The organism is Mesorhizobium sp. M1334, from assembly GCF_040317995.1.
Classification (GTDB): Bacteria; Pseudomonadota; Alphaproteobacteria; order Rhizobiales; family Rhizobiaceae; genus Mesorhizobium.
In genome coordinates this window covers 54,309-167,716 of sequence record NZ_JAMYLM010000011.1, presented here as the reverse complement: position 1 = coordinate 167,716, position 113,408 = coordinate 54,309, and the positions used below count along the sequence as shown (strand labels likewise).

The window sequence follows — 113,408 nt, the reverse complement described above, 5'->3', positions numbered from 1 at the left end:
ACATGCAGCCCGGCGATGTCGCCAGCCTGATGGCGGCCGGACGCGCAGCACTTGGCGCGGAAAAATTCCTCGGCGCCGGCTACCGGCTGTTCTATCCGGAAATGGCAGGCCCCGACATCCTCACCGCCAAGGTGAAACCTGCGATGGCGCCGGATGTCGACGGCATCAATTTTTACAATTACGGCCTTGTCCCTGCCGCACGACTCGATTGGGTGAGTGCCGCACGATCCGTTTGAAAAACCGATCCGTTGCCGCAGTCTGCTAGGACTGACCTCGCTTTGCCTTGGAGCTTTATGAGCGTGCCGACTATTCGCTTCGGTCACATTGGCCGGCGGCGGCCGGACAAGCTGAAAGCATGGCCGTGAAGGTCCATGTGGACCGAAGGTTATACGCCCTAGCGTATTTTAGGCTTCATACGCTTCCGAGTATGCGTAGCGGCGGTGCCGCATTGGTCAGGCCGGACGGCTTTGTCGCGTGGGGGTCAACGCACGGTGTGCCTGATCCTGTACAGGTGCTGATCGAAACACTTGATGGGTTCGGTTTCCGCACGGAGGCGCACGAACATCATCGGTGAGCGGCGGCGAGTGCGGATGCTTCCCGCCTTCGGGCATGACTTCCTTGCCGATGCCATCATTGGGAATGACAGCGATGCCAGGCGCTTGCTCCTTTTCCTACTCGTTGTCGCCGAGTAGGGCCGCGCAAACCGCTTCGGTGACCTTGTCGGTGGTGGCGGTTCCGCCGAGGTCGGGCGTGTGCAGTGAGGCGTCCGCCGTCACGCGCTCGATGGCGCGCATCAGGCGCGCCGCGGCAGCCGGCTCGCCGAGATGCTCCAGCATCATCACCGCCGACCAGAACGTGCCGACCGGATTGGCGATGCCCTTGCCGGTGATGTCGAAGGCCGAGCCGTGGATCGGCTCGAACATCGACGGAAACCCCCGCTCGGGGTTGAGGTTCGCCGTCGGCGCAATGCCGATCGATCCGGCAAGTGCGGCCGCAAGATCCGACAGGATGTCGGCGTGAAGGTTGGTCGCGACGATCGTGTCGAGCGACCGCGGATTGAGCGTCATGCGCACCGTCATCGCGTCGACCAGCATTTTGTCCCATGCGACATCCGGAAAATCGGCCGCGACCTCATGCGCGATGTCGTCCCAGAGCACCATGCCGTGACGCTGGGCGTTCGACTTGGTGACCACCGTCAACAGCTTTCGCGGCCGTGACCGCGCCATCTCGAAGGCGAAGCGCATGATGCGCGTTACGCCGGTGCGGGTGAAGATCGAGACCTCGGTGGCGACTTCCTCGGGCAGGCCGAGATGCGAGCGCCCGCCCTGGCCGGCGTATTCGCCTTCCGAATTCTCCCGAACGATGACCCAGTCGAGATCCCCTGCCGCGACACCACGAAGCGGGCTCTCGATACCGGGCAGGATGCGGGTCGGGCGGACGTTGGCATATTGGTCGAAGGGCTGGCAGATCGCCAGCCGCAGCCCCCACAACGTCAGATGGTCAGGCACGTCAGGTGCGCCGACGGCGCCGAAATAGATGGCGTCGAAGGCCTTCAGCCGCTCAGTGCCGTCCTTGGGCATCATCACGCCGTTGACCTTGTAGTAGTCCGAGCCCCAGTCGAAATGCTGCACTTCGAGATTGAAACCACCGTCGCGCGTGGCGCAGACGGCCAGCGCACGAAGCCCGGCCGCTACGACTTCCTTGCCGATCCCATCGCCTGGAATGGCCGCGATCCTGTAGCTTCGCATGGTGCAGTCTCCCCTTGTGGCGCTAAACTCCGATGGACCACCGTGGCCTTGGCAGACCGAGTGTCGCCGTTACCGCAAATGGTCAATCAAACCGTTCAGCAGGAGCAGCAACGCCGCAGCGACGACAGCCGCGGCAGCATCGTCCAGCATGATGCCGGCCCCACCCCTTACCTTGTCATGCATGATACGGATGGGCCAAGGCTTGACGACGTCGAAAAACCGGAAAGCAAGGAAGCCTGCTGCCCACCAGAGTGGGTCGATCGGAAGCATGGAAAGTGTCGCGGCGGTGCCGAAGGTCTCATCGATGACGACGATCTGCGGATCCTCCGTCCCGGTACGGGAGATGACATGCGACGACGCCCATACGCCAACGGCGAACAGGGCCGCATAGGCAAGCACGGTCAGCCAAGGCGATGCAGCTATCAGAGCTGCGGCAACAGCCACTCCAACCATTGCGCCGGCCGTGCCCGGCCATATTGGAGATAATCCCGCGCCAAGAGAGGTCGCGAGCAGGTAGGCAAACTTGGGTGAAAATCTATGCATCGAGTTTCGGCCGGCTTCCGACGGATGGCAAGCATTCATAGTTTCACATCGTTCGGGTGCGGCCGCCAGACCGCCGGTCGATTTGCTCCGTCAGCTCGGCGAGCGCCTTAATCCGCCGGCCGCATCCGCCAAAAAGAAATCGCTGTTGCGGCCGGTTGAGAACGTTGCTGAGCCAGTTCTCCGTCTGCGTTGACCAAGTCGAACGGTGGCGACGGTGGAACAAACCCGCAAATTGCTGGTAAAGCTCGGTGAAACGACATCATCAGAGGAGCCGCCATGATCGCCGGTCTCATGAAAAGTCGCATCGACCCGCTATGGGAGCAGGCCGCCTCTCCGCTGATCGGGATCGGCATGACGCCGAACCAGGTTACGGCTAGCGGGCTCGTGCTCGTCGCTGTGTCCTCGGCGGCCTACGTCTATCACCATTCAAGCCTTGCCTTTGGCCTTTGCCTGGCGTTTGCCTTCACCTTCGATGCGCTGGACGGTGCTGTCGCCCGCCGAACAAATATGACCACCAAGGCCGGTGGCTATTTCGACGCCGTCGTCGACCGCTATCAGGAATTGGCCGTCTTTGCGGCTATCGGCTGGGTCGCCGATCTGTGGGCGATCGCAATGTTCGCGTTCGCCGGCGGGATACTCACAAGTTACGCCAAGGCGCGGACGGCGCTGGAAATCCCTGTGGAAAACCATGGTTGGCCGGATTTCTTCGAGCGGATGGAACGTCTGGTTTTCATTTGCGTGCTGCTCGCCGCCGACGGAGTCGCGGCCGCCCTGGGCGCGGCATCGCCCTGGATTCTGGCGGGGGGGTTCGGGCTTTACGCAGTGCTGGCCAACGCCACAGCACTGCAACGGATCAGTCGCGCATTCACGATGCTGAAACGAGCCGACGGAAAGCAGCCGTGAGACTGCAGCCCACTTGCGCGTAGTCTCACATGAAGGTATATCATGCTTCACATGAAGGAGGCAGTGATGATGCTGGCGTTCGGAAATGTCGCCGACGTGCTGGGCTTGCCGCCCAAGGAAACGGCTGCACGGTCGCCATTCGGGCTGATGGCTCGAATTGAAGACGGATTGCCCATCGGCGCGCTCGAACGCGTCTCACAATTGCTGGCACCGGCCGATGCCCAGTTCAAATATCGCCTCGTTCCAAAGGCAACCTATGAACGTCGCAAGAGGGGTGCTCTTCGACTGTCTTCGGAAGAGGGCATGCGGGTGGCACGAGTTGCTCGTGTATGGGACTTGGCCCTCGACGTCTGGAAGGTCGAAGATGAGGCTCGTGACTTTCTATTTCGGCCTCATCCCATGCTGGAAGACCGGCGCCCGATCGAAATGGTCATCCAAAACGAGATCGGCGCCGAGCTGGTGATCGATATCATTACAGGCCTGAAGTACGGCACCGCCGCTTGACGGCGCAGATACTCGATCGGACGCTGCTGTGCTTCAGGATCGGCGATCCTGCCGGCACTTATCCGATCTTTGATGCGACGGGCTCGACCATCGCGCCCGGCCGCTGGAACACGCCCGGCAGCCCGGTGATCTACGCCAGCGAGCATTATTCGACTGCCTTGCTGGAAAAGCTGGTGCACGGCAGCGGCAGACTGCCACCCAACCAGCATTGCGTCCAGATCATGCTTCCGCGCGGGCTGAGCTACGAGACCTTTTCTCAGCCGTCGTTGCCCGGCTGGGACATGATGCCGGCAACGGTGAGCAAGGAATTCGGTGAGACATGGTGTGTCGAGCGCCGCAGCGCGATCCTGATCGTGCCAAGCGTCGTGGCTCGCCTCGACAACAACGTGTTGATCAATCCGGCCCATCCGGAGTTTTCCCTGATCACGGCCAGCCAGCATCAACCCGTATACTGGGATAGCCGCCTGTTTGGCTCCTGAGCCGGGCAGAGAGGCAGGTTTCTACTTAACACAACCCGTCAGCGCCAACCCAAGCCTGGGGCGACATGGGTTAGGATCGCCTCGATGACGTGGGCATTGTAGTCGACGCCGAGCTGATTGGGGACGGTAAGCAGCAGCGTATCGGCCTCGGCGATGGCCTCGTCGCCCTTTAGCTGCTCGATCAGGACGTCCGGTTCGGCGGCATAGGAGCGGCCGAACACGGCGCGTCTGTCTGCCTCGATGTAACCGAAATGATCTCCGCTTTGGTTGCCGCCGAAATAGGCCCGGTCGCGATCGTCGACCAGCGCAAAAATGCTCCGGCTGATTGACACCCGCGGCTCGCGCGTGTGTCCGGCCGCCTTCCAGGCCTCACGAAAAGCCCGGATCTGTTCGGCCTGCTGGATGTGAAACGGCTTTCCGCCCTCGTCGAATTTGAGCGTGGAGCTCTGCAGGTTCATCCCCAGTTTCGCCGCCCATTCAGCGGTGGCGTTTGTGGCGGCGCCCCACCAGATGCGCTCGCGCAGGCCCTCCGAGTGTGGCTCGACGCGAAGCAGCCCAGGCGGGTTGGGAAACATCGGCCGCGGGTTGGGCTGCGCAAAGCCTTTGCCCAGCAACACTTCGAGCAGCACTCCGGTGTGTCTGCGGGCCATGTCGGCATCGCTCTCGCCCGCTTGCGGGGCGTAGCCGAAGTAGCGCCATCCCTCGATCACCTGCTCAGGCGAGCCGCGACTGATGCCCAGCTGCAGTCGCCCTCCGGCGATTAGATCGGCGGCGCCGGCGTCCTCGGCCATATAGAGCGGGTTCTCGTAACGCATGTCGATCACCGCCGTGCCGATCTCGATTCGGCCGGTCTTCGCCCCAACCGCTGCCAGCAGCGGGAAGGGCGAGGCGAGCTGGCGCGCGAAGTGATGCACGCGGTAATACGCGCCGTCCGCACCCAGCTCCTCGGCCACGACGGCCAGCTCGACGGACTGCACAAGCGCGTCGGCTGCCGTCCGCGTCTGTGATTGCGGCGAGGGCGTCCAGTGCCCGAACGAGAGGAAACCAATCTTCTTCATGAAATAGCCAGCCTAGAGGGAAGACAGGCGCAGACTATGCTTCGACGCAGAGCAAAGCACTTCAAAAATGTTGCCCTCACGGCAATCGTCAAAGCCGCTCCGGCCGATTTGGGAGTGAGGGCAGGGGACGAGTTTTGGCAATGCAGAAGCACAATGTGCGACCCCAAAATGACGGGTGGATACGGATCTAGCAGTTGAAATCCACCATGACCGGTAATACCTTGTTGGCTGTTGGTATTACCGAGGTGTGAACATGACCACCAAAGTCACAGCCAAGGGACAGGTGACCATCCCAAAGCCGGTTCGCGAACTGCTTGGGATTGTTCCGGGCAGCGGAGTCGATTTCCGCCGCGCCGATGACGGCAGCGTCGTGATTACGCGCAGTGACAAGAAGCAGCCCGCGAGCCGCTTCGCGAAATTGCGCGGCCATGCCGGCAAGGGCCTCGGTACCGCCGCGATCATGGCACTGACGCGTGGCGACGTGTGACGCTGGTCGACACCAACGTTCTGCTTAATCTTGTTACGGACGATCCGAACTGGGCGGATTGGTCGATCGCCCAGCTTGAGGCGCAAAGCCTGAATGGCCCGTTATTGATCAACGATGCTGTCTATGCAGAGCTTGCCGTCCGATACGAGCGCATCGAGGATCTCGACGCCTTTGTTGATGAAGCTGGTCTCGAAGTGGCTCCTATGCCACGGGCAGCACTGTTCCTCGCGGGAAAGGTTTTTACGCAGTACCGGCGATCGGGGGGATTGCGCACCGGCGTGCTGCCTGATTTCTTCATCGGTGCTCATGCCGCCGTCAATGGGCTGCCGCTACTCACGCGCGATGTTGGCCGCTACCGTACCTACTTTCCGTCGCTCAAGCTGATCACACCGAACTCGTGAATAGCCCGCCGAAATAGGGTCCGCTAGGAAGGCGCCGCGAATGCGAGCACTATCGCGATGATGATCAACAGCGGCCCCATCCATTTAAAATGGGTTCCAAAGTTCGTCCACCATGCCTGCCGTTGGCCGGGGCGAGCTTGAGAGGGGTCCAAGAAAAATCCGAACCCGACGCCAGCCATCCACAACCCGGCGCAGAACATGATGAACTCGTCGATGTAATCCGCGACCACGCTTCGAAGCTTTCGAATCTATGCCGCCGCTACATGCGCCGAATTCGAGCCGATATAGTTACGGATCGTTTCGATGATCCGGTCCTGGTCAGCCTCGCTCAGATAGGGATGCATCGGCAGGCACAGGATGCGCTTCGGCAGCTCTTCCGAAACGGCAAGGCCGGTCGGGGTGCGCGGATAATCGCGATAGGCAATCTGGCTGTGCAGCGGTTTCACATAGTAGATGACCGACGGAATGCCCTTTTCACCGAGATGTGCCTTGAGCCCGTCGCGTTTCGGCGTTTCGATGGCGTATTGCGCCCAGGCCGAGCGGCCGCCGCCCAGATTGCGCGCCGCCTTGACGATATCGCCGAGACCTTCGGCATAGCGATTGGCGACCGCTTGCCGCGCCACCATCTCGTCCTCGAGGATGGCCAGCTTCTCTATCAGGATCGCCGCCTGAAGCGTGTCGAGCCGTGAATTGATGCCGACGCGGACATTGTCGTATTGCGTTTCGCCCTTGCCGTGAAAGGCGAACGAGCGCAGCTGTTCGGCCAGCGCATCGTCGTTGGTGAACATCGCACCGCCGTCGCCATAGCAGCCGAGCGGCTTTGCCGGATAGAAGCTGGTCGAGCCGACGGTGCCGAACGAGCCGCACATCTTGCCGTCGGCCGAGCCGCCGGTCGCCTGCGCCGCATCCTCGATGACCATCAGGCCTTCGCGATCAGCGATGGCCATGATCGCCTCGTAATCGGCGGCGAGGCCGAACAGGTCGACGGGAATGATTGCCTTCGGCCTCAGCCGGCCTTCCGCCTTGATCATGGCGATTGCCGCCTCGAGGCTGGCGGTGTCGATATTGTAGCTGTCGGCATCGACATCGACGAACACCGGTTCGGCCTTGGTCAGCGCCACCACTTCGGCCGTGGCGGCAAAAGTGAAGCTCGGCACGAACACCGCGTCGCCCGGGCCGATGCCGGCGGCAAACAGCGGCAACAGCAGCGCATCGGTGCCGTTGGCGCAAGCGACCACGTGCTTGGTGCCGATATAGGCGGCGAGGTTGTTTTCGAATTCGGTGACCTGCGGCCCGAGGATATAGCGACCTTCGTCGACGACCCGGTCGATTGCCGCTTTCAGCCTGTCGCGGATGCGTTCGCGCTGCGCGCCAAGATCGATGAACTGCATGTCGGCCTCAACGGTTTTAGTCAGATAACCGGCCGCTGGTAGCAGACTTGGCACGGCCGAGAAAGCCGCAGGGCAAAACCCTGAATTGCTCAAATGTCGCAGCCTGTTACCGCTGACTTCCGACCTGCCCTCTTAAACGTGGGGAAATCCGGGCCTCGGCCGGCTCGATATGGACCTTCACAGCCGGTCCCGCCGGGTCGACGAAACATAAAGTGATCGCGGCAGGCAGGTCCTTGAGCGTGTTGCCAGCCGGTCAGGCGATTTCATGCCGCCACGGCGGGTTGGCGCCGGCCCGCGAGACCGTCACAGCCGCGGCTTTCGCGCCGAGCGTCAGCGCCTTATGGATGGCTTCCTCCGGCAGGCTGGCGATTGCCGTCTTCGACAACAGGCTCTGTTCGTGCAAGGAGGCAAGGATGCCGGCATTGAATGTGTCGCCGGCGCCGACCGTATCGACCACCTCGACCTTGTCCGGCACGACCGTGACCCGGTGCCGGCTGCTGTAACCGACCGCGCCCTCGCTGCCGTGGGTGACCACGATCAGCTTCGGGCCGCGCTCCAGCCAGTTGCGCACGACGTCCTCATGCGAGCCGGCTTCGCCGAACCAGTTCAAATCCTCGTCCGACAATTTGACGATGTCGGCCATCGCCATCATGCCGCGGATGCGCCTGAGGTGCTTGGCCTTGTCGGGAATGAAGTTTGGCCGGATGTTGGGGTCGAGCATCATCACTCGGCGCTCATGCTCGCGTCGCATGAACTCTTCATAGGCCGACCCGGCCGGCTCCGAGATCAGGCTAATGGCGCCGAACAGCATGGCCTCGATCTCGCTGCCGAGTTCCGGCAGGTCCTCGATGGTCAGCATGCGCCCGGCGGTGTTCTCGTCATAGAAGGTGTAGGTCGCCTGGCCGTTGTTGAGCCGCACAAAGGCGAGCGTAGTCGGGCGCGGCGAGGTGTGTGCATAGGTGGAACTGACCTTGCTGGCTCCCAGCGCCTCCCTGAGCTGGCCCCCGAACAGATCCGACGACAGGCCGGAGAAGAAGGCAGCGGGCGCGCCGAGCCGGCCAAGCGCAATTGCCGAGTTGAAGACGGCACCGCCGACATAGGGCGCAAAGGCCGACTCGCCCTCCGTCGTGGTCCGCGGCAGCATATCGATCAGGGCTTCGCCACAGCAGAGGATCATGAAGTCTTGCTTTCCGGCGGATAGATCACGCCCTTGCGAATGATGATGTTGGCATAAAGCCGCGGCTCGCTCGTCGCGACAATTGCGTGCGCGGCCTTCACCCGTGCATAGAAGTCGGCGCCGGCAAGCGCAACCACCTTGCGGCCCGGCGCACGCCTGGCGCAGATCGCTTCCATCTCATGGTGAACCGGATCGGCGAGCAGGGGATCGCCTTTGGCCGAGGCGCGAAACAGCGCCTGCGGCACGGCGTCGTCGACCGGCAATACGCTCAATACCGCATCGAGCACCGGGACGAGATGATGACCGTCGGCGCGGATCAGCCGCTGTGCCTGCTGCTCGGCCGGGTAGTTGCCGTCGACCAAGGCGATCTCGTCGCCATGGCCCATGGCGCGCAATATCGCCAGAAGCTCCGGGCCGAGCAGCGCCGGGATGCCGATCAGCATGCTCAGAAGCTCCGGGAAATCGTGGTCGAACCGATAAGGAAGCGCTCCGACAGCGGCAGGCTGGCGCCACCCAGCGCCCGCGCATGGATGCCGACGGTTCCCTCGCGAATGGCCGGCAGCCTCAGGCCCTCGCCGTCGATCCGGCCGATGGCCTGGATGACGGCATCGACAAGCCGCCTGCGCACGGCAATCGGCATCCACCCGTCGATCACCGCGGCTTCGAAATCAATGACGGAGGACGCCGAAACGATGGCATAGGCCAGCGCCTGCGAGGCGCTGGCGATCCAGTCGTCGAGCTCGGCGCCGATCTCGCCCCAGTCCCCTGGTGATGTCCACAGATGCGAGGCCTCGATGCCGCGCGCGTTGAGCGCCTTTTCCAGCATGGCGATCGACGCCACGTCGATCAACTGCGTCGGCTTGCCGTCCGGCCCGGGCACCGGCATCGAGCCCAGCGCGCCGGCATTGCCGGTTGGGCCGCCAAACAACCGGCCGTTCAGCACGATGCCGCCGCCGGCAAAGGCGCCGATGTAGAAATAGACGAAATCGCGTGCCGCACCCGCCGCGTGGCCGAACACGAGCTCGGCACCGCAGGCCGAGGTGGCGTCGTTCTGCAGATAGACTGGAAATTCGCATTGCGCCTGGATGTCGGCGCGGATGTCGCGATGGCGCCATTCGTCCATGATTTCGCGCGGTGCGCCGGCGGTATCGGCCCAGTTCCACAATTCGAACGGCATGGCGATGCCAAGCCCGGCAATGCGCTTATCCTGCGCCGGGGTGAGCTCGCCGCGCATCTTGTTCATGCCGCCTGTGACGAATTCCACCGTCTCGCGCGGGGCAGGGTAGCGGTAGGAATGCTGCAGCATCGAGCGTACGTTGCCGAGGAAATCGATCAGCACCAATTCGGCGCTGCGGCGGCCGATCTTCAGGCCGATGAAATAGGCACCGTCGGGATTGAGCGCCATGGGTATCGAGGGCTGGCCGATCTTGCCGCGCAACGGCGCCTGGCGGACGAGCAGGTCGTCCTCCTCCAACTCGCGCATGATCACTGAGACCGTCTGCGCCGAAAGGCCGGTCATGCGTGCAATGTCGGATTTGGCCAGGCTGCCATGCTGGCGCACCAGCGACAGCACCAGCCGCTCATTGTGGTCCCGCATGCCGCTTTGATTGGTGCCGCGGTGCAGACGGCTTTCGGCCGCATTGGGCGAACCGTGCCTCGTAACGCCGGTCTCCACCCTGTTCCTCCGTCGTTTCCCCTCAATGCTTTTGGTCTAGAGTGGGTGAACAATCCTGCGTTGTCAATAATAAATAAGAGTGATTTAATTATTGACAGTGCTGGCGGACTGGTGTCTCTTGGGATCGGCGCCGATCCTGGGAGATCTCGTCGGACGCGCTGCAGATGTCGGTTGGCCGGCATCCTAAATGGTTCCATGGGAGGAAAATCGTGACTACGTCAAAACTGTTGAAATCCACCGTGTTCGCCGCGGCCGGACTGAGCCTGATGGCCTTTGCGTCGACGGCATCGGCCGCCGGGGTCGGCGCCTGCTTGATCACCAAGACCGACACCAATCCCTTCTTCGTCAAGATGAAGGAAGGTGCGACGGCCAAGGCCAAGGAGCTTGGCGTCGATCTCAAGACTTACGCCGGCAAGATCGACGGCGACAGCGAGAGCCAGGTGGCTGCAATCGAGAGCTGTATCGCCGACGGCGCCAAGGGTATTCTCATCACCGCGTCCGATACCAAGGGCATCGTGCCGACGGTGAAGAAAGCGCGGGACGCCGGGCTGTTGGTGATCGCGCTCGACACGCCGCTTGATCCGATCGATGCCGCTGACGCGACCTTCGCGACGGACAATCTGGAAGCCGGCAAGCTGATCGGCGCATGGGCCGCCGCGACACTCGGCGATAAGGCCAAGGATGCCAAGATCGGCTTCCTCGACCTGACGCCGTCGCAGCCGACGGTGGACGTGCTGCGTGACCAGGGCTTCATGATGGGCTTCGGCATCGACGTGAAGGACCCCAACAAGATTGGCGACGAGGACGACCCGCGCATCGTTGGCCATGACGTGACGAACGGCAATGAAGAGGGCGGCCGCAAGGCGATGGAGAACCTTCTGCAGAAGGACAACACCATCAACGTCATCCACACCATCAACGAGCCGGCAGCTGTCGGCGCCTACCAGGCGCTCAAGGCCGTCGGTCTCGAAAGCCAGGTGCTGATCGTCTCGGTCGACGGTGGTTGCCCCGGCGTGAAGTCGGTCACCGAAGGCGTGATCGGCGCTACCTCGCAGCAATATCCGCTGCAAATGGCGGCGCTCGGCATCGAGGCGATCGCCACTTTCGCCAAGGACGGGACGAAGCCGAAGCCGACCGAAGGCAAGAACTTCTTCGACACCGGCGTCAACCTTGTCACCGACAAGCCCGCCAACGGTGTGAAGTCCATCGACACCAAGGAAGGCCTCGCCAAGTGCTGGGGCTGAGGCTGGCCTGACCGGCAACAGATCGCGATCGGCCGGGGCTTGATCCCCGGCCGCTCAGGGTGGACGATGTGCCGGTCTAAACGCAAATAGTCCCGGCGGCAGACCGGAAGGCGTGGACGGCGTTGGCTCTTGGCTGAAGCCCAGGGGAGGAAACATGTCTCAAGCACAAGAATTCGAAAAAGTTCTATCGAGCAGCGACACAAGCGTCGCCGCGTTCGACGAGCATAAATCGGCCGTCAAGCGCGCCCAGCATTTCCTGCATTCCACGCCGGCAGCGGTGCCGCTGATCGTGCTGGTTCTCGCGATAATTATCTTCGGCATCACCATCGGCGGGCGTTTTTTTTCATCCTATACGCTGACGCTGATCCTTCAGCAGATCGCCATTGTCGGCATTCTGGGCGCCGCGCAGACCCTGGTCATCCTGACCGCCGGCATCGACCTGTCGATTGGCGTGATCATGGTGATTTCGGCTGTGATCATGGGCAATTGCGCGGTCAGCTACGGTATGCCGGCCGTGCTCGCGGTGGCAATCGGGCTTGTCGCTGGTGGCGCATGCGGCCTGCTCAACGGGGTGCTGGTCGCCTACATGAAGCTGCCGCCCTTCATCGTGACGCTAGGCACCTGGAACATCGTCATGGCCACCAACTTCATCTACTCGGCCAATGAGACCATCCGCGACACCGACGTCGACGTTCAGGCGCCTCTGCTGCACCTGTTTGCCTTGAGCTTCAAGGTCGGCACGGCCGTGCTGACGCTTGGCGTCATTGCCATGGTCGTTCTCGTGTTGGTCCTCTGGTACGTGCTCAACCACACCGCGTGGGGCCGCCATGTCTACGCGGTTGGCGACGATCAGGAGGCCGCGAAACTGTCGGGCATCCAGACGAAGAAGGTGCTGGTGACGGTCTATGCCCTTGCCGGGCTGATCGCCGCCTTCGCAGCCTGGGTCTCCATCGGCCGCAATGGCTCGATCTCGCCTTCCGCCGCCGTGACCGACTACAATCTTCAGGCCATCACCGCGACGGTGATCGGCGGTATTTCGCTGTTCGGCGGGCGCGGCTCGATCCTCGGCACGCTGTTCGGCGCCATGATCGTCGGCGTCGTCTCGATGGGCCTCAACATGCTGGGCGCGGATCCGCAGTGGAAGGTGCTGCTCACCGGCGTGCTGATCATCGGCGCCGTGGCGATCGATCAATGGATCAGAAAGGTTTCGGCATAGCCATGACCCAGGAACCCATCCTCACCGCGCGCAGCCTGGTCAAGCGCTACGGTCGCGTCACCGCACTCGACAATGCCGATTTCGATCTCTATCCGGGCGAAATCCTTGCCGTCATCGGCGACAATGGCGCCGGCAAATCGTCGCTCATCAAGGCGATTTCCGGCGCGGTCGTGCCCGATGAAGGTGAGATCCGGCTTGAAGGCAAGCCCGTTGCCTTCAAGTCGCCGATGGAGGCCCGCGAGGCCGGCATCGAGACCGTCTACCAGAACCTGGCTCTGTCGCCGGCGCTGTCTATCGCCGACAACATGTTCCTCGGCCGCGAGATCCGCAAGCCGGGGTTCCTCGGCGAATGGCTGCGCATGCTCGATCGCCCGGCGATGGAAAAGCGCGCCCGCGACAAGCTCACGGAGCTTGGCCTGATGACCATCCAGAACATCAGCCAGGCCGTGGAAACGCTTTCCGGCGGCCAGCGTCAGGGTGTGGCGGTGGCGCGCGCCGCCGCCTTTGGCAGCCGGGTGGTGATCATGGATGAGCCGACGGCGGCACTTGGCGTCAAGGAGAGCCGCCGCGTCCTCGAATTGATCCTCGACGTGAAGAAGCGAGGCCTGCCGATCGTGCTGATTTCACACAACATGCCGCATGTCTTCGAGGTGGCGGATCGCATCCACATTCACCGGCTTGGCCGTCGCCTGTGTGTCATCGATCCCAAGCAGCATACGATGTCCGACGCCGTCGCCTTCATGACCGGCGCCAAGGTGCCGCCGGAAGCGGCGCTGGCAGCTTGAGCAAGAGCTTGAGGCCCATCGCCGAGGAACCCGAACGCGCTGTTTCCAAATGCCAAATTGCCGCAGGGCAACGCGGGTTTCGGTCGACTGAATCGATTGAACATCCGGTGGGATGCACTAGCATTGGCAGAGATGGTGAAAGCCGCATGATCCTGGCAACGTCACGAGAGGCAGCATGACGCGCGCGATGACAACCGAAGCTCCTCCGCCCACACTCGAAAACCCGGATCCCAAGACGCTCGCCGACGAAGTCTTGCAGGCCCTCAAATACAGGGTCGGCAAGGGCACCAACGTTGCAACCCAGTACGATTGGCTTACCGCCTCGATCAAGGTTGTGCGCGACCGCATCGTCGATCACTGGATGCAGGCGACCCAAGAGGCCTACGCCCAGCAGGAAAAGCGCGTCTATTACCTGTCGCTGGAATTCCTCATCGGCCGCCTGATGCGCGATGCCTTCTCCAATCTCGGCCTGATGGACAATATGCGCGAGGCGCTGTCGTCGCTTGGCGTCGACCTCGACATCATTGCAGCGCTCGAACCGGACGCTGCCCTTGGCAATGGCGGTCTTGGCCGGCTCGCCGCCTGTTTCATGGAAAGCATGGCTACCGTCGATATCCCCGCGCATGGCTACGGCATTCGCTATGCCAACGGCATGTTTCGGCAGGAGATTCATGACGGCTGGCAGGTGGAACTGCCCGAGACATGGCTCGATCACGGCAATCCCTGGGAGTTCGAACGCCGCGAGCGCTCCTTCGAGGTCGGCTTCGGCGGCTCGGTGGAATCGATCACCTCGAAGGACGGCAGGCTCGAGCGCCACGTCTGGAAGCCGACCGAACATGTTCTGGCCGTTGCTTACGATACGCCAGTGGTCGGCTGGCGGGCCAATCGCGTAAATACGCTGCGTCTGTGGTCCGGCATGCCGGTCGACCCGATCCTGCTCGACAAGTTCAACGCCGGCGATCACATCGGCGCGCTCGCCGAAAGCAACAAGGCCGATGCATTGTCGCGCGTCCTTTACCCGGCCGATTCCCACAAGGCCGGCCAGGAGCTGCGACTGAGGCAGGAGTATTTCTTCTCCACCGCCTCGCTGCAGGACATCGTCCAGCGTCATCTCAGCCAGTATGGCGACTTGCAATCGCTGCCCGACAAGGCGGCGATCCATCTCAACGACACCCATCCGGCGATCGCCGTAGCCGAGCTGATGCGCCTGTTGATGGATGTCCACGGCATGGATTTCGACCAGGCCTGGAGCATCACCAAGCGCACCTTCGGCTACACCAACCACACGCTGCTTCCCGAAGCGCTCGAAAGCTGGCCCGTGCCGCTGTTCGAGCGGCTGTTGCCGCGCCACATGCAGATCGTCTACGCCATCAACGCCGAAGTGCTGCTCGAGGCGCGCGCCTCCGACCAGTTCTCGGACGAGCAGATCAGCCGCATCTCGCTGATCCAGGAAAATGGCGATCGCCGCGTGCGCATGGGCAATCTGGCCTTCGTCGGCTCGCACTCGATCAACGGCGTCTCGGCCCTGCACACGGAATTGATGAAGGAGACGGTGTTTGCCGATCTCCACAGGCTCTACCCGGACCGCATCAACAACAAGACCAACGGGATCACACCGCGGCGCTGGCTGATCCAGTGCAATCCCGGCCTCACGACACTCACCCGAGAGGCGATTGGCGACGGCTTCCTCGACGACATCGACGAGATAAAGCGGCTCGATCCTTTCGCCGAGGACGCCGCCTTCCGCGACAAGTTCGCCGCCGTCAAACGGGCGAACAAGACGAGGCTTGCCAATCTTGTTGCCGACCGGCTCGGCATCAAGGTGGACCCCTCGGCGCTGTTCGACATCCAGGTCAAGCGCATCCACGAATACAAGCGCCAGCTCTTGAACATTCTCGAAGCGGTCGCGCTTTACGACCAGATCCGCTCACATCCAGAGCGCGACTGGATGCCCCGCGTCAAATTCTTCGGCGGCAAGGCGGCGCCCAGCTATCACAATGCCAAGCTGATCATCAAACTTGCCAACGACGTCGCCCGTGTCATCAACCGCGACCCCGCGGTGCGCGGCTTGCTGAAAGTGGTGTTCGTGCCGAACTACAATGTCAGCCTGGCCGAGATCATGATGCCGGCCGCCGATCTTTCGGAGCAGATATCGACCGCCGGCATGGAAGCCTCCGGGACCGGCAACATGAAGTTCGCGCTGAACGGTGCGCTGACCATCGGCACGCTCGACGGCGCCAATGTCGAGATCAAAGAATGCGTCGGCGACAACATCTTCATCTTCGGCCTGACCACAGAGGAAGTCGCCGAGCGGCGCAACAATGGTTATGATCCGCGCGCCGTGATCGAGGGCTCGCCCGAATTGGCGCAGGCCCTGTCGGCGATTTCATCGGGCGTCTTCTCACCTGACGATCCGGACCGTTATCGCGACCTGATCAACGGTCTTTACCAGAGCGACTGGTTCATGGTCGCCGCGGATTTCGATGCCTACGCCGCCACCCAGCGCGACGTCGATGCCGTCTGGCGCAACAGCCCGGACTGGTACGCCAGGGCGATCCGCAATGTCGCCCGCGTCGGCTGGTTCTCGTCCGACCGCACGATCCGCCAATATGCGAAAGACATCTGGCACGTGCCCGCCTGATGTGATTGCATGAGACCAGGAACAATGTGGCCCTAGTGGAGTGATTTGACCTTCGCATCCCTTGGAAGGTCAGGCGGCCTGCGACTGTCGAATTCAAAACTTCACTAGAAACACACTTGGGCCCGAGGAGGGACACTGCCCGATGAGCAAGCCGCGCGCGACCGTTGCGACAAGCGGGCCGGACGGACTGGCGCAAACCAGCGATGTCGCGGCGATTGTCGCGGGCACGCACGGCGACCCGTTTGCCGTGCTCGGAGTGCATGAGGCAGGGAAGGGATTTGTCGCCCGTTGCTTTGTTCCTCATGCCGAGTCCGTCACTGCCTACACGCTGACCGGCAAGAAGGCTGGCGAGCTGTCGAGACGCGACGATCGCGGTTTCTTCGAAGGCAAACTGTCGCTGCGCAAACGCCAGCCGCTGCGCTACCACGCCAGGAACGCCGGCGGTGACTGGTGGCTGACCGATCCATATTCCTTCGGCCCCGTGCTCGGTCCGCTAGACGATTATTACATCGCCGAAGGATCGCATCTCAGGCTGTTCGACAAGCTCGGCGCCCATCTCATAGACCATGAAGGTGCATCGGGCGTACATTTTGCGGTGTGGGCGCCCAATGCACGGCGTGTCTCGGTGGTCGGCGACTTCAACGAGTGGGACGGCCGCAGGCATACCATGCGCGTCCGCCGCGACACCGGCATCTGGGAGCTGTTCATTCCCGACATCGGCGCAGGCCGCCCGTATAAGTATGAAATCATCGGGCCGGATGGCGTGAGATTGCCGCTCAAAGCCGATCCGTTCGCCTTCAAGTCCGAACTGCGCCCGGCCACCGCCTCGGTGACGGCTTTGCCGCCGGCGCATGAATGGGGTGACGAGGCGCACCGGAACTACTGGCGCAATGCCGACCACAGGCGCGAAGCCGTATCGATCTACGAGGTCCATGCCGGGTCATGGCGGCTTCACGACGACGGCAGCTTCCTGTCGTGGGATGAGCTCGCCGACAGGCTGATCCCTTACGTGGTCGAGACCGGTTTTACCCACATCGAATTCATGCCGATCTCCGAACACCCTTATGACCCGTCCTGGGGCTACCAGACGACGGGTCTTTATGCGCCGAGCGCCCGCTTTGGCGATCCGGACGGTTTTGCCCGCTTCGTCGACGGCGCCCACCGTGCAGGCATCGGCGTCATCCTCGACTGGGTGCCGGCGCATTTCCCTGTTGACGAACACGGTCTGGCAAAGTTCGACGGTACCGCGCTCTACGAACATGCCGATCCGCGCAAGGGCTTCCATCCCGACTGGAACACAGCGATCTATAATTTTGGGCGCCGCGAAGTGATTTCGTTCCTGGTCAACAATGCGCTGTTCTGGGCCGAGAAATATCACGTCGACGGATTGCGCGTCGATGCGGTCGCCTCGATGCTTTATCTCGATTATTCGCGCAAGGCCGGCGAATGGATCCCCAACGAGAAGGGCGGGCGCGAAAACCTCGAGGCGGTCAGCTTCCTGCAGCGCATGAACAAGGAAGTCTACGGCCACCATCCGGGCGTGATGACCATCGCCGAAGAATCGACCTCGTGGCCGAAAGTCTCGCAGCCGGTGCATGAAGGCGGGCTGGGCTTCGGCTTCAAGTGGAACATGGGCTTCATGCACGACACTCTGGAGTATTTTTCCAAGGAGCCGATCTTCCGCAAGCATCACCACAACGACATCACCTTCGGCCTGGTCTACGCCTTCAGCGAGAATTTCGTGCTGCCGCTGTCCCATGACGAGGTGGTGCACGGCAAGGGCACGCTGCTCAACAAGATGGCCGGCGACGACTGGCAGAAATTCGCGACGCTGCGCGCCTATTACGCCTTCATGTGGGGTTATCCCGGCAAGAAGCTGTTGTTCATGGGCCAGGAGTTCGCGCAGCGCCGCGAGTGGAGCGAGGCGCGCGCGCTCGACTGGAACCTGCTCGATTTCCGGCTCCACCGCGGCGTCTGGCAGACGGTGCGCGACCTCAACTATCTCTACCGCTCGCGCCCGGCGCTGCATGCCCGCGACTGCGAGCCGGAGGGCTTTTCCTGGCTGATCGTCGACGACAGCGCGAACTCGGTCTTTGCCTGGCTGCGCAGCGCGCCGGGCGGCAACCCGGTCGCCGTCATTTCCAACTTCACGCCGGTGCCGCGCGACAATTATCGCGTGCCGTTGCCGCAGGCCGGAAAATGGCGCGAGATCATCAACACCGATGCCACGGATTATGGCGGTTCCGGCATGGGCAATAGCGGCGGCGTCGAGGCTCAGGCGGAAGGAGGAGGCATTTCGGCGACGATGCTTTTGCCGCCGCTGTCGACAATCATGCTCGAATTCGTCCCAGACTAAGCTATGTCTGGAGTATCTAACCTGGGAGGATAAGAATGGCTGAAATAAAACGAACCCAGCCGCTGGCACGCGACGCCATGGCTTATGTGCTGGCCGGCGGCCGTGGCAGCCGGCTCAAGGAACTGACCGACCGCCGTGCCAAGCCGGCGGTCTATTTTGGCGGCAAGACCCGCATCATCGATTTCGCGCTCTCCAATGCGCTCAATTCCGGTATCCGCCGCCTCGGCGTCGCCACCCAATACAAGGCGCATTCGCTGATCCGCCACCTGCAGCGCGGGTGGAACTTCCTGCGGCCCGAGCGCAACGAGAGCTTCGACATCCTGCCGGCCAGCCAGCGTGTGTCGGAAACGCAATGGTACGAGGGCACCGCCGACGCCGTTTACCAGAACATCGACATCATCGAGGCCTATGGGCCGGAATACATGGTCATCCTGGCCGGCGACCATGTCTACAAGATGGACTACGAAATGATGCTGCGCCAACATGTCGAGGCCGGCGCCGACGTCACCGTCGGCTGCCTCGAAGTGCCACGCATGGAAGCTACCGGCTTCGGCGTCATGCATGTCGATCCCAAGGACACCATCATCTCCTTCATCGAAAAGCCCGCCGATCCGCCGGGCATTCCCGACAAACCGGATTTTGCGCTGGCCTCGATGGGAATCTATGTGTTCAAGACCAAGTTCCTGATGGAGCAGTTGCGTCGCGACGCGGCAGAGCCCGGCTCGAGCCGCGACTTCGGCAAGGACATCATCCCCTACATCGTCGAGCACGGAAAGGCGATCGCCCATCGCTTCGCCAAATCCTGCGTGCGCTCGACCGCCGAGAACGAGGCCTATTGGCGCGACGTCGGCACGGTCGACGCCTATTGGGAGGCCAATATCGACCTGACCGACATCACGCCGGAACTCGACCTCTACGACCGCGACTGGCCGATCTGGACTTATGCCGAGTTGAAGCCGCCGGCAAAGTTCGTGCATGACGAGGATGGCCGCCGCGGGTCGGCCGTGTCGTCTCTCGTGTCGGGCGATTGCATCGTTTCGGGCGCTTCGCTGAAGCGAAGCCTGATCTTCACCGGCGCGCGCATCAATTCCTATTCGACACTGGAGGAGGTCGTCATGCTGCCCGACGTCCATGTCGGCCGCAGCGCCAGGCTGAAGCGCGTAGTCATCGATCACGGCGTCAGGATTCCGGAGGGGCTGGTGGTCGGCGAGGATCCCGTCCTCGACGCCAAGCGTTTCCGCGTTTCGGAAAAAGGCATCTGCCTGGTCACGCAGGACATGATCAACAGGCTGGGATCGTAGTGCATGCAGGTTCTGTCGGTGGCGCCCGAGATCTTTCCGCTGGTCAAGACCGGAGGGCTCGCCGACGTAACCGGCGCCTTGCCCATGGCATTGGCCGGCAAGGGCGTCACCATGCGCACGCTCGTCCCCGGCTACCCGCAGGTGATAGGCGCCTTCAAGAAAAAGAAGGCGGTTCAGCAATATCCGTTGCTGCAGGGCGGCAAGGCGTCGGTGCACGCCGTCCAGATCGCCGGCCTCGACCTGTTCGTGCTCGACGCGCCGCATCTTTTCGACCGCCCCGGCGGTCCATACGGCAACGCGACCGGCGCCGACTGGCCGGACAATTGGCGGCGGTTCGCTGCCTTGAGCCAGGTAGGCGGCGACATCGCCGGGGGCTCCATCTCGGGCTACCTGCCCGATATCGTCCATGCCCATGACTGGCAGTCGGCAATGACGCTCGCCTACATGCGCTACGGCAAGGCGGTCGGCACGCCGTCGATGATCACCGTGCACAACCTCGCCTTCCAGGGCCAGTTCGGCGCCAGCATCTTTGGCGAGCTTGGCCTGCCGGCGGCGGCGATGGCGCTCGACGGCGTCGAATATTACGGCGGCGTCGGCTTCCTCAAGGCCGGCCTGCAGGCCGCCTGGGCGATCACCACGGTCAGCCCGACCTATGCGCAGGAAATCCGTTTGCCCGAATTCGGCATGGGCCTCGACGGCCTGATCAACATGCGCTCCGTCGATCTCCATGGCATCGTCAACGGCATCGATACCGAGATATGGAATCCGGAAACCGACAAGCATCTGGTCTCCAACTACACGGCAAAGACGCTTAAGGCGCGAATGCCCAATAAGGCCGCGGTCGAGGACCGTTTCAGCCTCGATCGCGATGACAGCCCGATCGTCTGCGTCGTCAGCCGGCTGACCTGGCAAAAGGGCATGGACATATTGGCTGCTGCCGTCGACGGCATCGTCGCGGCAGGTGCACGGCTGGCAATCCTTGGGTCTGGCGACGCTGGGCTGGAAGGCGCGTTGCTTGCCGCCGCAGCCCGCCATCGTGGCCGCATCGGCGTCGTCGTCGGCTATGACGAGGGGCTCTCCCACACCATGCAGGGCGGCTGCGACGCCATCATCATCCCGTCGCGCTTCGAACCTTGCGGGCTGACGCAACTTTACGGCCTGCGCTATGGCTGCGTGCCGGTCGTCGCGCGCACCGGCGGCCTTGCCGACACGGTCATCGATGCCAACGAAGCCGCCATCTCGGCCGGCGTGGCGACCGGCTTCCAATTCGCGCCCGCCAATGCAGGCGCCTTGCTGCACGCCGTCCGCCGCCTTGTCGAGGCGCATGCCAATCCCGCGGTGTGGACGTCGATGCAGCGGCAAGGCATGAAGGCCGACGTTTCGTGGGACAAAAGCGCCGAAAAATATGTTCAACTCTATCGCTTGCTGCTTTCGAAAAGGGCTGCCTGACTGATGATCCGCACCGTCGCCACCAAACCCTATCCCGACCAGAAACCCGGCACCTCCGGGCTGCGCAAGAAAGTCCCGGTGTTCCAGCAGGAGCACTATGCCGAGAACTTCATCCAGTCGATCTTCGACGCGCTGGATGGATTCGATGGCAAAACCCTGGTGATCGGCGGCGACGGCCGCTTTTATAACCGCGAGGTCATCCAGAAGGCCATCGCCATGGCCGCGGCAAACGGCTTCGGCAAGGTGATGGTCGGGCAGGGCGGCATCTTGTCGACGCCGGCCGCTTCGCATGTAATCCGCAAATACAAGACCTTCGGCGGCATCATCCTGTCGGCCAGCCACAATCCGGGTGGCCCACATGAGGATTTCGGGATCAAGTACAATGCCGGCAACGGCGGCCCGGCGCCGGAAAAGCTGACCGACGCGATCTTCGAAAAAACCAAGGCGATTTCAAGCTTCAAGATCGCCGATATCGGGCCGGTCGACATCGACACGATCGGCACGGTCAAGGCGGCTGACATGACCGTCGAAATCATTGATCCGGTTGCCGACTATGCCGATCTGATGGAAAGCCTGTTCGATTTCAAGGCCTTGCGGGCGCTGTTCAAATCGGGCTTCCGCATGCGCTTCGACGCCATGCATGCGGTGACAGGCCCCTACGCCAAGGAGATCCTCGAAAACCGGCTCGGCGCGCCGAACGGCACCGCCCGCAATTTCATTCCGCTGCCGGATTTCGGCGGCCACCATCCCGATCCCAATCTGGTGCATGCAAAACACCTCTACGACGAGATGATGGGCCCGGATGCGCCCGACTTTGGCGCCGCCTCGGATGGCGATGGCGACCGCAACCTGATCATCGGCAAGGGCATTTTCATCACCCCGTCGGATTCGCTGGCGATGCTCGCCGCCAACGCCCATCTGGCGCCGGGCTACAAGGCCGGGCTGAAAGGCATAGCCCGTTCGATGCCGACCAGCGGTGCTGCCGACCGCGTCGCCGAAAAGCTCGGCATCGGCATCTATGAAACGCCGACCGGCTGGAAATTTTTCGGCAATCTGCTCGACGCCGGCATGGCAACGATCTGCGGCGAGGAGAGTGCGGGGACCGGCTCCAACCATGTACGCGAAAAGGACGGCCTGTGGGCCGTGCTTTTGTGGCTCAACATCCTTGCCGTGCGCGGCGAAAGCGCCAAGCAGATCGTTACCCAGCATTGGGCAGCCTACGGCCGTAACTACTACTCGCGGCACGATTACGAGGAGGTCGAGACCGACCGTGCTAATGCGCTCGTCGACGAACTGCGCGCCAAGCTCGGCTCGCTGCCTGGCACCGGCGTGCGCGGCATGACGATCGCCAGCGCCGATGATTTCGCCTATCACGATCCGGTCGACGGCTCGGTCAGCAAGAACCAGGGCATCAGGGTGTTGTTCGAAGGTGGCTCACGCGTCGTCTTCCGCCTGTCCGGCACCGGCACCTCGGGCGCGACACTGCGGCTTTATGTCGAGCGCTACGAGCCGGACAAGAACCGCCACGATCTCGACACCCAGGAGGCGCTTGCCGACCTGATCGCGGCGGCCGACGACATCGCCGGGATTCGCAGCCATACCGGTCGCGCCAAGCCGAGCGTGATTACGTGACTTTGGTTGACAGCCGGCCGTCTGAGTTCGGCCTGCGTTGCGAGGCTCCCCCTTCTCCCCTTGTGGGAGAAGGTGGCCGAGCGAAGGTCGGTCGGATGAGGGGTGTTCCAGCTTGGCGCATACCTTTGCACAAATCGCCCATGCCTCGTTTCTTCCAGCACCCCTCATCCGTCTCGGCGCTGCGCGCCGGTCCACCTTCTCCCACAAGGGGAGAAGGAGACGCCGTATGAGCCAACTCGGCGCAACCATCACCAAAGAAGGCATCCGCTTCGCCGCATGGTCCTCGTCGGCTCGGCGCATCTGGGTCTCGATCTTCGACCAGCGCGGCAACCGCGAAATCGACCGGCTGCAACTCCAGTCGGAAGGCGAGGGTGTGCACGCGCTTTTTGTTGCCGGTCTCGCCGCCGGCACCCGATACGGGTTCCGCGCCGATGGCGACTACGCGCCGGAGCAGGGCCTTTGGTTCGATCCCGACAAGCTGCTGGCCGATCCCTACGCCGTCGAGATCGACAGGCCTTATGCCTATGACGGCCGACTGGCCGCGCGCCGGGGCGAGGGGGCCGACACCGCGCCGCTGATGCCGAAGGCCGTTGCCGGCGCCTTGCCGAAGCCGCTGCCTGCCTTGCCGCCGCTGTTTCGGCCCGGCGGCCTAATCTACGAAGTGCCGGTACGCGCCTTCACAAAGCTGCATAAGGACATCCCCGAGAAGCAGCGCGGCACCATTGCAGCTCTCGCTCACCCCCTTGTTATAGAGCATCTGCAAAAACTCGGTGTTGCAGCCGTTGAGTTGATGCCAGTGACGGCGTCGATCGACGAACGGCATTTGCCGCCGCTCGGGCTGCGCAACGCCTGGGGTTATAATCCCGTGACCTTCATGGCGCTCGATCCGCGACTGGCGCCCGGCGGTCCGGCCGAGTTGCGCGGAACGGTCGCCGCGCTGCGCGAGGCCGGCATCGGCACGATTCTCGACCTGGTGTTCAATCACACCGGCGAAAGCGACCGGCTAGGCCCGACATTGTCGCTGCGCGGCCTCGACAGCCGCGCCTACTACCGGCACGAGGCCGACGGCGCTCTGGTCAATGACACCGGAACTGGCAATACGGTGGCCTGCGACCATCCGGTCGTCCGGGACATGGTCCTCGACACGCTTCGCCACTTTGTCCAGCGCGCTGGTGTCGACGGATTCCGCTTCGACCTGGCGCCGATCCTCGGCCGCCGCGACGGCGTTTTCGACGCCGATGCGCCGCTGCTGAACGCCATTCGCAACGACCCTGTTCTTGGCGACCGGGTGCTGATCGCCGAGCCTTGGGATGTCGGACCGGATGGCTATCAGCTCGGCAATTTTCCGCCGCCCTTCCTAGAATGGAACGACAGATACCGTGACGATATCCGCCGCTTCTGGCGCGGCGACGGCGGCATGATCGGTGCGCTGGCGACGCGGCTTGCCGGTTCGTCCGACGTCTTTTCCAAAGCAGGCCAGACAACGAGCCGAAGCCTCAATTTCATCGCTGCGCATGACGGCATGACGCTGGCCGATATCGTTGCCTACGAGCACAAGCACAACGAGGCCAACGGCGAACAGAACCGCGATGGTCACGATGACAACCTGTCCTGGAACAATGGCGTCGAGGGCGAGACTGACGACCAGTCAATCGTTACGGCCCGTTTCGATGACCAGTGCGCGCTGCTGGCGACGCTCTTTGCCTCGCGCGGCACGATCATGCTGACGGCCGGAGACGAGTTCGGCCGCACGCAGCGCGGCAACAACAACGCCTACGCGCAGGACAATGACATTACCTGGCTCGACTGGTCCGGGCGCGACCGGGCGCTGGAGCGGTACACGGCTCTGCTCGCCAAGATGCGTCGTGCCGCGCCGGCGCTTTCGGACACCAACTTCCTGACCGGAGAGCTGCCAGCCGGCTCGCGAATACCTGACGTCGCCTGGCTGACGGAAACCGGCGTGCCGCTCGATGAAGCAGCCTGGCACGATGCCAGGCGACATCGGCTGGTCATGGTTCTCGGTAGCGGTGAGAACAGTCGCCTTGCGGTGGTCATCAATGGCGACCGCCGAGCCTGCGTGTTTACGCTGCCGGAACGGGCGGGTTTTCATTGGCGCCCAGCCATCGAACCGGACACTGGCGACATCTCACGGCCGGTGCCTGGGCGAACGGTCATGTTCATCATCGAAAGCAGGACAGCGCCGGCGGGCGCAGGGGGAAGCCATGATGGCTGACAATGCCGAATGGTGGCGCGGCTGCGTCATCTACCAGATCTACCCGCGCTCCTTCCAGGACACGACAGGCGACGGCAGCGGCGATCTCAGCGGCATCACCTCGAGGCTGGCCCATGTCGCATCGCTCGGTGTCGACGCAGTCTGGCTGTCGCCTTTCTTCAAGTCACCAATGGCCGATATGGGTTACGACGTTTCGGATTACTGCGCCGTCGATCCGATGTTCGGCACATCAGAGGACTTCGACGCGCTGGTTGCCGAGGCACACCGGTTGGGCTTGAAGGTGATCATCGATCAGGTCCTGTCGCACTCATCGGATCGGCACGAATGGTTCGTCGAAAGCCGCACGAGCCGCGACAACCCCAAGGCCGACTGGTACGTCTGGGCCGATGCGAAGCCCGACGGCACCGCCCCCAATAACTGGCTGTCGCTCTTCGGCGGACCCGCCTGGGAGTGGGATGCGACGCGCAGGCAATATTACCTGCACAATTTCCTCGCCTCGCAGCCGGACCTGAATTTCCACAACCCGCAGGTGCAGGACGCCTTGCTGGAAACGGTGCGGTTCTGGCTCGAGCGCGGCGTCGACGGTTTCCGGCTGGATACGGTCAACTATTACGTGCACGACCGCTGGCTGCGCAGCAACCCGCCTTTGGCGGAAAGCGTCGCCGGCACCAATACGGCAACCAGCCCCTATCTCTATCAGGAGCATCTGTTCGACAAGAGCCAGCCGGAAAACCTTGCTTTTCTCAAGCGCTTCCGGGCCTTGCTTGACGAATATGAAGGCCGCGTCGCTGTCGGCGAGATTGGCGACGAAACTCGTTCCTTGCAGACACTCGCCGCCTATACCGGCGGTGGCGACAAGCTCCAAATGTCCTACACCTTCGATCTGCTCGGCCCGCAATTCTCGGCGTCGCATGTGCGTGGCTGTGTCGAGGCCTTCGAGAGTAAGGTGTTCGACGGCTGGGTTTGCTGGGCGTTCTCCAACCACGATGTCGTGCGCCATGTCAGTCGATGGACAAGGCCGGGCGGCGATCCGCACAGGGTGGCGAAATTCTCGATCGTGCTGCTTTCCTGCTTGCGCGGATCGATCTGCCTTTACCAGGGCGAAGAACTTGGGCTGGAGGAGGCCGAACTGGCGTTCGAGGATTTGCGCGATCCCTTCGGCATCCGCTTCTGGCCGGCAATCAAGGGGCGGGATGGGTGCCGAACGCCGATGGTCTGGGAGGCTGGCGCCAACAATGCCGGCTTTTCGACCGGCAAGCCGTGGCTTCCGGTCCCGGCAAGCCATCGCGCCCGGGCGGTCGACGTCCAGAATGGCGAGCAAACCTCCGTCCTGGCGAGCTACCGGGCGATGCTGGCCTTGCGCAAGCAGCATCCGGCGCTGGTTCGAGGCTCGATCCGGTTCCTCGATGCCGAAGGCGACGTCCTTGCTTTCATTCGCGAAGGCGGTGACGAAAAGCTGCTGTGTGTCTTCAATTTCGCCGACGAGCCGGCCGGCTGGCTATTGCCACCGGATCTGGAAGCGATTGAGCCGAGAGATCTTGGCGGTGCTGCCGGCGTCTTGCAGGAAAGAATTCTGTCGCTGCCGCCGCTGGGCTGCTTCCTCGGCCAGATCGGCTGAGCCCTATTTCATCATCTTATTGAACAAGCACGGAGCGCCCGCAAGTAGCGCCGACAACCCGCACATCGGCCTCGCCGACATGCACGCCGACAGCCGCAAGCACGTTGTAGACCAGTGCGTCGACCGGCGCCGTCACGCCGTTCAGAACCGTTACCACCGCCGGCTTAACCGTTCCGAGCAGGGCCGTCACATCCAGCCCGAGGCCCAATGCATTGACGGAGAGCGAGAGGCCGCTGACCAGCGATGTCGTGAGCGATTGCGTCAGGTTTTTCGTGGCGACAGTTTTTATCGTCTTGTTGGCGATATCGGTGCTGTCGAAGGTCAATGTGGTCGGATCGTTGTTGGTGATGGCAAGTGATGAAGAACCCTTCACATCGAGCAGATTGAGGGTTAGCAGCAGAAGTTTCACGCTTACCTGGGCAATTGTGGTGTCGGAGAACGATTGCGGATTGCTGAAATCGGCGAAGGCCGATGGATTGTTGTCGGCGTCGCTGGCGGCAAGGTGCAGCGAGGCCACGCCAGGCTGCGCGGCGATCGACACCTTGATGCTATCCGGCCGGCCAGTCGGGCAACTGATGTCAGTCAGCTTGGCTTCCGCATAGGCGACTTCGACATGCAGAGGCAGATTGACGGACAGTAGACTGATGCCGCCGCCGAGATTGGAATTGCCGATGCCGACTGTGGTGACCAGCTTGATTCGTGTCTGCGCGGTGCGCACCACGGTGCCTTTTTCACCTACGGCCAGCCAGGGTGAATATTGCAACGGTTCACCGATGGCGATGGCGAGCGTAGTGGAGGTAAGTCCCGGAATAGTGGCGCCGAGATCGACCTGGACCTGGTTTGAGCCATTGGCCAGCGAGGCGGCGGCACCCAGCATGCCCATCGCGCTTGCGTCGACGGAAAAGCCGGGAGACTTTTGCCCGAGGCCGAGCTTACCGATCGGGCCAAGATCGATAAGATGACTGAGGGGTATCTTGACCGTGTTCGTGGCCCTTGACGCGATCGTCTGCAGCACAAGTTTGCTGGCGCTGCCCGACCCGGACGCATTGGCCATGGCGGTCGCGATCTGGCCTACCGTCGCTTTTGACGCCAGCACGTCGGCATAGCTGACACCTGTCAGTTGCAACTGTACGGCGAGGGCATCGACGAACGAAAGCACGTTGACGTCGGCCGAGATCAGCGCGTTGTAGTCCATGACGCTGAGCGAGATGTTGCCGCCCAGCAACTTGCTTAGAAGCGCGTTAAGGATGCCACCATTGACGCTGAGGAGCCTTGACCCGACCGAGAACATCGCTTGCGGGGTCACGCTGGCAATGGCTTCGGTGCCGATAACCGGAGTAGGGATGAGCGAACTGGCGAAATACCGGGCGGGGATTTTGTGCAGAGTGACGCGAACGGCGTTGTACGGCGTTTTACCGGCTTCGAAGCGCTTGTCGACACCAACGGAGGAAGCCGCTGAGTATCGACCGCCGGTGACGGACACGACGGTTTTCCCAGCCGTGGGGACGATTGTCTGACCTGGCTTTTGAACAATGATGCCGGGCATTCGGTTGTCACTGAGCGTGGTTACTGCCGCGGCTTCCATATTGTTGATGTTCGACGCCGCGGTGATCGCCGCCAGATCCGTCATCGCCTGGGCTTCCCTGCGCTCCGTGTAGATCGAACCTTCGTCGACGGCGAAGGCGGCAAGCCCCAGGGCGAATGGCGCTATCAGCGCCGTCATGACGGCAAAGTTCGCCTTCTCGTCGCCAACCAGCGAGCGAGCGATCCGCCCGATGCCCCTCAGCAAGAACTGCGACATTCAAATGCCTCCAATCCTTATGGTCGACCTGCGTGAGATCGTGGTTTGCGGCATCGCAAGGCTCGGTAACAGGTTCCAGATCGGCAGGTTGCTCGCATCGTACTGGATCGACACGACGAACTGATTTCCATCGGCCGTGCTGTCCGTCGCCTGATATGTCAGCTTGCCGGAATCGACGAACGGGTATCCACTGGCATTGTTTTTGACGAAACTCGCCACCAGCGCCTGGCGCTCGGTTTGGTTCAATCCGGCAATCGCAGTGCGGGCGGCATCGGCGGCGATCTGCTGTAAGGAGTTGCTTGCACCAAAATAGATACCGTATGCAACCATTCCGAGCAGGAGCAGGATGAAGACCGGTGAAAGCAGGGCAAATTCGATCGCGGAAGTTCCGGACTCATCTCCAATTTTGCGTAGATTTGTCCTTATTCGACACGTGTTTTTTGCCGCTAATGAGACAGCTTTACTGTCTGTCTTATCCATTGCCCTTGTCCACGGAACTTAAGAGGGATGTGCCGAACCCGTCCAAATATGTAACCCGTGGTTGACTAAGAACCAATTAAGACATTCCCGCAAACTGAAATGATCCGCCAGATTATCTCCCACGCACGGGCGTTTTCTGGGCGATGAAACGCAGCCAAGCCCATGGTTCGATCATTGATTGGCCGTTCGCAAGGCGACTATCCCGGCGCCTTACTTTGGGTGACCCCGAGAGACTGTTGAAATAAAAAATCTCCACGTTACTGTTTGGCCACCAGCTGCCGGAAAGGGAACCGGCTGCGCGCTCGAAAGGAACCAGCCAATCGGTTTCGGGGCGTCAACGCTTAGAGACGTGGCTGAAGGGCGACGTCATTAGGGAGAACTCCATGTTGAAACATGTGCTGAAGGCGACGGTACTCGCCACGACTATGGCCTTGGCCGCCGGTACGTTCTACACGCCGGCTTTCGCCGAGACCGTCTACAACCGCGGAGCCGCCGCCGAAGCGGAGACGCTCGATCCACACAAGACCTCGACGGTCTACGAAGCCGATATCATACGCGACCTGTTCCAGGGCCTCGTCATGCATGACCAGAAGACGAACCTCATTCCGGGTGCCGCCGAAAGCTGGACGGTCTCCGACGACGGCACTGTCTACACCTTCAAGCTGCGCAAGGACGGCCTCTGGTCGGATGGCAGCCCGGTGACGGCGGACGACTTCGTTTATTCGTTCCGTCGGCTGGAAGATCCGGCCACCGCTGCCGAATACGCTTCCATGCTCTATCCCGTGAAGGGTGCCGAGGAAGTCAACACCAAGAAGGGCAAGCCGGAGGATATGGGCGTCAAGGCGATTGACGCAAATACTCTCGAAGTCACGCTCAAGGCGCCAACGCCTTACTTCCTGGAGATGCTGACCCATCAGGCGACCTATCCGGTTAACAAGGCGTCCATCGAAAAGCTTGGCGCCGACTGGATCAAGGCAGGCAAGCTGGTCTCCAACGGGGCCTTTACAGCGGCGGAGTGGATTCCCAACGACCATCTGAAGCTGGTCAAGAATCCGAAATTCTGGGACGCCGCGAGCGTCAAGTTCGACGTGGTCAACTACGTCCCGACCGAGGATCGCTCGTCTGCGATGAAGCGGTTCGAGGCCGGCGAACTCGACAGTTACGGTGACCTGCCGACCGAACAACTCGCCGATCTCAAGGCCAAATTCGGCGACCAGGTCCGCGTCGGGCCATATCTCGGCATCTACTATTATGCGATCAAGACCGACAAGGCGCCGTGGGACAATGTCGAACTGCGCAACGCCATCTCTATGGCGATCGATCGCGACTTCCTGGCCGAAAAAGTCTGGCAGAATTCGATGCTGCCCGGCTATTCGATGGTACCTCCGGGCATCGAAGGCTACACGCCGGCACTGGCAAAATACGCCGACATGCCGCAGATCGACCGCGAAGATGAAGCCAAGAAAATCCTGGAGAAGCTCGGCTATACGCCCGAGCATCCGCTGAAGATGCAGATCCGCTACAACACTTCGGAGAACCACAAGAACACCGCTGTCGCCATCCAAGAACAGCTGAAGCCGCTCGGCGTCGAGGTCACGCTGCTCAACACCGACACCAAGACCCACTACTCCTTCCTCGAGCAAAAGGGTGACTATGATGTGGCGCGTGCCGCCTGGATCGCCGACTACAAGGATCCGGAAACCTTTCTCGGCATCTCTCGCAAGGCCAGCGGCAACAACTATTCGGTTTACAACAGTCCGAAATTCGAGGCAGCCATGGACGAGGCGGCCGCCGCGGGCGGCAAGCCCGAAGAGCGTATGAAGAAACTCGCCGAAGCCGAGCGCATCCTCGTCGACGACGTCGGCGAGATCCCGCTTCTCTACTACAGCTACCACGATATCGTTTCCTCGAAGCTGCATGGCTTCGACGACAATGTGATGGACATCCATCCGTCCCGCTTCATCAGCAAGGACTGATCCCTTAGCTGGGCCGCCGCGCAACTCAATGCGCGGCGGCGCTGGTTTGCCATCGCATCGGCCCGGGAACCGGAATAGATTTTCGGCAATGTCGGTGCGAAGATTTGAAGGCTAGAGCGCAATCGTCCAGCTGGACGCGCGCTCTGGATCAAGCGGGGCACCGATGCTGCGTTACGTATTCCGGCGGCTTCTGACCGCCATTCCGACGCTGTTCGTCATCGTGACCATAGCGTTCTTCCTGATACGTGTCGCGCCGGGCGGCCCGTTCAACCAGGAGCGGGGTCTGAGCCCCGAGATCAGGGCCAATCTCGAAGCCCAGTTCGGCCTCAATGATCCGCTCTGGTTGCAGTACGTCCACTATCTGGGCAATCTTCTGCGCGGCAATTTCGGTCCCAGCTACAACATGCCGGATTTTACCGTCGGCGAGTTGTTCAGGGAGGGCCTGCCGATCTCGATCCAACTCGGCGCTTCGGCACTCGTTCTGGCGCTGCTGCTCGGCAGCGTGCTCGGCACTGTTGCGGCGCTCAACCAGAATAAGCTTGCCGACTATTCGGTGATCGCGCTGGCGACCGCCGGCAGCACCATTCCGACCTTCGTCATCGCCCCGGTAATCCAGCTTGTATTCGGATTGACGTGGAAGCTGCTGCCGATCGGTGGCTGGGGCGATGGAGCCCTCATCAACAAGGTCGGCCCGGTGCTGACGCTCGCTCTGCCGCAGATCGCCATCGTTGCCCGCCTGATGCGCGGCTCGATGATCGAATCGCTGCACTCGCATCACATCCGTACTGCGCGCGCTCTCGGCCTGTCCGACTGGTCAGTCGTCGTCAAGCATGCGCTGCGCGGCGCCATCCTGCCGATCGTCTCCTTTACCGGTCCGGCAGCTGCAGCCCTTCTCACCGGCTCGATCATCGTCGAGACCATCTTCTCTATACCGGGCATCGGCCGCCATTTTGTCGTTGCCGCGCTCAACCGCGACTACACTCTGGTTATGGGGACGGTGGTGGTCATCGCGCTCTTCACTATTGTCTTCAACCTGATCGTCGACGTCCTCTATGGTGTCGTCGATCCGAGGGTGCGCTATGACTGATATCGCAGTTGCCGCACCGGTCGTCGGCCGATCCCTGTGGGGTGACGCCTGGGCGCGCCTCAAGGCCAATCGCGCGGCCATGTTCAGTCTGTATTATCTTGCATTCATCACCGTCATCAGTGTGTTTGGGCCCTATTTCGTGCCGCACCAGTATACCACCATCTATGCCGACTATGTGCGCACGCCGCCGAGCTTCTCCGCCTATCCGCAGGCCGACATGATCGAAGGCGCTCTCGATGAGGCGATCAGGCGTATGCGCGTCGACATCAAGGATTGGCGGCAGGAGGGCAGCCGTGTGTTCGTTACCGTCAGATCGTCCAAGCCGATCGACGACCGCAACATTCGCTACCTTGATCGTTCCGATACCTTTGATGACACAAAGATCGAGAGCAAATCGCCGGATGGTCTCGAAATGGTGATGAGTGCCTCGATCAAGCAGCAATATTTCCTGTTCGGCACCGACAACACCGGCCGCGATCTGCTATCGCGAACGCTGATGGCCGGGCGCATATCGCTGGCCATCGGATTGCTTGCCGGCATTGTGGCCGTGGTCATCGGCGTGCTCTACGGCGCCACCGCCGGCCTTGCCGGCGGCAGGGTCGACGAGGTGATGATGCGTGTCGTCGACGTGCTCTATTCTTTGCCGTTCATCTTCTTCGTCATCATGCTGGTTGTGTTTTTCGGCAGGAACTTCGTGCTAATGTTCCTGGCCGTCGGCGCGGTGCTGTGGCTCGACATGGCGCGTATCGTGCGCGGACAGGCGCTGTCGATCCGCCGGCAGGAATATGTCCAGGCGGCAGAGGCGATGGGCGTCGGACAGCGTGGCATTTTGCTGCGCCACGTCATCCCCAATTTGCTCGGGCCGGTGGTGATCTACATGACGCTGCTGGTGCCGCAGGTCATCATCCTGGAAAGCTTCCTGTCGTTCCTCGGGCTCGGCGTCCAGGAGCCGATGACAAGCTGGGGCGTGCTGATCTCGGTCGGCGCCCAGAACATCGGCTCGGCCAACTGGCTGCTTTTGTTCCCGGCATTCTTTCTCGTCTCGACGTTGTTCGCGTTGAATTTCGTCGGCGACGGCCTGCGCGACGCGCTCGACCCGAAGGATCGTTGAGAGATGGCTGCTTCCGAAACCATCCTCAGCGTCAAGGACCTTCGGGTCCGCTTCCGCACCCTCGACGGTGTGGTGGAGGCGGTGAAGGGCATCAATATCCACGTCAAATCAGGCGAGACCGTCGCCGTCGTCGGCGAATCCGGTTCCGGCAAGAGCCAGACGATGATGGCGGCGATGAGCCTGCTCGCCTCGAACGGCGAAGCCACCGGCACAGTCGATTATCGCGGCCGCAATCTTTTGAGCTTGAGCAAGCCCGAGCTCAACAAGATACGCGGCCGCAAGATCAGCATGATCTTCCAGGAGCCGATGACGTCGCTCGACCCGCTCTATTCGATCGGCAACCAGTTGATTGAGCCGATCCGCAAGCATCGCGGACTTGGCGCCGCCGCCGCGCGCGAGGAGGCGCTCAAGCTGCTGCGGCTGGTCCATATTCCCGATCCGGAGCGGCGGATGAAATCCTACCCGCACGAATTGTCGGGCGGTCAGCGCCAGCGCGTCATGATCGCCATGGCGCTGGCCAACGACCCCGACATACTGATCGCCGACGAGCCGACGACCGCGCTCGACGTCACCATCCAGGCGCAGATCCTCATGCTACTCGCCGAATTGCAGCGCAAGCTCGGCATGGCGATCGTCTTCATCACCCACGATCTCGGCATCGTCCGGCGCTTTGCCGATCGGGTCTATGTGATGCGCTATGGCGAGGTGGTCGAGGAGGGCGAGGCGGAAGCGATCTTCGCCAACCCGCAGCACGCCTACACCAAGATGCTACTTGCCGCCGAACCGACCGGCACCAAGGCGCCGCCGGCTCCGAATGCCCCTGTCCTGCTTGAAGGCAGGAACGTCGAGGTGACCTTCAAGATCGGCGGCGGATTTCTTGGCGGCGAGCCGCTGCTGCTGCGCGCCGTCGATCGCATTTCGATACGGCTGAAGCGCAACCAGACGATCGGCATCGTCGGCGAATCCGGCTCGGGAAAATCGACGCTCGGCCGCGCCTTGCTGCGGCTCCTGCCCAGCGACGGCATCATCCGGCTTGGCGACCGCGACATTTCCCACGCCGACCGCCAGGCAATGCGGCCGCTGCGGCGCGAATTACAGCTCGTCTTCCAGGATCCATTCGGCTCGCTGTCGCCACGCATGACCGTCGGCCAGATAATCACCGAGGGGCTGCTGGTCCACGAGCCCAATCTGTCGGGCAGGCAGCGCGATCTCCGCGCGGTCGACGCCTTGCTCGAAGTCGGGCTCGACCCGAACACGCGCAACCGCTATCCGCATGAATTCTCCGGCGGTCAGCGGCAGCGCATCGCCATTGCGCGCGCCATGATACTCAAGCCTAAAGTGGTGGTGCTGGACGAGCCGACCTCGGCGCTGGACCGCTCCGTGCAGAAGCAGATCGTCGAATTGTTACGCAAGCTGCAGGCCGACCACGAGCTGTCCTATCTGTTCATCAGCCACGATCTCGCCGTCGTGCGCGCCATGGCCGACTACATCATCGTCATGAAACAGGGCAAGATCGTCGAGGAGGGACCGGCCGAGGCGATCTTCAGCAATCCGCAGGCAACCTACACACAGACACTGATGGCCGCGGCCATCGATGTCACGCGATTTCGCCTGAGCGCATAGCGATTGGTCAGAACTGCGGCGGATAGTGGTTGTTTCGGGAACAAAAACAGCTAAGCCGCTGTTTTTTCTGGTCGGAGTGGCAGGATTTGAACCTGCGACCCCATCGTCCCGAACGATGTGCGCTACCAGGCTGCGCTACACTCCGTGACCAGACCGCGGGCTTATAGCCGCCGCGTTTGGTTACTGCAAGCGCCAATGGAGGCGCTTCTGTCGCATTTCTTTCGCTTCGCCGCCACGTCATACAGGTTTCAGTTTCCTGTCGCACAAACACGGCTTAAAGGGCTTCTGGGTAACCGTCGCCTTGCCTCGAAGCACCTGATTCAGCAGCCTGGAGTTTGCAGCCTTGTCGATGAAGATCGTTAGCGATGTCAGACCAAACACTTTTGAGTTTGAAACCTCGGCGCTGATCAAGCCGTCCGGGTTTCGCGAATATGATGCGCGCTGGTGGTTCGGCCATCCCGGCTCGAACGAAACGCCGGAACTCAATCTGATCGGCGTCCAGGCGCTCGGCATGGGGCTCGGCACGCTGATCCGTCGCGTGGGTGCCGGGCCCGACATCGTCACCGGTCACGATTTTCGCTCCTATTCGCTTGCCATAAAGCTGGCGCTGGTTTCCGGGCTGATGGCAGCCGGCGCACGGGTCAAGGATGTCGGGCTGGCCCTGTCGCCGATGGCTTATTTCGCCCAGTTCGCGCTCGACACGCCGTCCGTCGCCATGGTCACTGCCTCGCACAACGAGAATGGCTGGACCGGCGTCAAGATGGGCGCGGCGCGCCCGCTGACTTTTGGTCCGGAGGAGATGAGTGCGTTGAAGGCGATCGTGCTGTCCGGCGATTTCGATCTTGTAGGTGGCGGCTCCTATGACTTCGTTGCGGACTTCCGCAAAACCTACCTTGACGATCTGACAGCGGGAAAGCGTATCTCGAGGAACCTCAAGGTGGTGGCCGCTTGCGGCAACGGCACCGCTGGGGCTTTCGCTCCCGAGGCACTGGAAAGGATCGGCTGCGACGTGATCCCGCTCGACGTCGAGCTCGATCATACGTTTCCCAATTACAATCCCAACCCCGAAGACATGCAGATGCTGCACGCCATTCGCGACAAGGTGCTGGAAACGGGCGCCGATGTCGGGCTCGGTTTCGATGGCGACGGCGACCGCTGCGGCGTGGTCGACAATGAGGGCAACGAGATCTTCGCCGACAAGGTCGGTGTCATGCTGGCGCGCGACATTTCGCACCTCTATCCCGGCTCGACTTTCGTCGTCGACGTCAAGTCGACCGGATTGTTCATGACTGACAAGGCGTTGCGGGAAAATGGCGCGGTCACCGACTATTGGAAAACCGGTCACTCCTATATCAAACGGCGCGTCGCCGAACTCGGCGCCGCCGCCGGTTTCGAGAAATCGGGCCATTTCTTCTTCAATCCGCCGATCGGCCGCGGCTATGACGATGGCCTGGTAACGGCCATCGCCATATGCCAGATGCTGGATCGCAGCCCGCAAAGCAGCATGGCCGATCTCTACCGCGATCTGCCGCTGACCTTCGGCACGCCGACCATGTCGCCACACTGCGCCGACGAGCTCAAATACGGCGTCGTCGAGCGCGTCGTAAGCGATTTTCGCAAGATGAAGAACGACGGCGCGGTCTTCGCCGGCCAGAAGATCGCCGAACTGATCACCGTCAACGGCGTCAGGGTCGTGGCGGAGGATGGTACCTGGGGGCTGGTGCGGGCATCATCGAACAAGCCGGAGCTTGTGGTGGTGGTGGAGAGCCCGGTATCATCCGAGCGGCGCCGGCAGATGTTCGAAGCCGTCGATGCGGTGCTGCGCCGCAGCCCCGAAGTCGGCGCCTACAACCAGACCTTTTGAGCGGGGCTCGTCTTCATGACCGAACGGATCGTCAGTTTTGTGATGAGTGGCGGCGTCGGCTCGCGGCTGTGGCCGCTGTCGCGCGAGGATAATCCCAAGCAGTTCCATGATTTCTCCGGCGACGGCTCGATGCTGGCCAAGACGCTGCGGCGGCTGACCGCACGGCCGGAAGGCGAAACGCCGGTCTTCCTGATTGCCTCGGAAAGGCACGCCGACCGCGTTCATGCCGATATTGCCGGTCTCGAGCTTTCCGGCGGCGGCCCGCTGTTCGAGCCGACCGGCCGCAACACTGCCGCGGCCGTTGCCTTGGCAAGCCTGCGCACCTTGTCGGAATTCGGCGACAGCCTGGTGCTGGTGGTGCCCTCCGACCACGAGATCGCGACGGCGCAGCAATTCTGGCAGAGCGTCGAAGCCGGCACCGCGGCGGCGCGCGACGGCAGGCTGGTGGTTTTCGGCATCAAGCCCGCGCAACCCGAGACCGGCTATGGCTACATCGAGGTGGCCGGCGAGCGGGACGGCATCTGCGACGTCTCGCGTTTCGTCGAAAAACCCGATCTCGCCACGGCGCAGAGCTATCTCGAGGCCGGTAACTTCTATTGGAACACCGGCATCTTCCTGTTTCGCGCCAGCGCCATGCGCGACGCATTCATGGCTTTCCAGCCCGATATCTGGAGCGCCACCGAGGCTGCCTTTCAGGCGGCGACATCAGACCTTTCGGGCCTCTACATGCCTCTGGAGCTCTATGCCGCCATCCCATCGACATCAATCGACTATGCGATCATGGAGCGCGCCAGCGGCATCGCCATGGTGCCGGCGGGCTTTCGCTGGAACGATCTCGGCTCCTGGCAATCGCTGCTCGACGTCGGCCCCTCCGACAGGCAGGGCAATGTCATCGTCGGCGATGTTGTCGCCATCGATTGCGAGAACTCCTATATCCGCAGCGATGGTCGCCTGCTGTCGGCCATTGGCCTGAAGGACGTCGCCATCGTGTCGACTGCCGACGCCACTTTCGTCGCGCCGGTCAGCCACAGCCAAAATGTCAAAAAAATCGTCGAGCAGCTCGAAAAGAGCGGTCGCCTTGAGACCAGGTTCACGCCCGCCGACGATCGCGTCATCGAAAGCGGCGCCTGGCAGCGCCGCGTGCACCATTGGCTGTTCGAGGAGACGGTGCCGTTGTGGTCGACGGTCGGCGTCGATGAGCGCCATGGCGGTTTCCACGAAGCGCTCGGCTTCGATGCCGCCCCGCTGATGAAACCCAAACGCATGCGCACGCAGGCCAGGCAGATCTACGCCTTCGCCGTCGCCAAGGCGCGCGGCTGGAACGGCCCGGCCGATCGGCTGATCAGCCACGGCCTCGAATTCATGGCCAGGCACGGACGTACCGACAATGGCGGCTGGGTACGCACCCTCAACATCGACGGCACCGTCGCCGACGGCGCCGAGGATGCTTACGATCATTCCTGCGTGCTCCTGGCGCTGGCGCATGCCCATATGTGCGGCAATCCCGATGCGTTGCGGCTTGGCGAGGAGACCTTTGCGTTCATCGACGCGCATCTCGAGGACGAACGCCTGACCGGCTTCCGCGAGACCTCGAGCGGCGAGGGCGAGCGCCGCTCCAACCCGCACATGCATCTGCTCGAGGCGTTCCTGGCCTGGCATCAGGCGACCGGCGAGCGCGCTCATCTCCGCCGCGCCGCGCGCATCGTCGATCTGTTCCGCAGCCATTTCTTCGACCCGGAAAGCTGGACCCTTGGCGAGTATTTCGACGATGAATGGCGGCCGGCCCCTGGTGAGAAGGGCACGTGGACCGAACCCGGCCATCATTTCGAATGGGCCTCGCTGCTGGTCGACTTTGCCGGCCGCAGCGGCCAGAGCGGCTTGACCGGCCTCGCCAGGAAGCTCTACGCGTCGGCGATCGCCAATGGCTTGAACCGCGCCACGGGCCTCGCCTACGGCGCCGTCTCGCGGCAAGGACTGCCGCTCGACCGTGTCTCGCGCAGCTGGCCGCAGGCCGAAGCGATCAAGGCGGCGATCGCGCTGGACGGTTCGGGGGGGCCCGACCTGAAGCCGGAAATCGAGGCGCGGGTCGGCCGGCTGTTCCGCTGGCACATCAATCCGGCACCGCTCGGCCTGTGGATCGACCGCATCGACGAGCGTGGCCGCTCGCTGGCAAACGAGGTGCCGGCCAGCATCTTCTATCATCTCGTCTGCGCGCTGACCCAGTATCTCGACGGCACGGCCCGCAAGGATCAGTACGGGCTGGCGACATCCCCGGTCTCGACATAGACCGACTTCAGCTGCGAATAGAGTGCTAGCGCCGCGAGCGAATTCTCGCGGCCGATGCCGGACTGCTTGAAGCCGCCGAAGGGGACTTCGACCGGCGTCAGATTGTAGGCGTTGATCCAGCAGGTGCCGGCCTGCAGTTCGGCGATGACACGATGGGCGCGCGCCAGGTCGCGGGTGAACACGCCGGCGGCGAGGCCGAATTCGGTATCGTTGGCGCGCTCGATCACCTCGTCCTCGCTGTCGAACTTCAGCACGCTCATCACCGGCCCGAAAATCTCCTCGCGCGCTATGCGCATCGTGTCGGTGACACCGGTGAACACCGTCGGCTCGACGAAGAAGCCACCCTGGAAACCCTGCAGCGAAGGCACATTGCCGCCGCAGGCGAGCACCGCGCCATCCTGCTTGCCGGCCTCGATGTAAGAGACCACCTTGTCGTGCTGCGCCTTCGAGACCAGCGGCCCCATCTGCGTGTCCGGATCGAGCGGATCGCCGATGCGGATTTTCTTCGTCCGTTCGGTCAGCCTCTCGACGAAACGGTCATGGATGCCGCTCTGCACGAAGACCCGCGTGCCGTTGGAGCAGATCTGGCCGGTCGAATAGAAATTGCCGAGCATCGCGCCGCCGATGGCATTTTCGAGGTTGGCGTCTTCGAAGACGATCAGCGGCGACTTGCCGCCGAGCTCCATCGTCGCGTGCTTCATCTTCGAGCCGGCGAGCGACAGCACCTTGCGGCCGGTCGGCACCGAGCCGGTCACCGAGACCTTGGCGACGACATCATGTCCGACAAGCCCGGCGCCGACATCGCCGAAACCCTGGACGACATTGAACAGGCCATCGGGCAGCCCGGCCTCGGTATAGATTTCGGCGAGCGCCAGCGCTGAAAGAGGCGTGTTCTCCGACGGCTTGAACACCATCGCATTGCCCATGGCGAGGGCGGGTGCGGATTTCCAGCCGGCGATCTGGATCGGGTAGTTCCAGGCGCCGATGCCGACGCAGACGCCGAGCGCCTCGCGCTTGGTATAGGCAAAGGGCCCGCCGAGATCGACGGCCTCGCCATTAAAGGCGGCAACGGCGCCGCCGAAATATTCCAGGCAGTCGGCCGCCGACGGGGCGTCAGCAACCAGCGTCTCCTGGATAGGCTTGCCGGTATCCAGCGTCTCGATGCGCGCCAGATCGGCATTGCGCGCGCGCAGAATGTCGGCGGCACGGCGCAGGATGCGGCCGCGTTCGACGGGCTTCAGCCGCGCCCAGGCCGGTTGTGCCGCACGCGCCGCCTCGATCGCGAGCTCCAGCACGTTTGGCGTCGCCGAGCGCAGCATGGCGATGGTCTCGCCGGTTGCCGGATAGATAACCGGCAGCGCTGCGCCGCGCTCGTCGTCGATATAGCGGCCATTGACATAATGCGATGCCATTGGCTGGGCGCGCATGACTGTTCTCCAAATCGTCTTGTCGCGGCATGCGGAATATGCGTCCGCCGGATCATGGCCTATCTGTCCGACACCTGCCAGCGCGGATTGATCCATGGTTCCTGGTTGGAAGGTGGCAGCGGCGTGCGCCCGAGAATGTGGTCGGCGGCCTTCTCGCCAGTCATGATCGACGGCGCGTTGAGATTGCCGTTGGTGACGCGCGGGAAGATCGAGGAATCGGCGACCCGCAGCCCTTCGATGCCGATGACGCGGCATTCGGGATCGACGACGCTCATCGCATCATCGGCACGGCCCATCTTGCAGGTGCCGCAAGGATGGTAGGCGCTTTCGGCGTGATCGCGAATGAAGGCGTCGAGTTCGTCATCCGATTGTATATGCGCGCCCGGCGACAGTTCCTTGCCGCGGTACGGATCGAAGGCCGCTTGCCCGAAGATTTCGCGGGTCAGCCGGATGCAGTGGCGGAACTCCTTCCAGTCGTCCGGATGCGACATGTAGTTGAAGCGGATCACCGGCTTCGATTTGGGATCGGGAGAGCGCAGCGTGACCGAACCGCGCGACTTCGACCGCATCGGCCCGACATGCGCCTGGAAACCATGCGCCTTGGCCGCCGCCTTGCCGTCATAGCGGACCGCGGCCGGGATGAAGTGATACTGGATATCGGGATAATCGACGCCAGCGCGCGAGCGCACGAAGGCGGCCGCCTCGAAATGGTTGGTGGCGCCGAGGCCGGATTTGAAGAACAGCCATTGTGCCCCGATCATCGCCTTCGAAAACGGATTCAGCACCGAGTTCAGCGTGATCGGCTTTGTCGATTCCTGCTGGATGTAGAGCTCCATATGATCCTGCAGATTGCGGCCGACACCCGGCCGGTCCGCGATCACCGGAATGCCGTTCTCCCTAAGGTGCTGGCCGGGGCCGATGCCGGACAGCATCAGGATCTTGGGCGAGTTGATCGAGGACGCGGCAACGATCACCTCGCGCCGCGCTCTGACCACCTGAATCCGTTTGCGCGCTTCGATCTCGACGCCGGTGGCGCGTTGATTCTCGATGATCACCCGCCGGGCGAAACCCTTGACCAGGATGACATTTTTCCGCCTCAGCGCCGGCCTCAGATAGGCGCTCGCCGCCGACCAGCGACGGCCGCCGCGGATGGTCTGCTCCATCGGCCCAAAGCCCTCCTGCTTCGCGCCATTATAGTCGTCGGTCAGCTCGAAGCCGGCCTGACGGCCTGCCTCGACGAAGGCGCCATAGAGTGGGTTCGTCCTCGAGCCGCGCTGCACAGTCAGCGGGCCGCCATGGCCGCGCCAGCCGTCCTCGCCGCCTGCGCTGTCCTCCATGCGCTTGAAATAGGGGAGCACGTCGGCAAACCCCCAGCCGGCCGCGCCCTGTTCGGCCCAGTGGTCGAAGTCGCGGGCATGGCCGCGCACATAGACCATGCCGTTGATCGAGGACGAGCCGCCGATCACCTTGCCGCGCGGCGTCGCCAGCACGCGGCCACCGAGGTGCGGCTCGGGCTCGCTGGCAAAGCCCCAGTCGTAGAGGCTCATATTGAGCGGGATCGACAACGCCGACGGCATCTGGATTAGCGGCCCAATATCGCTGCCGCCATATTCGATGACGATGACCGAATGCTTGCCGTCCTCCGACAGCCGGTAGGCCATGGCCGAGCCGGCCGAGCCGGAGCCGATAATGACGAAATCCGCTTCAAGCATGGTTTATGCGCGCCCGTGGTTCATATGCGCAATGAAATCGGCCAGCGAGACGTTGCCGCCGGTTGCCACTACGAGAACGGTCTTGCCGGTCGCGTCGACCTTGCCGCCGAGCACCGCCGCCAGCGAAGCAGCGCCGGATGGTTCGAGCACCAGCTTCAGCCGCTCGAAGGCGATGCGCATGGCGCGCCGCACCGAAGCATCGTCGACGGTGACGCAGCGAACGCCAGCCGCCTTCACCGCTGCGAACGGCGCGTCGCCCGGCCGCCGCGACATCAGCCCGTCGCAGATCGATTTCGGCCCGATCGGCATGGTTTCGATGGCGCCATGCGCCAGCGACGAGCCCATGCCGTCAAAACCTTCGGGCTCGACGCCGATGATCTCCGTGGCGGGCGACAGGTAATGGAAGGCCAGCGAAACGCCGCCGATCAGGCCGCCGCCGCCGACTGAGCAGAACAAGAGATCGGCCTCCGCTTGCCTGGCGGCGAGCTGGTTGAGTGCCTCCAGCCCGGCACCGGCCTGGCCGGCGACGATCTCCGGATCGTCGAACGGGTGCAGCAGCGCCAGGCCTTCGCTCGCAGCGATCTCGCGCGCCTTGGCGGCGGCGACTTCCTCACGCGCGCGATCGCCATGGTCAGTCAGCACCACGCGCGCGCCGTAACCCGATGTGGCGTCGCGCTTGGCGGCCGGAGCGTCGATCGGCATGACGATGGTGACGGGAATGCCAAGCGCCTGGCCTGCCGCCGCCAGCCCTTGCGCGAAATTGCCGGAGGAGTAGGCGACGACGCCGTTTTGCGTTTCGTCAGGCGAGAGCTTCTTCAGCCGCCAGTATGCGCCGCGCACCTTGAACGATCCGGCCCATTGCAGCGATTCGGCCTTGACGAAGACGCGGGCAGCGCCGGTCTCGCGGGCGAGTGCCGCCGATTCCAGCAGCGGCGTGATCTGCGTCGCCTTAGAGGTGACGGCATAGGCCTGCCTGAGATGGTCGAGCGAGGGGACGAGACGGTCTGCCATCATTTGCCTCGCGGAAAGCGCTTCTGCTCTTCGAGCAGGTCGAGGTTCATGTGGTTGCGCATGTAGCGCTCCGATGCCTTCTGCAGCGGCTGGAATTCCCAGGGATAATGGGTGCCGTTGCGCAGCGCCGGGTAGACCACCCAGCGGCGCGCCTGGCTGGCACGCACCGCGGCATCGAACACCGCCATGTCCCAGCGCGCCCGCACCTTGTCGATGAAAGCGGCCACCAAAGCCGCATTGGCCGGATCGGCGGCGAGATTGGTCAATTCCCGCGGATCCGATTCAAGATCAAACAGTTGCGGCGGGTCGATCTCGCAATGGATGAATTTGTAGCGGCCCTCGCGCATCGCCACCATCGGCGCGTTGGAGCCTTCGGCGGCATATTCCATCAGCACCGGCGCGGAGCGTTTCTTTCCGTTCAGCAACGGTAGCAGCGACTGGCCGTCGGTCCACGGGGCAATCGCGCTGATGTCGATGCCGGCCAGGTCGCAAAGCGTCGGCGTCACGTCGAGATTGGAAACCGGCGTCTCGATCAGCCCGGCGTGTACGCCCTTGCCGGCGATCATCAGCGGCACCCGCGCCGAACCTTCGAAAAAGCACATCTTGAACCATAGGCCGCGCTCGCCGAGCATGTCGCCGTGATCCGAGCAGAACAGGATGATCGTATCGTCGAGCATTCGCGTGCGCTCGAGTACCGACAGCAACTCGCCGACCTTGTCGTCGAGATAGGAGATGTTGGCGAAATAGCCGCGCCGCGCGCGGCGTATCTGCTCAGTGGTGATGTCGAAGCTGTCATACTCGCTGGCGCGGTAGAGCCGCTGCGAATGCGGGTCCTGCCTGTCGTAAGGAATGAAGCCGACCTCGGGCTCGAGCGCCGGGCAATCCTGGTAGAGGTCCCAGTAGCGCCGCCGTGCGACGTAAGGATCGTGCGGATGGGTGAAGGAAACCGTCAAGCACCAGGGCCGATGTGCGGCATCGTCGGAGACGCGGGCAAAATCGTAAAGCTTCTGCACCGCGTGGAAGGCGACCTCGTCGTCATATTCCAGCTGGTTGGTGATCTCGGCAGTACCGGCGCCGCTGACGGAGCCGAGATTGTGATACCACCAGTCGATGCGCTCGCCGGGTTTGCGATAGTCGGGTGTCCAGCCGAAATCGGCTGGATAGATGTCGGTGGTCAGCCGCTCCTCGAAACCGTGCAACTGGTCCGGCCCGACGAAATGCATTTTGCCGGAGAGGCAGGTGTGATAACCGGCAGCGCGCAGATGATGGGCAAAGGTCGGGATCGAAGACGCGAATTCGGCGGCGTTGTCATAGACACCGGTGCGTGACGGCAACTGGCCGCTCATGAATGCGGCGCGGCCCGGGGCGCAGAGCGGCGAGGCGGTGTAAGTGTTGCAAAACCGCGCCGAACGCGCGGCGAGCGCCTTCAGATGCGGCGCGTGCAGGAAGTCCGCCGGCCCATCCGGGAACAGCGTTCCGTTGAGCTGATCGACCATCACGATCAGGATGTTGGGTTTGGATGTCACTGCTTCTGCCGTCCGCTGAGCTTCGTTTCGAGATAGTCCTCGACCAGTGCGATTGCGGTCGCGGCATCGGGGACGCCGTCCTTCAGCGCGCGTCTGATATAGAGCCCGTCGATCAGCGCCGCCGTCGCCTCGGCGACCCGGTCGGCCTCGCTCCTCGGCAGGATGCCGGTCAGCCCGCTGAGCAGATTGGAATGCAGCCGTCGCGCATAGACCTTGAGCAGCCGACGAAGTGCTGACGACTTCTGCGCCTCGACATAGAAAGCGAGCCAGGCGGCGATCGTTTCGGGCTGGAACTGGACGTCGGAGAAGTTGACCGCGACCACCGCCGAGACGCGCTGGCGCGCCGTGCCGGCCGCGCGAAGTGCACGGCGCGTATCGGCGGTGAGCTCGCTGAGGATGTGCCGCATGGTCGCCAGCAGCAATTCGTCCTTGGCGCCGAAATAATGGTGGGCAAGCGCCGAGGACACGCCGGCGCGCCCGGCGATTTCCGACATCGTCACATCGAGCGAACCGCGCTCGCCGATCGCCGAGATCGTTGCGTCGATGAGCGCCCTGCGGCGCAACGGTTCCATTCCGAGTTTCGGCATTCTTGCTCCGGCCTGTTGGCACCAAGATTATTTTTTATTGACGCATCAATCAACAAAAATCCGGTCTGATTTGCTGGCAAAAGCCAGGCACTATGACCAGATGTTCAAGATCAAGCGATTGTGCGGTTCTGGCCCCTTCACGAAGCCGGCGGAACGGTTCATGCTTGAACAATGCTGAGGCGCGCCGCAAGTATCGCGTAGCCCGGGTCCACAGGATGGAGATCGCCATGACAGCATGCATCGTCGGTTGGGCGCATTCGCGCTTCGGCAAGCTCGAAGGCGAGACACTGGAGAGCCTGATCACCAAGGTGGCAGTCGAGGCGCTTGATCATGCCGGCATCGGTCCGGATGACGTCGACGAGATCGTGCTCGGCCACTTCAACGCCGGGTTTTCCGCCCAGGATTTCACCGCGAGCCTGGTCCTCCAGGCCGACGACCGGCTGCGCTTCAAGCCGGCGACCCGCGTCGAGAACGCCTGCGCCACCGGCTCGGCGGCAGTCAGGCAAGGCATCCGCGCCATCGACGCCAATGCCGCCCGTATCGTGCTGGTGGTCGGCGCCGAGCAGATGACGACGACATCAGGTCCTGAGATCGGCAAGAACCTGCTCAAGGCCTCGTATCTGCCGGAGGACGGTGACACACCGGCAGGCTTCGCCGGCGTCTTCGGCAAGATCGCCCAAGCCTATTTCCAGCGCTATGGCGACCAGTCGGATGCGCTGGCGATGATCGCCGCCAAGAACCACAAGAACGGCGTCGACAATCCCTATGCGCAGATGCGCAAGGATTTCGGTTACGAGTTCTGCCGGCAGGAAAGCGAAAAAAACCCCTTCGTCGCCGGTCCGCTGAAGCGCACGGACTGCTCGCTGGTCTCAGACGGCGCCGCCGCGCTTGTCCTTGCTGATACGGCCACGGCGCTGAAGATGCGCCGCGCCGTCGCCTTTCGCGCCAATGAGCATGTGCAGGATTTCCTACCGATGTCGAAGCGCGACATTCTCGCCTTCGAGGGCTGTGAGCAGGCCTGGAACCAGGCGCTGAAGCAGGCGGGCGTGACGCTCGGCGACCTTTCCTTCGTCGAGACGCATGACTGCTTCACCATCGCCGAACTGATCGAGTATGAGGCGATGGGCCTGGCCAGGCCGGGCGAGGGCGCCAAGCTGGCCCTGGATGGCGAGACGGCGAAGAATGGAAGGTTGCCGGTCAATCCGTCGGGCGGGCTGAAGGCCAAGGGCCACCCGATTGGTGCCACCGGCGTATCCATGCATGTGCTGAGCGCCATGCAGCTTGTCGGCGAGGCGGGGGGCATCCAGGTGCCGGGAGCAAAACTCGGCGGCATCTTCAACATGGGTGGTGCCGCGGTCGCCAACTACGTTTCCATTCTCGACCGGATCAGATAAACCCGCCCGCATTTGCGGGAGGTGACATGGCAAATCCGGTTCTGGTCGAAGTCTTGCGCGGCGCTCTCGTCGAGAGCGCCCATCGCGGCGCTGTTGCCGTCTTCGACGCCGACGGCAAGCCCGTCTGGGAGATCGGCGACACGGCACAGCCGGTGTTCCCGCGTTCGGCGGTCAAGGCGATCCAGGCGTTGCCGCTGGTCGAGAGCGGCGCTGCCGATGCCTACGGCTTCGGTGATCGGGAGCTGGCGCTGGCCTGCGCCTCGCATTCCGGCGAGCCGCCACATGTCGAGCTGGCGCGCGCCATGCTGGCGAAGGCCGGCCTGGACGAGGCGGCACTCGAATGCGGCGCGCATTGGCCGTCGAGTCATGGAGCGACGCTGGCGCTTGCCCGCGCCGGCAGTGTGCCGAACGCGCTGCACAACAATTGTTCCGGCAAGCACTCAGGCTTCCTATGCACCTGCGTTCACAGCGGCATCGCCCATCGTGGTTACGTCAAGGCTGGCCATGCCTCGCAGGAGATGGTGCGCGAAGCGATGCAGGCGGTGACCGGTGCTGCCCATGACGCCGATCACCGCGGCACCGACGGCTGCTCGATTCCGACCTATGCCGTGCCGCTGCGCAGCTTTGCCCTTGGCTTTGCCCGCATGGCGACAGGTGCCGGCTTCGAGCCGGTGCGCGCCCGGGCGGCGAAGCGGCTGCTCTCCGCCTGCATGGCCGAGCCGTTTTTCGTCGCCGGCACGGGCAGGTCCGATGTCGCGATGATGGAGGCCGCGCCCGGGCGGATTTTCGTCAAGGGAGGCGCCGAAGGTGTTTTTTGCGCCGCCCTTCCGGAGCTCGGGCTTGGCATCGCGCTGAAATGCGACGATGGCGCCGGCCGCGCCGCTGAAGCGATGGTCGCGGCCGTGCTGGCTAAGCTGCTGCACGCCGACAAGATGGTAGCGGCGAAACTGGTCGAACAGGCAAATCCGCCCATCGAAAGCCGGATCGGCGCCAAGGTTGGCGCGCTCCGGCCGACAGCCACCCTCAACTGACGTGGTTGCGCTCGACGGTCAAATGCGCGTAGCCGGCATTGCCTGATGCGGCGAGGTCGCCGGTCACCGGCTCGGCCCAGCGTTGGCCGACGATCGCGCCATTCTGGACCCCGTCGATGACATTGTCGGAGATGATTGCCGTCCCGGCACCTTCGACCACGGTGACGACGATGCCGGTCCTCGCCTTGCGGATGACGTTTCCCGTGGCGACCACGTTGCGCATGAACGGTCCCCAGCCGATCTGCATGCCGTAGAGCGGCGCATTCTCGACGACATTGCCGGAAACTACGGTGTCTGCCTCGACGCTGATGCCGACGCCGAAGCCGGGCGCGTCGGCAGGGTAGGGGCCGCTGGTCGACAGATTGCGGACGATGTTGCCGGAGCAGACGCCCATGCGGCCGCCTTCGTTGAAATTGACGATCGAAATGCCGTTCGCGGCGCCATCGACGATATTGTTGCCGATGATCGCACCTTCGAATGAGAATTCGGAATACACGGCCGTTTCGCCCGAGCGCGAGCAGGTATTGCCGGTGATCTGCACATTACTGGCACTGTTGGCGCGGATCGCCGAAAACGCGCAGTCCGAAACAATATTGCCGGAGATGATGACGTTGCCGGCGCGGAAGGCATTGATGCCATTGCCGTTCTGGCCGGTTCCGCCGCTGCGCGCCTGGATTCGTTCGATGCGGTTGCCGCTGACGATGGTGCCGTCTTCCGCTGCCTGCCAGCGGTGCACGAGGATGCCGCCATTGGCGCAATCGGAGACGCTATTGCCTGATATTTCCAGGCCATCGGCCTCGACCGAATAGATGCCGGCGTCGGCTGCGCCGGATATCTCCGAGCGCTCGATGCGGCCCGAGGCGTGTTCGAGCGCCAGACCGTTCTTGCCGCTGCCGGTCATCTGGCAGTTGTCGACGACCAGATGGACGATGCGGCGCAGATCGAGCAGGCCTTGCGTGTAGTCGCCCATCCAGCGCTTGCTGCCGTCGAACACGAGCCCGCTGAGTTCGATATGCTCGGCCTGTTCTGCCATGATGAGATGGCCATTGCCGCCATAGACGATCCGCGATGCGCCCGGCACCCCGGACAGGCGCACGCGGCCGGGCAGCGACAGGCTGGAAACGATATAGGTCCCCGGCGGCAGGAACACCGCCATGTCGCGGTCGTGCGCATCGCGCAGCAGCTTGGTGAAAGCCTTGCTCTGGTCGTCAAGCGCGCCGGGCCGGACGCCGAGATCGGTCGCGTTGATCGCGCCGCGCATCGCGGCTTTCTCGATGCCGGGCAGGTTTTTCGCCGCTGCCTTGCCGAGCGAAAGCCCCATGACGGCAAATCCGGCGGTCTGCGCAAGCAGCGTTCGTCTGTTCAACATCGGCACAGATTCCTTGCGTTCAACGGTCGCGCCGCAGGATTCGTGCCAGACAGGATCGGCCCCGACGTCGGTTCGCCGGCTACGGCTTGTGGAGTCGTCGCGTCAGGCATAAGTTCGTCGGATGAGCAGGGCCTTCACCCGCGAGGAAGACAGCGAAAACGCCATCGCCGGCATCGGCGAGCGGCCGATCAGCCATCACCGCAATCTGGTGACGGAACGCGGCCTGGCGCTGATCGATGCGGAGGTGGCCGCTCTGCGCGACGAGCTCGGCCGAGCCGAAAAGCGGGCCGACCGCGAGCGCATCGCGCTGGTGTCGCGTGATCTTCGCTATTGGACGGCGCGGCGCGAAAGCGCCGAACTTTCGGTGCCGGAGCCGGGCAGCGACATGGTCCGCTTCGGCATGGGTGTCACGTTGGAAAGCGACGACGGCAAGAAGGTGCACTGGAAGATCGTCGGCGAGGATGAGGCAAATCCCGCCAAGGGGACAATTTCCCATGTGTCGCCGATGGCGATGGCGCTGTTCGGCAAGAAGGTCGGCGAAGTTGCCGTGGTCAATGGCAAGGAGTGGGAGATCGTCAAGCTCTCCGACAGTTAGTCTTCGAGCTTGACGACATGATCGCGGAAGAACGCCGCGGCACCAGCCTTGTCGATTTCGCCGGCGGCGACCATCATGACCAGTTGAATAATGTCCGCCTGCTCGGCTTCGATGCTCAAGCCATTGACATAAAGGAACAGATCGGCCGCCGCGAAAGCAGTACGCTTGTTTCCGTCGACGAATGGATGGTTTTTGGCGATACCGAAAAAAAGATAAGCGGACGCCAGCTCACAGAGATCGGGCTCGCCATAGATTTCCCTCTGCTGCGGCCTGTAGAGCGCCGACTCCAGCATTCCCTCGTCGCGGATGCCCGCTGCGCCGCCGTGGAGGCGCAGCTGCTCGGCGTGAAGCGCCTCCATGAATTCCCGCGAATGATGCTCGGTCATTTTGCGAGCGCGCGGTAGGCAACCTCATACTTCTTCATCCGCTCACGCGCGATCTTCATCTTGCGCTCGAATTCTTCAGCAGTGTCCTCGGTGCGGCGCAGACGAAGCTCATCGCCTTCCTGAACGATGACGATGCTGTCGCCCGCCTTCAGGTTCATGCGGACGAGAATTTCCCTCGGCAGGATCACGCCTTCGGAATTGCCGATTTTGCGAATGGTGGTGTTCATGGTGAGACATCCTGTTGCAACGCTGATTATAACTCTGCGTGTTTCTCGTTACAACAGACGTTAGAACAAGGCATCAGCCAACCTGCAGCAGGCGGTCCATCAGCCGGTCCGCCGCTTCCGGGATGACTGTGCCGGGCGGGAAAATTTCAGTGGCGCCTGCCTGCCGGACTGCGTCGTAATCCTGTGATGGAATGACGCCGCCGGCGACGATCAGCATGTCGTCGCGGCCGAGCTTCTTCAGCGCAAGTTTGAGTTCGGGAATAAGCGTCAAATGGCCCGCAGCCAGCGACGAGGCGCCGACGATGTGCACGTCATGCTCGACGGCCAGCCTGGCGATCTCTTCCGGCGTCTGGAACATCGGCCCGACGGTGACGTCGAAGCCTAGGTCGGCAAAGGCGGTGGCGATCACTTTCTGGCCGCGATCATGGCCGTCTTGGCCCATCTTGGCGACCAGAATGCGCGGCCTGCCGCCCGACTTCTCCTCGAACGCCACGATCTTGTCCTGCAGCCGGTCGACCACTGGACTGTGACCAAGCGCGTTGCGATAGACGCCGGAGATCGTCTGCACCGAGGCGACATGACGGCCGAAGACTTTTTCCAGCGCCAGCGAAATCTCGCCGACCGTGGCATTGGCGCGCGCCGCCCGGATGGCGAATTCCAGCAGGTTTCCGTTACTCCCGGCAGCACGGGTCAGCGCATTGAGCGCGCTCTCGACGGCAGGGACGTCACGCGTGCCTTTCAGCCGCTGCAGCTTCGACAATTGCCGTGCCCTGACCTCGGCATTGTCGATCCTCAGCACGTCGACTTCGATGTCCGTCCCGGGCTGGTGAGCATTGACGCCGACCACGATCTGTTCGCCGGAATCGATGCGCGCCTGGGTGCGCGCGGCAGCCTCTTCGATGCGCAGCTTCGGTAGGCCCTTTTCGATCGCCGCGGCCATGCCGCCGAGGCTCTCGACCTCCTCGATATGCGCAAGCGCACGCGCCGCCAGGTCATGCGTCAACCGTTCGACATAGGCGGAGCCGCCCCACGGGTCGATAATGCGCGTCGTGCCGGACTCCTTCTGCAGGATGAGCTGTGTGTTGCGGGCGATGCGGGCCGAATGGTCGGTCGGCAGCGCCATTGCCTCGTCGAAGGAATTGGTGTGCAGCGACTGCGTATGCCCTTGAGTCGCGGCCATCGCCTCGATCATGGTGCGGATGATGTTGTTGTAGGGGTCCTGCGCCGTCAGCGACCAGCCCGAAGTCTGGCAATGGGTGCGCAGCGACAGCGAACGCTCGTCCTTCGGCGAAAAATTCTTCAGCATCAGGCTGGCCCACAAAAGGCGCGCTGCTCTCAGCTTCGCGACTTCCATGAAGAAATTCATGCCGATGGCCCAGAAGAAGGAAAGGCGCGGAGCGAAACGGTCGATGTCGAGGCCGGCCGCGACGCCGGCGCGGGAATATTCGATACCGTCGGCAATCGTGTAGGCGAGCTCGAGGTCTGCCGTCGCTCCCGCCTCCTGCATGTGGTAGCCGGAGATCGAGATCGAATTGAACTTCGGCATGTGTTTCGACGTGTAGGAAAAAATGTCCGACACGATCCGCATCGAAGGTTTTGGCGGATAGATATAGGTGTTGCGCACCATGAACTCTTTCAGGATGTCGTTCTGAATGGTCCCGGCGAGGTCCTTCTGCGCGACGCCCTGTTCCTCCGCCGCCACGATATAGAGCGCCATGATCGGCAGCACCGCGCCGTTCATCGTCATCGATACCGTCATCTCGTTGAGCGGGATGCCGTCGAACAACTGGCGCATGTCGAGAATGGAATCGATGGCGACGCCGGCCATGCCGACATCGCCGGCGACGCGCGGATGGTCGCTGTCGTAGCCGCGATGCGTGGCGAGATCGAAGGCGACCGAGAGGCCTTTCTGGCCGGCGGCAAGGTTGCGCCGGTAGAAGGCGTTGGATTCCTCTGCCGTCGAGAAGCCGGCATACTGCCGGATCGTCCAGGGTTGCTGGACATACATCGTCGGATAGGGGCCGCGCACGAAGGGCGGCAGGCCCGGATAGGTATCGAGATGAGGTAAGCCCTTAAGATCGCCCTGGTTGTAGAGATGCTTGATGGCGATGCCTTCCGGCGTCATCCGCTGACCTTTGACCTCGACAGGCGCCCGCCGTGGCGGCGACCAGGCGATCTGGCTGAAATCCGGGATCATGGTACCGCTCCGATCGACTGATCGATGCGGATCGGAAACAGCGGCTCGCACACCGCAACGCCTTCGTCGAAGGCAGGCCGCCGCGCCGCCGCCAGCGTCTCGACCGGACGCTCGGTCTTCGACGGGTGCAGCGTCGTGCCGACGATCGCCCGTTCGCCCGCCTGGTAGGCTGTGTTGCGGCGGGCGGAAGCTGCCTGGACGCGCCTCTGGATGTGGCCTTGCTCAAGACTGGTCAGCACGCCGCCTTCCGCCTCGATCTGCTGGAACTCCTGCCAGGCCGCCGCGCAGAGCTCCGAACTCAGCGCTTCGACGGCGCCCGAACCGCAAACCGGATCGGCGACGTGGTCGATGTGGCTTTCATTGGCCATGATCAGTTGCGCGTTGCGGGCAACGCGGCGGGCAAAACCCGCGGGCAGGCCGTGCGCGATCGTGTGCGGCAGGATGGCGATCGAATCCGCGCCGCCGGCGGCAGCCGCGAAAGCGGCGATGGTGGTGCGCAGGATGTTGCTTTCCGGGTCGGCCGCCGTCATCATCCGGAAGGAGGTTTCGGCATGGATGCTGGCGGTGGAGGGCGGTATCGAGCAGGCCTCCTGGACACGCGCCCACAGCCTGCGCAATGCCCTGACCTTGGCCGTCGAAACGAACTGGTCCTGGTCGACGCTCAGCGCAAAACCGATATGCGGCGCCGCGTAGACGAGCGGCTGGCGCGCCTTCTCGAACAGCCTCAGATAGGAGACGGCCGAGGCGAGCATGGTGCCAAGCTCCTGCGCCTCGGTGGCGCCGGCATTGTGGAATACCCGCCCGTCGGCCTCCAGCAGCACGCCGGGCACACCCATCGAAAAGAAATGCGCCAGCGATTGCGGCATCGAAGCCTGTAAAGCGTCGATCGACATGCGCAGCCTGCCGGTCCCGGCAAAAATCGCAGCCGGATCGATGCCGAAGGAGAGGTTGAGCTTTGCCGGGTCGGAGCGGCGCTTGGTCAAAAAAGCCACCAGCCAGTCGGCCACGGCGCGGCTCCAGGGATGGGCGTCGATGCGGATCTGGATGCGGTTGAGCGGCACGCCGTCGAGCACGCCCTCCAGTGCCTCCGCTGTCCTCGGCAAGCCATAGCCGAAGGCGTTCGGCGCACCCTCGAAGACAAGCGACAGTCCGGTGGCACCCTGCGCGACGTCTTCCAGCGCCTGCGCACTGGCGCGGCCTATGTCCGGATCGTCGATACGCTGGCTGACGATCCACGGTGATCCCGGGTTGGCGCGCACGACAGGCTCGGCGGTTACCGAACGCTCGTAGAGCGGCTCGATGCGGATGGCGTCGTCCGTATGCGAGACGAGCTTTTCCTCGAAAGACCCGCCGGCCAGCGCCTTCTCCGCCAGCGCCAGCCATCGTTGCCGGTCGGCGTTCGGAAGTTCGGCATCCTGGGTCAAGGCACCGGCGCCCATCCGTTCTCCTCATTCTAGCGGCCGCAGCGGCCAGCTACGTCAGTCTACGTTCCCCGGTCGCATATCACAATGCAGCGTACACGCCGTGCAACACGTCTTGCGTGACTGCGACCGTCAATCGATTGCCAAACATGGGCAGGTTCCGCAAGCTCCAAAAGCCATTTTCGACGACGCCCATTGTCGCTGCGCAATGGCCTCACTATACCTGCGGCGGGGCTCCCTTTTCTTCAAGGGATCAGGCATTCAACCCTATAGGTTTGCGGAGACCGGGCACATGGCCGATGACACCAGTATCTTCATAGGAGCCAGCCGCAAGCCGGACGACAGCTATCAGCGGCCCGAACAGCTTTTGCTGCAATATGGCAATCGTCACGGCCTGGTCACCGGCGCGACCGGCACCGGCAAGACGGTGACCCTGCAGATATTGGCCGAGGGTTTCTCCAATGCCGGCGTGCCGGTATTCTGCGCCGACATCAAGGGCGACCTGTCGGGTATCGCCATGATGGGCACAGCGCAGGATTTCCTGGTCAAGCGGGCCGAGCAGGTCAAGCTCGATCCCTATGAATTCCAGGAATTCCCGGTCATCTTCTGGGATCTGTTCGGCGAGCAGGGCCACCCGATCCGGGCCACCATCTCGGAGATGGGCCCACTGCTTCTGTCGCGGCTGATGAACCTTTCCGAGGCACAGGAAGGCATCATGAACATCGCCTTCCGCATCGCCGACGAGGAAGGCCTTCTGCTGCTCGACTTGAAGGACCTGCGGTCACTGCTTGCCAACATCGCCGACCGCGCCGAAGAGATCGGCGCCCGCTACGGCAATGTGACGACACCTTCGGTCGGCGCCATCCAGCGCACGCTGCTGGTCCTGGAGCAGCAGGGCGCGGCCAATTTCTTCGGCGAGCCGGCATTGCGGATCGCCGATATCATGCGCACCACGCGCGATGGACGCGGCGCCATCAGCGTGCTCGCCGCCGACAAGCTGATGATGAATCCGCGGCTCTATGCGACGTTCCTTCTGTGGCTGATGTCGGAACTGTTCGAGGAACTGCCCGAGGTCGGCGACCCGGACAAGCCGAGGCTGGTCTTCTTCTTCGACGAGGCGCATCTTCTGTTCGACGACGCCCCGAAGGTGCTGGTCGACCGCGTCGAGCAGGTGGTCCGGCTGATCCGTTCGAAGGGCGTCGGCGTTTATTTTGTCACGCAAAATCCGCTGGATATCCCTGAAACCGTGCTGGCCCAGTTGGGCAACCGCGTGCAGCACGCACTTCGTGCCTATACGCCGCGCGAACAGAAGGCCGTCAAGACGGCGGCCGAGACGTTCAGGCCCAATCCCGATTTCGACTGCGCAACCGTGATCACGCAGCTCGGCATCGGCGAGGCGCTTGTCTCGACGCTGGAAGCCAAGGGCGTGCCGTCCATGGTGCAGCGGACGCTGATCCGCCCGCCATCGTCGCGCCTTGGCCCAATCACGCCCGAAGAGCGCCGCAAGCTGATCACTGAAAGCCCGGTTGCGGGACAATACGACCAGACCGTCGATCGCGAATCGGCCTTCGAGATCCTGCAGAAAAAGGCTAAGGACGCCCAGGAGGCACAGGCGCAGCAACAGGACGCAGGCCGTTCGCGCTGGACCATTCCCGGCTTCGGCAACGACGATCCCCAGCCGACCGGCGGCCGCCGCGCGCCGCGGCCCTCCAACCGCCAGACGGTGGCGGAGGCTGCGATCAAATCCGTGGTGCGCTCGGTCGGCTCGTCGGTCGGACGAGCGATCGTCCGCGGCATTCTGGGCAGCCTGTCCAGGGGGCGGTGAGGGACGGTGCGAATATCAGCTTCGCGCCATGAACTGCCGTGGCGATGCGTAATAGTGAACGATCGAAATGGGTCGGAAGCGGTCGGTCCCGTGTTCGTTGGACATTGGCAACAAGCTGCCGCTCCCTTGCCGACACCCTTCATGCGTGAGACACGATAAGTCGTGGCGAGGGATCATTTACATGACTTCATCGCCGTGAACGGGGCGAGCGGGCTTGCATAGTCCACCCAAACTCTACTACCGGTATTTCGGGCAATACGACTGGGGGAAGTATGAAGCCTTACACACGGTCGATTATCGAACTATTCGATGGCAAGAAGCGATTTCTGATCCCGCTTTATCAGCGTCAGTATGCCTGGAAAGCCACTCCTCAGCTTGATCTGCTGTGGGAGGATATCGAGCGCGCGGTCTCCAGGCTTATGGAGGACCGCTCTACCCTCACTCCCCATTTCATGGGTGCCATCGTCATCGCTCAGATAAAGACCTTTGGGAAACAGGTTCAGGCCTTCGAGATTATCGACGGACAACAGCGGTTGACCACTTTCCAGCTGCTCCTCGCGGCACTTCGAGACGTCGCTAAGTCCCATGGCTCCAGATACGAGTCCGAGGTCCAGAAGTACCTCCTGAACGACGGCGTGATGGAGAGCCCCGACGTTGAGCGGTTCAAGCTCTGGCCGTCGATCACGGACAGGAGGTCGTTCGTCTCTATTGTCGACCCCGCGACCGACCTGGACGCAATCGCTCCGCGGCCGAATGACGAAGACGGTGTGGTCAGGCGATCCGTAGCCGCTCACGCGTACTTCAAAGATCGCATCGAACAGCAAGTAACCGACGACGGCGAATTCGAGGAGCACCGCCTAGAAATCCTGTTCGAGGCATTGAAGGAGGGATTGGCCGCCGTATCGATCGAACTGGAAAGCGGAGACGATCCCCAGACAATCTTCGAGACGCTCAACAGCCGGGGTGTAGACCTCACCCCGGGCGACTTGATGCGCAACTTCATTTTCCAGCGGGCAAAGGGTCTCGGCCAAACCGACCATTCCCTGGTAGTAGACAAGCTCTACGAGAAGCACTGGCTTCCGCTCGACCGCGCTTTCTGGAGCCAACCTGCATCCCGAGGCCGACAGACCCGCACCCGCCTTGACTGGATGCTTACTGACCACTTGGCAATGCATATCGGCGACCTGGTGTCGGTCGAGGGGCTCTTCGAGAGCTATCGCCGATGGATTCTCACCGATCGCCCGTTCCCGAACGTCACGGCGGAACTGGAGTCCATCTCGGCTACCGCCGCTATCGAAAAGCGTCTTTTCGATCAGGGCGTGAACGACCCGATCGGCAATTTTGGGCGCTTCGCCGACGCGTTTGACGTGTCGACTGTCATGCCATTGGTCATCTTTCTTGCCACCGAGCCGAGCGTGGCACCCGAGATCGACCGGGCCCTAGAGGTTCTCGAAAGCTATATCCTCCGCCGCGACATCTGCGGCCTGACGAACAAGAACTACAACAGACTCTTCGTTGGCCTGATCGATCGTCTCCGCGAGGCCGACGGCGACAAGATTGATGAGATGGTGACATACCTTTCCAGTCGTCGATCGGACATCGATCGGTGGCCGACAGACGAGGAGTGGCGAAACGCATGGCTCGGCCGCGACCAATATAAGGGGGCTCGACAGTCCCGATTGAGATACCTCTTCGAAGCGATCGAGATGGCCAAGCGGTCGGCATTGAACGAAGACATTGAGATCAAGTCTGCGCTGACGATCGAGCACATCATGCCCCAACGCTGGCGGGAAACTTGGGCAATCCCGGGGTTCGATCAACTAAATGATGACGATACCGACATAGACTATCTGACCCGGCAGGCGGAACGCGATTCGGTCATCGATAGGCTCGGCAACTTAACGTTGCTCACGGGCGCGCTGAATTCGGCGGTGTCGAACGGCCCCTACTCGGTGAAGATGCCTGCGTTACGATCCCACTCCAGCCTCGCGCTGAATCGCGATCTTAACCAGTTCGACAGCTGGGATGAGGAATCCATCACTGCGCGCGGGCTATCTCTTTTCGAGAACGCCAGCCGCATCTGGATGGCTCCTGCACTGCAGGTCGATCGAGAAAACGAGAGAACCTCCGGCGCACCGGGCCTTCCGGTGGACGGTACGGCTTGCCGGTTCACCTATGTCGGCCGCCGATATGAGGGTCGGATCGAGAACGGCGTACTTGTCGTCGATGGCGTCGATCGGCAGTTCGGATCGCTTTCCGCAGCATCCCGATTTATCACGCGGACGCATCGCAACGGCTGGAATGACTGGCACTTTCAAGACGATCAGGGCCTGTGGCTCCAGGCGGATGATTGGCGGCGTCAGTTGGCGGCGGAATAAAGTAGTCAGTGTTCGTGCTGGTTACCCGGACGACTAAGAGGGAGAAGCCTTTTGAACGACACGACGCATGACCGGATCGCATCGATAGCGGATCACGCGCTTCGCCACTTTGCAGAAACAGCGGAACGGGTACGACAGGCCTTGGCCGAGCCGCGTCCGGACGTGGCTAATGCGTTCGCGTCCTTCAACGCCGCCACGGACGGCGCGGTGATCAACAAAATGGGCGAAGTAACGGATTCTCGCGCTCGAGAGCTTCGCTCTCTCCTCTCGGAGCCTGCCGTTGCCCGTGTCGTAGCCGCGGATGAGGATGGCAATCGGCGCGTTTACTTCGTATCGCGTGCGACACCGCACCGGTCCCCGTCGGACGGAAGCCATGCCGTCAGCTACAACGCGATGCCACTCGGCCGACTGGCCGCCCTTAAAATCGGTGGCGAGCTCGAAGCCCCGTCCCGAAATGGACCGATCACGCTGACAGTGATCGAAAAGACTCTCCTGACCCCTAGGGAAATCCGAGGCGAGTGGGATTCTCAGAAGTCCGTGGTGGAGGGAGAGCAGTTCGGACCCTTCACCGTCCCTTCTCTACGTGCCCTGCTCAAAGGCCTAGGCGTTCCCGCGGACGAATTGGATGCCCTGGATGCGCTGCTGGCCGAAGATAAAGCCGCCGGCCTCGTTCTGGAAGGGCTGAGGCGCGACGCAATTGCCAAGATGGAACTGCGAGATCTGGCCATCCTTGACGAGTATCAAGATGAAATCTTCCGTCTACCACTCGATACTCACCTTGTCCTTCTGGGCCCCCCTGGAACCGGAAAGACCACGACGCTGATCAAGCGGCTGGGTCAGAAGCTTGACTATCCCAATCTCACAGATGAGGAGCGCGACGTTATCGCCCGCACCAGCGCCGGGCCGGGTGGTCATCAAGGCAGCTGGATAATGTTCACGCCGACGGCACTGCTCAAGCAATACGTTAAAGAGGCATTTGCCCGCCAAGGTGTAGCGGCTTCCGATGAGCGTATTCAGACTTGGGACGACTATCGTCGCGACCTCGCTCGCAACCATTTTACGATCCTTCGCTCCGGATCCCGCGGTCAGTTGGTGATGCGGGATGAGCTACCATCGCTTGCGCCTGGTACCATCGCGAGACAGCGCCAGTGGTTCGAGGACTTTTTTGACTACCAGGTCAACCTGTTTTGGGAAGACCTTCGTAATCACGCCGACATTCTCGCGCACGATACTGCGGCTCCCGTCCGGCAGCTTGGACTGCGTGTTCAGGCCGTCCTTCCCTCTTCGTCAAACGGCACTAATCCGCGGGCGACCGTTGCGCTGAATCATCTGTCTGAGCCTCTATATGCTCTTATCACTCAATTGCGGACCGACACCGATAAGGCTGTTCGGACGGCTATCGCAAAAGCCTTCCAAAGCGAGCCGTCGCTTTTGGAGGGACTGATGACATTCGTCACTACACTCGACGCTGTTGATGACCCCGATGATGACGACTTCGATACGGACGAGGACGACGAGCCCCGCCAGGTTCGTGTCGGTCGTGACGCCGCCGTAGAAGCATTGATCAAAGCTCTAAAGGCGAAAGCACGCGCCACATCGAGCGGCCGAACGGTTGGCCGACGATCCCGCAGTGGACGGATAGTCGATTGGTTCGGTGAACGAGGGCCTGATCGTGAGGCGTTGCGCAAGATCGGCTTGGATCTGGCAGTGCAGACTTCGCTTCGACGATGCCTTTCTCCTGTACGGCGGCTTATCAACGCAATGTCGGCCCGCTACCGGCGGTTTCGCCGAGAGCGGCAGGGGGGATGCGGTGGTACACAGCTGAAGGGTTCCTGCCTCACGAACTGCATCCGCTCGAAGTGGACGTTATTCTGTTGGCGCTACTTCGGACTGGTGCCGATCTCCTTGCCGATCGGAGGATAGCACGCGACGTGGAGGAGCCTTCGTATGCTACGCTGGATCTAGTGAAGTCGCTCTATCGTACTCAGGTTCTCGTCGACGAGGCTACCGATTTCTCGCCGATCCAGCTAGCCTGCATGGGCGCTCTCTGCGACCCGTCGTCCGACTCTTTCGTCGCCTGCGGCGACTTCAACCAGCGGATAACCGACTGGGGCAGCCGAGGGAACGATGATCTCCGGTGGGTGTTCTCGGATTTTGACATCCGGTCCGTCTCCATCTCATACCGCCACAGTCGCCAGCTGAACGAACTTGCACGAGACATCGCCCACATCTCCGATCCCGATGCGGAGGAGGCACAGCTACCGGAGCGTGTAAACAACGAAGGCTTCCGCCCCGTCATGGGCACCGGCATGAACAGTATAGGCGATACCGTTGATTGGCTGGCAGACCGGATTGGAGAGATTGAGCGGCTGGCCGACGAATTTCCTCCGATAGCGATCCTCGTGACGAGTGAAGACGAAGTCATCCCATTCGCCGATGCCCTCAACCGCAAATTGGCTGATACCAACATCCGGGTCGTGCCTTGTCCGTTTGGACAACTCGCGGGCCAAGACAGTGATGTCCGCGTTTTTGACGTGCGCCACATTAAGGGCTTGGAGTTCGAAGCAGTGTTTTTCGTCGGGGTTGATCGCCTCGAACGGTCTCAGCCCAACCTGTTTGAGAAGTTTCTGTACGTTGGCGCAACCAGGGCGGCGCTGTTTTTGGGCGTCACAACCGTGGGAGCGGGCCTGCCCGATCGTATTCGGTCCCTTGAGCAAGCATTTGCCGGAAACTGGTCGTGACAGCTCCCGAGATGCCGATTGGATCGCGTGCTTTCGGATGACGCCGCTCGCGCCCCACTGCATCGAGGCGACGCTGGATGCGCGAAGCCGCTCGAAAGGCCTGGCGTGATGTCGCCCGGTTGTTCGGAATAAAGCCAAGCGTCGCCAGTGAACGCTGCGGCGCAAGAGTGCCCGCTTTTCGACCTCGGCCAACGCTGCTTTGATGATCCACATGCGGCGCAGATCTGCCGTTGGCATGCTGACTGCGGAAATCACGTCCGGGTCATAAATTGCCACATAACGCAAAAGTCCTGTGCCGGGGCGCCATCTGCCCGGAGCCAGCCAGAGCGAGGAAGATCCCGCCCGCGCTTTCGACCAGCTCAGAAGATCGAATTTGTGATCGATTTTATCGGACCGAGCAGGATCGATCCTTCCGGCACGCCGGCGTCGATCGGAATGGCTCTGCGGTTTGCTGTTGCCACCACCGGCTGGCCGACATCGGCTGTCACCACGACCGGGGTCTTGTTCGGCACACGATCGTAGAGATCGATAATGTCCTGGTTCATCAGGCGCACGCAGCCCGACGACACCGATTTGCCGATCGACCGCCATTCCGGCGAGCCGTGCAACCGGTACAGCGTGTCCTGGTTACCCTGGAACAGGTAAAGCGCACGCGCGCCAAGCGGGTTGTCCAGCCCGCCGGGCATGCCGCCATTATCGGCGCTGTATTTTGCGAGCTCGGGCTGGCGGGCTATCATGTCGTCCGGTGGCGTCCATTTCGGCCATTTCTGCTTCCATTGGACCACCGCATCGCCCGACCATTCGAAGCCGGCGCGGCCGAGGCCGACGCCGTAGCGGATCGCCTGGCCGCCCGGGCGCACCAGGTAGAGGAAGTGGTTGGTCGTGTCGACGACGATGGTGCCGGGCTGCTGCCCGGTCGGATAGTCAACGATCTGGCGCAGGAACTGCGGGTCGATCTTGTCGACAGGTATGGCCGGCAGCTCGAAGCCGCCATCGGACATCGGCCCATACATCGTCACGTAATCGCCGAGCGCCGGCTCGACATAGGTCGGCGGCGGTGGCTCGACCGGCTGCTGCGACAGGGTGGTGCAACTGGAGACCGCGACCGAGGCGGCGCCAAGGGCTGCTGCGTTGAGGAAACCGCGACGGCTAAGGCGCAGAGAGGACGATTGGGGTGTGAACATGATTGCCTTTTTTAAGTCTCAAATCGCAACAAAGCGTGAATGCGTCCGATACGGCGCAGGTGCCGAGCAATGCCCGGCGCGATAGGCGGTTCCAATTCTGGCCGCAGGGTGGACAAACAAAGGCAAAGCTGTGACTGGATCGTCACTGTTGCGTCGAGGCAACATGTCCGGCCGTCAAACCCCGGAGATCAGACCATCGAGGGACGGCAGGATCAGGGCCGGTGGGAAATCCCGGTATTCCTCTGGCTGATTGGCGCGGTTGATCCACACCGTCCTGAAGCCGAACTTGGTGGCGCCGGCGACGTCCCAGCGGTTGGATGACTGGAAAGAGACGGCGCCCGGATAGAGGCGCCAGCCCGTGGTGACCATGTCGTAGACCGACGGATCGGTCTTGAAGCGCCTGACGCTGTCGACGGAAAAGACGTCGTCCAGGACCTGGTCGAGCGCGGCGGATTTGACCGCCGCTTCCAGCATCTCAGGCGAACCGTTTGACAGGATCGCCAGCCTTGCCCCCGATGCCTTGAGCGCCTTGAGCACGGCCGGTACCTCCGGATAGCAGTCCAGCCGCCAATAGGCCTCGAGCAGCTTCGCCCTCAGCCCGGCATCCGCGGATGGAACTTTGCGCAGGGCGAAGTCGAGGGCCTGTTCGGTGAGTTGCCAGAAATCGGCATAGGCCCCCATCAGCGTCCTGACCCAGGAATATTCCAGCTGCTTGGCGCGCCAGATATCGGACAGCAACTGGCCGTCCGGCCCAATCTGGTCGGCGTGACGGCGCACGGCCGCATGCACGTCGAACAGCGTGCCATAGGCGTCGAAAACGTAAGCCGCGAACTGCATTCGACAGTTTTGAGGCCGCGTAAGGCAAGGCGCAAGCGCTGATTGCAGTCCGCCAGCCCGCTGGCCTCAACAAATCTCAGCCAAGCCGGTTGACGGCGGCCGCCAAAGCATCTTCCAATGCGCCGCAACAAGCATCGAACGGAACCTGGCAATGACACTGGCGACTGCGGCGCAATCCGCGACATGGACCTTCGTCGACGGCGACTGGTACGAGGGCAATGTTGCCATTCTAGGGCCGCGCAGCCACGCCATGTGGCTCGGCACCAGCGTGTTCGACGGCGCCCGCTGGTTCGAGGGCGTCGCTCCCGATCTCGATCGCCATGCAGCGCGGGTAAATGCCTCGGCGATCGCGCTCGGCCTGAAGCCGACGATGAGCACCGACAAGATCGTCGGCCTGACCTGGGACGGACTGAAGAAGTTCGACGGCAAGACGGCAGTCTACATCAGGCCGATGTATTGGGCCGAGCATGGCGGCTATATGGGCGTGCCGGCCGACCCGGCCTCGACGCGTTTCTGCCTTTGCCTCTACGAATCGCCGATGATCTCGCCGGCTGGGTTTTCGGTGACGGTGTCGCCGTTCCGGCGCCCGACCATCGAAACCATGCCGACCAACGCCAAGGCTGGCTGCCTTTATCCCAACAACGGCCGGGCCATCCTCGAAGCCAAGATGCGCGGGTTCGACAATGCGCTGGTGCTCGACATGCTGGGCAATGTCGCCGAGACCGGCACCTCGAATATTTTTCTGGTCAAGGACGGCCATGTCATGACGCCGGCGCCGAACGGCACCTTCCTGTCCGGCATTACCCGCGCGCGCACCATGGCCCTGCTGGGCGAATACGGCTTCACGACGACGGAAAAGACGCTGTCGATCCGCGATTTTCTCGAGGCTGACGAAATCTTCTCGACCGGAAACCACTCGAAAGTCGTGCCGGTCACCCGTATCGAGGAGCGCAATCTGCAGCCCGGACCAGTGGCCAAGAAGGCGCGCGAACTCTATTGGGAATGGGCGCATTCGACTTCGCCCGGCTGACCCGCTAAAAAGCGGCCGGCGCTTCGTTTCCGGAGTTGTTCCAGACCAATCCAGTCCTATGTTAGTCCGGTATCGACACCGGATTTTTCCACGAGGGAGTACGACCGATGGCTTTTGAATTGCCCGCCTTGCCCTATGATTACGAGGCCTTGCAGCCTTACATGTCAAAGGAAACGCTGGAATATCACCACGACAAGCACCACAAGGCCTATGTCGACAACGGCAACAAGCTGGCCGCCGAGGCGGGCATGGGCGATTTGTCGGTCGAAGAGGCCGTCAAACAGTCCTTCGGCAAGAATGCGGGCCTCTTCAACAATGCCGCCCAGCACTACAATCACATCCATTTCTGGAAATGGATGAAGAAGGGCGGCGGTGGCAACAAGCTGCCGGGCGCATTGCAAAAGGCGGTCGACAGCGATCTTGGTGGCTACGACAAGTTCAAGGCCGACTTCATCGCCGCCGGCACCACCCAGTTCGGTTCGGGCTGGGCCTGGGTTTCGGTCAAGGACGGCAAGCTGGCGATCTCGAAGACGCCGAATGGCGAGAACCCGCTCGTCCATGGCGCGACGCCGATCCTCGGCGTCGATGTTTGGGAACATTCCTATTACATCGATTATCGCAACGCCCGGCCGAAATACCTCGAAGCCTTCGTCGACAGTCTCATCAACTGGGACTATGTGCTCGAACTCTACGAAAAGGCCTGATCCGTTCCAGAAAAGCCCCGGCAGAACCGGGGCTTTTCTTTTTCAGCATCAGAAACGACAGCTGCAAAAATTTCACGCAAGCGTGAGGCGCAGCGCCGGAATTTTTAAGCCATCCTTGCCGTTTGTCATCGGGTGGGACCGCATCCTGAATTGCCTTCAACATGGAGCCAAGTGAATGAGAAAGCTTATCCTCGCCATCTCGATGCTCGCCTTCGTCGGTTCGGCGGCGTTTGCCGACCCGGTTGCTGACCGGCAGGCCCTGATGAAGGAACGTGGCAAGATTGCCGCCGGGTTGTCGAAAGTGGTCAAGGGCGAGACGCCCTACGACGCAGCTTCGGTGCTGACCGCGTTGCAGGCACTGCAGGCCAATGCCGAGAAATTCCATGCCGGCGTCGACACGCTTTTCCCGGCGGGCAGCGACACCGGCGACACCACGGCGTCTCCCAAGATCTGGCAGGACATGGCCGGCTTCAAGACGGCTGAAGGCAAGTACCTCGCAGACGTCAAGGCAGCGGTCGCCGCTGCACCTGCGGATGCCGAGGCGTTGAAGGCACAGTTCAACACCATCGGCGGCGGCTGCGGCAACTGTCATCAAAACTACAGGGTGAAAAAAGGCTGATAGCGGGCAATGCGCTTGCTGAAGAAACTTGTCGGCGCCGCCCGCGTTCTGGGCGGCGCGGCCGCGATTGCCGGCTGGTTCCTGTCGGCTCCGGTCAGGCTCGATGCCGCAACGCTGGCTGAGCTTGGTCCCGGCGACGCCGCCAGGGGCAAGCGCATCTTCTACGCCGGCGGCTGCACGTCCTGTCATGCCAAGCCCGGCTCGCAAGGCGACGCCCGCCTTCAGCTGGTCGGCGGCCTCGAGCTCAAGACGCCGTTCGGCACCTTCGTGCCGCCGAACATATCGCAGGATGCCAGGGACGGCATCGGCGGCTGGTCCGTCGAGGACTTTGCCAACGCCATGCTGAAGGGCGTATCACCGTCGGGCGAGCATCTTTATCCGGCATTTCCCTATACTTCATACGCGCGCATGAAGCCGGCCGACATTGCCGATCTCTATGCATTCCTGAAGACCTTGCCCGCGGTCGCCGGCAAGGCGCCCGCCAATTCGCTGGTATTTCCCTTCAATGTCCGACGCGGTCTTGGCTTGTGGAAGCTGCTCTATTTGACTGACCAGCCGGTCGTTTCCTTTCCCGACGGCACGCCCGACCCGGTGCTGGCCGGCCGCTATCTGGTGGAAGGCCCCGGTCATTGCGGCGAATGCCACACGCCGCGGGACCTTGCCGGCGGCACCAGGAAGAGCCAGTGGCTGGCAGGTGCGGCCGCCGCCGAAGGCAGCGGCATCGTGCCGAACATCACGTCGGGCGACGGCGGCATCGCCGACTGGTCCGAAGCTGACATCGCCAACTATCTCGAAACCGGCTTCACGCCGGATTTCGATACGGTCGGCGGCGCAATGGTCGACGTGCAGCGGAACATGGCCGTGCTGACCCCGGAGGACCGCGCGGCAATCGCCGCCTATCTGAAAGCCGTGCCGCCGCACCCCAACGGCTATCCGGCGCGCAAGAAGCCGGCGAGCTGACGGTCGTTGCGTCAGCGGTCGCCGAGAAAGTCGAAGCCGGTTTCGAAGAAATGATTGTAGTCGCAGGTCATTTCCTCGCCAGGCGCAATGTCGCGCAAGGCATAGGTCTCCTCCGGCTGCGAGACGTCGCAATTCGGGTCGTCGGCATGGTTCATGTAGCGCGCATCGTCGGCTTCGAAGACGATGTAGTTCGGGTCGCACCGGTCCGGGTAGGCGTAACGGTCAAGATAGGTTTTCACCGGCCCGGTTTCCCGCTCGTAGGTCGTCACCTCGATGCGGCGGTCGTATTTCGGGTCGAGCTTCCAGACCAGCGTGCCGCGGGGAATGTGGTTCTTGGCAAAGACGCCGATGCCCTGGATGGGCGATTTGTCGAGATAGACATCGACGAGCAACATGGCAGATCCCTGGGTGATTGAGTGTTGGCGGCGACCGTGGCCGCGCATTGGGTAGCGCGCGACCTTTGCAATTGCGAGCGGAAAATCAACTGTGCCTGCCCAGTATCCGAAGCCTCATACGGCGTCGCATGTCGAGACCCTAGCGCTGTTGCAGCGCCAGCCGGATGCCCAAGGCGCAATAGATGCCGCCGACAGCCTTGCCCTGCCATCTCAGCACCGTCGGGTTTCGGCGCAGGAAAGCGCCGAGGCCGCCCGCACCCACGGCGAAAACCACGTGCTGACGAGGCCCAACAGAACAAAGATCACGCCCAATGTCGCCAGTTGAAGCATCACCGATCCGTTTTCAGGCCGCACAAACTGCGGAAGAAATGCAAGGAAGAAAAGCGCGGTCTTGGGGTTGAGAATCTCGGTCAAAACAGCCTGCCGAAATGCTTTGGCAGCGGGGATCGCAAGTGCGCCGGCGGCCGGATAGGCAGGCGTTTTCTCGATGACCGCGCAAATGCCGAGATAGATGAGGTAGGCTGCGCCGATGTACTTCACTATGCTGAAAAGCGCCGCCGACGTGGCAATGATAGCCGAAATGCCGACGATCGCCATGAAGGTGTGAACCACGTCGCCGGCCGCGATCCCCGCGCCGGTTGCGATGCCCACCCTGGTGCCAGAGCTGGTTGCCCGCGCCACGGTCAAAAGGGTGGCAGGACCCGGGATGAAGACAAAGCCAAGCACAACCGCGACATACGCAATCAATGTGGCAAGATCGATCATTGGTGGGCTTCTCCGCAACTTTCATCCTCAATGAAGGCATGTAGCGGAACAGCAAGCAATACCTGCCTAACCGCGGCGTTCACGCGGCCAGCTCGGCCTTGCCTGTGACCCTGAGCGCAAAGGCATAGGTGAAGGCGATTTCCTCCAGCCTCGAAAACCGGCCGGAGGCGCCGGCATGGCCTGAATCCATGTTGATCTTGAACAGCACAGCATTCTCACCTGTCTTGCGGTCGCGCAACCGCGCTACCCATTTGGCCGGCTCCCAATAAGTGACGCGCGGGTCGGTCAGGCCGGCCAGCGCCAGAATCGGCGGATAATCGAGTGCGGCGACATTGTCGTAGGGTGAATAGGCGGCGATGGTCCGGTAATCCTCCGCCGAAGCGATCGGATTGCCCCATTCCGGCCATTCCGGCGGCGTCAGCGGCAAGCTGGCGTCGAGCATGGTGGAGAGCACGTCGACGAAGGGAACCTCGGCGACGACGGCGCCGAAGCATTGCGGCGCCATGTTGGCGACCGCCCCCATCAGCATGCCGCCGGCCGAACCGCCTTGCGCGACGATGCGGTCATGCTGCGTATAGCGTTCGGCGACGAGGTGCTGAGCGACCGCGATGAAATCGGTGAACGTGTTCATCTTGTTCGCCCGCTTGCCGTCGTCGTACCAGCCATAGCCCTTGTCCTTGCCGCCGCGAACATGGGCTATCGCATAGACAAAGCCGCGGTCGACCAGCGAAAACAGATTGGTATTGAACGCGGCCGGCACGGTGATGCCGTAGGAGCCGTAGCCGTAAAGCAGGCACGGCGCCGACCCGTCGAGCGGCGTGTCGCGGTGATGGAGGAGCGAGATCGGCACCAGTTCGCCGTCGGCGGCAGGCGCCATCAGCCGGCGCGTGACGTAGTGCTCCGGGTCATGGCCGGCCGGCACTTCCTGGGTCTTGAGCAACACCCGCTCGCGGGTGCGCATATTGTAGTCGAAGACCTGCGCCGGGGTCGTCATCGACGAATAGGAAAAGCGCATGATCTCGGTGTCGTACTCGTAGGAGCCGGACAGGCCGAGCCAGAAGGCTTCCTCGTCGAAGGAGATCAGGTGCTCCTCGCCGCTCTTGCGGTCGTGCACGACGATGCGCGGCAGGCCTTCCTTGCGCTCGAGCCGGACCATGTGGTCCTTGAAGCCGATCACCGAAAGGATCAGTCGGCCCGCTTCGTGCGGCACCAGTTCCTGCCAGTTGGCGCGCACCGGATCAGGCGCCGGCGCCGTCATGATCTTGAAGTCCTTGGCACCGTCGGCATTGGTGAGGATGAAGAAGATGTCGCCGCCTTCCTCGAGCTCGTACTGCAGGCCGGTCTGGCGCGCCGCAACCAGCTTCGGCTCTGCGAACGGATCGTTGGCGCTCATGATGCGGTATTCCGAGGTCTCATGGTTGTTGATGCCGATCATGATCCACTCGTTGGAGCGCGTGCCGCCGATATCCATGAAGAAGCCGGGATCGGTCTCCTCGTAGATCAGCCGGTCGTTTTCAGGACTGTCACCAAGCGCATGGAACAGCACTTTGGAAGGACGGTGGTTGGGGTCGAGGCGGGTGTAGAAAAAACCGTCATTGCCGGCATCCCAAACACCGCCGCCGCCGGTGTCCGGAACCCTGTCCGCCAGGTCATTGCCGCCGGCCAGATCGCGGACGCGCAGCGTGTAGAATTCGGAACCCTTGTCGTCGAAGGCCCAGAGCAGCTTGCTGTGGTCGTCCGAATGATCGACGCCGCCCAGCCGGAAATAGGGTTTACCCTCGGCCTCGGCATCGCCGTCGAGCAATATCTGCTTGTCGCCGCCGTCGCGCGCCGTGCGGAAATAACGCGGCTGCTGGCCGCCAAGCTTGAAGGAGGAGCCGTAGGCATAGGGCCCATCCTTCATAGGCACAGAGGAATCGTCTTCCTTGATACGCCCCTTCATTTCCGCGAAAAGCTGCTTCTGCAGCTGAGCCGTATCGGCCATCAGCGCCGCCTGGTAAGCATTCTCGGCTTCGAGGTGGGCGCGGATTTGGCCGTCGAGCAGAGACGGATCCCTGAACATCTCTTGCCAATTGGTGGCCCTCAGCCAAGCATAGTCGTCCGTCCGCGTCATGCCGTGATGCGTGTCGAAGATCGGCCGTTTCTCCGGCTTCGGTGGGGTGGCGGTCGGAAACACTGGGGTTCTGGTCATTGCGTCTCGCTGTGGAAGTTACTTGAATAGCGAATGAACACGCCGCTCAGCGCGGGTTCAACGGCTATGATCTATTGTCTGGTGGCTCGAGGGGACGGGCTGGAGGAGAGGACAATGAACATTTTTTCTCGGACTGTCGCGGCCCTCGCCGTCGCTGCGACGACCCTGGCCAATGCCGGTCATTCTCATGCAACTGCCTTTGCGGCTTGGCAAGTGGCCAATGTGCCGTTCGGCGACACACTCAATGTGCGCAAATATCCTTCCGGAACTTCGCAGAAGCAGGCCGCCTATCCCAACGGGACGGTTCTGCAGATGACCGGCAAATGCACCGGTGGGATAAATCTGCTCAATCTCGCCAACCATTCGTACTGGCAGCAGAAACAGAAGATCCGCAATCACTGGTGCCAAGTCTGGCATGATCCGGCACAGAACGGCCAGTTCGTCACCGGCTGGGTCTACGGAAAATACATCACTCCGTTTCAGTGACGCGGCACGCCGCTCCCGGCCGACGGCTCACGAGCAACAGTAATCCTTCGCAACCTATGATTTTACTGAATCCGCCGATTGGCCAGGCTGTAATGCTGCCGGCTGGAACAAGCATTGAGCTCTATTTACCTGCTGCAGTCTGTGTAATGGCTGCTTGCCGCCGCGTCAGTCGATGCTGGTCTGACCAGAAAAAACGGCAAGTTTACACTCTGCACGAAAGAGTGAAGCTGAATATGAAAGATTTGACTTGCATCGCTGAATAGAGCGCAAGAAGCGAATTGACTTACTTGACGCCAAGGCCCATTAAGGTGCCGCGACGCGAATCGCGGAGGCTTTTTCCTGCACAAGTTCGCGCGATGCCCAACTATCGAAACGGGCGCAAACAGAAACAATTCTCGTTGGGGCCTGAACGCCATGGATATTACCGAAACACCTTCCAGAAACAGTGACGCGCTGATCGAGCTTACCGCCGACGTGGTGGCCGCCTATGTCAGCAACAATCCCGTGCCGGTCGGCGAATTGCCGAACCTCATTGCCGATGTCCATGCCGCTTTGGGGCGCGTCGGCGGGGCCGCCGAGCAGCCGCCTGCCGACAAGCAGAAGCCGGCGGTAAATCCGAAGCGTTCGGTGCATGACGACTACATCATCTGTCTCGAAGACGGCAAGAAGTTCAAGTCGCTCAAGCGTCACTTGATGACCCACTATGATCTCACGCCCGACCAGTATCGCGAAAAGTGGAACCTGGACCCGAGCTATCCGATGGTTGCGCCCAATTATGCGGCCGCCCGTTCGCAGCTCGCCAAGAAGATGGGTCTCGGCCGCAAGCGCAAGGGACGCTGATAACCGGCTCTTCGGGTTTGACACTCAAACGGCGCCTGCGGGCGCCGTTTTGTATTATCCGGTCAAAGGTCGAACCCGCCATGCTGCCGGCAACTGCCGTCCGGTCAGGCGGTCTGCTTCAGCGCTGCTTCGGCGTCACGCTTGATGCGCTTGACCATCGAGCGAAGACCATTGGCGCGCTGCGGCGACAGGTGCTCGTCAAGTCCGAGCGCCTTCAATGTGGCCTCCGCGTCGGTCCTCTGGATTTCGCTGGCCGGCCGTCCCGAAAACAGCGCCAGCATGATGGCGACCAGACCGCGCACGATATGGGCGTCGGAATCGCCCTTGAAGGTGATAACGGGGTCGGGACCACCGCCCTGTTCGGTGGTCAACCAGACCTGGCTGACGCAGCCGGGCACCTTGTTGGCCGGTATGCGTTGCTCGTCGGGAAACGGCGGCAGCGCTTCACCCAGTTCAATCACATAGCGATAGCGGTCTTCCCACTCGTCGAGCAGGGAAAAGTCGTCGCGGATGGTCTGGATCGTCGTAGTCATCACCCCGGATATAGTCATCCGGCGCTGCCACGTCACGGAAAAAGAGGAGAAACGCCGCAGGCGCCGAGAGCGGGGAGCCTTGCGGTCTGGCGACGAATTCGGCCGAAACCGTCTCAGTTCTTCGCCGGCAAGTGCAGTTTCGCCGGCAGATCGACTTTCGCGGGCAAGACGATTTCCTCGGGCACGCTGCCGGTGGTCGTCACCGCATCTGGTTCAGGGGTCTTGTCGTCCAGCATGGCGGCCGCGATCTTGGCGGTTTCCCTGGCCCGGGCGGTGATGGTGTGCATTGCCGATTTACCGGTCTCGCACACGTCCGGCTTGCGCTCGCAGATGCCGGCGATGTCGCCGACGGCTTCGCGTGCCGCAAACAGCGCCTGGAGCGGCCCGACGCTTTCGCGGCCCGCATCATCGGCGCCGACACCCAGCGGCAGCGCCAGAAGCACCAGGGAAAACCAGAAAGCAGCTCTTATCAGAAAGCCCATCTGTCTGTCCTTTATGACGGTCATGCCTCCGAACCACACGACCCTTGTACCGCGATACTGGCACGGAGGCGCAAAGGACGGCTTGTCCCGAAAGCAACAGTTTTCCTCAAATTTTAGGCAGATTCGAAACGAAGCGCTTTGAAGTTCACTTGCCTCGAATGGGTCATATTTCATTCAGCAAATGGTAACCATCCAACCTGTTGTTTCTCCTCGTTATTTTTTGCATTGGTGACAGTTTGGTGCGATTGGCCGCAAGCTTAGGCGCGGGTGGTCCGGATAACGCTCCGTTTACTATGGCGGCAAGTGCCCCCGTTTTTCCCCACCGGGATCCCGATATTTGCTGCCTGCCCGGGGGACGATCGGCCCAGCCTTATCCATTCCTTAAACGCTGGATGCGAGTTTCGGATCGACAAAAGCCGCCTGCCAAGCAGGGCCGTTCACGACCGGGTGCGTTGAGTTGAGTGCGATCAAGGCCAGATACGCCGAGTTGCCGGGCGCGATAGCCGCCGGTTGCGAACGGATGGTTCATCCGTCCGTCCTCGGCCAGGACGACCGCCGCCGTGAGAGCCGGTTCATTGGCGTCATGCTGGCGGCTCCCTTCTTCAGCGCGGGTGCAGCGGTGACGCTGGTCACGTCGGGCATGGGCGCGGCCGTGACTGTGGCTGCGATCTTTGCGGCGTTCGGCCTTTGCTGGTTCGCCGCCCTGCTGGTGGCTGCATCGGGCAAGATGACCCTGGCCGGCCAACTCGCCTTGGTCGTCGGCAGTGTTGCCCTGGGTGCCCTTATCGCTGCCGCCGGCGGTGTGGCCTCGCCGGTTGCCTTGCTCGCGGTGGCGCTGCCGTTTGAAGCCTGGTGGATCGGCCAGTCGCGGCGTGCCGTGATCTGGGGCGCCATCTCGGCCCTTGTCGCAGTCTTGCTGCAGCCTTTAGCCGGTTCCGTCTTGCCGCTCGGCCAGACCGAAATCGCCGCATGGCACTGGCTGGTGCCGTTGGCCTGGGCGCTCACGCTCATTCCGCGTGTCGCTTCACTTCGTGCCACCGCCAGCGCTCAGCTCGATCCGGCCGGCAGCCACCGGCTCGAAGACCTGATCGACGCCGTCGTGCTGCGAATCGCTGCCCATGGCGAGGTTCTGGACGCCTCGGCTAAGGCACGCACGATACTGAGGCTGCCACCGGAGCTGCTTTTCGGCACCGGACTTTTCGATCGCATCCATCTGTCCGACCGCGTCCCGTATCTCAGTGCGCTGGCCGATATGCGCGATGGCGCCCTGTCGCGCCGGCTCGACCTTCGCGTCCGGCTGCCGCAGAGCAGCGGCGTGACAGCCGACAATTACCGGCCGTTCTCGCTCGAGATGATGCGCGCGCCTGGGCAGGGGACTGTCTTCACGCTTCTTCTGCGCGAAAACGATGAAGTGGCCGGACTGCGCCAGGAGCTTGCCGCTGCCAACGAGGCGGCTGCTTCGGCCGAGGTGGCGAAAGGACGCTTCCTTGCCGTCGTCAGCCATGAGTTGCGCACCCCGCTCAATGCCATCATTGGCTTTTCCGACATGCTGCTGCACGAGATGTTCGGCAGCTTCAAGGATCCGCGCCAGAAGGAATATGTCGGCTTGGTCAGGGATTCGGGCCAGCACTTGCTTGCCGTCGTCACCTCGATACTCGACGTATCGCGGATCGAATCGGGCGCCTACGCGACCGAACCGGAACCGTTCCGCTTCCGCGAAGCGGTCGAGATGTGCCAGTCGATGATGCGCCTGCAAGCCGAGGCAAAGGCCATCGATCTGCAGGCCCAGATCGCGCCGGACGCAGGCGAAATAAATGCCGACCGTCGCGCCGTGCAGCAGATCCTGATCAATCTCGTCTCTAACGCGATCAAGTTCACGCCCGAAGGCGGCAATGTCGTCATCGGCGCCAAGCGCATCGGCTCGCGGCTGCATTTCTGGGTCCGGGACACCGGCATCGGCATCGCCGAGGAAGACTTTGTCAATCTCGGCAAGCCGTTCATGCAGATCCAGAACGACTATACCCGCCGTTTCGAAGGCACAGGGCTCGGGCTTTCGCTGGTGAAGGGGCTGGTGGCGCTGCACGAGGGCACAATGTCGATCGAAAGCATGCCGGGCGAGGGCACCACGGTGACGATCAGCCTTCCCGTGAGCGGCCCGACGGGCCGCTCGGCCGAGAAGACCGGCGTGGTGCCGATGTCCGCGGTCAAAGCCAAGGCGGACGGTGGCAAAGGGGAGAGCAATGGGTCGCTCCGCAAAACAGCCTAAGGCGGTCAAACGCCGCGGCAATGCCTTCGAGCACGGAGCGATGGCGCTGGGCAGCCTGATCTCGCGCAATCCTGTTGTGGTCGGCGGCTCCACCGCGTTCCTGGTGACGCTGTTCTACGTCTCGGCGAACGCGCTTTGGTACCAGCCCTTTCCGCATGCCGGAGCGTTTTTCGCTACCAGAAGCATCGAACGCTTTCCGCGGGCGGATAGCGATGAGCCCGAAACCACCATCAATATCGTGCGTCCGGCCGCTACGCCGATCAAGAGCGACCCGGTCGTCGAGCAGGTCCAGGGCATCTTGAAGGATCTCGATTTCTATTCCGGCACCATCGACGGTATTCCCGGACCGAATACGCGCAAGGCCATCCAGGCCTATCAGCAGAAAGTCGGATTGAATGCCTCCGGCGAGATCGACGGCGTCCTGCTGGATCAACTGGGCGCCACGCCAAAGACCGCGGCCGTGGTTCCGCATCCCGTGCCGCGGCCGGTCGAAACGGCCGCTGCTCCGGCCGCCATTCCGGTATCCGCACCAGCAAATGCAGCGGCGCAAACGCCGGATCCCCGCATCGTCAAGATCCAGGCCGGACTGAAAGCGTTCGGCAATGAGGACATGCAATTGGATGGCGTCGTAGGCGCGCGCACCAAGGCCGCGATCAAGGAATTCCAGGCGCTGTTCGGCTTGCCGGAGACCGGCGAGCCAGACGAGATCGTCTACGTCAAGATGCGCGAGATCGGCCTGACCAACTGAGGGCCGAAACCTAGTCTCCCGGCCTATTTAAGCCATTGCTCCGGGTCACGCATTCCATGGACTATCGCCACGGCTAACACGCCGTAGGGCATGGGCTCGTAAATCACGATGTAGCGCCCCTCGACCAGAATGCGGGCGGTGGCGCTCAATTCCGGTCGAGCTGCGCCCATTTTGGCGTGCTCGCAAGCCAATTCCAGCCTGTCGAAAATGCGTCCGATCAGCTTGTCAGCCGCCTTCTCGTTATCGACGGCAATGTGATGCCAAATATCTCGCAAATCCTGAGAAGCTCGCGGGGTGAGCCGGTATTCAGCCACGGACTGCGCGTTCGGCCTTCAGAGCGCGTAAGAAAGCCGTACGATTTACGTGTTGACCTTCGCCACTTGCCATTCCTTCGTCATAGGCCCTTTTGAGGCGTTCCAGTTCAAGAGTGCGGAATTCCTCGCGCTGCTCCCATAGACGTAGTGCTTCCCTGACGATTTCACTGTTGGAAGCATAGTCTCCGCTGTTCACGGCGTCTTGTAGACGGGCGGCCTGCTTGGGGGTAAGCGACACAGTAAGAGTGCGCATGGGCTGGGCTTTCATACCGGGTACTATAGCATTTTTCACAGAGGCCAACAAGTTTTGTTAGACTTTGTTGGTAAATCGTCGCATTCCGGGACTTGCTTTGATGGCCAACCGTTGCTCGCGAATAAGTGAGAATCTCGACACCACAAACCCGAAATCGTACAGGGTCCCGCCATGCGGGTAACCACCGATCTGTGGGTGTCGGCCCTGTTGCGCCGGGTTTTTAGCGCCGGCGGCTTTGCCGCCGTGGTCAAGCGCGGCGCCACGGAAGCCGGCGCAGTTTTCGTGTTGGCGCGTGGCCGGCTAGGAGAGATGGCGCTGTTCGGGCCGGCGCCGCAGACGAGCTACGATTCGGCCAAGCCGGACGACCGTTTTTTCAGTCTGCTTGGCGAAGGCGACGATGTCGCCATTTTCGACGCGCGGCTGGAGCGCGAGAAGAAATTCGATCCGGATATCTGGGTGATCGAGATCGAGGCGGGCGCCGTTCCCGTCGAGGAGCTTATCTCGGTCAAGGCGTCGTAACGGCAAGCCTTCAGATGCGAAGCGCCTTTGGGGTGGCGGTTACATCGGCGCTGTTCGGCTTGCGCAGGTCGGCATTTGCCGCGACGCGCCCGGGCTTGCGAACGATTTTCGACACGGTGTCGGCCTTCCAGCCGCGGAGCCTGTCCAACGCAGCGTCGCGGTGCAGCAGGCGGTAGCGGTCGAGGAAGATGCGGATCGCCTGCGGGTGCGGAAACTCGGTCGGATAGATGGCAGCCGTGATCAGGAACGCCTTGTCTTCGCTGAGGTCGAGCGCGCGCAAGGCGAAAAGTAGCGGTGTGTAATTTTGGCTCGCGGTGAGCGTCCGCGCCGTTGAAAAATCGACTTCGAGCGCATCGGCGAGCGCTGTCTGAAAGAATGCCGCATTGCCGGTCAGCGCGGTTTCGCGCAGCTTGACGTAGGTTTGTGGCTCGACGAACGGTCTGATGGCGGTGCCGCGCTCGGCGCGCATCATGGATCGCAACCGGCGGCGTACAGTTTCGGCGGCGTCGGCCGCCTCTTGTCTGTTTGCGTCGCTCGCGACCATTTCCGCGTTTTCGGACGCGGCTTTGGCGGTTGCTTCCGGCTGCTGCTGCGACCGCACCAGCGTCGGCCTTTCAAGCACTTTGATGAGATCGGCGATGGTTTGGTTGAGATCCTTGCGGCGGGCAATGGCACGGGCATGCGGCAGGCCGTGACGCCCAATCAGCGCGATCAGGTCGACGTCGCTGAGGGCACGCGAGCGGATGAGTAGCGGAGCGGCGATGTCGACCCGCTCCTGGCAAAGCCGCCGCACCAGCGCGGCGGGTGCATATTCGCATTCGGAAAGGGCTGCCGCGACGTAGCGGCGCGATTCGACCGAGACATTCTCGAAAAGCGGCAGCGTCAGGTCTTCGAGCTGCGCGATCTCCCGGCGCGACGGGCGGGTGAGCGAGCAGAATGCCGATACCGCGGCGCGAAACAGCCTTTCGGCCTTTCCCGATTCAGCTCCTGCTGCGATTTGCCTGAAATCCGAAGCTGACACGGAGGATACGCCCGACACTCGACACGATCTGGAGGGCGCTCTGCCGGGCTGTACCGGTTTCGCGTTTCCCAAGAACAAAGATCAATTTAGCGGCGATCCGTTAGCGCTCCGTTAACCTACTGCCTTCTTAATCGACTATGGAGGCGTTGCGTTGTGCTCCGGGGCAACCGAGAGGAATACGCGAACCATGGGCATGGTACTGTCTTTCGTGCCGCGAACGGCGGCAACCAATCGAGCACAACAAGCCGCGCCGGCGGCAGTGATCATATTTCCCGGGGTGCGCTACGAGCAGCGGCCGCTGACGGGCGAAACGCGGCCGACCGGCCCCGACAAGCCGGGACCGTCGGGAACATTGCCGGTACCGCACCACTGAGCATCGGAACCGGCCTAAAAATCCTGCAGTTCGCAGGAACTCTGTTCGAGAAACCGCGAGACGATCGGCTTCCAACTGTCGTCGGGCACGAACGAACGGATGACGAACACGCCTTCCTCTATCGGCGCCTCGACGAAGATGGCTCCTTGCAGTTCCTCGGGAAGGTCCTTGCGGACTTCGATCATCTGGGCCGGCGTCAGCACAACGGTGTCGAGCACGCCTGCGGTCGCACTGTGGTCGTTGAACGAGTAGATGTTGTGGCCGCCGCGGTCGTAGACCGATATCGACCAGAACGGCACCTTGCCCGGCGCCTTGACCCGCACCATCCCCTCGGCAAGGTCGAAGCGGCAAGCCGCCGCATAAAACAGCGGATCGACCGATTTCACCACCGGCGCGCCGCCGGCTTCCGCGTCGAGCCTGGTCATCTTGTAGAGATCCGAAGCCATGGCCAATCGCGACCAGGCGTCGCGTTCGGAGAACTCGGGGACGAGCAGCAGCACGACGATGTGCACGATGCCGGCGCCGAGCAGGCCGAGCAGCACGGCATGCAGCAGGCTACGCATTGCAGCCGACCTTCTGGATCTGCGGCAGCGTGACGTCCGACAGACCGGTGCTGCTGGCGATCGGTGTGTCGTAGAACGTGAGCACCAAGTACATCTTGCCGGCGCCGCTGGTCAGTAGCCAGTTGCCGGGCGCAGGGCGGCTGCCAACGGAAATGACCACCGAATTGTCGGCCTGGCGCAGCACTTGATAGGACTGCAGCGCAGCCGGCCTCGGCGTGCCGGTCTCGACCACCCCAAGCGACTGGTCGGCGGCATAAAGCGTCCAGAACCGGGCGGTGGGAAAACCGCCCGCAATCTTGTAGGCGCATTGCCGGTTGAGCTGTTCGCCGCCGGAATCGCGTTCGGCTATGAAGGACAGTCCTTCCGCCTGTCCGAGCGCCAGCACGCCTTCGCGAGCCACGCGGGCCTTGGAATAGGGATCCGCCGTCGGCGTGCCGATATCCGGGAAGGCGGTCCATTGGCCGATCCTGATGGCGCCGACGCCATCCTGCAGCTTCAGCGCGTACCAGACGCTGGCGCCACCGCCACCGATGGCGATGGCAAGCGAAAGCAGCGTCAGGAAGGCGTTCTTGAGCATGACGAGCCGGGAGAACCGAAGGCCGAGGACAGAAAGATTGCCGCCGGGGATATCTCGGCGCAGGGGCTTATGGCAAGCGGCCCCACAGAATTGGCCGTCACAGCGCCGACAGGGTCTCCGGTGCAGCGGGCGCGTCGAGCACGGGTGCCGCCTGGAAAAGCCTGGTCAGTTCTTTCAGGGTCCGGGTGGTCCGGCTGGACAGCACCGGCGGACGCTCGGCGGCGGCATCGGCTGCTGCCTGTTCGGCGTTCTTCTTTTCCGCTTCCTCGGCCTTGGCGGCGATTTCGGCATCGACGAAGGGGTGATCGATACCGGGGATCGGTTTCAGGTCGATATTCTGGTGCGCATAGAGCATCAGCCGCTGCCACACCATTGCCGGCAGCGTGCCGCCGGTCATCTTGTTGGTCGCGGTGAAGTCATCGTTGCCGAGCCAGACGGCGGCTGTGTAGTTGCCGGTAAAGCCGACGAACCAGGCATCGCGGTAGGACTGCGTCGTGCCGGTCTTGCCGGCGACAACGATGTTTGGAAGGGCCGCGCGCCGGGCCGTGCCGATCACCGGCACCGCCGCCAGCATGGTGTTCATGTATTTGAGCGCCTGCTCCGACAGCACCCGGTGCGGCGGCGGCGCGTCCTTGGCGAAGTCGTAGACCACTTCGCCGGTACGGTTGAAGAGTTGGCTTATGCCGTGCCGGGTTCCGGCAAAGCCGTTCTGGGCGAACACGCTATAGCCCGTCGCCTGGTCCATCACAGTCATGCCCGATGTACCGAGCACCATGGTCTTGTGCGATTCCAGCGGCGACTCGACGCCCATGGCTTCCGCCATCGCCTTGATCGGCTTGATGCCGAGATAATCCTTGGCCAGCCGCACCGGCACGGTGTTGATCGATTTGGCCATCGCCGTGATCAGCGTCACCTTGCCGGCCGACCCGCCATTGTAATTGTGGGGCGACCAGCTGCCCCAGGAGATGGGTCCGCCGGACACCACCGAATCCGGCGTGAAGCCATGCTCCATCGCCGTCGCATAGACATAGGGCTTGAACGAGGAGCCGGTCTGGCGAAGTGCCTTGGTGGCGCGGTTGAACTGGCTGGCGCCGTAGTCGCGGCCGCCGACGATCGCCCGGACGGCGCCGTTGGTCTCGATGACGACGATGGCGCCCTCGGTGACGTTGTATTCCTTGCCGAACTGGCGGAGGTGGAACTCCATCGATTCTTCGGCCGCCTTCTGGATATTGGCGTCGAAGGTGGTGTGGGCGACAAGCGAGTGCGGGCCGCCTTTGGCGGCGATCTTCTTGACCTCGTCGAAGGCCCAGTCGAGGTAATAATCGGGGCTCTTCTGCTCGCCGCGGTCGACGATTTCGGCCGGGTGTAATCTTGCCTGCAGCACCTGGCCTTCGGTCATGAAGCCGGAATCGACCAGATTGGACAGTACCACATTGGCCCGCGCCCGGGCGGCGGGCAGGTTTATGTGCGGCGCGTATTTGGTCGGCGCCTTGAACAGGCCGGCCAGCATCGCAGCCTCGGCAAGGTTCAGGTCCTTGACGCTCTTGCCGAAATAGAAATCGGCTGCCGCCTCGATGCCGAAAGTGCCGCCGCCCATGTAGGCGCGGTCGAGGTAAAGCTGCAGGATTTCCTTCTTCGACAGATTGGCTTCGAGCCACAGCGACAGGAAGGCTTCCTTGATCTTGCGCTCGAAGGTCCGTTCGTTGGTCAGGAAGAGGTTCTTGGCCAGCTGCTGGGTGATGCTCGAGCCGCCCTGGACGACGGAATTGGCCCGTACGTTCTCGAATATCGCCCGCGACAGGCCGAGCACATCGATGCCGTAATGGTCGAAGAAACGCCGGTCCTCGGTGGCCAGCACCGCCTTGATGACATGGTCGGGCATCTCGTCGACCGGCACCGAATCGCGCTGGATGATGCCGCGTTGGCCGATCTCGTTGCCGTAGCGGTCTAGGAAGGTGACGGCGAAGTCGCCTTGCGTGCGCCAGTCGCCGGCGGTTATCTGGAAGGCCGGCAAGGCCAGCGCCAAAAGGACGACGATACCGCTGGCCCCGAGCGTAAAGCCTTCACTCAACAGTTCGATCAGGCCGCGGCGCCAGCCGCCGACGCGGAAACGCCGCGAGAAGATGGTGGCCGCCTCCCAGAACTGGCGCGCCCTGAAGCCGATTTCGTAGGCAGAGGAATCGATCCACGCATCCACCGCCAGCAGCCTTGCGGCGATCGGACCTCTTCTCTTGCGTGGTTCCAAAGGACTGGCCATTCCAGGATCCGGCTGCGGCGACGCCGCCAACTGAGAAACCGCATGCCGGCAATTTCACGGCGGCGCGCCTTTCAAGACTATTCGTCCATTTTGGTGCTGCCTACAAGGGCGATGAAGGTTCCGCGCTTGCGTGGGTGCTGAGGATCGGCGGCGTCACATGGGACGCTTGTCCGCGATCTTTTTCGGGTCGCGGCCTATCATACCGGCGTTGGCTTTCCTGTGCTTGTCGGCAAGCCTGCGAATGCGATCGAAGCGGCTTTCCTCGGCCACTTCGATTTTCGCCGCTGCATTTGGCTTCGGGACGAATGCGATCATTGATCGATCTCCTTGCCGATGGTGCGCGCCGGGGAAGATACCCCGGAGGCTGTCTTTCAGGCTTGTTTCCGGCAGTGGCTGGTCAATAGCCCATGCCGCCGGGCGAAGCAGCGGCTTCCTTCGCCGGAACGTCGGTGATCATGGCTTCCGCCGTGATCAGAAGCGCCGCAATGGAGCCCGCGTCCTGCAGCGCCGTCCGTACCACCTTCGCCGGGTCGACGATGCCGGCCTTGATCATGTCGACATAGACCTCGTTCTGGGCATCGAAGCCCTGATTGTGATCCTTGCCGTCGGCGAGCTTGCCGACGACGATCGAACCTTCGACGCCGGAATTCTCGGCGATCTGCCGGATCGGCGCTTCGAGCGCTCTCGACACGATCGAAATGCCCGCCGTCACATCGGCATTGGCTCCGGTCATCCCGTTCAGCACAGCCTTGGCGCGCAGCAACGCGACACCGCCGCCCGGAACGATGCCTTCTTCAACGGCCGCGCGCGTGGCGTTCAGCGCATCGTCGATGCGGTCCTTCTTTTCCTTGACCTCGGATTCGGTGGCGCCGCCGACGCGGATGACCGCAACGCCGCCCGCCAGCTTGGCGAGACGTTCCTGCAGCTTCTCCTTGTCATAGTCGGACGTGGTTTCCTCGATCTGCCCCTTGATCTGCTGGACGCGCGCCTGGATGGTGGTCTTCTCGCCGGCGCCGTCGATGATCGTGGTCGTGTCCTTGTCGATCAGCACGCGCTTGGCGCGGCCGAGCATCTCTATGGTGATGTTCTCCAGCTTGATGCCGAGATCCTCGGAAATCATCTGTCCGGCGGTGAGCACGGCGATGTCTTCCAGCATCGCCTTGCGGCGGTCACCGAAGCCAGGCGCCTTGACGGCCGCGACCTTGAGGCCGCCGCGCAGCTTGTTGACGACCAGCGTTGCCAGCGCTTCGCCCTCGACGTCCTCGGAGATGATCAACAGCGGCCTGCCGCTTTGCACCACGGCTTCGAGGATGGGCAGCAGGGCCTGCAGATTTCCGAGCTTCTTTTCGTGGATGAGGACGTAAGGGTCTTCCAGCTCGGCGCGCATCTTCTCGGCATTGGTGACGAAATAGGGCGAGAGATAGCCGCGGTCGAACTGCATGCCTTCGACGACGTCTAGCTCGGTTTCGGCGGTCTTGGCCTCCTCGACGGTAATGACGCCGTCATTGCCGACCTTGTCCATCGCCTTGGCGATCATGGCGCCGACACTAGTGTCGCCATTGGCGGCAATGGTGCCGACCTGCGCGATCTCGCCTGAGGACTTGACCTTCTTGGCTCGGGCCTGGATTTCCTTTACGACGGCACTGATGGCAAGGTCGATGCCGCGCTTGAGGTCCATCGGGTTCATGCCGGCGGCAACGAATTTGGCACCCTCGCGCAGGATGGAAGCGGCAAGCACCGTGGCGGTGGTGGTGCCGTCGCCGGCGAGGTCGTTGGTTTTCGAGGCCACTTCGCGCACCATCTGTGCACCCATGTTTTCGAACTTGTCGGAAAGCTCGATTTCCTTTGCCACGGCCACCCCGTCCTTGGTGACGCGCGGCGCGCCGTAGGCCTTATCGATGATGACGTTGCGGCCTTTGGGGCCGAGCGTCACCTTGACGGCGTTGTTGAGGATTTCGACGCCGCGCAGCATGCGGTCACGCGCGTCGGTGGAGAATCTGATTTCCTTGGCAGACATGATCTTTTCCAGTTCGGTTGTCGTGGCAAGGCGCTTGCAGCGCCTGAATCAAAGCTCGGAGCGTCCTTTGCGCGCGCGGGAGGGCGCGCGGCCTTCCAATCAGGCGGCCTTCTTGGCAGCCACGGTCTTGTCGATGATGCCCGTCTCGCTTTTTTCGATGATGCCCATGACGTCGGCCTCCTTCATGATCAGAAGGTCCTCGCCGTCTATCTTGACCTCGGTGCCGGACCATTTGCCGAACAGAATGAGATCGCCGGCCTCGACGTCGAGCGGGATCAGCGCGCCGCTTTCGTCCCGCGCGCCCGGCCCGACAGCGATCACTTCGCCTTCCTGCGGTTTTTCTTTGGCATTGTCGGGGATGATGATGCCGCCCTTGGATTTGGTGTCGCTTTCGGCGCGCCGAATGACGACGCGATCGTGGAGTGGCCGGAATTTCATGGGGACTCTTTCTGGGGCCGGCTTAGGCGGCCGCCCCCTCTCTATAGGCGCCTTGGCACTCGATTGATAGGAGTGCCAAAAAATATTCATAGGGCATATAAAATATTGAACGTATTATCTTGCCTGGTCATCCCTTGGTGTTCGGGTCCTGCCGAATATTAATGAAATTGAATTTCTGTCTTTGAACACCTATTTTACGATGAAGTTCACAGTCATGACTTTCGCTGCAAGGGAGATTTTACCGATGGCCGAAGGCAATCAGAACATCATGGAAAAAGCTCAGGCTCGCTTCATGGAAAACCAGAAGAAGACGGCGGAACGGAACAAAGCAACTGCCGAATATCTCTCGGAGGCCAAGGCCAGGAGCATCAAAACGGCAAGGCTGAGGGAATTGCGACTGGCCAAGGAAGAGGCGGACCGCGCGGCGGAAGCTCTGAATCCGGTCGCCGCAAAGAAGAAGCGGGCGTCACGGGCAGTCAAGAAGGCCGTATCCGCATCGATGGAGGCGAAATCATGAGCCTGACATTTCCCAATCCCAGCCGCAGCTACGACGAGGCAAGCAAACGCATCCGCTTCGTCGGCCATGACGGCATGTTCCAGATTTCCTTCTCTGTCGCTACCGATGCCATCTCCAAGATGCAGCCGGGAACGGCGGCCTCAGAAGCTACCTACCTGGCAGCCTTCGACACGGCTTCCAACTCGATCCACGATGTCGCCAGGAATGCCTATGCCCGCACCCGCAGGAGCATATATGTGCTGACTGCGGCCGATTTTCGCTAGATCCGTCGCAATCCGTCCACAAGACGCTTTCTCAGGGCTTCCGGTCCGCCTTCGCTCGCCGCTTGACATCGCGACCGTTCAGCCGGTCAAGGGGTCCGTGACGCAGAGGGCCGGGGCGTCGCGCATTCCAGGAGCAGGGCTTATTCCCGAGGTCATGAAGGTTCATAATCCGTATGAGACGCGCTGATTCGCGCTTTTGCCGGGATGCCGTCATGCAACGCAGCTACGCAGCCGGGAGGTCGACGCGACGGGCGAGGGCAAAGACAATGACCGCGCCGGCCGTCGAATTGCAGAAGGCCATATTCGAGGCAGTAAACGACGATCCCGATTTATCGGCGGCACTGGGCGACGCACGATTGTTCGACCGTGCGCCGGAGAATGTTGCGTTTCCCCATATGACCGTCGGCCGCACCAGCGTCTACGACTGGGCAACGGGGACGGAGAACAACGCCGAGCAGTTGCTGACGCTGCATGTCTGGTCGAAGTCCGAGGCCAGCAAGGAAACCACCGACATCATGGACCTGGTCAGCGCCCGCCTGCGAGATGCGGCGCTCTCGCTTGGCGAACATCGTCGCGCCCATCTCAAGCTCGAATTCGCCGAAGCCCGCTACGACGAGGACCTTTCGGCCCATCATGGGCTGCTGCGCTTCCGCGCCGTAATCGAGGAAGGCGGCTGACCACCGGGCACTTTTCGCGAATCGGGCAATTTTGTTCTTGCTTTGTGCCGGCAGCTATGCTACTAATTTAGGCATGGTGCTAATTGGCTCCAACGACCCGCAGCTTGGCGGGTTTTTTTTGTTTCAGGTTCGGTTCGCCTGAGCTGCTATCGGTTGCCTTGGGCCGGATGCTTCGTCCTCCCAAATGGTCCTGCCCGCCAGATGATGCCGGTTGTCGGCGAAGGATTGCAGGGCTAGGTTAAACTTTGGCGATTTCGCGAGACGGGCGGCGAAATGGCAATCCGATAATCTCGCGCTTCAGGGGTGTGGCGGGCATGCATTCGAGCGTTCACCGTTCATATCACGTTCAGCACCGGCGCGTTAGAACGCTGGCCATGAAAACCCTTCGCTCCCACTTCCGGACCGCGGCACTGGCGCTCTCAGCCGCCGGCCTGCTTGCGTCGCAAGCGATGGCGATCCCCGCTGTCACCCCCGAGCAGCCCCAGCCGGTCGTCCTCGCCGCGTCCGACTGCTACGCGATCGGCCAGCAGGTGGCCGAGCAGAATGGCGGCACCTTGGCCAAGGCCTCGCAGTCGACACGCGGCGGCCAGCCGGTCTGCGTCATCGTCGTGCTCGTTCCGGGCAAGGACGGGCAGCGTCCCCGCCGCTCGGAGATCGTCGTTCCGCTGAACTGAACCGTGCCGTTTCCCAGTCTGCCGGAATCGGCCTATATCTGAACAGCTTCAACAGGCCTTCCGCATGCGCGTACTCGTCGTCGAAGATGACAAGGATCTCAACCGGCAGATCGGCGACGCGCTGGTCGATGCCGGCTATGTCGTCGACCGCGCTTTCGATGGCGAGGAAGGGCACTTTCTCGGCGACACCGAGCCCTATGATGCCGTGGTGCTCGATATCGGCCTGCCGCAGATGGACGGCATCAGCGTGGTCGAGCGCTGGCGGCGCGGCGGCCGCAAGATGCCGGTGCTGATCCTGACGGCACGCGACCGCTGGAGCGACAAGGTTGCCGGCATCGACGCCGGCGCCGACGACTACGTCACCAAACCTTTTCACATCGAGGAAATCCTGGCCAGGGTGCGCGCATTGATCCGGCGCGCTGCCGGGCATGCCTCGTCCGAGCTGACCTGCGGGCCGCTGCGCCTCGACACCAAGGCCTCCAAGGCCGACGTCGACGGCGTGCCGCTGAAGCTGACCTCGCACGAATTCCGGTTGCTTGCCTACCTCATGCATCATATGGGCGAGGTGGTGTCCCGGACCGAGCTGGTCGAGCATCTCTACGACCAGGATTTCGACCGCGATTCCAACACGATCGAGGTCTTTGTCGGACGGCTTCGCAAGAAGATGGGCATCGACATGATCGAAACCGTTCGCGGCATGGGCTACCGCATGCGTAAGCCGGAGGCGTAACGCGGAACCGCTTCCTACAAGACCCGCCGTCTCGAACACGCCGTCGCTGCGGTCATGGCCGCGTTCGCTGGCGTTTCGCGTCATCGCCTTTTCCACGGTCTGGGCGATCCTCACTCTGGTGGTCATCTTCACCTTGATCACCACGCTCTATCGCCAGGCCAGCGAGCGCGGTTTCGACAGCCTGCTTTCGGCGCATCTGTTCAACCTGATCGGCTCGGTGGGCGTTTCCGAAGGCGGCCAGTTGACGGGCGCCCCCGACCTCGGCGATTTGAGGTTCTCGGAGCCGAATTCCGGCTGGTACTGGTCGGTCGAGCCCGCCTCGGAAGGCGTGCACGGCGATCTCCATTCGTCGTCGATGACCAAGGCGATCCCGTCGCCAAGCGTTGCCGAGGTGCCCTTCAATGCCAGCTTCCAGCGCAGCTATTCAGCGGATGGCATCGAAGGCGAGCAGTTGGAGGTGTTCGAGAGCGAGTTCGTCCTCGATGCGAAAAATCGCGCCGCGCGCTTCCGTGTCATGGGCAACCAGACCGAGCTCGAGCAGGAAATCGCTACGTTCCAGCGGCGCCTGTTGACCTATCTGTCGCTGTTCGGCGTCGGCATGATCGCCATCAACGCAATTGCGATCCTGCTCGGCCTGCAGCCGCTGCGCCGGGTCAGGAATGCGCTTGCGATGGTGCGCGAAGGAACCGCGCAACGCCTCGACGGCCGTTTCCCGGCCGAGATCGAGCCGCTCGCCAACGAGACCAATGCGCTGATCGAGAACAACAGGCGTATCGTCGAGCGGTCGCGCACGCAGGTCGGCAACCTGGCGCACTCGCTGAAGACGCCGCTTGCCGTGCTGCTCAACGAGGCGCGGGCGCTGGGTGGCGCCAAGGGGCAGCTGATCGCTGAGCAGGCTGCTTCCATGCAGAAGCAAGTGGACCATTATCTGCAACGTGCCCGTGTCGCCGCGCAGCGCGACAGCGTCGTCTACCGAACGCCGGTGACACCGCTGGTCCAGCGCATGGTTCGGGTTCTGCAGAAGCTCAACCCGCAGACGGCGCTGTCGCTCTCACTGCCGGCTACCGACATCGTCTTTGCCGGCGAACGCGAGGACCTGGAGGAGTTGCTCGGCAATCTGCTCGACAATGCGATGAAATGGGCAAGGAGCGCGGTCGCCGTTTCGGTCAAGCTCGTCGCTGGCACGGAAGGCTCAGCCAACCTGTTCGAGATAGCCATCGAGGATGACGGCCCCGGCATTCCCGACGACAAGGCGCGCGAGGTATTGCAGCGCGGCCGGCGCCTCGACGAGACGAAACCGGGCAGCGGGCTCGGACTTGCCATTGTCGCCGACCTTGTCAACGAGTATGGAGGCTCTCTGGCGCTGGAACGATCCGTCATGGGTGGATTGAAGGCGATGGTTCGATTGCGGAGCCTTCAGTAATGCTTTTCCAGGTGGCCGGCTGCGGCCAAATTTCCGACAAACATCGACATTATCGCCGCGCCAGCCTGCTGACAGCGCGGCGGTCCAGCTCAAGAAAGCCGGTATTGGCATGAAGATTCGCGTCGCGCTCGTTTCCGCCTTGCTCGCCATCTCCGGCTGCACCACGCTCAGCAAGGGCCCGGCCGTTACGGCAACGCCGGCCGCCACGCCCCCCAGCGGCGCCAAGGTGGCGACGACGATCATCTCCGCCATGGGCGGCGGCCTCGTCGGCGGCTCTATCGGCGCCGGCCTGAGCGAGACCGAGAAACGCAGCGCGCTCGAGGCGGAATACAAGGCGCTTGAATACACGGCGAGCGGCCAGAAAGTGGCTTGGAAGAGCGACAGTTCGGCCCATCGCGGCGAAGTGGTTGCCGCCCAGCCCTATCGCGTCGGATCGCAGGACTGCCGGCAATACACCCATACGGTGTTTACCGGCACCGCCGGCGCCACCGCGCGCGGAACCGCCTGCCGCAATGCCGACGGCAGCTGGACGCCGCTGACGTAGCTGGTCCGGCCGTTGGTGCACCGATCCCGATCGGCACCAAAGCACGTCGCGTTCGGCCCCGCCAAAGCGTCGCAGCACGCTTGTGTTGGCAGGGCAGGGGTCTCATTCTATTGGAAGAGCCATGCTGTTCTGGGTCATAGCCGCAATCCTGACGCTGGGCGCAAGCCTGGCGGTGCTGCTGCCGTTGGCTGGCGGTTCGAAGAACGCGTCCGCTGCCGGCGATCACGACCTCGAAGTCTATCGCGACCAGCTGGCCGAGCTTGACCGCGATATGGCGCGTGGCCTGATCCAGCCGATGGAAGCCGAAGAGGCTCGCGCCGAAATCGCCCGCCGCATCCTTCGCCTGAGCAATGCCGGCCAAGCCGGCGAGACGGCGACGCAGCCGTCGCGGTCGACAAGACTGGTGGCGACGGCTGCCGTGCTGGTGGTTCCACTGGTCAGCTGGGGCCTCTATGGCCAGCTCGGCTCACCCGACCTGCCATCGCAGCCACTCAGCGAACGCCTGGCCAAGAACCCCGCCGACAGCTCGGTCGACGAGCTGATAGCCCGCGCCGAGGCGCACCTGGCGGCCAACCCATCCGATGGCCGTGGCTGGGACGTTCTGGCGCCGGTCTATCTGCGCATGCAGCGATACGCCGATGCGGTGACCGCCTATCGCAACGCCATCCGCCTCGACGGCGACAGCGCCGCCCGTCAGGCGGGTCTTGGCGAGGCGATCGCCAATGCGGCCGGCGGCATTGTCTCGGCCGAAGCGCAGGCTGCGTTCGAGGCGGCGTTGAAGCTCGATCCGGCCAATCCGAAGGCCGCGTTCTATCTCGCCATGGGCATGGCACAGGAGGGCCGCATAGCTGAAGCCACGGCGGCCTGGCAAAAGATGCTGGCCGCCTTGCCGCAGGGCTCGCCGTGGCGCGGCGCCGTCGAGCAGGCGCTGGCCGAATCCGCCGCCCGCAGCGTCGCTTCGGAGGGGCCTGCGAAAGGGCCGAGCGCCGAGGATATCGATGCTGCTTCCTCGATGTCGCCGCAGGACCGGCAAGCCATGATCAGCACTATGGTTGCCGGCCTCGACGAAAAGCTTCGGCAAAATCCGCGCGACGAGGAAGGGTGGATGCAACTCGTTCGTTCTTATGTCGTGCTGGGCAAGACAGATCAGGCACGTGACGCGCTCAATCGCGGTATTGCTGTCTTTGGCGCCGATAGCGACCAGGCCAGGAAATTCACCGCCTTTGCCGCCTCGCTCGGCGTGACGGCGACGGAGTAGACGATGACGCGCAAGCAGAAACGACTGTCGGTGATCGTCGCGGGGCTGGCGTTTCTCGGTGTTGCAACCGGGCTGACCTTCTATGCGCTCGGCCAGAAGGCCTCCTATTTCTACATGCCGGCTGATCTGGCTACCGCCAGCCTTCAGCCGGGCCAGCGCATCAGGCTCGGCGGCCTCGTCGAAAAAGGCACGGTCGAGCGTAGCCAAGGCGCCACCGTCGCCTTTTCGGTGACCGATAACCAGAAGGACGTCAAGGTTACCTATACCGGCATTCTTCCCGACCTTTTCCGGGAAGGGCAGGGCGTAATCACCGAAGGCTCGTTTGGCCCCGATGGGATCTTTGTCGCCGACAGCGTGCTCGCCAAGCATGACGAGACCTATATGCCCAAGGAAGTGGCCGACGGCCTCAAGGCCAAGGGCGTGTGGCAGGAGAGCAAGAGTGACTGAGCAGGTTCCGCAAAAGTGTTCCACGGTTTTGCGGCAAGAACCTGCGGCAAGATCTAGCGGGCGCGGCGACAATGGTTGAAACCGGACATTTCGCCCTGGTCCTGGCGTTTGCGCTGGCCTTGGTGCAGACGGTGGTGCCGGTGTTCGGCGCGCGCACCGGCAACCACAAGATGATGGCCGTCGGCGCACCCGCCGCGCTGACCGGCTTTGCCTTGACGGCGCTGTCCTTCGTAGCGCTGGCGACCGCCTATGCAGGGTCCGATTTTTCGGTTGAGAGCGTCTGGGAGAACTCGCATTCGCTGCAGCCGCTGATCTACAAGATCACCGGAACCTGGGGCAATCACGAAGGTTCGATGCTGCTCTGGGTGCTGATCCTGACCTTCTTCGGCGCGCTTGTCGCCGTCTTCGGCGGCAATCTTCCGGCGACGCTCCGGGCCAATGTGCTTGCCGTGCAGGGAGCGATCGGCGCCACGTTCTTTCTGTTCATCCTGACGACGTCGAACCCGTTCGTCAGGCTCAATCCGGCGCCAATCGAGGGCCGCGATCTCAACCCGATCCTGCAGGACCTCGGCCTCGCCATCCATCCGCCGCTGCTCTATCTTGGCTATGTCGGTTTCTCGATCTGCTTTTCCTTCTCGGTCGCTGCCCTCATCGAGGGCCGCATCGACGCTTCGTGGGCGCGCTGGGTAAGGCCGTGGACATTGGTTGCCTGGATGTTCCTCACCGGCGGCATCGCCATGGGCTCCTATTGGGCCTATTACGAGCTCGGCTGGGGCGGCTTCTGGTTCTGGGATCCGGTCGAGAACGCATCCTTCATGCCGTGGCTGGCGGGCACGGCGCTGCTGCATTCGGCGATCGTCATGGAAAAGCGCTCGGCGCTGAAGATCTGGACGCTGCTTCTGGCGATCCTGACCTTCTCACTGTCGCTGCTCGGCACCTTCCTGGTGCGTTCCGGCGTGCTGACCTCGGTGCACGCATTCGCCACCGATCCGACGCGCGGCGTTTTCATCCTCTGCATCCTGACGCTGTTCATCGGCGGCTCGCTGGCGCTGTTTGCCTTGCGCGCCTCCCGGCTGACGGCCGGCGGCCTGTTTCACCCGATCTCGCGCGAAGGCGCGCTGGTCCTGAACAATCTGTTCCTGACCACCGCCACCGCCACCGTGCTGGTCGGCACGCTCTACCCGCTCGCCGTCGAGGCGCTTTCGGCCGGCAAGATTTCGGTCGGCGCGCCGTTCTTCAACCTGACATTCGGCCCGCTGATGGTGCCGCTCTTGGTCGTCGTGCCGTTCGGGCCGCTGCTCGCCTGGAAGCGCGGCGACATTTTTGCCGTCGCCCAGCGCCTGATGGCGGCTTTCGCCGCGGCGCTGCTCGCCGTGCTGGTGACAGCCCTGTTCATCGATGGCGCTTCGGTGTTGGCGGCACTCGGTGTCGGCCTTGCCTTCTGGCTGATCTGCGGCGCTCTCACCGATCTCGGCGTCAAATCCGGCTTCGGCACCGTCGCGCCAGCCACCATGCTCAGCCGCTTCGCCGGCCTGCCGCGCTCGGTCTTCGGTACAGCGCTTGCGCATCTCGGCCTCGGCCTGACGACGCTCGGCATTGTCGGCACGCTTTGCTTCGGCACCGAAAAAATCCTGTCGATGCATGCCGGCGAGACCGTCGAACTGTCCGGCCACAAGCTGCGCTTCGAGGGGCTCTACCCGGCCCAGGGGCCTAACTACAGTGAGGATCGCGGCCGCTTCGCCCTGCTTGGCGCCGACGGCAGCGTCGCAGGCGAGATCACCTCGGCCAAGCGCTCGTATCCGGTGCGCCAGATGACCACAACCGAATCCGGCATTAGGACGATCGGCTTCAGCCAGCTCTATCTTTCGCTTGGCGACGAGGGCAGCGATGGCTCTGTGGTCGTTCGTCTGTGGTGGAAGCCGCTGGTGACGCTGATCTGGGGCGGCGGACTGGTGATGATGGCGGGCGCGGCGATGTCGCTGCTCGACCGTCGCCTGCGCGTCGGCGCACCGTCGCGCCGCAAGCCTGCGGGCGCCATGCCATCCGCGAGCCCGCAATGAGAAGGGGCACACTGGCCTCGCTGATCCTGCTGCTGGCGCTGTTGTTCGCCGGCGCCGCGCAGGCGGTCAAGCCCGATGAGGTGCTCGCCAACCCGGCACTCGAGGCGAGGGCGCGCGCTTTGTCGGAAGGCCTGCGCTGCATGGTCTGCCAGAACCAGTCGATCGACGAGTCCGATGCCGATCTTGCCCGTGACCTGCGCATCCTTGTGCGCCAGCGCCTGGTCGCCGGCGATACCGATCAGCAGGTGATGGACTATGTCGTTTCGCGCTACGGCGAGTTCGTGCTGCTGAAGCCACGCTTCAATCTGCGCAATGCCTTGCTCTGGGGCACGCCGATCGTTCTGCTGCTCGTTGGCGCGACGTTTATCCTGCTGGCCGCCCGCTCGCGCCGCTCGACGGCGACAAATGCCCTGACCGCGGACGAGCAGGCGGCGTTGGACGCGATACTCCGCCGCGATTGATCGATACATTACGAAAGTTTCATGTACCGGAAATGGCGCCGTAATGTGCGGCTCTCTATTTCCTCTGTCGAGGATGCCAACCAAGGGGCGTCCCTTGAAAAGAGGATACGAGAACCATGAATGTTGCCCCCAATTCATCTCTTCGCACTCGCAAACGCCTGCTGGCCACAGCCGCATCCCTGGCCATTGCCGGCGCGATCGGCTTCGGCGCCGTTGCCACCGGGACAGCCCCGGTGCTGGCCGACGCCGTGCGTGTCGAGGCACCGCAGGTCCCAAGCTTCGCCGATGTGGTCGAGCGCGTTTCGCCGGCGGTTGTCAGCGTGCGCGTCAAGGCCAAGATCCAGCCGACGGCGGATGACGGTTCCGACCAGATGGACGACGAGGACGGCTTAGGCAATCTTCCCGATAACCCGCAGCTGCGGCGTTTCTTCCGCGAATTCCGCGGCTTTGGCGATCAGGGCCCGAACGGAATGCGCCGTTTTGGACATCGTGACCGCAACAACGACCAGCCGCGGCCGGTGGCGCAAGGGTCGGGTTTCTTCATCTCCGATGACGGCTATCTCGTCACCAACAACCATGTCGTCGAGGAGGGGACCGCCTTCACCGTGGTGACCAATGACGGCAAGGAACTCGACGCCAAGCTGATCGGCACCGATCCGCGCACCGATCTTGCCGTGCTCAAGGTCGATGACGGCAACAGGTTCACCTATGTAGACTTCGCCGATGATTCCAAGGTTCGCGTCGGCGACTGGGTGGTGGCTGTCGGCAATCCGTTCGGCCTCGGCGGCACGGTTACCGCAGGCATCGTTTCGGCCCGCGGCCGCGATATCGGCGCCGGTCCCTATGACGACTTCATCCAGATCGACGCCTCGGTGAACCGCGGCAATTCGGGTGGCCCGACCTTCAACCTCAACGGCCAGGTTGTCGGCATCAACACCGCGATCTTCTCGCCGTCGGGCGGCAGCGTCGGCATTGCCTTCGACATTCCCGCTTCGACCGCCAAGCAGGTCGTGCAGGACCTGATGAGGAACGGTACCGTCCAGCGCGGCTGGCTCGGCGTCGAAATCCAGCCGGTCACACCTGAAATCGCCGAGTCGCTTGGCCTTGGGTCCGGCAAGGGCGCGCTCGTTGCCAGCGCGCAGGACAACGGTCCCGGCAAGAAGGCCGGCATCACCGCCGGTGACGTGATCACCCAGGTGGACGGCAAGGACGTTGCTTCGCCGAAGGAACTCGCCCGACTGATTGGCGCTTACCCGCCCGGCAAATCGGTCGACGTCACGGTGTGGCGCAACGGCAAGAGCGAGGCGGTCAAGGTCGACCTTGGCAAGCTGCCGTCGAGCGACAAGCAGGCCTCGGCCGACCAGCAGCCTGCTCCGGCACCGAAGACCGACACGCTCGCCGATCTCGGCCTGACCGTTACCAAGTCCGAAAATGGCAAGGGACTTGTGGTGACCGACGTCGACCCCGACAGCGATGCCGCCGATCGCGGCATCCAGCCCGGCGACGTCATCACCTCCGTCAATTCGACGGAAGTGAGCGGCACCGCCGACGTCGACAAGGCGATGGCCGACGCGGTGAAGTCCGGCCGCAAAGCGGTGTTGATGCAGATCACCCGCGACGACAGTAACCGCTTCGTCGCACTGCCTGTCGCCAAGGGCTGACTTTTCCGGTGCGGCGGTTTTCAACACCCCCGAGCCGCCGCACGGGAAAGCACGGGGCCTGAATACGTTAGTCAGTCATCGTGTTCCGCCCCAGCGGCAGCGGGCTTCCCATCGCCCGCTGCCGCTCGAACATGTCGCTCAAAGCGTGAAGCGGTTTTAGGCTACGACATGCTAAAACAAAGACTTACCGCGTATCCCTGAATCACTTTGTTCGCGATACGCCATGGAGAAGGCCACGATGCGTATGCCGGCCACTCAATCTTCCAGCGAAATCGCGTATAACGGTTCTATGAAGATTCTCGTCATAGAAGACGATCGCGAGGCAGCCGACTACCTGCAGAAGGCGTTCGCCGAGGCCGGCCATACCGCCCATGTCGCCGGCGACGGCGAAACCGGCTTCGCGCTCGCCGATTCCGGCGACTATGACGTCATGGTCGTTGACCGCATGATGCCGCGCCGCGACGGCCTGTCCGTCATTGCCGGGCTCAGGTCCCGAGGCAATACGACGCCCGTGCTCATCCTGTCGGCGCTCGGCGAAGTCGACGACCGGGTCACCGGTCTGCGCGCCGGCGGTGACGACTACCTGACCAAACCCTACGCCTTTTCCGAACTGCTCGCCCGCGTCGAGGTGCTGAACCGCCGCGCCAGCGCCAGGGAAGCCGAAACCGTCTACCGGGTCGGTGATCTCGAACTCGACCGGCTGTCGCATTCGGTGCGCCGCGCCGGGCGCGAGATAACGCTGCAGCCGCGCGAGTTCCGCCTGCTCGAATATCTGATGCGCCATGCCGGCCAGGTGGTGACGCGCACCATGCTGCTCGAGAACGTCTGGGACTACCATTTCGATCCGCAGACCAACGTCATCGACGTTCATATCTCGCGGCTGCGGGGTAAGATCGAGAAGGGCTTCGACAAGCCGATCCTGCACACGGTTCGCGGCGCCGGCTACATGCTGAAAAGCGGCTAGAACCCCATGGCTCTTTCCGTGCCGGCCATCATGAAGACGACGGCAGCGCGGCTTTCGGCGCTTTATCTTCTGCTTTTTGCGCTGTGTGCGGTGTTGCTGGTCTTGTACATGACCTCGCTCTCGGTGCGCATGCTGACCGCCCAGACGCAGGAGACGATCAACGACGAGGTGCTCGGCCTTGCCCGCGCCTATCAGCGCGGCGGCCTCCCGCTGCTGGTCCGCGTCGTCGAGCAGCGCTCCCGCCAGCCCGGCGCCAATCTCTATCTGATCGCCGATGCCAACGGCCAGATCCTGACCGGCAACGTGCAGAGCCTGGAGCCGGGCGTGATCGAGGCCGAGGGCTGGACCACCGAACCGTTCTCCTACCGCCGCTTCGGTGAGGGCGAGCTCGAGCGGCAGCGCAACCCGGTTTCCGACCCGAACGAGCCCGCCCAGAGCGAAGTCCAGACCGAAGGCGAGAAAGGCCACAACGCCGTTGCCCTGGTGCTGCGCCTGCCCAACCAGATGATCATGCTGGTCGGCCGCGACCTCGGCGAGCCGGAGCGCTTCCGCGCCGTCATTCGCCGCGCCTTGATGCTGGCGCTCGGCATGATGGGCGTCGGCGGGCTGCTGATCTGGTTCTTCGTCGGGCGCGCGGCGCTGAAGCGCATCGACAGCGTGTCGGAGGCGAGCCGCCGCATCATGGGCGGCGATCTTTCCGGCCGGCTGCCGGTCACCGGCGCCGGTGACGAGTTCGACCGGCTGTCGGAAAACCTCAATTCCATGCTGGCCCGGATCGCTACGCTGAACGAGGGCCTGAAGCAGGTCTCCGACAACATCGCCCACGACCTGAAGACGCCGCTGACCAGGCTGCGCAATCGCGCCGAGGCGACGCTTTCGGGCAAGCACAACACCAGTGACTACCGGCAGGCGCTGGAAGGAACGATCGCCGAATCCGATCAGCTGATAAAGACCTTCAACGCTATCCTGATGATCTCGCGGCTGGAGGCCGGCTATTCCTCGGAAAGCACCACCAGGGTCGATCTGGCCGCTGCCGTGCACGACGTCGTCGAACTCTACGAGCCGGTAGCGGAGGAGGCGGGCGTGACGCTCGAAACTTCGGTGCAAGGTTCTTTCGTCGTCGACGGCAATCGCGAGCTGATCGGCCAAGCGCTGTCCAACATCGTCGACAACGCGATCAAATATTCGACCGACTCGACCTCCAGGCCTACGGTTCGCGTGACGCTGGAGCGTATCGGTAGCGAGATCAGACTCGCCGTCTCCGACAACGGCCAGGGCATTCCCGACGATGTCGACCGCGCCAGGGTGACCGAGCGTTTCGTGCGGCTGGAAAAGAGCCGCTCGCAGCCGGGTTCCGGCCTTGGCTTGAGTCTCGCCAAGGCGATCATGACATTCCACAATGGACGGCTTGAGCTGCTGCCCGGCAATCCCGGATTGTCGGTCGTCATGAGTTTTCCCGGGCGGGAGGATCGCTGATGGTTGCGAGGATGGCAGTGCGACGCCTGGAAACGGACTGGCTGTTGAAGCCGGCGGTAGAGCTCGTTCCGCTGGATGCAAGCCGCGCCAGGCAGGAATTGTCGGAGATCGCCGACGCCGCGCGGCAAAAGGAACTGCCGCGACTGGCGAAATTTCTCGCCGGTAAGGGGGTCGTCCAGGATTTCCTCGCCGCCGTGTTCGACCTGTCGCCGTTCCTACGCGATACCGCGCGCCGCCGGCCGCGGATACTCGATGCGCTTTTCGACGGGAGGGTCGAGGCGCGGCTGTCATCGATCGGCGCCGCGGTCGACAAGGCAGCACGCGCAGAGGCCGTCTCCGAAAGTAGCCTGATGATGGAGCTGCGCCAATGCAAGGCGGAAGCGCATTTCCTGATCGCCTTGGCCGATCTCGCCGGCGAGGCCGAGACCTCGTTGACAGTGCGGAGACTGAGCGACCTTGCCGATGCCTGCACGCGTGCGGCCGTCGATTTCCTGCTCCGCGACGCGCATGAGCAGGGCAAGCTCCGATTGCCGGATCCCAAAAATCCGGCGCGACGCTCGGGCTGGATTCTGCTCGGCATGGGCAAGCTCGGCGCGCATGAGCTGAACTTCTCCTCCGACATCGACCTCGTCGCCTTCTTCGACCCCGATGCGCCTGCCGTCGTCGATCCGCTCGATGCCACAGAGCTGTTTTCGCGCCTGACCCGTCGGCTGGTCCGTATCCTCCAGGACCGCACCGAGCACGGTTACGTCTTCCGCACCGATCTCAGGCTTCGTCCTGACCCCGGCTCGACGCCGCTGGCGATCCCGGTCGAGGCGGCGCTGCGCTACTATGAGGCGCGCGGCCAGAACTGGGAGCGCGCCGCCATGATCAAGGCTCGCCCGGTGGCCGGCGATGTTGCCGCCGGCGCCGCGTTCCTGAAGGAACTGCAGCCCTATATCTGGCGCAAATACATGGACTATGCGGCGATTGCCGACGTCCATTCGATCAAGCGCCAGATCCACGCCCACAAGGGCCATGGCGAGGTCGCGGTCAAAGGCCACAACGTCAAGCTCGGTCGCGGCGGCATCCGCGAGATCGAGTTCTTCGTCCAGACCCAGCAGCTTATCGCCGGCGGCCGCTTTCCCGAACTGCGCGCCCGCGAGACCGTGCCGATGCTCGGCGAACTCGCCGCGCGCGGCTGGATCACCGCCGACGCGCGCGATGCACTCACCAGGCAATACTGGTTCCTGCGCCGCGTCGAACATGCCATCCAGATGGTTGCCGACCAGCAGACGCATATTCTGCCGGAGGACGAAGAGGGGCTGGAACGCGTCGCCCGCATGCTGGGCTTTGCCGATGCGGCAGGCTTTGCCGAAACGTTCCGCGCGGCGCTGCATCAGGTCGAGCGCCACTATGCAGCGCTGTTCGAGACCGCGCCGGAGCTTTCGGCCGGCATCGGCAATCTGGTCTTTACCGGCGACGTCGACGATCCCGATACCTTGCAGACCCTGCGGCGGCTCGGCTTCCAGCGGCCGAGCGACATCTGCCGGGTTATCCGCGGCTGGCACTTCGGCCGCTACCGCGTCACCCGGTCGGCGGAGGCACGCGAGCGGCTGACCGAACTGACGCCGGCGCTGCTGCAAGCCTTCGGCCAGACGCGGCGGGCGGACGAGGCGGTGATCCGCTTCGACGAATTCCTTGCCGGCCTGCCTGCCGGCATCCAGCTGTTTTCGCTGCTGCAGTCGAATCCGGCGTTGCTGAAGCTGATGGCGACGATCATGGGCGCAGCACCGCGGTTGGCCGCCATCATCACGCGCCGGCCGCATGTCTTCGATGGCCTGCTCGATCCGGCGCTGCTGAGCGAACTGCCCAACCGCGCCTATCTGTCGGCGCGCCTTGCCGCCTTCCTCGAAGGCGACAGGGCTTACGAGGAGGTGCTCGACCGGCTGCGCATCTTTGCTTCGGAGCAAAAGTTCCTGATCGGCGTCAGGCTGCTTGCCGGGTCGATCGATCCGCCGCGCGCCGGCCGCGCCTTTTCCGATCTCGCCGATCTGACCATCGAGGCGGCGTTGCAGGCGGTGACGGCGGAATTCGCGTTGCGTCATGGCTATATTGCCGGCGGCAGGGTCGCACTGCTCGGCATGGGCAAGCTCGGCAGCCGCGAACTGACGGCGGGTTCCGACGTCGACCTTATCCTGCTCTACGATCACGACGCCGATGCCGAGGAGTCCGACGGCGACAAGCCGCTTGCCCCGTCGCATTACTACAGCCGGCTGACGCAGCGGCTGATCGCCGCCGTTTCCGCGCCGACCGCCGAGGGCGTGCTCTACGAGCTCGACCTTCGCCTGCGACCGTCCGGCAACAAGGGGCCGGTGGCCACGCACGTCGATGCCTTCAAGAAGTACCAGCGCCAGGACGCCTGGACGTGGGAGCATATGGCGCTGGCGCGGGCCCGCACGATCGGTGGCGATGCCGAGCTCTGCCGCGAGGTTGAGGAGGAAGTTGCCGCAGTGCTCGCTCTGCCGCGCGATCCAGCCAAGGTGATGGCCGAGGCATCCGAGATGCGCGCCATGGTCGACAAGGAGAAGCCGCCGCGCGATCCCTGGGACATCAAGCTGATCCCGGGCGGCCTCATAGATCTCGAATTCATTGCCCAGGTTGCGCTGATCACGGGAAAGATCGAGGCAGGCCGCAGGGCCACCGGCACGGCCGAGGTCCTATCGCGCCTGGCGCCGGATTTCGCCGGCGCCCAGGTCAGGCAGGAACTGGTGGATGCCTATTCGCTCTATCTGGCGCTGACCCAGATGATACGGCTTTGCCTCACCGGCGCATTCGAACGCGACGACGTTCCGCCAGGGCTTTCGGATCTGCTTCTGGCGGTGACCGACCTGCCGGATTTCGGGGTGCTTGAAGCGCATCTCAAGGAGACGTCGCAGAAGGTCAGAAAGGATTTCGACCTTCTGCTTCGTGCGAAACAACCGTGACGGCAACCAGCCGTACGGGCGAGAGCATCGGACCCGAAATTGCGACCTTTTTTTGGGAGGTTCCGATGTTCAATCAAAGAGATAGAGCGGGGGATGAAGGTCCGCCGCTCTAGCATCGGGGGTGACGATGCAACAGGAGAAGACCATGAGAAAGACAACCAGACTTGCACTCGTTTTCGCAGCCCTGGCCGGCGCCGTCGGCACCGCAGCCTATGCAGACGAGCACTCCGGCGCCGGGCCGCGCGACGGCATGATGATGCGCCTCGGCAAGGTCATGAAGGACAATGACGGCACCATCACCTTCGACCAGTTCTCCGACGCCATGAACGCGCGGCTGAAGAAGATGGTCGCTGACAATGGCGGCAAGCTGACCGTGGCACAGCTCGCCGACGCGCTGGAGAAGGCACGCTTCGAGCAGATGGCCAGGCGCATCATCGCCCGCTACGACACCAAGGGCGACGGGACGCTGACCGCCGACGATATCACCAGCCGCCAGAAGAAGGTGTTCGCCATGCTCGACCGTGACAATGACGGCAAGATCGAGAAGAACGAACTGCCGAAGGGTCTCGGCCGCCACCGCCAATGGGACGGCGAGGGCAATGATGGCGCTGACGGCATGCAGTGAGAATTGACAACCGCTCCGGCGGCGCGAGCCGCCGGAGACTTATCTGGTCATTCAGGCAGCCGCCCTGACCGCCTGCGCGACTTTCCTCATCGGGATGCGTACCGAGACGATCGTGCCGATGCTTTCGGTCGAACGGATCTTCAACGCGCCACCCTGAAGCTCGGCCAGCGAGCGCGAGATGGCGAGGCCGAGGCCGGAGCCGGTATGGCTCTTGGAGAACTGGTTTTGCACCTGTTCGAATGGCCGTCCGAGCTTGCTCAGCGCCGCTTTCGGGATGCCACAGCCATTGTCCTCGATCGTCAGGATCAGCGCGCTGGAAATGCTGCGGGCTCTGACCGAAATGTGGCCGCCTTGCCCGGTGAACTTCACCGCATTGGACAGAAGGTTGATGAGGATCTGCTTGATCGCCCTGCGGTCGGCGAACAGCGTCAGCGAATCGGCGATGCGGGTTTCGACGGTGATCGACTTTTCCGCCGCCTGCAGCGAGACGACGCGAACCGTCTCCCTGATGAGCGGGCAGAGATCGATTTCTTCCTGATCCAGGGCGAACTGGCCGGCCTCGATCTTCGACATGTCGAGGATGTCGTTGATCACGCCGAGAAGATATTTGCCGCTGCCGTTGATGTCGGTGGCATACTCTTCGTAGCGCGGCGACCCCATCGGCCCGAACAGCCGCCGTTCCATCAGTTCCGAGAAGCCGATGATCGCGTTGAGCGGCGTGCGCAACTCGTGCGACATGTTGGCAAGGAATTCGGATTTGGCCCGGTTTGCCGCTTCGGCCCGCTCGGTTTCCTTCATGTATTTGCGATTGAGCTCGACGAGCTCACGAGCCCGTTCTTCTTCCGCGCGGCGGGCAAGGCTGAGGTCGTGGATTGTCGCCATCAGCCGGCGCTCGCTGTCGACCAGCTTCTCCTGGTGCAGCTTGATCTGGGTGATGTCGGAGCCGACCGAGACGGTGCCGCCGTCCCTTGTCTGCAACTCGTTCACTTGCAGCCAGCGGCCGTCGGCAAGCTGGCGCTCGAAGGTTACGCCCCCCTGCGGTCCGTTGGTATTGGCAAGCCGTCGCTCCGAGGCGAAGGCCAGCATGCGTTGTTCCAGCACGGCGCGCGGGGCGCCCGGCATCACGTCGCGATCCGACAGGCCGTTGTCCTGCTGGTATTTGGAATTGCACATGATCAGGCGCTCGGACGAATCCCACAGCACGAAGGATTCGTTGATGTTTTCGATGGCCGTCCTCAGGCGCAGGTCCGCCGCTTCGGAGCGCAGCGCCAAGTGCCGCTGCTCGGTGACGTCGACGGCGATGCCGATCAGCTGGATCTCCGGCGCTTCCGGGTCGATAACCTGTGCTCTTGCGCGCATCCAAACCCATTGCCCGTCGGCATGGCGCATCCGGAACACCTGGTCGATATGGTCGATCTCGCGTGCGACGATCCTGTTGGCGAGTTCGAACAAATCGCCGTCCTCGGGATGAATGATTTCGTCGACTTCGCCGAACGACAGCATCGTGTCGCAAGGCTCGTAGCCCAGCATGTCGTACATCGAGCGCGACCAGTACATCTTGCCGCGCACCATGTCCCAATCCCACAGGCCGCAGCGGCCGCGCACCAACGCCATGTCGATGCGCTGGTGGGCTTCGAGATAGATGCGGTCGGCGGCCTGGGCACGCGCCGCCTGGCCGAAATAGGCATAAAGGATGACGATCAGCACGCCGGCCGTCAGCACGAACAGCGTGACATTGAGTGAGACCGTCTTCCGCCAGGCGTCAAAAACTGCCTCCTGCGGCACGAACGCTGCCGCGGCACCCTTTCGGCCATTTGCCAGGCTCACTGCCGCGTACCAGTCCTGTCCGCCGATGCTGACCTCCATAACTCCGGCGCGGTCGCCGAACATGAACAGCGGCTGCCCGCCCTGCACGACGCCATCGAGCGATCGGCCCTCCCAGTGCATCGACTGCGGCGATACGGCAATGATCTTGAAGGCGCTGTCGGTGATCGCCAGTACGTGGCTTCGGCCCATCGCGCCCTGACGACCGGTGCTCTCCAGCAGGTCCTGGATCGCACCTGGCGCGGAAACCATGGTAGCGTCGGCGATCGAACTGGCCAGTTGGCCGGCGGCCAGGGCAAGGATCGCCTTGGCGTCGCGCTCAATCTCGTCGCGCTCGTTCATCAGTGACAGAAAGCGCAGTACTGCGATGATCAACAGAAACATGATAATGAGGGCCGGTATCGATCGCCGCAACAGCGGCTCGGCTGCCAGCAGCCGTCGGTAGGCAGGTTCGGCGATGAGCCGCGTATTGCCCGCGAGACCGTCGTTTCGCGCCTCGCGACGCTCAAACGCCGTCCCACCGGGCGCGCCCCACGCGTCCGCCTTCGCCATAAATGGCACTCCCCGATTTTCTGTCCGCTTGACGATCCGGCAACGCCGCACTTCCGAATCGTCACTAAAGAATCAAAGGTGATTCGCCTTGTCCAGAGGCGCGGCGAAAAAAGATTAAAAATCGACTAAAATAATGGGTTTTCGGATGGTCTTCCCTTCTCCCACGACAAGGGGAGAAGGGGAGGTCGCTTACGCCAGGGTGCGCTCGACGATGTCTCGCAAATCGGCCGACAGCTTCTCGGTATTGGCGATTGAAAGCAACGCCTCCCTTGCCTTGGCCTGCCGCACGGGTTCGAGCGAGCGCCACGACCTGAGCGCCGTCGCCAGCCTGGCGGCCACCTGCGGGTTGCGTTTTTCGACCTGCAGCACCGTTTCGACGAAAAGCCGGTAGCCCTCGCCGTCGGCGCGATGAAAGCCGGTCTGGTTGGCGCTGGAAAACGTACCGATGAGCGAGCGTACCCGGTTCGGGTTGACCATCGAGAACGCTGGGTGGCTGGTCAAGGCGCGCACTGCGTCGACGGTTTGCGGACCGGGCACGCTGGCCTGGATCTGGAACCATTTGTCCATGACCAGCGGATCGGTTGCATATTTCGCCTCGAAATCGGCCAGTGCCTTGGTTGCCTCAGGTGAGCCGTGGTGACGGTGCGCAAGCACGGTCAACGCCGCGGCACGATCCGTCATATTGGTCGCCGATTGGAAGTGCCGGGCAGCGAGTTCCGCACCTCCCGGTAGCAAGGAGAGATAGTCCAGCAGGACATTGCGCAGCGCCCGCCGCCCGGCACTGGCCGCGTCCGGGCTGAACGGACCATTGTCGGCGAGCCGATCGTAGAAGTTGGAGAATATCTCGCGGTTGGCCTCGGCGATCGCAACTGCCAGCGCCGCGCGCGCCGCGAAAATGGCGTCGGGGTCGATGTTCTTGCCGATGTCGCGGGCGATATCGGCGTCGCCGGGCAGCGCCAGCGCCAGTGCCCGATAGGCGGGTTCGAGCGCCTCGTCGCCGGCTATTTTGCCGGTAAGCCCGGTCAGCCGGGCGCTAAACTCGGGTTGCGTGTGGTCCAGGATCTGGCGGAAAGCTGCAATCAGCGCATCGGTCAAAAGCGTGTTGAACGCCTGCCAGCGCGAGAAGGCGTCGCTGTCGTGGCCAGCCAGAAAAAACTGGTCGTCGGGCCGCTGCTCGACCGAAAGCGTCACCGGCGCCGAAAAGCCGCGGTTGAGCGACATGGCCGGCCGCTCGGCAATCCCGGAAAACCTGACGACATGGCGGCGTTTGCGGATATGGATGACGCCGTCCTCGACATTCGCCCCTTCCACGCCGCTATAGGCTGTCGCCTCTCCGCCGGCGCCGACCAGGCCGAAGGCAAGCGGAATGTGCATCAGCCGTTTGCGGCTTTCCGACGGCGTTGGCGGCACCGACTGCTCGATTTCGAGCGTGAATTCCTGCGCCGCAGGATTATACGCCGAACTGACGGTCAGGTTCGGCGTACCGGCCTGATGATACCAGAGCGAAAACTGCGACAGGTCGCGACCGGAAACGTCTTCGAACACCTTGATGAAGTCTTCGATCGTCGCCGCCTGGCCGTCGTGACGTTCGAAGTAGAGGTCCATGCCGGCGCGGAACGTCTCTGCGCCGAGGATGGTGTGGATCATGCGCACGACTTCCGAGCCCTTTTCATAGACCGTCGCCGTATAGAAATTGTTGATCTCGCGGTAGCGGCGCGGCCGCACCGGATGCGCCAGCGGCCCTTGGTCCTCGGGAAACTGATGGGCGCGCAGCGTACGTACCTCGGCGATGCGCTTGACGGCGCGCGAGCGCTGATCGGCGGAGAATTCGTGGTCGCGGAAAACGGTCAGGCCTTCCTTCAGGCAAAGCTGGAACCAGTCACGGCAAGTGATTCTGTTACCTGTCCAATTGTGGAAATACTCATGCGCAATGATGGCTTCGATATTGGCGAAATCGGCGTCGGTCGCGGTTTCCTGGTCGGCGAGCACATATTTGTCGTTGAAGATGTTGAGGCCCTTGTTCTCCATCGCGCCCATATTGAAGTCGGACACGGCGACGATGTTGAAGACATCGAGGTCGTATTCGCGGCCGAATGCCTCCTCGTCCCATTTCATCGACCGTTTCAAAGCGTCCATGGCGTAGCCGGCGAGCCTCTCTTTACCCGGTTCGACATAGATTCCGAGCTCGACCTTGCGGCCAGACAGGGTAATGAAGCTGTCCGAGATCTTGCCGAGGTCGCCCGCCACCAGCGCAAACAAATAGGACGGCTTGGGGAAGGGGTCGTGCCAGACCGCATAGTGCCAGCCGCCGGCAAGCTCGCCGCTGCCGGCCGGGTTGCCGTTGGACAAAAGCAGCGGCGCCTCATTGCGCTGAGCTTCGATACGCACCGTATAGACCGACAGGATGTCGGGACGGTCGAGGAAATAAGTGATGCGGCGAAAGCCTTCGGCCTCGCATTGCGTGCAATAGACGTCGCTGGAGCGATAGAGGCCCATCAGCGCTTCGTTCTGCGCCGGCGCCAACACGGTTTCAATTCTCAGCTGGAAGCGCCTTGTGGCAGGGGGGCTGATGATTGTCAGTTGATCGGGCGTGACGAGAAAATCCGCAGGCCTCGATTCCTGGCCGTCGATGGCGATACTGCGGAGCGTCAGCCCGTCGCCATCCAGCACCAGTGGCACCGACGCGGCAATCTCGTCGCGACGTTCGACCGTCAGCACGGCGGTGACATGCGTTGCTTCAGGCGAAAGGCGGAAAGTCAGGCTGGTTTCCGGAATCAGATAATCACTAGGGCGATAGTCCTCGAGTTTGAAGACCTGGCCGGTATCTGTGCGCATTCCTTGATTTTTCCTGTCGATCCGGGAGCGGCGGGCGGGTCCGCTGGTCCAAATAATTTGAAGCCTGCGCTCTTTACACGAAACACTCCCTCGACAAAACTGCAGCGACGTCTATTTCCGGCGATCATTTCCCAAGCATCATCGCGAGGCTTCCATGACCATCGTCACGCCGAAATTCGGGATGAGCGCCTCTGTGTTGCGTCGCGAGGATCGGGCCTTCATCGAAGGCGCCGGGAAGGCGGGTACGATCGGGTCGACGCCTGCCGCGCTCGATGCGGTGGCCGACGCGCTCTACCGCACCTACGGCATCATGCCGGCAACGCCGGCGTGCATCTGCGCGGCGATCCAGGAAGCAAAAGGGGCGTGACAGCCAGACCGGATTTGCCGGTGCTTGCTGCCGGCGACCTTGCCGGCGAGCACAGCACGCTGACCGGGATCGTGCTCAAGATCGTATCGGTGGCGGTCTTCGTCGGCATGTCGTCCTGCATCAAGGCGGCAGGCACCGTGCCGGCGGGCCAGATCGTCTTCTTCCGCTCCTTCTTTGCCATCTTTCCGATCATCGCCTTCCTCGCCTTCCAGGGAAAACTCGGAACCGCCTTTTCGACAAAGCGCCCTCTCAACCACATTGCGCGCGGCGTCGTCGGTGTCTGTGCCATGGGGCTCGGCTTCTTCGCGCTGACGCGGCTGCCGCTGCCGGAGGCGATCACGCTGAACTACGCGCAGCCGCTGCTGGTCGTGGTGTTCAGTTCGATCTTCCTCGGCGAAGCCATCCGCATATATCGCTGGAGTGCGGTTGCCGTCGGCCTGGTCGGGGTGCTGATCATCTCATGGCCGGAACTGACGCTGCTCAGTTCGGGCGCTGCCCTTGGCGATCAGGAGGTGCTCGGCGTCATCGCCGCCCTCATAGCCGCGGCGATCTCGGCCATCGCCATGCTCCTGGTTCGTAACCTCGTCCAGAGCGAGCGGACGGCGACCATCGTGCTGTGGTTTTCGGTAACCGCGAGCCTCATGGCGCTGCTTTCGCTGCCATTCGGCTGGCAGGCGCTGACGACGGCACAGGCCGGGCTTCTGATTGCCGCGGGTTTTTGCGGCGGGCTTGGCCAGATCCTGATGACCTCGGCCTATCGCCATGCCGAGGCTTCCGTCGTGGCACCCTTCGAATACACTTCGATGATCCTCGGCGTCGTAGTCGGGTATCTGGTCTTTGGCGACGTCGCCACGATCAACATGCTGGTCGGCGGCATGATCGTGGTTGCGGCGGGGATTTTCATCATCTGGCGCGAGCGCCAGCTTGGTCTCGAACGCACCCGCACCCGCAAGGCCGTCGCGCCGGAAGGGTGATCACGGCTTCACTGCGTCAGTCCGCTCTGTCGCCAGCCGCACCAGCACCGCCCGCGTCTGTTCGTCGGCGGGGAAAAAAGATTCGATCGCCAGCTCCGACAGCGTCACGTCGAGCGGCGTGCCGAACACGGTGATGGTGCTGATGAACGACAGCACCGCGTCGCCATGGGCAAGCTTGAGCGGATGGACAATCGCGTTCGGTTCGACCGGCGCCGGCCGGCTGCCTCTAAGGCCGGACGGATAGGCCCGAAGCTCGCGCTCGAGCTCGACAAGAACCGGATCGGCGGTAGCGTCGTTCTGCCGCTTCAGCCGCTCCAGAAGATGCGTCCACCATTCCGCTAGGTTGACGATACGCGGCGCGATGCCGCCGGGATGCAGGCTGAGGCGCAAAACGTTGACCGGCGGCTTCAGCAGGGAGGCATCGGCGACATTGGCGAGGAACGGGCCGATGGCGGCGTTCGCCGACACCAGGTTCCAATGCCGGTCGACGGCAAGCGCCGGGAACGGCTCGTGCGCCTTGAGCACGGTCTCGACCGCCGCCATCGCCGGTGCCATCGAGGCATCGTCAAGTGGTCGTTCGCCGAAGCTCGGGGCAAAGCCGGCGGCCAGCAGCAGCTGGTTGCGCTGCCTGAGCGGGATCGAAAGCTGCTCCGCCAGATGCAGCACCATGTCACGCGAGGGTGCGGCGCGGCCGCTTTCAACGAAACTCAGATGCCGCTGCGAGATCTCGGCCTCCATAGCCAGGTCGAGCTGGCTCATGCGCCGGCGTGTACGCCATTCGCGAATGAGACTGCCGGCGGAAATCTGGGCTGCTGTCATAACGAGATGACTAGGCCGGCAGTGGGCGCATTTCAATTACCTGCGAAGTCATGATGCCGCCCTTCCTTCCTCGCAAGGGGAGAACTGAAGACGCGCTCTGCACCATTACCCAAGCGCCCGCAACTTCGCCTTCACTTCGAGGAAATCCCGCCACGCCAGCTTCTTGTGCGCCGGCGTTCTCAGCAAATAGGCCGGATGCAGGGTCGGCATGGCAGGAATGGCGACGCCGGACGGGGTCGTGTGGACGCGCCAGTTGCCGCGCAGCCGCAATATGCCTTCGGAGGTGTTGAGCAGGGTCTTTGCCGACGGGCCGCCGAGATTGACCAGCACCTTCGGATTGACCAACTCGATCTGCCGCTCGATGAACGGCCGGCAGATCTCGGTCTCGTGCGGGGTCGGCGTGCGGTTGCCGGGCGGCCGCCAGGGAATGACATTGGCGATGTAGACGGACGTCCGGTCAAGACCGATCGCGGCCAGCATGCGGTCGAGCAGCCGGCCGGAGCGGCCAACGAACGGCAAGCCCTCTATGTCCTCATCGCGACCCGGCGCTTCGCCGACCAGCATCACCTCGGCAGTCGGATTGCCGTCGGCGAACACAAGGTTCTTGGCGGTGAATTTGAGATTGCAGCCGTCGAATGCCGCCATATGCTGGCGAAGCTCGTCGAGGCTTGCCGCCGATCTCGCCAGTTGCCGCGCCAATGCCGCTTGCGCCTCGTCGGGCACCGTTGACATGGCCGGGGACGTTCGCACTGCCGGTGCCGTATTGGGTCTCTCGCCCATTTCGGCGCGCGACACGCTCGTCGAGCGTTGTGGCGCCGCATTTTCACCGGCCGGCATAGCGGCCGCCGCAGGCACCCGCTCCGGTGGCCTGGCTTCTGCAAACCTGTTTACCGGGTGTTCTTCAAGTGCCTCGTCGACGCCGGCGCTGGCGTAGAAGGCCAGCAGCTCGGCGAGATCGGCTCGGCTATTGTGGGGGGCGGCAGTCATGGTTTCACATTCGGCCGCAAAGCTTGAATTTGCAAGTTCAGCTCGACGGTATGCGCGGATCCTGCACCAGATAGAACGTCCAGCGCGGCGTGTAGTCGGTGATCAGGAAATAGAAGCTGGCGGTCTTCAGCGGGTCGATCTTGCCGTTCTTGAACAGCAGGCGGTCATACGGTTCGAAATTGCGGTCGAAATCGGCGTAGCTGCTCGACCAGATATTTTCAGGCGTTTTGTTGCGCTGGTCAAACGACAGGCCGTCGCCGAACACGCTCGGCTGGTCGAGGATCTCCTGGAGTTCGAACTGGAACTCGACCCAGGCCTGGCCGCTATTGTTGAGCACGTCGATGCGCATATACATCAGACCATTGGCGAAGTCTCCCGCCTTGCCGAACGGCTGGATCGGCTTTGTCGTGCGAATGGCAAGCGTTACCGGCGTCGCTGAATTCAACTCTTCGGTGATGACCAGCGGATCCTCTTTCGTGCCGATGCCGGAAGCCCCGGTGATGCGGAAGCCGCCGCGCTCGTCGGAAAAGGAATAGGCGCCGGTCGCCCAGACCAGTTGCTGCTCGGCATGGGCATCGAGAGCCGTCAGCGGCAGAAGCGCCAACAGCGCCGCACGGCAAATCCGGCCGGGCGTGAAAAAAAAGCGCGTCGATGAAAAGCCAGCCGGCCTGAATATGCGCATGGCGGGAAGTATGGCCGATAAGCAAGCCGTCGAACAATTAAAAACATCAGTGCGACATATCTGTGCAAACGGAATAGGATTGAAGATTGATGCTCGCCACCGCGAATCTGTGTGGCAGGACGCGACTTTTTGACGAAATCGGTATTGTCACGTCCGCGCCGGTTTCCCGTCGCTATTTGATGCGCTATGCAGCGCGTGAGCCAGCAAGATGCCGGGAATAGCGAGCCAGTGAGGGGTCGATGAGCGATATCGAACGCGAAAGCATGGAATTCGACGTGGTCATCGTCGGCGCCGGCCCGGCCGGCCTCGCCGCCGCGATCCGTCTCAAGCAGGTCAATCCCGAGCTTTCCGTCGTCGTGCTGGAAAAGGGCGGCGAAGTCGGCGCGCACATCCTGTCCGGCGCCGTCGTCGATCCGATCGGCATCGACCGGCTGCTGCCCGGCTGGCGCGAAGAGGAGGGTCATCCCTTCAGGACACCGGTCACCGACGACCATTTCCTGGTTCTCGGCCCCGCCGGTTCGTTCCGTCTGCCCAACATACTGATGCCGCCGCTGATGAACAATCACGGCAACTATATCGTCTCGCTCGGCAATGTCTGCCGCTGGCTGGCGACCAAGGCCGAGGCGCTGGGCGTCGAGATCTATCCGGGCTTTGCCGCGGTCGGCCTGCTCTACAACGAGGCCGGTGCGGTCACCGGCGTCGTCACCGGCGACATGGGCGTCGAGAAGGACGGCACGCACGGTCCGGGCTTTGCGCCGGGCATGGCGCTGATGGGCAAATATGTCTTGATCGGTGAGGGCGCGCGTGGCTCGCTCGCCAAGCAGCTGATCGCCAAATACCACCTTTCCGACGGCCGCGAGCCCGGAAAATACGGCATCGGCCTCAAGGAACTCTGGCAGGTCAAACCGGAAAACCACCGGCCGGGCCTTGTGCAGCATTCCTTCGGCTGGCCGCTCGATATGAAGACCGGCGGCGGCTCCTTCCTCTACCATCTCGAGGACAACCAGGTGGCAGTCGGCTTCGTCGTTCACCTGAACTACAAGAACCCCTATCTGTCGCCCTTTGACGAGTTCCAGCGCTTCAAGACCCATCCGGCGATCCGCGGCACCTTCGAGGGTGCCAAGCGGCTGGGCTATGGTGCCCGCGCCATCACCGAAGGCGGCTGGCAGTCGGTGCCGAAACTGTCCTTCCCCGGCGGTGCGCTGATCGGCTGCGCGGCCGGCTTCGTCAACGTGCCGCGCATCAAGGGCTCGCACAATGCCGTGCTCTCCGGAATGCTGGCGGCCGAGCATGTCTGTGATGCGATAGCCGCCGGCCGCGCCAATGACGAGCTGGCCTCCTATGAGGCCACCTGGCGCGCCACCGATATCGGCAAGGACCTGAAGAAAGTGCGCAACGTCAAGCCGCTATGGTCACGCTTCGGCACCATTGTCGGCGTCGGCCTTGGGGGGCTCGACATGTGGCTGAACACGCTGTTCGGCTTCTCGGCCTTCGGCACGATGAAGCACGGCAAGGCCGACTACGCCACGCTGGAACCGGCCGCCGCGCACCAGAAGATCGCCTACCCGAAGCCGGACGGGGTGCTGACCTTCGACCGGCTGTCGTCGGTGTTCCTGTCCAACACCAACCACGAGGAGAACGAGCCGGTGCATCTGCTCGTCGCCGACATGGACCTGCAAAAGCGCTCCGAGCATGACGTCTATGCCGGGCCCTCGACGCGTTACTGCCCGGCCAGCGTCTACGAATGGGTCGACAAGGACGGCAATGCCGCCGCCGATCCTGCGGCAGAGGATGTGCGCTTCGTCATCAACGCGCAGAACTGCGTGCACTGCAAGACTTGCGATATCAAGGACCCGAACCAGAACATAAATTGGGTGCCGCCACAGGGCGGCGAGGGCCCGGTCTACCAGAACATGTAAGTCACAAGGTTTGTTCCGGACTAAACAAGATGAGGAGCAGCGCAACCGTAGGATTGTTGAATAAACCGCCTGCCTGTGTTTCCTTTCTGCGGCGACAGGGAGGAAGGAAAAATGCGCCTGGCAGTTCTGACGAGCGTTGTGGCGATCGGGGCATTGTGCGCCCCTGCAGCCTTGGCCGGCACTAAGGTGCTGGTCAAGACACGAACTTACAACATTGCCGGAACCACCGGCGCGGCCCTGATCGAGGCCATGGATCGCAGTGGGCCGAAGCACGGCTTCATGACCCACGCCATCGCGCAAACCGGCTACAGCGTCGGTGATTGGACCTTCGACGCCCATCAGGAAAACGGCGTCTGCCGCCTGCGCCAGGCCAACGGGACGCTCAATCTCTTCTATACCTATCCCAAACTGGTCTCAGCCCCATCGCCTGCGCTGCAGAAGCGCTGGAAGCGGTTCTTCGCTGGCGTCCGCGCCCATGAAGAGACCCATGGCCGCATCGCCAGACAGATGATGCGGGCCACCGAAAAGTCGGTTCGAGGGCTGACAGTCGCTGATGACCCGCACTGTTTCGAGGCACGTCGCGAGGCAAAGCGCCGGATCAATGCCATCTATGCCGAATACGAGGCAAAGCAGATCGCCTTCGATGCGCACGAGCATCGCGACGGCGGCCCTGTCGAGCACCTCATCCGCGCTTTTGTGGGCCAGTAATAAGCCAGGTCGAGACTGGACTGCGGATTTTCAGCTTCGCGTCCCGCCAGGCAGCGCTGCAAGCGCGGTCGCCGTCTGGTGCTCGTCGAGCGACCGTAGCGAAAACTCCACCAGCACCGGCAGATGGTCTGAGCCGGTGTCCTCAAGGGTCGACGCCGAACGGATAACGATGGCGCCCTTGCTGAAAACCTGGTCGATCGGCAGTCCGGCGAAGCGCAGGAAATCCGGCAGCTTTCTGTAGAGCCAGGTCGGCCCGACCGACGGCATTACAGTCAGCTTGCCAAGCGATGCGACGCGCCGGACAGCGGCGCTCCATGGCGCTGCGTTGCAGTCGCCCGCCAGTATCGACGTCTCGCCAAGCGAGGCGATTTCGTCAGACAACCCTCCAATCTGCCGTGATTGGTTGTGCGGCCATGGCCAGGTGAGGTGGATGGCGCCGACATCGACGTCGGTTCCGCCAAAATCGACCGTGGCGATCGCCATCGCGCCGCGGCTGTCGCAGTGCGGCGCCGTGCCTGTGGCAAACGGTCGTCTGGACAGCAACGCAACGCCGAACACGCCATTGGGATACGGGCAGAGGATCCGGTAGGGATAAGCGCCGGACAGCAGCCCAAGCTTTGCTTTCCACATCTCGGACACCTCGTCGAGGGTGATCACATCGGGCTGGGTCCGGCCGATCAGCGACAGCACCTTCTCGGGTGTTGGATTGTTGAACCTGAGGTTCATCTGCAACAGGCGGTAGACTGGCTCGTCACCGGGTTTGGCTTCGTAGGCGGCCTGCACCTGCCATAGCCGCGAAAGCGGCAAGGCATTCGACGTGGTGGCAAAGGAGGCTATCGCAAACAGCAAGGCGGCCGCGGCCTGCAGGCGAAACGAGGTGGCGAGCAGGGGCAGAGCGCAAAGCGCCATCAGCACCGAAAAATGGACGCGGAAATGAGCAAAGGAATCGAGGGCCGGATGCAGCGATCCGAAAAACCCGGCCACCAGCGCGGCCGAGAGTGCAAGCATTGCGACGAATGCCAGCGCAACCGTCATGTCCCGAATACGTGCCATCGCTTTGTCTATCGGCAGAAGTGCGGCTCAATCAAGATGACGAAATGTCCTGACCCGGACCGACACATGCGATTCGGCATTTACTGGAAGGCCGTTTCCGAAAAGCTCCTGAGCTTGCGCGAATGCAGTCGCTCCATCGGCATTTCAGCCAGCTTCTCCATCGCCCTGATGCCGATGGTCAGGTGCTGCGCCACTTGCCGCTTGTAGAACTCGGTCGCCATGCCGGGCAGCTTCAATTCGCCATGCAGCGGCTTGTCGGATACGCAAAGCAGCGTGCCATAGGGAACCCGGAAGCGGAAGCCGTTGGCGGCGATCGTTGCCGATTCCATATCGAGCGCGATCGCCCGCGACTGCGACAGCCGCTGCACCGGCCCGCGCTGGTCGCGCAGCTCCCAGTTGCGGTTGTCGATAGTGGCGACGGTGCCGGTGCGCATGATGCGCTTGAGGTCGTAGCCGGAAAGCCCGGTGACCTCGGCGACCGCTTCCTGCAGCGCCACTTGGATTTCAGCCAGCGGCGGGATCGGCACCCAGACCGGAAGATCGTCGTCGAGGACATGGTCTTCCCGAACGTAGGCGTGTGCCAGCACATAATCGCCCAGCGCCTGCGTGTTGCGCAGGCCGGCGCAATGGCCGAGCATCACCCAGGCATGCGGCCGCAGCACCGCAATATGGTC

103 protein-coding genes, 1 tRNA gene and 1 pseudogene (2 of these 105 cut by a window edge) are annotated in these 113,408 nt (G+C 62.7%); 61 read left to right on the top strand and 44 right to left on the bottom strand.

The window, feature by feature from the left end; genetic code table 11:
* Together NKH17_RS20000 and NKH17_RS33455 are read left to right on the top strand one after the other, a co-directional pair.
* Positions 1–236 carry the end of a hypothetical protein gene (locus NKH17_RS20000; protein ID WP_352972093.1) on the top strand. It extends 943 nt beyond the left edge of the window, so only the last 236 of its 1,179 coding nucleotides appear in the window; the start codon falls outside the window, past its left edge; its stop codon occupies positions 234–236.
* A gap of 47 nt (positions 237–283) precedes the next feature.
* Positions 284–574 (top strand): aromatic-ring hydroxylase C-terminal domain-containing protein, encoded by a 291-nt coding sequence (locus NKH17_RS33455; RefSeq protein ID WP_502910611.1) that lies wholly within the window; start codon positions 284–286, stop codon positions 572–574.
* A gap of 97 nt (positions 575–671) precedes the next feature.
* On the opposite strand, the gene NKH17_RS19995 is transcribed toward NKH17_RS33455, so the two are convergent.
* Positions 672–1,748, bottom strand: a complete 1,077-nt coding sequence (locus NKH17_RS19995) for a tartrate dehydrogenase (RefSeq protein ID WP_352900049.1) — start codon at positions 1,746–1,748, stop codon at positions 672–674.
* A gap of 69 nt (positions 1,749–1,817) precedes the next feature.
* On the bottom strand, positions 1,818–2,291 hold the full coding sequence (locus NKH17_RS19990; protein WP_352972089.1) for a phosphatidylglycerophosphatase A family protein: 474 nt from the start codon (positions 2,289–2,291) through the stop codon (positions 1,818–1,820).
* Positions 2,292–2,567: 276 nt separating this feature from the next.
* On the opposite strand from NKH17_RS19990, the gene NKH17_RS19985 reads away from it, so the two are divergent.
* The 3 genes from NKH17_RS19985 to NKH17_RS19975 all read left to right on the top strand — a co-directional run bounded on the left by NKH17_RS19985 (position 2,568) and on the right by NKH17_RS19975 (position 4,177).
* A complete protein-coding gene (locus NKH17_RS19985) occupies positions 2,568–3,194 on the top strand; it encodes a CDP-alcohol phosphatidyltransferase family protein (RefSeq protein ID WP_352900054.1) in 627 nt (208 codons plus the stop codon).
* 69 nt (positions 3,195–3,263) lie between these two features.
* Positions 3,264–3,698, top strand: coding sequence for an antitoxin Xre-like helix-turn-helix domain-containing protein (locus NKH17_RS19980; RefSeq protein ID WP_352900142.1), 435 nt, complete (start codon positions 3,264–3,266; stop codon positions 3,696–3,698).
* Positions 3,695–4,177, top strand: a complete 483-nt coding sequence (locus NKH17_RS19975) for an RES family NAD+ phosphorylase (protein ID WP_352900056.1) — start codon at positions 3,695–3,697, stop codon at positions 4,175–4,177. Before NKH17_RS19980 ends, NKH17_RS19975 begins: the two co-directional genes overlap by 4 nt.
* Positions 4,178–4,215: 38 nt before the next feature.
* On the opposite strand, the gene NKH17_RS19970 is transcribed toward NKH17_RS19975, so the two are convergent.
* Positions 4,216–5,235 (bottom strand): LLM class flavin-dependent oxidoreductase, encoded by a 1,020-nt coding sequence (locus tag NKH17_RS19970; protein WP_352900059.1) that lies wholly within the window; start codon positions 5,233–5,235, stop codon positions 4,216–4,218.
* A gap of 253 nt (positions 5,236–5,488) precedes the next feature.
* Here NKH17_RS19970 and NKH17_RS19965 point away from each other — a divergent pair, with 253 nt between their 5' ends.
* Both NKH17_RS19965 and NKH17_RS19960 read left to right on the top strand, forming a co-directional pair.
* On the top strand, positions 5,489–5,722 hold the full coding sequence (locus tag NKH17_RS19965) for an AbrB/MazE/SpoVT family DNA-binding domain-containing protein (protein ID WP_023679294.1): 234 nt from the start codon (positions 5,489–5,491) through the stop codon (positions 5,720–5,722).
* Positions 5,719–6,123, top strand: a complete 405-nt coding sequence (locus tag NKH17_RS19960; RefSeq protein WP_352900062.1) for a type II toxin-antitoxin system VapC family toxin — start codon at positions 5,719–5,721, stop codon at positions 6,121–6,123. Before NKH17_RS19965 ends, NKH17_RS19960 begins: the two co-directional genes overlap by 4 nt.
* A 23-nt stretch (positions 6,124–6,146) precedes the next feature.
* Here NKH17_RS19960 and NKH17_RS19955 read toward each other — a convergent pair whose 3' ends face one another.
* The 5 genes from NKH17_RS19955 to NKH17_RS19935 form a co-directional block, all read right to left on the bottom strand.
* Positions 6,147–6,353 carry a hypothetical protein gene (locus tag NKH17_RS19955; protein ID WP_352900065.1) on the bottom strand — a complete coding sequence of 69 codons (207 nt, stop codon included), beginning with the start codon at positions 6,351–6,353 and terminating at the stop codon, positions 6,147–6,149.
* Positions 6,354–6,371: 18 nt separating this feature from the next.
* The gene (locus NKH17_RS19950) at positions 6,372–7,514 is read right to left on the bottom strand and encodes a DegT/DnrJ/EryC1/StrS family aminotransferase (protein ID WP_352900066.1); all 1,143 of its coding nucleotides are present in this window, start codon (positions 7,512–7,514) and stop codon (positions 6,372–6,374) included.
* Positions 7,515–7,767: 253 nt separating this feature from the next.
* The gene (locus NKH17_RS19945; protein WP_352900069.1) at positions 7,768–8,691 is read right to left on the bottom strand and encodes a carbohydrate kinase family protein; all 924 of its coding nucleotides are present in this window, start codon (positions 8,689–8,691) and stop codon (positions 7,768–7,770) included.
* Positions 8,688–9,134: an RbsD/FucU family protein gene (locus tag NKH17_RS19940; RefSeq protein WP_023679299.1), complete on the bottom strand. Its 447-nt coding sequence runs from the start codon at positions 9,132–9,134 to the stop codon at positions 8,688–8,690. Before NKH17_RS19940 ends, NKH17_RS19945 begins: the two co-directional genes overlap by 4 nt.
* A 2-nt stretch (positions 9,135–9,136) precedes the next feature.
* Positions 9,137–10,366, bottom strand: a complete 1,230-nt coding sequence (locus tag NKH17_RS19935) for an ROK family transcriptional regulator (RefSeq protein WP_352479481.1) — start codon at positions 10,364–10,366, stop codon at positions 9,137–9,139.
* A 266-nt stretch (positions 10,367–10,632) separates the two neighbouring features.
* Here NKH17_RS19935 and NKH17_RS19930 point away from each other — a divergent pair, with 266 nt between their 5' ends.
* The 10 genes from NKH17_RS19930 to bglA all read left to right on the top strand — a co-directional run bounded on the left by NKH17_RS19930 (position 10,633) and on the right by bglA (position 26,841).
* Complete coding sequence (locus tag NKH17_RS19930; protein ID WP_502894341.1) at positions 10,633–11,610, top strand: sugar ABC transporter substrate-binding protein; 978 nt, start codon at positions 10,633–10,635, stop codon at positions 11,608–11,610.
* Between the two features lie 154 nt (positions 11,611–11,764).
* Positions 11,765–12,826: an ABC transporter permease gene (locus NKH17_RS19925; protein WP_352479482.1), complete on the top strand. Its 1,062-nt coding sequence runs from the start codon at positions 11,765–11,767 to the stop codon at positions 12,824–12,826.
* Between the two features lie 2 nt (positions 12,827–12,828).
* Complete coding sequence (locus NKH17_RS19920; RefSeq protein WP_254819893.1) at positions 12,829–13,611, top strand: ATP-binding cassette domain-containing protein; 783 nt, start codon at positions 12,829–12,831, stop codon at positions 13,609–13,611.
* Positions 13,612–13,786: 175 nt separating this feature from the next.
* Positions 13,787–16,252, top strand: coding sequence for a glycogen/starch/alpha-glucan phosphorylase (locus tag NKH17_RS19915; protein WP_352900073.1), 2,466 nt, complete (start codon positions 13,787–13,789; stop codon positions 16,250–16,252).
* Between the two features lie 142 nt (positions 16,253–16,394).
* Positions 16,395–18,608 carry a 1,4-alpha-glucan branching protein GlgB gene (glgB, locus tag NKH17_RS19910; protein WP_352900075.1) on the top strand — a complete coding sequence of 738 codons (2,214 nt, stop codon included), beginning with the start codon at positions 16,395–16,397 and terminating at the stop codon, positions 18,606–18,608.
* Between the two features lie 35 nt (positions 18,609–18,643).
* A complete protein-coding gene (gene glgC / locus NKH17_RS19905; protein WP_352805298.1) occupies positions 18,644–19,909 on the top strand; it encodes a glucose-1-phosphate adenylyltransferase in 1,266 nt (421 codons plus the stop codon).
* A 3-nt stretch (positions 19,910–19,912) separates the two neighbouring features.
* Entirely contained in the window at positions 19,913–21,358 is a 1,446-nt protein-coding gene (glgA, locus tag NKH17_RS19900; protein ID WP_352900078.1) for a glycogen synthase GlgA, read from the top strand.
* A gap of 3 nt (positions 21,359–21,361) precedes the next feature.
* The gene (locus tag NKH17_RS19895) at positions 21,362–22,990 is read left to right on the top strand and encodes an alpha-D-glucose phosphate-specific phosphoglucomutase (protein ID WP_352900080.1); all 1,629 of its coding nucleotides are present in this window, start codon (positions 21,362–21,364) and stop codon (positions 22,988–22,990) included.
* Between the two features lie 226 nt (positions 22,991–23,216).
* On the top strand, positions 23,217–25,223 hold the full coding sequence (glgX, locus tag NKH17_RS19890) for a glycogen debranching protein GlgX (RefSeq protein ID WP_352900083.1): 2,007 nt from the start codon (positions 23,217–23,219) through the stop codon (positions 25,221–25,223).
* A complete protein-coding gene (gene bglA / locus NKH17_RS19885; protein WP_352900086.1) occupies positions 25,213–26,841 on the top strand; it encodes a beta-galactosidase BglA in 1,629 nt (542 codons plus the stop codon). Before glgX ends, bglA begins: the two co-directional genes overlap by 11 nt.
* A gap of 16 nt (positions 26,842–26,857) precedes the next feature.
* Here bglA and NKH17_RS19880 read toward each other — a convergent pair whose 3' ends face one another.
* A complete protein-coding gene (locus NKH17_RS19880; protein WP_352900088.1) occupies positions 26,858–28,564 on the bottom strand; it encodes a pilus assembly protein TadG-related protein in 1,707 nt (568 codons plus the stop codon).
* Positions 28,565–28,642: 78 nt separating this feature from the next.
* Positions 28,643–29,122, bottom strand: coding sequence for a TadE/TadG family type IV pilus assembly protein (locus NKH17_RS19875; protein WP_352479491.1), 480 nt, complete (start codon positions 29,120–29,122; stop codon positions 28,643–28,645).
* 383 nt (positions 29,123–29,505) lie between these two features.
* Here NKH17_RS19875 and NKH17_RS19870 point away from each other — a divergent pair, with 383 nt between their 5' ends.
* The 4 genes from NKH17_RS19870 (at position 29,506) to NKH17_RS19855 (ending at position 34,919) form a co-directional block, all read left to right on the top strand.
* On the top strand, positions 29,506–31,098 hold the full coding sequence (locus NKH17_RS19870) for a peptide ABC transporter substrate-binding protein (RefSeq protein WP_352900091.1): 1,593 nt from the start codon (positions 29,506–29,508) through the stop codon (positions 31,096–31,098).
* Positions 31,099–31,261: 163 nt separating this feature from the next.
* A complete protein-coding gene (locus NKH17_RS19865; protein ID WP_352479493.1) occupies positions 31,262–32,185 on the top strand; it encodes an ABC transporter permease subunit in 924 nt (307 codons plus the stop codon).
* On the top strand, positions 32,178–33,296 hold the full coding sequence (locus tag NKH17_RS19860) for an ABC transporter permease (protein ID WP_254819905.1): 1,119 nt from the start codon (positions 32,178–32,180) through the stop codon (positions 33,294–33,296). The genes NKH17_RS19865 and NKH17_RS19860 overlap by 8 nt, the downstream gene beginning before the upstream one ends.
* A gap of 3 nt (positions 33,297–33,299) precedes the next feature.
* A complete protein-coding gene (locus tag NKH17_RS19855) occupies positions 33,300–34,919 on the top strand; it encodes an ABC transporter ATP-binding protein (RefSeq protein ID WP_352479494.1) in 1,620 nt (539 codons plus the stop codon).
* Positions 34,920–34,987: 68 nt separating this feature from the next.
* Here the strand turns inward: NKH17_RS19855 and NKH17_RS19850 are convergent.
* Positions 34,988–35,064 (bottom strand) — tRNA-Pro (locus NKH17_RS19850).
* Between the two features lie 204 nt (positions 35,065–35,268).
* Between NKH17_RS19850 and NKH17_RS19845 the strand changes: the two genes are divergently transcribed.
* Together NKH17_RS19845 and NKH17_RS19840 are read left to right on the top strand one after the other, a co-directional pair.
* Positions 35,269–36,783 carry a phosphomannomutase/phosphoglucomutase gene (locus NKH17_RS19845; RefSeq protein WP_502910616.1) on the top strand — a complete coding sequence of 505 codons (1,515 nt, stop codon included), beginning with the start codon at positions 35,269–35,271 and terminating at the stop codon, positions 36,781–36,783.
* A 15-nt stretch (positions 36,784–36,798) separates the two neighbouring features.
* Entirely contained in the window at positions 36,799–39,069 is a 2,271-nt protein-coding gene (locus NKH17_RS19840; RefSeq protein WP_352900098.1) for an AGE family epimerase/isomerase, read from the top strand.
* Here NKH17_RS19840 and betB read toward each other — a convergent pair.
* The 5 genes from betB to betI are packed head-to-tail and all read right to left on the bottom strand — an operon-like array spanning position 39,033 to position 45,332.
* Positions 39,033–40,496 (bottom strand): betaine-aldehyde dehydrogenase, encoded by a 1,464-nt coding sequence (gene betB, locus NKH17_RS19835; RefSeq protein WP_352900100.1) that lies wholly within the window; start codon positions 40,494–40,496, stop codon positions 39,033–39,035. The genes NKH17_RS19840 and betB overlap by 37 nt on opposite strands.
* A gap of 59 nt (positions 40,497–40,555) precedes the next feature.
* Entirely contained in the window at positions 40,556–42,208 is a 1,653-nt protein-coding gene (betA, locus tag NKH17_RS19830) for a choline dehydrogenase (protein WP_352479498.1), read from the bottom strand.
* A 3-nt stretch (positions 42,209–42,211) separates the two neighbouring features.
* Positions 42,212–43,219, bottom strand: coding sequence for a threonine/serine dehydratase family protein (locus NKH17_RS19825; RefSeq protein ID WP_502910614.1), 1,008 nt, complete (start codon positions 43,217–43,219; stop codon positions 42,212–42,214).
* Positions 43,219–44,745, bottom strand: a complete 1,527-nt coding sequence (gene betC / locus NKH17_RS19820; protein ID WP_352900106.1) for a choline-sulfatase — start codon at positions 44,743–44,745, stop codon at positions 43,219–43,221. Before betC ends, NKH17_RS19825 begins: the two co-directional genes overlap by 1 nt.
* Positions 44,742–45,332, bottom strand: coding sequence for a choline-binding transcriptional repressor BetI (gene betI / locus NKH17_RS19815; RefSeq protein WP_352479501.1), 591 nt, complete (start codon positions 45,330–45,332; stop codon positions 44,742–44,744). The genes betC and betI overlap by 4 nt, the downstream gene beginning before the upstream one ends.
* Before the next feature lie 227 nt (positions 45,333–45,559).
* Here betI and NKH17_RS19810 point away from each other — a divergent pair, with 227 nt between their 5' ends.
* Both NKH17_RS19810 and NKH17_RS19805 read left to right on the top strand, forming a co-directional pair.
* Positions 45,560–46,726: an acetyl-CoA acetyltransferase gene (locus NKH17_RS19810; protein WP_352900108.1), complete on the top strand. Its 1,167-nt coding sequence runs from the start codon at positions 45,560–45,562 to the stop codon at positions 46,724–46,726.
* A gap of 26 nt (positions 46,727–46,752) precedes the next feature.
* Complete coding sequence (locus tag NKH17_RS19805; protein ID WP_352900111.1) at positions 46,753–47,757, top strand: asparaginase; 1,005 nt, start codon at positions 46,753–46,755, stop codon at positions 47,755–47,757.
* On the opposite strand, the gene NKH17_RS19800 is transcribed toward NKH17_RS19805, so the two are convergent.
* Positions 47,750–49,126: a TIGR03808 family TAT-translocated repetitive protein gene (locus tag NKH17_RS19800; RefSeq protein ID WP_352802315.1), complete on the bottom strand. Its 1,377-nt coding sequence runs from the start codon at positions 49,124–49,126 to the stop codon at positions 47,750–47,752. The two genes, NKH17_RS19805 and NKH17_RS19800, sit on opposite strands and share 8 nt — an antisense overlap.
* 121 nt (positions 49,127–49,247) lie before the next feature.
* On the opposite strand from NKH17_RS19800, the gene NKH17_RS19795 reads away from it, so the two are divergent.
* On the top strand, positions 49,248–49,721 hold the full coding sequence (locus NKH17_RS19795; protein ID WP_254819923.1) for a GreA/GreB family elongation factor: 474 nt from the start codon (positions 49,248–49,250) through the stop codon (positions 49,719–49,721).
* Here the strand turns inward: NKH17_RS19795 and NKH17_RS19790 are convergent.
* From NKH17_RS19790 to NKH17_RS19775, 4 genes are all read right to left on the bottom strand, one after another.
* Entirely contained in the window at positions 49,718–50,107 is a 390-nt protein-coding gene (locus tag NKH17_RS19790) for a type II toxin-antitoxin system death-on-curing family toxin (RefSeq protein ID WP_352972069.1), read from the bottom strand. The genes NKH17_RS19795 and NKH17_RS19790 overlap by 4 nt on opposite strands.
* On the bottom strand, positions 50,104–50,334 hold the full coding sequence (locus NKH17_RS19785; RefSeq protein ID WP_352479506.1) for an AbrB/MazE/SpoVT family DNA-binding domain-containing protein: 231 nt from the start codon (positions 50,332–50,334) through the stop codon (positions 50,104–50,106). Before NKH17_RS19785 ends, NKH17_RS19790 begins: the two co-directional genes overlap by 4 nt.
* Before the next feature lie 73 nt (positions 50,335–50,407).
* Complete coding sequence (gene scpA / locus NKH17_RS19780) at positions 50,408–52,531, bottom strand: methylmalonyl-CoA mutase (RefSeq protein ID WP_352900115.1); 2,124 nt, start codon at positions 52,529–52,531, stop codon at positions 50,408–50,410.
* The gene (locus tag NKH17_RS19775; RefSeq protein ID WP_352900118.1) at positions 52,528–53,970 is read right to left on the bottom strand and encodes a methylmalonyl-CoA mutase subunit beta; all 1,443 of its coding nucleotides are present in this window, start codon (positions 53,968–53,970) and stop codon (positions 52,528–52,530) included. Before NKH17_RS19775 ends, scpA begins: the two co-directional genes overlap by 4 nt.
* 274 nt (positions 53,971–54,244) lie before the next feature.
* Here NKH17_RS19775 and NKH17_RS19770 point away from each other — a divergent pair, with 274 nt between their 5' ends.
* From NKH17_RS19770 to NKH17_RS19755, 4 genes are all read left to right on the top strand, one after another.
* Positions 54,245–55,777, top strand: a complete 1,533-nt coding sequence (locus NKH17_RS19770; protein WP_352900121.1) for a helicase HerA-like C-terminal domain-containing protein — start codon at positions 54,245–54,247, stop codon at positions 55,775–55,777.
* Positions 55,778–56,049: 272 nt separating this feature from the next.
* Positions 56,050–58,155, top strand: coding sequence for a GmrSD restriction endonuclease domain-containing protein (locus NKH17_RS19765; RefSeq protein ID WP_352900124.1), 2,106 nt, complete (start codon positions 56,050–56,052; stop codon positions 58,153–58,155).
* A 51-nt stretch (positions 58,156–58,206) separates the two neighbouring features.
* Complete coding sequence (locus NKH17_RS19760; protein WP_352900127.1) at positions 58,207–60,078, top strand: hypothetical protein; 1,872 nt, start codon at positions 58,207–58,209, stop codon at positions 60,076–60,078.
* A gap of 41 nt (positions 60,079–60,119) precedes the next feature.
* Positions 60,120–60,896, top strand: a complete 777-nt coding sequence (locus NKH17_RS19755; protein WP_352900130.1) for an ATP-binding domain-containing protein — start codon at positions 60,120–60,122, stop codon at positions 60,894–60,896.
* A gap of 359 nt (positions 60,897–61,255) precedes the next feature.
* Here the strand turns inward: NKH17_RS19755 and NKH17_RS19750 are convergent, their stop codons facing one another.
* Together NKH17_RS19750 and NKH17_RS19745 are read right to left on the bottom strand one after the other, a co-directional pair.
* Positions 61,256–62,080, bottom strand: a complete 825-nt coding sequence (locus tag NKH17_RS19750; protein ID WP_352900131.1) for a L,D-transpeptidase — start codon at positions 62,078–62,080, stop codon at positions 61,256–61,258.
* Positions 62,081–62,254: 174 nt separating this feature from the next.
* Complete coding sequence (locus tag NKH17_RS19745) at positions 62,255–62,917, bottom strand: haloacid dehalogenase type II (RefSeq protein ID WP_352690040.1); 663 nt, start codon at positions 62,915–62,917, stop codon at positions 62,255–62,257.
* A 151-nt stretch (positions 62,918–63,068) separates the two neighbouring features.
* Between NKH17_RS19745 and NKH17_RS19740 the strand changes: the two genes are divergently transcribed.
* The 4 genes from NKH17_RS19740 (at position 63,069) to NKH17_RS19725 (ending at position 66,230) form a co-directional block, all read left to right on the top strand.
* Complete coding sequence (locus NKH17_RS19740) at positions 63,069–63,947, top strand: branched-chain amino acid aminotransferase (RefSeq protein ID WP_352507473.1); 879 nt, start codon at positions 63,069–63,071, stop codon at positions 63,945–63,947.
* A 107-nt stretch (positions 63,948–64,054) separates the two neighbouring features.
* Positions 64,055–64,651, top strand: coding sequence for a superoxide dismutase (locus NKH17_RS19735; RefSeq protein WP_023677850.1), 597 nt, complete (start codon positions 64,055–64,057; stop codon positions 64,649–64,651).
* 175 nt (positions 64,652–64,826) lie between these two features.
* A complete protein-coding gene (locus tag NKH17_RS19730; RefSeq protein ID WP_352821899.1) occupies positions 64,827–65,270 on the top strand; it encodes a c-type cytochrome in 444 nt (147 codons plus the stop codon).
* Between the two features lie 9 nt (positions 65,271–65,279).
* Entirely contained in the window at positions 65,280–66,230 is a 951-nt protein-coding gene (locus tag NKH17_RS19725) for a cytochrome c (RefSeq protein WP_352972064.1), read from the top strand.
* A gap of 11 nt (positions 66,231–66,241) precedes the next feature.
* On the opposite strand, the gene NKH17_RS19720 is transcribed toward NKH17_RS19725, so the two are convergent.
* From NKH17_RS19720 to NKH17_RS19710, 3 genes and pseudogenes are all read right to left on the bottom strand, one after another.
* Entirely contained in the window at positions 66,242–66,625 is a 384-nt protein-coding gene (locus NKH17_RS19720) for an SET domain-containing protein (RefSeq protein WP_254819935.1), read from the bottom strand.
* 139 nt (positions 66,626–66,764) lie between these two features.
* Positions 66,765–67,390, bottom strand: a pseudogene (locus tag NKH17_RS19715) (LysE family translocator).
* A 79-nt stretch (positions 67,391–67,469) separates the two neighbouring features.
* Positions 67,470–69,581 (bottom strand): S9 family peptidase, encoded by a 2,112-nt coding sequence (locus NKH17_RS19710; protein WP_352900138.1) that lies wholly within the window; start codon positions 69,579–69,581, stop codon positions 67,470–67,472.
* Positions 69,582–69,695: 114 nt separating this feature from the next.
* Between NKH17_RS19710 and NKH17_RS19705 the strand changes: the two genes are divergently transcribed.
* Together NKH17_RS19705 and NKH17_RS19700 are read left to right on the top strand one after the other, a co-directional pair.
* The gene (locus NKH17_RS19705; RefSeq protein WP_352479517.1) at positions 69,696–70,067 is read left to right on the top strand and encodes an SH3 domain-containing protein; all 372 of its coding nucleotides are present in this window, start codon (positions 69,696–69,698) and stop codon (positions 70,065–70,067) included.
* A gap of 414 nt (positions 70,068–70,481) precedes the next feature.
* Complete coding sequence (locus NKH17_RS19700) at positions 70,482–70,907, top strand: Ros/MucR family transcriptional regulator (protein ID WP_023677844.1); 426 nt, start codon at positions 70,482–70,484, stop codon at positions 70,905–70,907.
* Positions 70,908–71,011: 104 nt separating this feature from the next.
* On the opposite strand, the gene NKH17_RS19695 is transcribed toward NKH17_RS19700, so the two are convergent.
* Together NKH17_RS19695 and NKH17_RS19690 are read right to left on the bottom strand one after the other, a co-directional pair.
* Positions 71,012–71,440 carry a SufE family protein gene (locus tag NKH17_RS19695; protein WP_352479545.1) on the bottom strand — a complete coding sequence of 143 codons (429 nt, stop codon included), beginning with the start codon at positions 71,438–71,440 and terminating at the stop codon, positions 71,012–71,014.
* Positions 71,441–71,553: 113 nt separating this feature from the next.
* Positions 71,554–71,922 carry a DUF5330 domain-containing protein gene (locus tag NKH17_RS19690; protein WP_352802337.1) on the bottom strand — a complete coding sequence of 123 codons (369 nt, stop codon included), beginning with the start codon at positions 71,920–71,922 and terminating at the stop codon, positions 71,554–71,556.
* Between the two features lie 520 nt (positions 71,923–72,442).
* Between NKH17_RS19690 and NKH17_RS19685 the strand changes: the two genes are divergently transcribed.
* Positions 72,443–74,188 (top strand): ATP-binding protein, encoded by a 1,746-nt coding sequence (locus NKH17_RS19685; RefSeq protein ID WP_352802734.1) that lies wholly within the window; start codon positions 72,443–72,445, stop codon positions 74,186–74,188.
* Complete coding sequence (locus NKH17_RS19680; protein WP_254819938.1) at positions 74,163–74,936, top strand: peptidoglycan-binding domain-containing protein; 774 nt, start codon at positions 74,163–74,165, stop codon at positions 74,934–74,936. The genes NKH17_RS19685 and NKH17_RS19680 overlap by 26 nt, the downstream gene beginning before the upstream one ends.
* A 23-nt stretch (positions 74,937–74,959) precedes the next feature.
* On the opposite strand, the gene NKH17_RS19675 is transcribed toward NKH17_RS19680, so the two are convergent.
* Positions 74,960–75,250, bottom strand: coding sequence for a type II toxin-antitoxin system RelE/ParE family toxin (locus NKH17_RS19675; RefSeq protein WP_254819939.1), 291 nt, complete (start codon positions 75,248–75,250; stop codon positions 74,960–74,962).
* Positions 75,243–75,503, bottom strand: a complete 261-nt coding sequence (locus NKH17_RS19670) for a type II toxin-antitoxin system ParD family antitoxin (protein WP_254819940.1) — start codon at positions 75,501–75,503, stop codon at positions 75,243–75,245. The genes NKH17_RS19675 and NKH17_RS19670 overlap by 8 nt, the downstream gene beginning before the upstream one ends.
* A gap of 171 nt (positions 75,504–75,674) precedes the next feature.
* Here NKH17_RS19670 and NKH17_RS19665 point away from each other — a divergent pair, with 171 nt between their 5' ends.
* Entirely contained in the window at positions 75,675–76,022 is a 348-nt protein-coding gene (locus NKH17_RS19665; protein ID WP_352802340.1) for a DUF1491 family protein, read from the top strand.
* A gap of 10 nt (positions 76,023–76,032) precedes the next feature.
* On the opposite strand, the gene NKH17_RS19660 is transcribed toward NKH17_RS19665, so the two are convergent.
* Positions 76,033–77,043, bottom strand: a complete 1,011-nt coding sequence (locus tag NKH17_RS19660; RefSeq protein ID WP_352896931.1) for a DUF2336 domain-containing protein — start codon at positions 77,041–77,043, stop codon at positions 76,033–76,035.
* A gap of 187 nt (positions 77,044–77,230) precedes the next feature.
* Here NKH17_RS19660 and NKH17_RS19655 point away from each other — a divergent pair, with 187 nt between their 5' ends.
* On the top strand, positions 77,231–77,416 hold the full coding sequence (locus NKH17_RS19655; protein WP_352647215.1) for a hypothetical protein: 186 nt from the start codon (positions 77,231–77,233) through the stop codon (positions 77,414–77,416).
* A 14-nt stretch (positions 77,417–77,430) separates the two neighbouring features.
* Here NKH17_RS19655 and NKH17_RS19650 read toward each other — a convergent pair whose 3' ends face one another.
* The 6 genes from NKH17_RS19650 to NKH17_RS19625 all read right to left on the bottom strand — a co-directional run bounded on the left by NKH17_RS19650 (position 77,431) and on the right by NKH17_RS19625 (position 83,268).
* A complete protein-coding gene (locus tag NKH17_RS19650) occupies positions 77,431–77,979 on the bottom strand; it encodes a DUF1254 domain-containing protein (protein WP_254819944.1) in 549 nt (182 codons plus the stop codon).
* The gene (locus NKH17_RS19645) at positions 77,972–78,556 is read right to left on the bottom strand and encodes a DUF1214 domain-containing protein (RefSeq protein ID WP_352802344.1); all 585 of its coding nucleotides are present in this window, start codon (positions 78,554–78,556) and stop codon (positions 77,972–77,974) included. Before NKH17_RS19645 ends, NKH17_RS19650 begins: the two co-directional genes overlap by 8 nt.
* Positions 78,557–78,653: 97 nt before the next feature.
* Entirely contained in the window at positions 78,654–80,813 is a 2,160-nt protein-coding gene (locus NKH17_RS19640; protein WP_352896929.1) for a transglycosylase domain-containing protein, read from the bottom strand.
* Between the two features lie 153 nt (positions 80,814–80,966).
* A complete protein-coding gene (locus tag NKH17_RS19635; protein WP_352479526.1) occupies positions 80,967–81,128 on the bottom strand; it encodes a hypothetical protein in 162 nt (53 codons plus the stop codon).
* Between the two features lie 82 nt (positions 81,129–81,210).
* On the bottom strand, positions 81,211–82,830 hold the full coding sequence (gene groL, locus NKH17_RS19630) for a chaperonin GroEL (RefSeq protein WP_352896927.1): 1,620 nt from the start codon (positions 82,828–82,830) through the stop codon (positions 81,211–81,213).
* A gap of 99 nt (positions 82,831–82,929) precedes the next feature.
* Positions 82,930–83,268, bottom strand: a complete 339-nt coding sequence (locus NKH17_RS19625; protein WP_254819949.1) for a co-chaperone GroES — start codon at positions 83,266–83,268, stop codon at positions 82,930–82,932.
* A 244-nt stretch (positions 83,269–83,512) separates the two neighbouring features.
* On the opposite strand from NKH17_RS19625, the gene NKH17_RS19620 reads away from it, so the two are divergent.
* From NKH17_RS19620 to NKH17_RS19545, 16 genes are all read left to right on the top strand, one after another.
* On the top strand, positions 83,513–83,785 hold the full coding sequence (locus NKH17_RS19620) for a hypothetical protein (RefSeq protein WP_352647226.1): 273 nt from the start codon (positions 83,513–83,515) through the stop codon (positions 83,783–83,785).
* Positions 83,782–84,048: a DUF1488 family protein gene (locus NKH17_RS19615; RefSeq protein ID WP_254819951.1), complete on the top strand. Its 267-nt coding sequence runs from the start codon at positions 83,782–83,784 to the stop codon at positions 84,046–84,048. The genes NKH17_RS19620 and NKH17_RS19615 overlap by 4 nt, the downstream gene beginning before the upstream one ends.
* Positions 84,049–84,314: 266 nt before the next feature.
* Positions 84,315–84,725, top strand: a complete 411-nt coding sequence (locus NKH17_RS19610) for a DUF3168 domain-containing protein (RefSeq protein WP_352896925.1) — start codon at positions 84,315–84,317, stop codon at positions 84,723–84,725.
* A 374-nt stretch (positions 84,726–85,099) separates the two neighbouring features.
* The gene (locus NKH17_RS19605; protein WP_352479531.1) at positions 85,100–85,399 is read left to right on the top strand and encodes a hypothetical protein; all 300 of its coding nucleotides are present in this window, start codon (positions 85,100–85,102) and stop codon (positions 85,397–85,399) included.
* Positions 85,400–85,463: 64 nt separating this feature from the next.
* Positions 85,464–86,129 (top strand): response regulator transcription factor, encoded by a 666-nt coding sequence (locus NKH17_RS19600; protein ID WP_023718390.1) that lies wholly within the window; start codon positions 85,464–85,466, stop codon positions 86,127–86,129.
* A gap of 82 nt (positions 86,130–86,211) precedes the next feature.
* Positions 86,212–87,552 (top strand): ATP-binding protein, encoded by a 1,341-nt coding sequence (locus tag NKH17_RS19595; protein ID WP_502910613.1) that lies wholly within the window; start codon positions 86,212–86,214, stop codon positions 87,550–87,552.
* A gap of 109 nt (positions 87,553–87,661) precedes the next feature.
* Complete coding sequence (locus tag NKH17_RS19590) at positions 87,662–88,096, top strand: RT0821/Lpp0805 family surface protein (protein WP_352647234.1); 435 nt, start codon at positions 87,662–87,664, stop codon at positions 88,094–88,096.
* A gap of 121 nt (positions 88,097–88,217) precedes the next feature.
* The gene (ccmI, locus tag NKH17_RS19585; RefSeq protein ID WP_352896922.1) at positions 88,218–89,354 is read left to right on the top strand and encodes a c-type cytochrome biogenesis protein CcmI; all 1,137 of its coding nucleotides are present in this window, start codon (positions 88,218–88,220) and stop codon (positions 89,352–89,354) included.
* A 3-nt stretch (positions 89,355–89,357) separates the two neighbouring features.
* A complete protein-coding gene (ccmE, locus tag NKH17_RS19580; protein WP_352805662.1) occupies positions 89,358–89,801 on the top strand; it encodes a cytochrome c maturation protein CcmE in 444 nt (147 codons plus the stop codon).
* A 71-nt stretch (positions 89,802–89,872) separates the two neighbouring features.
* The gene (locus NKH17_RS19575) at positions 89,873–91,861 is read left to right on the top strand and encodes a heme lyase CcmF/NrfE family subunit (RefSeq protein WP_352896920.1); all 1,989 of its coding nucleotides are present in this window, start codon (positions 89,873–89,875) and stop codon (positions 91,859–91,861) included.
* Positions 91,858–92,322 carry a cytochrome c-type biogenesis protein gene (locus tag NKH17_RS19570; protein ID WP_352805668.1) on the top strand — a complete coding sequence of 155 codons (465 nt, stop codon included), beginning with the start codon at positions 91,858–91,860 and terminating at the stop codon, positions 92,320–92,322. The genes NKH17_RS19575 and NKH17_RS19570 overlap by 4 nt, the downstream gene beginning before the upstream one ends.
* A 116-nt stretch (positions 92,323–92,438) precedes the next feature.
* Positions 92,439–93,983, top strand: a complete 1,545-nt coding sequence (locus NKH17_RS19565; RefSeq protein ID WP_352805670.1) for a Do family serine endopeptidase — start codon at positions 92,439–92,441, stop codon at positions 93,981–93,983.
* A gap of 289 nt (positions 93,984–94,272) precedes the next feature.
* Positions 94,273–94,947, top strand: a complete 675-nt coding sequence (locus NKH17_RS19560; protein WP_254819962.1) for a response regulator transcription factor — start codon at positions 94,273–94,275, stop codon at positions 94,945–94,947.
* Between the two features lie 6 nt (positions 94,948–94,953).
* Entirely contained in the window at positions 94,954–96,423 is a 1,470-nt protein-coding gene (locus NKH17_RS19555; RefSeq protein ID WP_352507493.1) for an ATP-binding protein, read from the top strand.
* Positions 96,423–99,389: a bifunctional [glutamine synthetase] adenylyltransferase/[glutamine synthetase]-adenylyl-L-tyrosine phosphorylase gene (locus NKH17_RS19550; RefSeq protein ID WP_352805671.1), complete on the top strand. Its 2,967-nt coding sequence runs from the start codon at positions 96,423–96,425 to the stop codon at positions 99,387–99,389. Before NKH17_RS19555 ends, NKH17_RS19550 begins: the two co-directional genes overlap by 1 nt.
* Positions 99,390–99,534: 145 nt before the next feature.
* Entirely contained in the window at positions 99,535–100,014 is a 480-nt protein-coding gene (locus NKH17_RS19545; RefSeq protein ID WP_352805674.1) for an EF-hand domain-containing protein, read from the top strand.
* A 51-nt stretch (positions 100,015–100,065) separates the two neighbouring features.
* On the opposite strand, the gene NKH17_RS19540 is transcribed toward NKH17_RS19545, so the two are convergent.
* Positions 100,066–102,390, bottom strand: coding sequence for a PAS domain-containing sensor histidine kinase (locus NKH17_RS19540; RefSeq protein ID WP_352805677.1), 2,325 nt, complete (start codon positions 102,388–102,390; stop codon positions 100,066–100,068).
* Positions 102,391–102,579: 189 nt separating this feature from the next.
* Complete coding sequence (gene pepN / locus NKH17_RS19535) at positions 102,580–105,225, bottom strand: aminopeptidase N (protein ID WP_352896915.1); 2,646 nt, start codon at positions 105,223–105,225, stop codon at positions 102,580–102,582.
* A 154-nt stretch (positions 105,226–105,379) separates the two neighbouring features.
* Here pepN and NKH17_RS19530 point away from each other — a divergent pair, with 154 nt between their 5' ends.
* Both NKH17_RS19530 and NKH17_RS19525 read left to right on the top strand, forming a co-directional pair.
* Positions 105,380–105,592 carry a hypothetical protein gene (locus NKH17_RS19530; protein WP_352896951.1) on the top strand — a complete coding sequence of 71 codons (213 nt, stop codon included), beginning with the start codon at positions 105,380–105,382 and terminating at the stop codon, positions 105,590–105,592.
* Complete coding sequence (locus NKH17_RS19525; protein WP_502910610.1) at positions 105,589–106,566, top strand: DMT family transporter; 978 nt, start codon at positions 105,589–105,591, stop codon at positions 106,564–106,566. The genes NKH17_RS19530 and NKH17_RS19525 overlap by 4 nt, the downstream gene beginning before the upstream one ends.
* Here NKH17_RS19525 and NKH17_RS19520 read toward each other — a convergent pair whose 3' ends face one another.
* The 3 genes from NKH17_RS19520 to NKH17_RS19510 form a co-directional block, all read right to left on the bottom strand.
* Entirely contained in the window at positions 106,567–107,385 is an 819-nt protein-coding gene (locus NKH17_RS19520) for a helix-turn-helix domain-containing protein (protein WP_352896913.1), read from the bottom strand.
* Between the two features lie 105 nt (positions 107,386–107,490).
* Positions 107,491–108,372: a uracil-DNA glycosylase gene (locus tag NKH17_RS19515; RefSeq protein ID WP_352896911.1), complete on the bottom strand. Its 882-nt coding sequence runs from the start codon at positions 108,370–108,372 to the stop codon at positions 107,491–107,493.
* Between the two features lie 37 nt (positions 108,373–108,409).
* Positions 108,410–109,054 (bottom strand): hypothetical protein, encoded by a 645-nt coding sequence (locus tag NKH17_RS19510; protein ID WP_352802365.1) that lies wholly within the window; start codon positions 109,052–109,054, stop codon positions 108,410–108,412.
* Here NKH17_RS19510 and NKH17_RS19505 point away from each other — a divergent pair.
* From NKH17_RS19505 to NKH17_RS19495, 3 genes are all read left to right on the top strand, one after another.
* Complete coding sequence (locus tag NKH17_RS19505) at positions 109,005–109,187, top strand: hypothetical protein (RefSeq protein WP_254820002.1); 183 nt, start codon at positions 109,005–109,007, stop codon at positions 109,185–109,187. The two genes, NKH17_RS19510 and NKH17_RS19505, sit on opposite strands and share 50 nt — an antisense overlap.
* Positions 109,188–109,293: 106 nt before the next feature.
* Positions 109,294–110,973 carry an electron transfer flavoprotein-ubiquinone oxidoreductase gene (locus NKH17_RS19500; protein WP_352805688.1) on the top strand — a complete coding sequence of 560 codons (1,680 nt, stop codon included), beginning with the start codon at positions 109,294–109,296 and terminating at the stop codon, positions 110,971–110,973.
* 111 nt (positions 110,974–111,084) lie between these two features.
* Positions 111,085–111,681, top strand: a complete 597-nt coding sequence (locus tag NKH17_RS19495; RefSeq protein WP_352480300.1) for a DUF922 domain-containing protein — start codon at positions 111,085–111,087, stop codon at positions 111,679–111,681.
* 30 nt (positions 111,682–111,711) lie between these two features.
* Here the strand turns inward: NKH17_RS19495 and NKH17_RS19490 are convergent, their stop codons facing one another.
* Both NKH17_RS19490 and NKH17_RS19485 read right to left on the bottom strand, forming a co-directional pair.
* A complete protein-coding gene (locus tag NKH17_RS19490) occupies positions 111,712–112,734 on the bottom strand; it encodes an endonuclease/exonuclease/phosphatase family protein (protein ID WP_352480301.1) in 1,023 nt (340 codons plus the stop codon).
* Positions 112,735–112,814: 80 nt separating this feature from the next.
* A protein-coding gene (locus NKH17_RS19485) for an AMP nucleosidase (protein ID WP_352480302.1) crosses the window boundary here: on the bottom strand, positions 112,815–113,408 show its 3' portion. It continues 909 nt past the right edge of the window; 594 of the gene's 1,503 nt are visible here — the last part of the coding sequence; the start codon falls outside the window, past its right edge; it ends in the stop codon at positions 112,815–112,817.

Excerpts from the sequence above, each read along its gene's own strand:
- NKH17_RS19995 (WP_352900049.1), bottom strand. The coding sequence starts at position 1,748 with ATGCGAAGCTACAGGATCGCGGCCATTCCAGGCGATGGGATCGGCAAG.
- NKH17_RS19990 (WP_352972089.1), bottom strand. The coding sequence starts at position 2,291 with ATGCATAGATTTTCACCCAAGTTTGCCTACCTGCTCGCGACCTCTCTT.
- NKH17_RS19985 (WP_352900054.1), top strand. The coding sequence starts at position 2,568 with ATGATCGCCGGTCTCATGAAAAGTCGCATCGACCCGCTATGGGAGCAG.
- NKH17_RS19980 (WP_352900142.1), top strand. The coding sequence starts at position 3,264 with ATGCTGGCGTTCGGAAATGTCGCCGACGTGCTGGGCTTGCCGCCCAAG.
- NKH17_RS19970 (WP_352900059.1), bottom strand. The coding sequence starts at position 5,235 with ATGAAGAAGATTGGTTTCCTCTCGTTCGGGCACTGGACGCCCTCGCCG.
- NKH17_RS19965 (WP_023679294.1), top strand. The coding sequence starts at position 5,489 with ATGACCACCAAAGTCACAGCCAAGGGACAGGTGACCATCCCAAAGCCG.
- NKH17_RS19950 (WP_352900066.1), bottom strand. The coding sequence starts at position 7,514 with ATGCAGTTCATCGATCTTGGCGCGCAGCGCGAACGCATCCGCGACAGG.
- NKH17_RS19945 (WP_352900069.1), bottom strand. The coding sequence starts at position 8,691 with ATGATCCTCTGCTGTGGCGAAGCCCTGATCGATATGCTGCCGCGGACC.
- NKH17_RS19940 (WP_023679299.1), bottom strand. The coding sequence starts at position 9,134 with ATGCTGATCGGCATCCCGGCGCTGCTCGGCCCGGAGCTTCTGGCGATA.
- NKH17_RS19930 (WP_502894341.1), top strand. The coding sequence starts at position 10,633 with ATGGCCTTTGCGTCGACGGCATCGGCCGCCGGGGTCGGCGCCTGCTTG.
- NKH17_RS19925 (WP_352479482.1), top strand. The coding sequence starts at position 11,765 with ATGTCTCAAGCACAAGAATTCGAAAAAGTTCTATCGAGCAGCGACACA.
- NKH17_RS19920 (WP_254819893.1), top strand. The coding sequence starts at position 12,829 with ATGACCCAGGAACCCATCCTCACCGCGCGCAGCCTGGTCAAGCGCTAC.
- NKH17_RS19915 (WP_352900073.1), top strand. The coding sequence starts at position 13,787 with ATGACGCGCGCGATGACAACCGAAGCTCCTCCGCCCACACTCGAAAAC.
- glgB (WP_352900075.1), top strand. The coding sequence starts at position 16,395 with ATGAGCAAGCCGCGCGCGACCGTTGCGACAAGCGGGCCGGACGGACTG.
- glgC (WP_352805298.1), top strand. The coding sequence starts at position 18,644 with ATGGCTGAAATAAAACGAACCCAGCCGCTGGCACGCGACGCCATGGCT.
- glgA (WP_352900078.1), top strand. The coding sequence starts at position 19,913 with ATGCAGGTTCTGTCGGTGGCGCCCGAGATCTTTCCGCTGGTCAAGACC.
- NKH17_RS19895 (WP_352900080.1), top strand. The coding sequence starts at position 21,362 with ATGATCCGCACCGTCGCCACCAAACCCTATCCCGACCAGAAACCCGGC.
- glgX (WP_352900083.1), top strand. The coding sequence starts at position 23,217 with ATGAGCCAACTCGGCGCAACCATCACCAAAGAAGGCATCCGCTTCGCC.
- bglA (WP_352900086.1), top strand. The coding sequence starts at position 25,213 with ATGATGGCTGACAATGCCGAATGGTGGCGCGGCTGCGTCATCTACCAG.
- NKH17_RS19880 (WP_352900088.1), bottom strand. The coding sequence starts at position 28,564 with ATGACGGCGCTGATAGCGCCATTCGCCCTGGGGCTTGCCGCCTTCGCC.
- NKH17_RS19875 (WP_352479491.1), bottom strand. The coding sequence starts at position 29,122 with ATGGATAAGACAGACAGTAAAGCTGTCTCATTAGCGGCAAAAAACACG.
- NKH17_RS19870 (WP_352900091.1), top strand. The coding sequence starts at position 29,506 with ATGTTGAAACATGTGCTGAAGGCGACGGTACTCGCCACGACTATGGCC.
- NKH17_RS19865 (WP_352479493.1), top strand. The coding sequence starts at position 31,262 with ATGCTGCGTTACGTATTCCGGCGGCTTCTGACCGCCATTCCGACGCTG.
- NKH17_RS19860 (WP_254819905.1), top strand. The coding sequence starts at position 32,178 with ATGACTGATATCGCAGTTGCCGCACCGGTCGTCGGCCGATCCCTGTGG.
- NKH17_RS19855 (WP_352479494.1), top strand. The coding sequence starts at position 33,300 with ATGGCTGCTTCCGAAACCATCCTCAGCGTCAAGGACCTTCGGGTCCGC.
- NKH17_RS19845 (WP_502910616.1), top strand. The coding sequence starts at position 35,269 with ATGAAGATCGTTAGCGATGTCAGACCAAACACTTTTGAGTTTGAAACC.
- NKH17_RS19840 (WP_352900098.1), top strand. The coding sequence starts at position 36,799 with ATGACCGAACGGATCGTCAGTTTTGTGATGAGTGGCGGCGTCGGCTCG.
- betB (WP_352900100.1), bottom strand. The coding sequence starts at position 40,496 with ATGCGCGCCCAGCCAATGGCATCGCATTATGTCAATGGCCGCTATATC.
- betA (WP_352479498.1), bottom strand. The coding sequence starts at position 42,208 with ATGCTTGAAGCGGATTTCGTCATTATCGGCTCCGGCTCGGCCGGCTCG.
- NKH17_RS19825 (WP_502910614.1), bottom strand. The coding sequence starts at position 43,219 with ATGGCAGACCGTCTCGTCCCCTCGCTCGACCATCTCAGGCAGGCCTAT.
- betI (WP_352479501.1), bottom strand. The coding sequence starts at position 45,332 with ATGCCGAAACTCGGAATGGAACCGTTGCGCCGCAGGGCGCTCATCGAC.
- NKH17_RS19810 (WP_352900108.1), top strand. The coding sequence starts at position 45,560 with ATGACAGCATGCATCGTCGGTTGGGCGCATTCGCGCTTCGGCAAGCTC.
- NKH17_RS19805 (WP_352900111.1), top strand. The coding sequence starts at position 46,753 with ATGGCAAATCCGGTTCTGGTCGAAGTCTTGCGCGGCGCTCTCGTCGAG.
- NKH17_RS19800 (WP_352802315.1), bottom strand. The coding sequence starts at position 49,126 with ATGTTGAACAGACGAACGCTGCTTGCGCAGACCGCCGGATTTGCCGTC.
- NKH17_RS19795 (WP_254819923.1), top strand. The coding sequence starts at position 49,248 with ATGAGCAGGGCCTTCACCCGCGAGGAAGACAGCGAAAACGCCATCGCC.
- NKH17_RS19790 (WP_352972069.1), bottom strand. The coding sequence starts at position 50,107 with ATGACCGAGCATCATTCGCGGGAATTCATGGAGGCGCTTCACGCCGAG.
- NKH17_RS19785 (WP_352479506.1), bottom strand. The coding sequence starts at position 50,334 with ATGAACACCACCATTCGCAAAATCGGCAATTCCGAAGGCGTGATCCTG.
- scpA (WP_352900115.1), bottom strand. The coding sequence starts at position 52,531 with ATGATCCCGGATTTCAGCCAGATCGCCTGGTCGCCGCCACGGCGGGCG.
- NKH17_RS19775 (WP_352900118.1), bottom strand. The coding sequence starts at position 53,970 with ATGGGCGCCGGTGCCTTGACCCAGGATGCCGAACTTCCGAACGCCGAC.
- NKH17_RS19770 (WP_352900121.1), top strand. The coding sequence starts at position 54,245 with ATGGCCGATGACACCAGTATCTTCATAGGAGCCAGCCGCAAGCCGGAC.
- NKH17_RS19765 (WP_352900124.1), top strand. The coding sequence starts at position 56,050 with ATGAAGCCTTACACACGGTCGATTATCGAACTATTCGATGGCAAGAAG.
- NKH17_RS19750 (WP_352900131.1), bottom strand. The coding sequence starts at position 62,080 with ATGTTCACACCCCAATCGTCCTCTCTGCGCCTTAGCCGTCGCGGTTTC.
- NKH17_RS19745 (WP_352690040.1), bottom strand. The coding sequence starts at position 62,917 with ATGCAGTTCGCGGCTTACGTTTTCGACGCCTATGGCACGCTGTTCGAC.
- NKH17_RS19740 (WP_352507473.1), top strand. The coding sequence starts at position 63,069 with ATGACACTGGCGACTGCGGCGCAATCCGCGACATGGACCTTCGTCGAC.
- NKH17_RS19735 (WP_023677850.1), top strand. The coding sequence starts at position 64,055 with ATGGCTTTTGAATTGCCCGCCTTGCCCTATGATTACGAGGCCTTGCAG.
- NKH17_RS19730 (WP_352821899.1), top strand. The coding sequence starts at position 64,827 with ATGAGAAAGCTTATCCTCGCCATCTCGATGCTCGCCTTCGTCGGTTCG.
- NKH17_RS19725 (WP_352972064.1), top strand. The coding sequence starts at position 65,280 with ATGCGCTTGCTGAAGAAACTTGTCGGCGCCGCCCGCGTTCTGGGCGGC.
- NKH17_RS19720 (WP_254819935.1), bottom strand. The coding sequence starts at position 66,625 with ATGTTGCTCGTCGATGTCTATCTCGACAAATCGCCCATCCAGGGCATC.
- NKH17_RS19710 (WP_352900138.1), bottom strand. The coding sequence starts at position 69,581 with ATGACCAGAACCCCAGTGTTTCCGACCGCCACCCCACCGAAGCCGGAG.
- NKH17_RS19705 (WP_352479517.1), top strand. The coding sequence starts at position 69,696 with ATGAACATTTTTTCTCGGACTGTCGCGGCCCTCGCCGTCGCTGCGACG.
- NKH17_RS19700 (WP_023677844.1), top strand. The coding sequence starts at position 70,482 with ATGGATATTACCGAAACACCTTCCAGAAACAGTGACGCGCTGATCGAG.
- NKH17_RS19695 (WP_352479545.1), bottom strand. The coding sequence starts at position 71,440 with ATGACTACGACGATCCAGACCATCCGCGACGACTTTTCCCTGCTCGAC.
- NKH17_RS19690 (WP_352802337.1), bottom strand. The coding sequence starts at position 71,922 with ATGGGCTTTCTGATAAGAGCTGCTTTCTGGTTTTCCCTGGTGCTTCTG.
- NKH17_RS19685 (WP_352802734.1), top strand. The coding sequence starts at position 72,443 with ATGGTTCATCCGTCCGTCCTCGGCCAGGACGACCGCCGCCGTGAGAGC.
- NKH17_RS19680 (WP_254819938.1), top strand. The coding sequence starts at position 74,163 with ATGGGTCGCTCCGCAAAACAGCCTAAGGCGGTCAAACGCCGCGGCAAT.
- NKH17_RS19670 (WP_254819940.1), bottom strand. The coding sequence starts at position 75,503 with ATGCGCACTCTTACTGTGTCGCTTACCCCCAAGCAGGCCGCCCGTCTA.
- NKH17_RS19665 (WP_352802340.1), top strand. The coding sequence starts at position 75,675 with ATGCGGGTAACCACCGATCTGTGGGTGTCGGCCCTGTTGCGCCGGGTT.
- NKH17_RS19655 (WP_352647215.1), top strand. The coding sequence starts at position 77,231 with ATGGGCATGGTACTGTCTTTCGTGCCGCGAACGGCGGCAACCAATCGA.
- NKH17_RS19650 (WP_254819944.1), bottom strand. The coding sequence starts at position 77,979 with ATGCGTAGCCTGCTGCATGCCGTGCTGCTCGGCCTGCTCGGCGCCGGC.
- NKH17_RS19645 (WP_352802344.1), bottom strand. The coding sequence starts at position 78,556 with ATGCTCAAGAACGCCTTCCTGACGCTGCTTTCGCTTGCCATCGCCATC.
- NKH17_RS19640 (WP_352896929.1), bottom strand. The coding sequence starts at position 80,813 with ATGGCCAGTCCTTTGGAACCACGCAAGAGAAGAGGTCCGATCGCCGCA.
- NKH17_RS19635 (WP_352479526.1), bottom strand. The coding sequence starts at position 81,128 with ATGATCGCATTCGTCCCGAAGCCAAATGCAGCGGCGAAAATCGAAGTG.
- groL (WP_352896927.1), bottom strand. The coding sequence starts at position 82,830 with ATGTCTGCCAAGGAAATCAGATTCTCCACCGACGCGCGTGACCGCATG.
- NKH17_RS19625 (WP_254819949.1), bottom strand. The coding sequence starts at position 83,268 with ATGAAATTCCGGCCACTCCACGATCGCGTCGTCATTCGGCGCGCCGAA.
- NKH17_RS19620 (WP_352647226.1), top strand. The coding sequence starts at position 83,513 with ATGGCCGAAGGCAATCAGAACATCATGGAAAAAGCTCAGGCTCGCTTC.
- NKH17_RS19615 (WP_254819951.1), top strand. The coding sequence starts at position 83,782 with ATGAGCCTGACATTTCCCAATCCCAGCCGCAGCTACGACGAGGCAAGC.
- NKH17_RS19610 (WP_352896925.1), top strand. The coding sequence starts at position 84,315 with ATGACCGCGCCGGCCGTCGAATTGCAGAAGGCCATATTCGAGGCAGTA.
- NKH17_RS19605 (WP_352479531.1), top strand. The coding sequence starts at position 85,100 with ATGAAAACCCTTCGCTCCCACTTCCGGACCGCGGCACTGGCGCTCTCA.
- NKH17_RS19600 (WP_023718390.1), top strand. The coding sequence starts at position 85,464 with ATGCGCGTACTCGTCGTCGAAGATGACAAGGATCTCAACCGGCAGATC.
- NKH17_RS19590 (WP_352647234.1), top strand. The coding sequence starts at position 87,662 with ATGAAGATTCGCGTCGCGCTCGTTTCCGCCTTGCTCGCCATCTCCGGC.
- ccmI (WP_352896922.1), top strand. The coding sequence starts at position 88,218 with ATGCTGTTCTGGGTCATAGCCGCAATCCTGACGCTGGGCGCAAGCCTG.
- ccmE (WP_352805662.1), top strand. The coding sequence starts at position 89,358 with ATGACGCGCAAGCAGAAACGACTGTCGGTGATCGTCGCGGGGCTGGCG.
- NKH17_RS19575 (WP_352896920.1), top strand. The coding sequence starts at position 89,873 with ATGGTTGAAACCGGACATTTCGCCCTGGTCCTGGCGTTTGCGCTGGCC.
- NKH17_RS19570 (WP_352805668.1), top strand. The coding sequence starts at position 91,858 with ATGAGAAGGGGCACACTGGCCTCGCTGATCCTGCTGCTGGCGCTGTTG.
- NKH17_RS19565 (WP_352805670.1), top strand. The coding sequence starts at position 92,439 with ATGAATGTTGCCCCCAATTCATCTCTTCGCACTCGCAAACGCCTGCTG.
- NKH17_RS19560 (WP_254819962.1), top strand. The coding sequence starts at position 94,273 with ATGAAGATTCTCGTCATAGAAGACGATCGCGAGGCAGCCGACTACCTG.
- NKH17_RS19555 (WP_352507493.1), top strand. The coding sequence starts at position 94,954 with ATGGCTCTTTCCGTGCCGGCCATCATGAAGACGACGGCAGCGCGGCTT.
- NKH17_RS19550 (WP_352805671.1), top strand. The coding sequence starts at position 96,423 with ATGGTTGCGAGGATGGCAGTGCGACGCCTGGAAACGGACTGGCTGTTG.
- NKH17_RS19545 (WP_352805674.1), top strand. The coding sequence starts at position 99,535 with ATGAGAAAGACAACCAGACTTGCACTCGTTTTCGCAGCCCTGGCCGGC.
- NKH17_RS19540 (WP_352805677.1), bottom strand. The coding sequence starts at position 102,390 with ATGGCGAAGGCGGACGCGTGGGGCGCGCCCGGTGGGACGGCGTTTGAG.
- pepN (WP_352896915.1), bottom strand. The coding sequence starts at position 105,225 with ATGCGCACAGATACCGGCCAGGTCTTCAAACTCGAGGACTATCGCCCT.
- NKH17_RS19530 (WP_352896951.1), top strand. The coding sequence starts at position 105,380 with ATGACCATCGTCACGCCGAAATTCGGGATGAGCGCCTCTGTGTTGCGT.
- NKH17_RS19520 (WP_352896913.1), bottom strand. The coding sequence starts at position 107,385 with ATGACAGCAGCCCAGATTTCCGCCGGCAGTCTCATTCGCGAATGGCGT.
- NKH17_RS19515 (WP_352896911.1), bottom strand. The coding sequence starts at position 108,372 with ATGACTGCCGCCCCCCACAATAGCCGAGCCGATCTCGCCGAGCTGCTG.
- NKH17_RS19510 (WP_352802365.1), bottom strand. The coding sequence starts at position 109,054 with ATGCGCATATTCAGGCCGGCTGGCTTTTCATCGACGCGCTTTTTTTTC.
- NKH17_RS19500 (WP_352805688.1), top strand. The coding sequence starts at position 109,294 with ATGAGCGATATCGAACGCGAAAGCATGGAATTCGACGTGGTCATCGTC.
- NKH17_RS19495 (WP_352480300.1), top strand. The coding sequence starts at position 111,085 with ATGCGCCTGGCAGTTCTGACGAGCGTTGTGGCGATCGGGGCATTGTGC.
- NKH17_RS19490 (WP_352480301.1), bottom strand. The coding sequence starts at position 112,734 with ATGGCACGTATTCGGGACATGACGGTTGCGCTGGCATTCGTCGCAATG.